General features: G+C 42.2%; 119 protein-coding genes, 1 riboswitch and 1 other annotated feature (2 of these 121 only partly in view). Of the genes, 2 read left to right on the top strand and 117 right to left on the bottom strand.

Features of this window, described 5'->3' with window-relative positions; translation table 11 throughout:
- The 57 genes from flhA to MKY83_RS08150 form a co-directional block, all read right to left on the bottom strand.
- Positions 1–690: the beginning of a flagellar biosynthesis protein FlhA gene (gene flhA / locus MKY83_RS08430; protein WP_044141909.1), read on the bottom strand. It extends 1,344 nt beyond the left edge of the window; 690 of the gene's 2,034 nt are visible here — the first part of the coding sequence; it begins with the start codon at positions 688–690; the stop codon falls past the left edge of the window.
- Positions 691–719: 29 nt separating this feature from the next.
- Complete coding sequence (gene flhB / locus MKY83_RS08425; RefSeq protein ID WP_065097282.1) at positions 720–1,808, bottom strand: flagellar biosynthesis protein FlhB; 1,089 nt, start codon at positions 1,806–1,808, stop codon at positions 720–722.
- A complete protein-coding gene (gene fliR / locus MKY83_RS08420; RefSeq protein WP_106067470.1) occupies positions 1,805–2,587 on the bottom strand; it encodes a flagellar biosynthetic protein FliR in 783 nt (260 codons plus the stop codon). The genes flhB and fliR overlap by 4 nt, the downstream gene beginning before the upstream one ends.
- Before the next feature lie 3 nt (positions 2,588–2,590).
- Complete coding sequence (gene fliQ / locus MKY83_RS08415; protein ID WP_003211206.1) at positions 2,591–2,860, bottom strand: flagellar biosynthesis protein FliQ; 270 nt, start codon at positions 2,858–2,860, stop codon at positions 2,591–2,593.
- 16 nt (positions 2,861–2,876) lie between these two features.
- On the bottom strand, positions 2,877–3,542 hold the full coding sequence (gene fliP, locus MKY83_RS08410) for a flagellar type III secretion system pore protein FliP (protein WP_007499580.1): 666 nt from the start codon (positions 3,540–3,542) through the stop codon (positions 2,877–2,879).
- The gene (gene fliZ / locus MKY83_RS08405) at positions 3,535–4,194 is read right to left on the bottom strand and encodes a flagella biosynthesis regulatory protein FliZ (protein WP_044141915.1); all 660 of its coding nucleotides are present in this window, start codon (positions 4,192–4,194) and stop codon (positions 3,535–3,537) included. Before fliZ ends, fliP begins: the two co-directional genes overlap by 8 nt.
- Positions 4,195–4,212: 18 nt before the next feature.
- Positions 4,213–4,575, bottom strand: coding sequence for a response regulator (locus MKY83_RS08400; RefSeq protein ID WP_003212360.1), 363 nt, complete (start codon positions 4,573–4,575; stop codon positions 4,213–4,215).
- 27 nt (positions 4,576–4,602) lie between these two features.
- Positions 4,603–5,727 carry a flagellar motor switch phosphatase FliY gene (fliY, locus tag MKY83_RS08395; protein WP_106067468.1) on the bottom strand — a complete coding sequence of 375 codons (1,125 nt, stop codon included), beginning with the start codon at positions 5,725–5,727 and terminating at the stop codon, positions 4,603–4,605.
- On the bottom strand, positions 5,717–6,715 hold the full coding sequence (gene fliM / locus MKY83_RS08390) for a flagellar motor switch protein FliM (protein ID WP_003212239.1): 999 nt from the start codon (positions 6,713–6,715) through the stop codon (positions 5,717–5,719). The genes fliY and fliM overlap by 11 nt, the downstream gene beginning before the upstream one ends.
- 32 nt (positions 6,716–6,747) lie before the next feature.
- Entirely contained in the window at positions 6,748–7,176 is a 429-nt protein-coding gene (gene fliL / locus MKY83_RS08385) for a flagellar basal body-associated protein FliL (protein WP_044141917.1), read from the bottom strand.
- Positions 7,173–7,388, bottom strand: a complete 216-nt coding sequence (locus MKY83_RS08380; RefSeq protein WP_012009963.1) for a flagellar FlbD family protein — start codon at positions 7,386–7,388, stop codon at positions 7,173–7,175. The genes fliL and MKY83_RS08380 overlap by 4 nt, the downstream gene beginning before the upstream one ends.
- A gap of 37 nt (positions 7,389–7,425) precedes the next feature.
- Complete coding sequence (gene flgG, locus MKY83_RS08375) at positions 7,426–8,217, bottom strand: flagellar basal body rod protein FlgG (protein WP_044141918.1); 792 nt, start codon at positions 8,215–8,217, stop codon at positions 7,426–7,428.
- A 17-nt stretch (positions 8,218–8,234) separates the two neighbouring features.
- Positions 8,235–8,681, bottom strand: a complete 447-nt coding sequence (flgD, locus tag MKY83_RS08370; protein ID WP_065097279.1) for a flagellar hook assembly protein FlgD — start codon at positions 8,679–8,681, stop codon at positions 8,235–8,237.
- Complete coding sequence (locus MKY83_RS08365) at positions 8,681–10,003, bottom strand: flagellar hook-length control protein FliK (protein WP_065097278.1); 1,323 nt, start codon at positions 10,001–10,003, stop codon at positions 8,681–8,683. The genes flgD and MKY83_RS08365 overlap by 1 nt, the downstream gene beginning before the upstream one ends.
- Complete coding sequence (locus MKY83_RS08360; protein WP_065097277.1) at positions 10,004–10,702, bottom strand: MotE family protein; 699 nt, start codon at positions 10,700–10,702, stop codon at positions 10,004–10,006.
- 12 nt (positions 10,703–10,714) lie between these two features.
- Positions 10,715–11,158 (bottom strand): flagellar export protein FliJ, encoded by a 444-nt coding sequence (gene fliJ, locus MKY83_RS08355; protein ID WP_034620036.1) that lies wholly within the window; start codon positions 11,156–11,158, stop codon positions 10,715–10,717.
- Positions 11,159–11,166: 8 nt separating this feature from the next.
- Positions 11,167–12,483, bottom strand: a complete 1,317-nt coding sequence (gene fliI / locus MKY83_RS08350; protein WP_044141922.1) for a flagellar protein export ATPase FliI — start codon at positions 12,481–12,483, stop codon at positions 11,167–11,169.
- Positions 12,480–13,244 carry a flagellar assembly protein FliH gene (gene fliH / locus MKY83_RS08345; RefSeq protein ID WP_003212485.1) on the bottom strand — a complete coding sequence of 255 codons (765 nt, stop codon included), beginning with the start codon at positions 13,242–13,244 and terminating at the stop codon, positions 12,480–12,482. Before fliH ends, fliI begins: the two co-directional genes overlap by 4 nt.
- Positions 13,237–14,253 carry a flagellar motor switch protein FliG gene (fliG, locus tag MKY83_RS08340; protein WP_003210883.1) on the bottom strand — a complete coding sequence of 339 codons (1,017 nt, stop codon included), beginning with the start codon at positions 14,251–14,253 and terminating at the stop codon, positions 13,237–13,239. The genes fliH and fliG overlap by 8 nt, the downstream gene beginning before the upstream one ends.
- An 11-nt stretch (positions 14,254–14,264) precedes the next feature.
- Positions 14,265–15,857 (bottom strand): flagellar basal-body MS-ring/collar protein FliF, encoded by a 1,593-nt coding sequence (gene fliF / locus MKY83_RS08335; RefSeq protein WP_065097276.1) that lies wholly within the window; start codon positions 15,855–15,857, stop codon positions 14,265–14,267.
- Positions 15,858–15,906: 49 nt separating this feature from the next.
- Positions 15,907–16,224, bottom strand: coding sequence for a flagellar hook-basal body complex protein FliE (fliE, locus tag MKY83_RS08330; protein WP_065097275.1), 318 nt, complete (start codon positions 16,222–16,224; stop codon positions 15,907–15,909).
- 11 nt (positions 16,225–16,235) lie between these two features.
- Positions 16,236–16,688: a flagellar basal body rod protein FlgC gene (gene flgC, locus MKY83_RS08325; RefSeq protein ID WP_012009953.1), complete on the bottom strand. Its 453-nt coding sequence runs from the start codon at positions 16,686–16,688 to the stop codon at positions 16,236–16,238.
- Positions 16,688–17,077 carry a flagellar basal body rod protein FlgB gene (gene flgB / locus MKY83_RS08320; protein WP_342488499.1) on the bottom strand — a complete coding sequence of 130 codons (390 nt, stop codon included), beginning with the start codon at positions 17,075–17,077 and terminating at the stop codon, positions 16,688–16,690. The genes flgC and flgB overlap by 1 nt, the downstream gene beginning before the upstream one ends.
- Positions 17,078–17,363: 286 nt before the next feature.
- Entirely contained in the window at positions 17,364–18,143 is a 780-nt protein-coding gene (codY, locus tag MKY83_RS08315) for a GTP-sensing pleiotropic transcriptional regulator CodY (RefSeq protein ID WP_003210838.1), read from the bottom strand.
- A gap of 34 nt (positions 18,144–18,177) precedes the next feature.
- The gene (gene hslU / locus MKY83_RS08310) at positions 18,178–19,578 is read right to left on the bottom strand and encodes an HslU--HslV peptidase ATPase subunit (RefSeq protein WP_106067465.1); all 1,401 of its coding nucleotides are present in this window, start codon (positions 19,576–19,578) and stop codon (positions 18,178–18,180) included.
- A 16-nt stretch (positions 19,579–19,594) separates the two neighbouring features.
- On the bottom strand, positions 19,595–20,140 hold the full coding sequence (gene hslV, locus MKY83_RS08305) for an ATP-dependent protease subunit HslV (RefSeq protein ID WP_003211247.1): 546 nt from the start codon (positions 20,138–20,140) through the stop codon (positions 19,595–19,597).
- Between the two features lie 14 nt (positions 20,141–20,154).
- Complete coding sequence (xerC, locus tag MKY83_RS08300) at positions 20,155–21,072, bottom strand: tyrosine recombinase XerC (protein WP_106067464.1); 918 nt, start codon at positions 21,070–21,072, stop codon at positions 20,155–20,157.
- 62 nt (positions 21,073–21,134) lie between these two features.
- Entirely contained in the window at positions 21,135–22,439 is a 1,305-nt protein-coding gene (trmFO, locus tag MKY83_RS08295) for an FADH(2)-oxidizing methylenetetrahydrofolate--tRNA-(uracil(54)-C(5))-methyltransferase TrmFO (protein ID WP_003212444.1), read from the bottom strand.
- Between the two features lie 70 nt (positions 22,440–22,509).
- On the bottom strand, positions 22,510–24,585 hold the full coding sequence (gene topA / locus MKY83_RS08290) for a type I DNA topoisomerase (RefSeq protein WP_044141928.1): 2,076 nt from the start codon (positions 24,583–24,585) through the stop codon (positions 22,510–22,512).
- A 193-nt stretch (positions 24,586–24,778) separates the two neighbouring features.
- Positions 24,779–25,681, bottom strand: a complete 903-nt coding sequence (gene dprA / locus MKY83_RS08285; RefSeq protein WP_065097271.1) for a DNA-processing protein DprA — start codon at positions 25,679–25,681, stop codon at positions 24,779–24,781.
- Between the two features lie 63 nt (positions 25,682–25,744).
- On the bottom strand, positions 25,745–26,647 hold the full coding sequence (sucD, locus tag MKY83_RS08280) for a succinate--CoA ligase subunit alpha (protein WP_003212080.1): 903 nt from the start codon (positions 26,645–26,647) through the stop codon (positions 25,745–25,747).
- Between the two features lie 22 nt (positions 26,648–26,669).
- Positions 26,670–27,830, bottom strand: coding sequence for an ADP-forming succinate--CoA ligase subunit beta (sucC, locus tag MKY83_RS08275; protein WP_012009945.1), 1,161 nt, complete (start codon positions 27,828–27,830; stop codon positions 26,670–26,672).
- Positions 27,831–28,006: 176 nt separating this feature from the next.
- Positions 28,007–28,282: a FlhB-like flagellar biosynthesis protein gene (locus MKY83_RS08270; protein ID WP_065097270.1), complete on the bottom strand. Its 276-nt coding sequence runs from the start codon at positions 28,280–28,282 to the stop codon at positions 28,007–28,009.
- Positions 28,279–30,015 (bottom strand): glycosyltransferase, encoded by a 1,737-nt coding sequence (locus MKY83_RS08265; RefSeq protein ID WP_185107244.1) that lies wholly within the window; start codon positions 30,013–30,015, stop codon positions 28,279–28,281. The genes MKY83_RS08270 and MKY83_RS08265 overlap by 4 nt, the downstream gene beginning before the upstream one ends.
- Before the next feature lie 27 nt (positions 30,016–30,042).
- On the bottom strand, positions 30,043–30,807 hold the full coding sequence (locus MKY83_RS08260; protein ID WP_113767662.1) for a ribonuclease HII: 765 nt from the start codon (positions 30,805–30,807) through the stop codon (positions 30,043–30,045).
- Positions 30,808–30,883: 76 nt separating this feature from the next.
- On the bottom strand, positions 30,884–31,732 hold the full coding sequence (gene ylqF / locus MKY83_RS08255; protein WP_065097268.1) for a ribosome biogenesis GTPase YlqF: 849 nt from the start codon (positions 31,730–31,732) through the stop codon (positions 30,884–30,886).
- 88 nt (positions 31,733–31,820) lie between these two features.
- Complete coding sequence (gene rplS, locus MKY83_RS08250; protein WP_003212364.1) at positions 31,821–32,168, bottom strand: 50S ribosomal protein L19; 348 nt, start codon at positions 32,166–32,168, stop codon at positions 31,821–31,823.
- 137 nt (positions 32,169–32,305) lie between these two features.
- Complete coding sequence (trmD, locus tag MKY83_RS08245; RefSeq protein ID WP_058014004.1) at positions 32,306–33,040, bottom strand: tRNA (guanosine(37)-N1)-methyltransferase TrmD; 735 nt, start codon at positions 33,038–33,040, stop codon at positions 32,306–32,308.
- Complete coding sequence (rimM, locus tag MKY83_RS08240) at positions 33,037–33,561, bottom strand: ribosome maturation factor RimM (RefSeq protein ID WP_185107240.1); 525 nt, start codon at positions 33,559–33,561, stop codon at positions 33,037–33,039. Before rimM ends, trmD begins: the two co-directional genes overlap by 4 nt.
- A gap of 8 nt (positions 33,562–33,569) precedes the next feature.
- Positions 33,570–33,956, bottom strand: coding sequence for a YlqD family protein (locus MKY83_RS08235; protein ID WP_003211186.1), 387 nt, complete (start codon positions 33,954–33,956; stop codon positions 33,570–33,572).
- 103 nt (positions 33,957–34,059) lie between these two features.
- On the bottom strand, positions 34,060–34,305 hold the full coding sequence (locus tag MKY83_RS08230) for a KH domain-containing protein (protein ID WP_106049298.1): 246 nt from the start codon (positions 34,303–34,305) through the stop codon (positions 34,060–34,062).
- Entirely contained in the window at positions 34,305–34,577 is a 273-nt protein-coding gene (gene rpsP, locus MKY83_RS08225; protein WP_003212139.1) for a 30S ribosomal protein S16, read from the bottom strand. The genes MKY83_RS08230 and rpsP overlap by 1 nt, the downstream gene beginning before the upstream one ends.
- 105 nt (positions 34,578–34,682) lie before the next feature.
- On the bottom strand, positions 34,683–36,023 hold the full coding sequence (gene ffh, locus MKY83_RS08220) for a signal recognition particle protein (RefSeq protein ID WP_003211019.1): 1,341 nt from the start codon (positions 36,021–36,023) through the stop codon (positions 34,683–34,685).
- 13 nt (positions 36,024–36,036) lie between these two features.
- Positions 36,037–36,369: a putative DNA-binding protein gene (locus MKY83_RS08215; RefSeq protein ID WP_044141934.1), complete on the bottom strand. Its 333-nt coding sequence runs from the start codon at positions 36,367–36,369 to the stop codon at positions 36,037–36,039.
- Positions 36,370–36,511: 142 nt separating this feature from the next.
- Positions 36,512–37,498, bottom strand: coding sequence for a signal recognition particle-docking protein FtsY (gene ftsY, locus MKY83_RS08210; RefSeq protein ID WP_034662411.1), 987 nt, complete (start codon positions 37,496–37,498; stop codon positions 36,512–36,514).
- A 22-nt stretch (positions 37,499–37,520) separates the two neighbouring features.
- Complete coding sequence (smc, locus tag MKY83_RS08205; RefSeq protein ID WP_342488493.1) at positions 37,521–41,081, bottom strand: chromosome segregation protein SMC; 3,561 nt, start codon at positions 41,079–41,081, stop codon at positions 37,521–37,523.
- A gap of 105 nt (positions 41,082–41,186) precedes the next feature.
- Positions 41,187–41,930, bottom strand: a complete 744-nt coding sequence (gene rnc, locus MKY83_RS08200; protein WP_044141936.1) for a ribonuclease III — start codon at positions 41,928–41,930, stop codon at positions 41,187–41,189.
- Between the two features lie 184 nt (positions 41,931–42,114).
- A complete protein-coding gene (gene acpP, locus MKY83_RS08195) occupies positions 42,115–42,348 on the bottom strand; it encodes an acyl carrier protein (RefSeq protein WP_003212028.1) in 234 nt (77 codons plus the stop codon).
- 81 nt (positions 42,349–42,429) lie between these two features.
- The gene (gene fabG, locus MKY83_RS08190) at positions 42,430–43,173 is read right to left on the bottom strand and encodes a 3-oxoacyl-[acyl-carrier-protein] reductase (protein ID WP_058014008.1); all 744 of its coding nucleotides are present in this window, start codon (positions 43,171–43,173) and stop codon (positions 42,430–42,432) included.
- Entirely contained in the window at positions 43,173–44,117 is a 945-nt protein-coding gene (gene fabD / locus MKY83_RS08185; protein ID WP_268508237.1) for an ACP S-malonyltransferase, read from the bottom strand. The genes fabG and fabD overlap by 1 nt, the downstream gene beginning before the upstream one ends.
- Positions 44,118–44,132: 15 nt before the next feature.
- Complete coding sequence (gene plsX, locus MKY83_RS08180) at positions 44,133–45,131, bottom strand: phosphate acyltransferase PlsX (RefSeq protein WP_217012538.1); 999 nt, start codon at positions 45,129–45,131, stop codon at positions 44,133–44,135.
- A 15-nt stretch (positions 45,132–45,146) separates the two neighbouring features.
- A complete protein-coding gene (gene fapR / locus MKY83_RS08175) occupies positions 45,147–45,713 on the bottom strand; it encodes a transcription factor FapR (RefSeq protein WP_003210820.1) in 567 nt (188 codons plus the stop codon).
- Between the two features lie 112 nt (positions 45,714–45,825).
- A complete protein-coding gene (recG, locus tag MKY83_RS08170) occupies positions 45,826–47,874 on the bottom strand; it encodes an ATP-dependent DNA helicase RecG (RefSeq protein WP_065097263.1) in 2,049 nt (682 codons plus the stop codon).
- The gene (gene sdaAA, locus MKY83_RS08165; RefSeq protein ID WP_012009925.1) at positions 47,852–48,754 is read right to left on the bottom strand and encodes an L-serine ammonia-lyase, iron-sulfur-dependent, subunit alpha; all 903 of its coding nucleotides are present in this window, start codon (positions 48,752–48,754) and stop codon (positions 47,852–47,854) included. Before sdaAA ends, recG begins: the two co-directional genes overlap by 23 nt.
- Before the next feature lie 20 nt (positions 48,755–48,774).
- Complete coding sequence (sdaAB, locus tag MKY83_RS08160) at positions 48,775–49,437, bottom strand: L-serine ammonia-lyase, iron-sulfur-dependent subunit beta (protein WP_003212160.1); 663 nt, start codon at positions 49,435–49,437, stop codon at positions 48,775–48,777.
- 149 nt (positions 49,438–49,586) lie between these two features.
- Positions 49,587–51,260: a DAK2 domain-containing protein gene (locus tag MKY83_RS08155; protein ID WP_065097262.1), complete on the bottom strand. Its 1,674-nt coding sequence runs from the start codon at positions 51,258–51,260 to the stop codon at positions 49,587–49,589.
- A gap of 15 nt (positions 51,261–51,275) precedes the next feature.
- Positions 51,276–51,638 (bottom strand): Asp23/Gls24 family envelope stress response protein, encoded by a 363-nt coding sequence (locus MKY83_RS08150; RefSeq protein ID WP_003211680.1) that lies wholly within the window; start codon positions 51,636–51,638, stop codon positions 51,276–51,278.
- A 271-nt stretch (positions 51,639–51,909) separates the two neighbouring features.
- Here MKY83_RS08150 and rpmB point away from each other — a divergent pair, with 271 nt between their 5' ends.
- Positions 51,910–52,098, top strand: coding sequence for a 50S ribosomal protein L28 (rpmB, locus tag MKY83_RS08145; protein WP_003212514.1), 189 nt, complete (start codon positions 51,910–51,912; stop codon positions 52,096–52,098).
- 69 nt (positions 52,099–52,167) lie between these two features.
- Here rpmB and spoVM read toward each other — a convergent pair whose 3' ends face one another.
- From spoVM to MKY83_RS08060, 17 genes are all read right to left on the bottom strand, one after another.
- Positions 52,168–52,248 (bottom strand): stage V sporulation protein SpoVM, encoded by an 81-nt coding sequence (gene spoVM / locus MKY83_RS08140; protein WP_008354550.1) that lies wholly within the window; start codon positions 52,246–52,248, stop codon positions 52,168–52,170.
- A 71-nt stretch (positions 52,249–52,319) separates the two neighbouring features.
- Positions 52,320–52,964, bottom strand: a complete 645-nt coding sequence (locus tag MKY83_RS08135) for a thiamine diphosphokinase (protein WP_065097261.1) — start codon at positions 52,962–52,964, stop codon at positions 52,320–52,322.
- Positions 52,965–53,024: 60 nt separating this feature from the next.
- Positions 53,025–53,675 carry a ribulose-phosphate 3-epimerase gene (gene rpe / locus MKY83_RS08130; protein WP_065097260.1) on the bottom strand — a complete coding sequence of 217 codons (651 nt, stop codon included), beginning with the start codon at positions 53,673–53,675 and terminating at the stop codon, positions 53,025–53,027.
- Positions 53,676–53,678: 3 nt separating this feature from the next.
- On the bottom strand, positions 53,679–54,575 hold the full coding sequence (rsgA, locus tag MKY83_RS08125; protein WP_340961135.1) for a ribosome small subunit-dependent GTPase A: 897 nt from the start codon (positions 54,573–54,575) through the stop codon (positions 53,679–53,681).
- A gap of 12 nt (positions 54,576–54,587) precedes the next feature.
- Positions 54,588–56,543 (bottom strand): Stk1 family PASTA domain-containing Ser/Thr kinase, encoded by a 1,956-nt coding sequence (gene pknB / locus MKY83_RS08120; protein ID WP_342488490.1) that lies wholly within the window; start codon positions 56,541–56,543, stop codon positions 54,588–54,590.
- Positions 56,537–57,307 (bottom strand): Stp1/IreP family PP2C-type Ser/Thr phosphatase, encoded by a 771-nt coding sequence (locus tag MKY83_RS08115; protein ID WP_185107226.1) that lies wholly within the window; start codon positions 57,305–57,307, stop codon positions 56,537–56,539. The genes pknB and MKY83_RS08115 overlap by 7 nt, the downstream gene beginning before the upstream one ends.
- 3 nt (positions 57,308–57,310) lie before the next feature.
- The gene (gene rlmN, locus MKY83_RS08110; RefSeq protein ID WP_003212089.1) at positions 57,311–58,393 is read right to left on the bottom strand and encodes a 23S rRNA (adenine(2503)-C(2))-methyltransferase RlmN; all 1,083 of its coding nucleotides are present in this window, start codon (positions 58,391–58,393) and stop codon (positions 57,311–57,313) included.
- A gap of 3 nt (positions 58,394–58,396) precedes the next feature.
- Positions 58,397–59,740 carry a 16S rRNA (cytosine(967)-C(5))-methyltransferase RsmB gene (gene rsmB, locus MKY83_RS08105; RefSeq protein ID WP_185107224.1) on the bottom strand — a complete coding sequence of 448 codons (1,344 nt, stop codon included), beginning with the start codon at positions 59,738–59,740 and terminating at the stop codon, positions 58,397–58,399.
- Entirely contained in the window at positions 59,727–60,680 is a 954-nt protein-coding gene (gene fmt / locus MKY83_RS08100; RefSeq protein ID WP_113767652.1) for a methionyl-tRNA formyltransferase, read from the bottom strand. Before fmt ends, rsmB begins: the two co-directional genes overlap by 14 nt.
- A gap of 5 nt (positions 60,681–60,685) precedes the next feature.
- The gene (gene def / locus MKY83_RS08095) at positions 60,686–61,168 is read right to left on the bottom strand and encodes a peptide deformylase (RefSeq protein ID WP_065097256.1); all 483 of its coding nucleotides are present in this window, start codon (positions 61,166–61,168) and stop codon (positions 60,686–60,688) included.
- Between the two features lie 15 nt (positions 61,169–61,183).
- Positions 61,184–63,592, bottom strand: coding sequence for a primosomal protein N' (priA, locus tag MKY83_RS08090; protein WP_342488489.1), 2,409 nt, complete (start codon positions 63,590–63,592; stop codon positions 61,184–61,186).
- Positions 63,589–64,806, bottom strand: coding sequence for a bifunctional phosphopantothenoylcysteine decarboxylase/phosphopantothenate--cysteine ligase CoaBC (gene coaBC, locus MKY83_RS08085; protein ID WP_113767650.1), 1,218 nt, complete (start codon positions 64,804–64,806; stop codon positions 63,589–63,591). The genes priA and coaBC overlap by 4 nt, the downstream gene beginning before the upstream one ends.
- A gap of 117 nt (positions 64,807–64,923) precedes the next feature.
- Positions 64,924–65,127: a DNA-directed RNA polymerase subunit omega gene (gene rpoZ / locus MKY83_RS08080; protein WP_003211647.1), complete on the bottom strand. Its 204-nt coding sequence runs from the start codon at positions 65,125–65,127 to the stop codon at positions 64,924–64,926.
- A 3-nt stretch (positions 65,128–65,130) separates the two neighbouring features.
- On the bottom strand, positions 65,131–65,745 hold the full coding sequence (gene gmk, locus MKY83_RS08075) for a guanylate kinase (RefSeq protein WP_003212381.1): 615 nt from the start codon (positions 65,743–65,745) through the stop codon (positions 65,131–65,133).
- Between the two features lie 9 nt (positions 65,746–65,754).
- Positions 65,755–66,024, bottom strand: a complete 270-nt coding sequence (gene remA, locus MKY83_RS08070) for an extracellular matrix/biofilm regulator RemA (RefSeq protein ID WP_008344898.1) — start codon at positions 66,022–66,024, stop codon at positions 65,755–65,757.
- A 76-nt stretch (positions 66,025–66,100) separates the two neighbouring features.
- Positions 66,101–66,976, bottom strand: coding sequence for a YicC/YloC family endoribonuclease (locus MKY83_RS08065; protein WP_342488484.1), 876 nt, complete (start codon positions 66,974–66,976; stop codon positions 66,101–66,103).
- A gap of 82 nt (positions 66,977–67,058) precedes the next feature.
- Entirely contained in the window at positions 67,059–69,734 is a 2,676-nt protein-coding gene (locus tag MKY83_RS08060; RefSeq protein ID WP_342488483.1) for a calcium-translocating P-type ATPase, SERCA-type, read from the bottom strand.
- 164 nt (positions 69,735–69,898) lie between these two features.
- On the opposite strand from MKY83_RS08060, the gene MKY83_RS08055 reads away from it, so the two are divergent.
- On the top strand, positions 69,899–71,608 hold the full coding sequence (locus MKY83_RS08055; protein WP_065097251.1) for an NFACT RNA binding domain-containing protein: 1,710 nt from the start codon (positions 69,899–69,901) through the stop codon (positions 71,606–71,608).
- 30 nt (positions 71,609–71,638) lie between these two features.
- Here the strand turns inward: MKY83_RS08055 and MKY83_RS08050 are convergent, their stop codons facing one another.
- The 43 genes from MKY83_RS08050 to MKY83_RS07840 all read right to left on the bottom strand — a co-directional run.
- Positions 71,639–72,142: a bifunctional precorrin-2 dehydrogenase/sirohydrochlorin ferrochelatase gene (locus tag MKY83_RS08050; RefSeq protein ID WP_106067390.1), complete on the bottom strand. Its 504-nt coding sequence runs from the start codon at positions 72,140–72,142 to the stop codon at positions 71,639–71,641.
- Positions 72,123–72,908, bottom strand: a complete 786-nt coding sequence (locus MKY83_RS08045; RefSeq protein WP_278179063.1) for a sirohydrochlorin chelatase — start codon at positions 72,906–72,908, stop codon at positions 72,123–72,125. The genes MKY83_RS08050 and MKY83_RS08045 overlap by 20 nt, the downstream gene beginning before the upstream one ends.
- Before the next feature lie 74 nt (positions 72,909–72,982).
- Positions 72,983–73,738, bottom strand: a complete 756-nt coding sequence (cobA, locus tag MKY83_RS08040; protein ID WP_106065261.1) for a uroporphyrinogen-III C-methyltransferase — start codon at positions 73,736–73,738, stop codon at positions 72,983–72,985.
- A gap of 29 nt (positions 73,739–73,767) precedes the next feature.
- Positions 73,768–74,361, bottom strand: coding sequence for an adenylyl-sulfate kinase (gene cysC, locus MKY83_RS08035; protein WP_044141963.1), 594 nt, complete (start codon positions 74,359–74,361; stop codon positions 73,768–73,770).
- Between the two features lie 14 nt (positions 74,362–74,375).
- A complete protein-coding gene (sat, locus tag MKY83_RS08030) occupies positions 74,376–75,512 on the bottom strand; it encodes a sulfate adenylyltransferase (protein ID WP_342488481.1) in 1,137 nt (378 codons plus the stop codon).
- 57 nt (positions 75,513–75,569) lie between these two features.
- On the bottom strand, positions 75,570–76,634 hold the full coding sequence (locus tag MKY83_RS08025) for an inorganic phosphate transporter (RefSeq protein ID WP_065097246.1): 1,065 nt from the start codon (positions 76,632–76,634) through the stop codon (positions 75,570–75,572).
- Positions 76,635–76,647: 13 nt separating this feature from the next.
- Positions 76,648–77,349: a phosphoadenylyl-sulfate reductase gene (locus MKY83_RS08020; RefSeq protein WP_003211029.1), complete on the bottom strand. Its 702-nt coding sequence runs from the start codon at positions 77,347–77,349 to the stop codon at positions 76,648–76,650.
- A gap of 247 nt (positions 77,350–77,596) precedes the next feature.
- Positions 77,597–77,699, bottom strand: a riboswitch (SAM riboswitch).
- A gap of 295 nt (positions 77,700–77,994) precedes the next feature.
- A complete protein-coding gene (pyrE, locus tag MKY83_RS08015; RefSeq protein ID WP_044141967.1) occupies positions 77,995–78,633 on the bottom strand; it encodes an orotate phosphoribosyltransferase in 639 nt (212 codons plus the stop codon).
- 7 nt (positions 78,634–78,640) lie between these two features.
- The gene (pyrF, locus tag MKY83_RS08010) at positions 78,641–79,345 is read right to left on the bottom strand and encodes an orotidine-5'-phosphate decarboxylase (protein ID WP_065097245.1); all 705 of its coding nucleotides are present in this window, start codon (positions 79,343–79,345) and stop codon (positions 78,641–78,643) included.
- On the bottom strand, positions 79,317–80,249 hold the full coding sequence (locus MKY83_RS08005; RefSeq protein ID WP_342488479.1) for a dihydroorotate dehydrogenase: 933 nt from the start codon (positions 80,247–80,249) through the stop codon (positions 79,317–79,319). Before MKY83_RS08005 ends, pyrF begins: the two co-directional genes overlap by 29 nt.
- On the bottom strand, positions 80,243–81,019 hold the full coding sequence (locus MKY83_RS08000) for a dihydroorotate dehydrogenase electron transfer subunit (RefSeq protein WP_044141971.1): 777 nt from the start codon (positions 81,017–81,019) through the stop codon (positions 80,243–80,245). The genes MKY83_RS08005 and MKY83_RS08000 overlap by 7 nt, the downstream gene beginning before the upstream one ends.
- A complete protein-coding gene (carB, locus tag MKY83_RS07995) occupies positions 81,016–84,231 on the bottom strand; it encodes a carbamoyl-phosphate synthase (glutamine-hydrolyzing) large subunit (RefSeq protein ID WP_185107209.1) in 3,216 nt (1,071 codons plus the stop codon). Before carB ends, MKY83_RS08000 begins: the two co-directional genes overlap by 4 nt.
- Positions 84,216–85,310 (bottom strand): carbamoyl phosphate synthase small subunit, encoded by a 1,095-nt coding sequence (locus tag MKY83_RS07990; protein WP_065097241.1) that lies wholly within the window; start codon positions 85,308–85,310, stop codon positions 84,216–84,218. The genes carB and MKY83_RS07990 overlap by 16 nt, the downstream gene beginning before the upstream one ends.
- Positions 85,307–86,593: a dihydroorotase gene (locus MKY83_RS07985; RefSeq protein WP_342488477.1), complete on the bottom strand. Its 1,287-nt coding sequence runs from the start codon at positions 86,591–86,593 to the stop codon at positions 85,307–85,309. The genes MKY83_RS07990 and MKY83_RS07985 overlap by 4 nt, the downstream gene beginning before the upstream one ends.
- Positions 86,577–87,500, bottom strand: a complete 924-nt coding sequence (locus tag MKY83_RS07980; protein ID WP_185107205.1) for an aspartate carbamoyltransferase catalytic subunit — start codon at positions 87,498–87,500, stop codon at positions 86,577–86,579. Before MKY83_RS07980 ends, MKY83_RS07985 begins: the two co-directional genes overlap by 17 nt.
- Before the next feature lie 130 nt (positions 87,501–87,630).
- Positions 87,631–88,959, bottom strand: a complete 1,329-nt coding sequence (locus tag MKY83_RS07975) for a solute carrier family 23 protein (RefSeq protein WP_342488476.1) — start codon at positions 88,957–88,959, stop codon at positions 87,631–87,633.
- A 154-nt stretch (positions 88,960–89,113) separates the two neighbouring features.
- On the bottom strand, positions 89,114–89,656 hold the full coding sequence (gene pyrR / locus MKY83_RS07970; protein WP_012009892.1) for a bifunctional pyr operon transcriptional regulator/uracil phosphoribosyltransferase PyrR: 543 nt from the start codon (positions 89,654–89,656) through the stop codon (positions 89,114–89,116).
- Positions 89,657–89,826: 170 nt separating this feature from the next.
- Positions 89,827–90,741 carry an RluA family pseudouridine synthase gene (locus MKY83_RS07965; RefSeq protein WP_044141977.1) on the bottom strand — a complete coding sequence of 305 codons (915 nt, stop codon included), beginning with the start codon at positions 90,739–90,741 and terminating at the stop codon, positions 89,827–89,829.
- On the bottom strand, positions 90,738–91,205 hold the full coding sequence (gene lspA, locus MKY83_RS07960; RefSeq protein WP_012009890.1) for a signal peptidase II: 468 nt from the start codon (positions 91,203–91,205) through the stop codon (positions 90,738–90,740). The genes MKY83_RS07965 and lspA overlap by 4 nt, the downstream gene beginning before the upstream one ends.
- 94 nt (positions 91,206–91,299) lie before the next feature.
- Positions 91,300–91,674 (bottom strand): TraR/DksA family transcriptional regulator, encoded by a 375-nt coding sequence (locus tag MKY83_RS07955; RefSeq protein WP_113767639.1) that lies wholly within the window; start codon positions 91,672–91,674, stop codon positions 91,300–91,302.
- Positions 91,675–91,834: 160 nt separating this feature from the next.
- Positions 91,835–94,600: an isoleucine--tRNA ligase gene (ileS, locus tag MKY83_RS07950; protein WP_342488474.1), complete on the bottom strand. Its 2,766-nt coding sequence runs from the start codon at positions 94,598–94,600 to the stop codon at positions 91,835–91,837.
- A 59-nt stretch (positions 94,601–94,659) separates the two neighbouring features.
- Positions 94,660–94,894: a binding site (T-box leader), on the bottom strand.
- Between the two features lie 61 nt (positions 94,895–94,955).
- Positions 94,956–95,450 (bottom strand): DivIVA domain-containing protein, encoded by a 495-nt coding sequence (locus tag MKY83_RS07945; RefSeq protein WP_044141980.1) that lies wholly within the window; start codon positions 95,448–95,450, stop codon positions 94,956–94,958.
- Positions 95,451–95,476: 26 nt separating this feature from the next.
- Positions 95,477–96,253, bottom strand: a complete 777-nt coding sequence (locus MKY83_RS07940; protein WP_342488473.1) for an RNA-binding protein — start codon at positions 96,251–96,253, stop codon at positions 95,477–95,479.
- 53 nt (positions 96,254–96,306) lie between these two features.
- The gene (locus MKY83_RS07935) at positions 96,307–96,588 is read right to left on the bottom strand and encodes a YggT family protein (protein ID WP_217013039.1); all 282 of its coding nucleotides are present in this window, start codon (positions 96,586–96,588) and stop codon (positions 96,307–96,309) included.
- A gap of 6 nt (positions 96,589–96,594) precedes the next feature.
- On the bottom strand, positions 96,595–97,053 hold the full coding sequence (gene sepF, locus MKY83_RS07930; protein ID WP_003212271.1) for a cell division protein SepF: 459 nt from the start codon (positions 97,051–97,053) through the stop codon (positions 96,595–96,597).
- Position 97,054: 1 nt separating this feature from the next.
- Entirely contained in the window at positions 97,055–97,744 is a 690-nt protein-coding gene (locus tag MKY83_RS07925; RefSeq protein ID WP_044141983.1) for a YggS family pyridoxal phosphate-dependent enzyme, read from the bottom strand.
- A 6-nt stretch (positions 97,745–97,750) separates the two neighbouring features.
- Positions 97,751–98,590, bottom strand: coding sequence for a peptidoglycan editing factor PgeF (pgeF, locus tag MKY83_RS07920; RefSeq protein WP_081277109.1), 840 nt, complete (start codon positions 98,588–98,590; stop codon positions 97,751–97,753).
- Between the two features lie 237 nt (positions 98,591–98,827).
- Positions 98,828–99,064, bottom strand: coding sequence for a YlmC/YmxH family sporulation protein (locus MKY83_RS07915; protein ID WP_008344958.1), 237 nt, complete (start codon positions 99,062–99,064; stop codon positions 98,828–98,830).
- A 79-nt stretch (positions 99,065–99,143) separates the two neighbouring features.
- Positions 99,144–99,920 carry an ABC transporter ATP-binding protein gene (locus MKY83_RS07910; protein WP_065097417.1) on the bottom strand — a complete coding sequence of 259 codons (777 nt, stop codon included), beginning with the start codon at positions 99,918–99,920 and terminating at the stop codon, positions 99,144–99,146.
- A 129-nt stretch (positions 99,921–100,049) separates the two neighbouring features.
- Positions 100,050–100,406 (bottom strand): PTS glucitol/sorbitol transporter subunit IIA, encoded by a 357-nt coding sequence (locus tag MKY83_RS07905; protein ID WP_007499733.1) that lies wholly within the window; start codon positions 100,404–100,406, stop codon positions 100,050–100,052.
- 26 nt (positions 100,407–100,432) lie between these two features.
- Positions 100,433–101,443 carry a PTS glucitol/sorbitol transporter subunit IIB gene (locus MKY83_RS07900; protein WP_044141984.1) on the bottom strand — a complete coding sequence of 337 codons (1,011 nt, stop codon included), beginning with the start codon at positions 101,441–101,443 and terminating at the stop codon, positions 100,433–100,435.
- A 13-nt stretch (positions 101,444–101,456) separates the two neighbouring features.
- Entirely contained in the window at positions 101,457–101,987 is a 531-nt protein-coding gene (locus tag MKY83_RS07895) for a PTS glucitol/sorbitol transporter subunit IIC (RefSeq protein ID WP_003210918.1), read from the bottom strand.
- Positions 101,988–102,005: 18 nt separating this feature from the next.
- The gene (locus MKY83_RS07890; protein WP_003212289.1) at positions 102,006–102,437 is read right to left on the bottom strand and encodes a transcriptional regulator GutM; all 432 of its coding nucleotides are present in this window, start codon (positions 102,435–102,437) and stop codon (positions 102,006–102,008) included.
- Between the two features lie 12 nt (positions 102,438–102,449).
- Positions 102,450–103,694, bottom strand: a complete 1,245-nt coding sequence (locus tag MKY83_RS07885; RefSeq protein WP_012009880.1) for an SAF domain-containing protein — start codon at positions 103,692–103,694, stop codon at positions 102,450–102,452.
- A 243-nt stretch (positions 103,695–103,937) separates the two neighbouring features.
- The gene (locus tag MKY83_RS07880; RefSeq protein WP_065097234.1) at positions 103,938–104,876 is read right to left on the bottom strand and encodes a sugar-binding transcriptional regulator; all 939 of its coding nucleotides are present in this window, start codon (positions 104,874–104,876) and stop codon (positions 103,938–103,940) included.
- Positions 104,877–105,027: 151 nt separating this feature from the next.
- The gene (gene sigG, locus MKY83_RS07875; RefSeq protein WP_003211879.1) at positions 105,028–105,807 is read right to left on the bottom strand and encodes an RNA polymerase sporulation sigma factor SigG; all 780 of its coding nucleotides are present in this window, start codon (positions 105,805–105,807) and stop codon (positions 105,028–105,030) included.
- A 143-nt stretch (positions 105,808–105,950) separates the two neighbouring features.
- Entirely contained in the window at positions 105,951–106,670 is a 720-nt protein-coding gene (gene sigE / locus MKY83_RS07870; RefSeq protein ID WP_007499746.1) for an RNA polymerase sporulation sigma factor SigE, read from the bottom strand.
- A 59-nt stretch (positions 106,671–106,729) separates the two neighbouring features.
- A complete protein-coding gene (spoIIGA, locus tag MKY83_RS07865) occupies positions 106,730–107,659 on the bottom strand; it encodes a sigma-E processing peptidase SpoIIGA (RefSeq protein ID WP_044141986.1) in 930 nt (309 codons plus the stop codon).
- Positions 107,660–107,896: 237 nt separating this feature from the next.
- Complete coding sequence (locus tag MKY83_RS07860; RefSeq protein ID WP_342488471.1) at positions 107,897–111,400, bottom strand: S8 family serine peptidase; 3,504 nt, start codon at positions 111,398–111,400, stop codon at positions 107,897–107,899.
- Positions 111,401–111,691: 291 nt separating this feature from the next.
- Positions 111,692–112,837: a cell division protein FtsZ gene (ftsZ, locus tag MKY83_RS07855; RefSeq protein WP_003211613.1), complete on the bottom strand. Its 1,146-nt coding sequence runs from the start codon at positions 112,835–112,837 to the stop codon at positions 111,692–111,694.
- A 33-nt stretch (positions 112,838–112,870) separates the two neighbouring features.
- Positions 112,871–114,193, bottom strand: coding sequence for a cell division protein FtsA (gene ftsA / locus MKY83_RS07850; RefSeq protein ID WP_342488470.1), 1,323 nt, complete (start codon positions 114,191–114,193; stop codon positions 112,871–112,873).
- 159 nt (positions 114,194–114,352) lie between these two features.
- Positions 114,353–114,721 (bottom strand): small basic family protein, encoded by a 369-nt coding sequence (locus MKY83_RS07845; protein WP_003210988.1) that lies wholly within the window; start codon positions 114,719–114,721, stop codon positions 114,353–114,355.
- Positions 114,721–115,343: the 3' portion of a DUF881 domain-containing protein gene (locus MKY83_RS07840; RefSeq protein WP_106067388.1), read on the bottom strand. 103 nt of this gene lie beyond the right edge of the window; 623 of the gene's 726 nt are visible here — the last part of the coding sequence; the start codon falls outside the window, past its right edge — the gene reads right to left on this strand; its stop codon occupies positions 114,721–114,723. The genes MKY83_RS07845 and MKY83_RS07840 overlap by 1 nt, the downstream gene beginning before the upstream one ends.

Here is a 115,343-nt window from a genome sequence, read left to right as displayed (position 1 = left end):
AATTCCGTCTCCTACCGTTAATAGTGTAAAGTGGGAAGCTGATTCTTGAATCGACATTCCTTGCTGAAGCATCCCAATAATAATCCCAAAAATAATATTAATAATGACAATGATAATACCTGCGATGGCATCCCCTTTGACGAACTTACTTGCACCATCCATCGCACCATAAAAGTCTGCTTCTCTCGCTACTTTTTCACGGCGATTTCTTGCTTCACTTTCTGTCAGCATTCCTGCATTTAAATCAGCGTCAATACTCATTTGTTTACCTGGCATCGCATCGAGGGTAAATCTTGCCGCAACCTCAGATACACGCTCAGCCCCTTTGGTGATCACTATAAATTGAATGATGATCAGGATAAGGAAGACAACCAGACCAACGAGTATATTTCCACCAACAACAAATGAACCAAACGTTTCTACAACTTTTCCAGCGTCTCCAGTTGATAGGATAGATCGTGTTGTAGAGATGTTAAGCCCTAAGCGAAACAGCGTTAAGAGCAAAAGCAATGATGGAAATATTGAAAATTGCAGTGGTTCTTGCATGTTCATTGTGGTGAGAAGCACGATAAGCGCAAGAGAAATATTAATAATGATTAAAATACTTAATAGCATTGGCGGAAACGGTATGACCAGCATCGCCACAATTAAAATAACACTGAATAAAACAGATAAATCTCTTGCTGCCATGCCTGTTCTCTCCTTTTAAAACCAAAAATTCATAAAATCTTTTGTTTCGTTTTATATACGTAAGCTAAAATTTCTGCGATCGCCTTAAAGTATTCCTCTGGGACCGCTTGGTCGATGTCGACCTGATCATATAGTGCACGAGCGAGCGGCCGATTTTCTACGGTCATGATATCGTGCTCTTTCGCAATCGTTCTAATTTTCAAAGCCAAAATATCTGTTCCCTTTGCCACAACAAAGGGCGCATCCATCTTTTCTTCGTCATATTTCAAAGCAATTGCGTAGTGGGTTGGGTTTGTAATGATGACGTCGGCTTTTGGGACTTCCTGCATCATCCGTCTCATGGCCATTTCCCGCTGACGCTGTTTAATCTTTGATTTTATGAGCGGGTCACCCTCTGATTTTTTATACTCATCTTTGATGTCTTGTTTGGACATCCGTAAGTTTTTTTCATAATCAAATTTCTGATACATATAATCAAGCCCTGCTAAGATCATGAGAGCACCTGCTGCATACAGACCCATAATCAAGGTCATATTTGCGACGAAATGAAGGGTTTCCTCTGCTGTTAATAAAGGAAGCCTCAGGATTTCGTCAAAGTGCATCCAAAGTGCAATAAATGTCGCAAAACCAATTAAACCAATTTTCAAAATGGATTTTAATAGCTCTACGAGGGCTCGAATACTGTATATCCGTTTAAACCCTTTAATAGGATCTAGCTTTTCTAATTTCGGTTTGATGATTTCTGTTGAAAAGAGAAAGCCAACTTGTAAATAGTTACTGATGACGCCTGCCAGCATACCAACACCAAGGATTGGCATGAGAAGGAGCCCTGTTTCCTGAAGCAATTCCACGAATAGTTGATGAATATTAGATGTGCTAACTTTCATTAGCATGGTTGTTGAATAAAAACGTTCAATGAGCGCAATAATACGCTCTTTCATAAAAGGCCCAATAAAAAAGAATGATAAAAAGATTAATAGAAATGAGATGGCTGTATTGACGTCGGTACTTTTGGCAACCTGACCTTTTTTACGTGAATCTTGTCTCTTTTTCGGCGTTGCTTTTTCTGTTTTTTCACCTGCGAAAAATTGCAAGTCTAGTCTAAGTCTTGTCATCATGACGAACCACCGACCAATGCTAAGAAATTCCTCATGGTGAGTACAATCGTATCAAATGTATTTTGGACAACCCCGAAGATGACGCCCATACAGATGATGATCATAACAAAACTCACACCCATTTTAATAGGAAGTCCGACAACAAAAACGTTCATCTGCGGAACTGTTCGTGCCACAATGCCCAGTGCCAAATCGACCAAAAACAAGCTAGCAACGACCGGTGCTGAGATTTGAAAGGCAATGATGAACATTTGGTTGAAGCTCTTTGCAATAAAATAAGCAAAGGATTCACTGCCGAAATTCAGTGCGTACTGATCAATTGCAATATATTGAAAGCTGTAAAAGATTCCATCAAGCAGCAGGTGGTGTGCATTGGTTGCTAGCATCAATAGCAATGTGACCGTATAAAAAAACTGCCCCATCAGCGGCGTTTGCGCGCCTGTTTGCGGATCAATCACATTGGCAATCGCAAAGCCCATTTGAAAATCAATAAATGAGCCGGCAATTTGAACAGCGGACACCATGATATATGCAATCAAACCAAGCAGAAGTCCGACCATTGCTTCTTTCACCGCAAGCATCATATAAAGACCGTCTATGTCGAGTGCTGGCGGTTCCTTAATCGTGCTAAAACTAATCACGGCTAAAAACAGCGAGAATCCAACTCTGTGTACAGCTGGGATCGTTCTATGCGCTAAAAGCGGTACTGTCACAAAAAAAGCGGTGATCCGAATAAAAACTAATAGAAATGCAGGGAATAATTCTATAATTGACATCACTCGTTAACCTGCAAATCGATCTAAATTCGAGAACAGCTCTGTCGTAAAGGACACAATGGTTGACAGCATCCATGGACCAAACACAACAAGCCCGATAAGAACTGCAACAATTTTAGGAATGAACGCAAGCGTCTGTTCTTGAATTTGGGTTGTCGCCTGAAACACACTGACAATCAGTCCCACAATAAGAGCGAGCGCTAGAAGCGGCCCACTGACAAGCAATACCACATACACTGATCTTTCAGCCATCGTAATGACAAATTCTGAACTCATGTTTTAAGCACCTACTCTAAAAGCTTTGCAGCAAAGATTTAACAATCAAATACCATCCATCGACTAAAACAAATAACAATATTTTAAAAGGGAGCGATATCATAACCGGCGGAAGCATCATCATCCCCATTGACATCAGGACACTTGCGACCACCATGTCAATAATTAAAAATGGAATAAAGATCATGAAACCAATTTGAAATGCCGTCTTTAATTCTGAAATCGCAAAAGCGGGTACCATCGCCGTTAACGGAATATCTTTTATCGATTCAGGTGTATCCATTTTTGCGTAACTAAGAAATAAAGCCAAATCCTTCTGTCTCGTATGTTTACTCATAAACTCTTTAATGGGCACTTCGGCTTTTTCATATGCCTGATTGAGCGTAATGTCATCATTTAAAAGCGGCGTTAGTGCCTCTTTATTAATCTCTGAGAACGTGGGTGCCATGATAAAAAATGTGAGAAACAAAGCAAGCCCTACAAGCACTTGGTTTGGCGGCATTGAGTTGGTTGCAAGTGACGTTCTAACGAATGAAAGTACAATCACAATTCGTGTGAAACACGTCATTAAAATGAGAATGCCTGGTGCAACCGAAAATACGGTTAAAAGTAAAAGAAGACGGACAGACGTGCTAATATTCCCTGCACCGCTGGAATTAAATAAATCGATAAACTCATTCATTTTGTTTCGGGCCTTTCTTTCTGACTTCTGATTGGGTCTTTTTCAATTCGGCTAGCTGCGCCTTCAAATTGGCTGAAAAAGAAGAAGTGGTTGGCTGATTTTGTTTCTTTATCTGAGATGTGAATTTTTGAACGATTTTTGGTAAATCTGTTTTGCTTTCCATCGCTTCTTCATATTGTTTCACGATCGCTTCACATTCTTGTTCATCATCAATTTCTTTTAGCAGCTGGATTGAGTCCGCTACTCCGACAACTAATACTCGTTTGCCCACTTTGATAAGCTGGACTGAACGGTTTTGGCCAACCGTCGTTCCGCCAATATTTTCAACATAGCGAAATGGTTTAAGTAAACGGTTTTGCTTACCAACAAATCTCACCAATCCATATATAAGCAGGATGACAAAAAGTAAGGCACCAATCATTTTGACAAAATCCATAATGGAGACAGAAGAAGAGGGAACTTCTTCTGCCGGATTCGTTTGATTGTCAGTGGTTGTCTTTTCTGTATCCTTTTTGCTGCCCTTCTCTTCTTTGATCCAGTCATTCACTGTGCCATTTTCAGGATCTTTCGTTTCAGCAAACAGTGAGGCAGGCTGTATCGTCAAGAAAAGCATAAAACTGATCATTGCTATACATATCAAACGTTTTTTCAACAAGTCTTACACCCTTTTTTAGCCTAACGTTTTATTAATTGCTTCAAGTACACGGTCTGCCTGGAACGGCTTCACGATAAAGTCTTTTGCACCTGCTTGGATCGCGTCAATAACCATTGACTGCTGCCCCATTGCAGAACACATGATGATTTTTGCAGAAGCGTCAATTTGTTTAATTTCTTTTAGTGCTGTGATCCCGTCCATTTCTGGCATTGTGATATCCATTGTGACAAGATCAGGAGATGTTTCTTTAAATTTTTCAACAGCTTGAGCGCCGTTTTCTGCTTCTCCTACTACATCAAATCCGTTTTTCACAAGAATATCCTTTATCATCATTCTCATGAATGCTGCATCATCTACGATTAATACCTTAGTAGCCATTTACTTATTCTCTCCCTATATGTTTGTTTATTTTAAATTAGAAAGTCTTTCTGACTGACTTAAAATATCAGTCACACGAACACCAAAGTTCTCATCAATGACAACGACTTCCCCTTTGGCGACGATTCGTTTGTTCACTAGAATGTCTACTGGCTCACCAGCAAGTTTGTCCAGTTCAATGATACTTCCTGCTGAAAGTTCAAGGACTTCTTTGACACTGCGCTGAGTTCTTCCAAGTTCCACCGTAATAGAAAGCGGAATATCCATCAGCATATCAAGATTTCCAAGGTGGTTTGTTGTATGCTGAGGCTCACTGAACGCTTCAAATTCAACAGGCGCTACATTTACAGGTGCTGCCGGCTTTGGCTTCGCCTGTCTTTTCGGCGGAGCAGCTTGCTGCGCTGGTGCAGACTGCGTTTGAGGTGCTGCCGGCTGAGGTTCAGGTGTGCTCACTTGCGTGTCTTGAACCGTCTCTTCCTCTTGCGCTGGGTCTGTTAATTCTGCGATTAAATCTTTCGCAAATGTAATAGGATAAAGCTGCATAATATTTGAATCAATGAGTTCACCTATTTTTAATCTGAAGGACACTTTGACAAGCATTTCTGCAGCTGGAATCCGGTCTGTTCCTTCTCCTTCTTTCACATCAAGTAATTCGACGCGAGGCGGAGAAATATCAATCTTTTTATTAAAGACCGTCGACATGGATGTCGCAGCAGAACCCATCATTTGGTTCATCGCTTCTTGAACTGCACTTAAGTGAATCTCACTTAAAGAAGGGTCAGCATTTGTCCCGTCTCCACCCATCATTAAGTCCGCAATGACTGCTGCATCTGTTTGCTGGACGACAAGCAGGTTACTTGCGCTGAAGCCTTCCGTATAATTCACTTCAATCGCGACATACGGATGAGGAAATTCCTCATTCAGCATACTTTTTTGAATCACTGTAACAGTTGGAGTGGTAATCTCCACTTTTTGATTTAATAGGGTTGAAAGTGCTGTAGCAGAGCTGCCGAATGAAATATTTCCGATTTCTCCAATGGCATCTTGCTCCATTGCAGAAAGGATTGTTTCAGGCTCTATATCGTCATTGCTACCTCCTTTAAGGAGCGCATCGATTTCGTCTTGTGATAATTTACTTCCGTTATTCTCCATCTTCTTCACCTCTTATGTCGTGATCTAGAATTTGAATCGCCTGTTTCCGATTCACGCGGCCGGCCTGTCCCAAGAATTTCGGTTTATTTCCGACCATAACAGTAAGAGGCGCATTTACTGGTTTGTCCAAGGCAATACAATCACCAATTTCCAAATTCAAAAACTCTTCCACCGTCATTTCCGATTCCCCTAGCTCTGCGACTACCGGTATCTTTGCCGTCATAATCCGTTTTTCAATGGCCTTTGTTTCTTGTTGTTTTGGTTCATTTCGTTCAGACTGCATCCAGTAGTGTACAGACAACTTTGGAATAATAGGCTCTAATACAACATGAGGAATACATAGGTTAATTACCCCGCTTACCTCACCAATTTGTGTATTAAGAGAAATGACGACAACTGTTTCGTTTGGTGAGACCATTTGAACAAACTGGGGATTTACCTCGAAATCTGCCATTTCAGGCTCGATGTCGGTTATGGACTGCCACGCTTCTCTGTAATTTTCCAAAGCTCCCTCAAACATGTTTGAGATAATCTTTGTTTCGATTTCTGTAAGTGATTCTGTCTTATTATGACTAATGCCTATCCCGCCCATCAGCCTGTCCATCATGGCATAGCCGATTGTTGGGTTCACTTCAAGCATGATTCTTCCTTCAAGCGGGCTGACATAAAATAAGTTTAATAATGTCATATTAGGAATCGAACGAATAAATTCTTCGTATGGTACTTGGTCAACCGAGCTGACAGTAATTTGAATATATGATCTTAGTTGAGCTGAAAAGTGTGTGGTGAGCAGTCTAGCGAAGTTATCATGAATCCTTGTTAAACTTCGAATCTGGTCTTTCGAAAAGCGCAGTGCACGTTTAAAATCATACACCTTTACTTTTTTCGTCGTTTCTTCTTTTTTCAGCTCTTCTGCATCCATTTCGCCTGTAGATATGGCGGATAATAATGCATCGATCTCATTCTGGGAAAGCACTTCTCCTGACATTTCTTCACCTCCATCGTGTCAATTAATCGCCTCTATTGCAGATTAAAGGAGGTTATATATACTTCTTTCACCTTGCCATCTTGCAAATAGTTATTCACTTTGTTTTTAACTAGTGTTTTAAAATGTTCTCTGCCTTTTTTGCCATCAAGTTCATCTGCATTCGTGTCTGATAAAATGTCGATTACAGCGTCTTTCACTTGAAAACTTCTTTTCTCAAGCTCTTCTTTTGCTTTTTCAGAGTCCGTTTCAATATTCAATACAAGTTTGACGGCATTTCCTTCAGACTTTAAATTAGTAATAATTTCAGGAATTTCAACAGAAGCTTTTACGACTTCATCTGCTGTTGGCTCTTTTTCAGCTTTTGCTTCGTCTGAGCCATTCACCAGAAAAATGATGCCTGCTCCTATTCCGCCGATGGCAATAATCATGATTAGCATTACTACGACTAATTTCTTCTTCATTCAAATTCCTCTATTCCTTGATTCAATGAAATAACTTGGATTTTTCTGTAGAAAGAAATGATTTTCTCTTGAAGCTGATCTTCATTTTCTTTCACAACGAATTTCTTTCCATTGGCTAATGTAATGGTCGTGTCTGGAAAGCTTTCGATTTGCTCGATATGGAGAGCGTTCAGCATAAATCCTTTGCCATTCAATCTTGTCACTTCAATCATATTAAGCAGAGAAGCGATCATCCGCTCCCCCTACCTCCTATCGTTTCAGATTCACAAGCTCTTGCAGGATTTCATCAGATGTTGTGATCGTCTTTGCATTCGATTGGAATCCGCGCTGCGCGATAATCATTTCGGTAAACTCGTCTGTTAAATCAACATTTGACATTTCTAGTTTACCCGTTTGGATGACGCCCGTTCCTTGTTCACCAGGTACGATAGGGTTACTTGGTGCACCTGAGCTTAACGTTTGACGGTAAAGGTTGTCACCAACTTTGTCTAACCCACCTGCGTTACGGAAAGATACCAGTGATACTTGACCAACGGTTCTTGATACATTGTTTTCAACAACCGAAATCGTTCCATCTGGACCAACATTTACACTTGAAATGCCCTTTGGAATCGTTATTTTTTGTCCATTCATTCCAAGAAGGTAGTTTCCATCAGGCGTTACTAGATCCCCTTCAGAATCAGGTTTGAAGTTCCCTGCTCTCATATATAGGGTCTCTCCTTGCTGTTGTATCTGGAAAAATCCATCTCCATTGATATAGAAGTCCCATGGATCATCTGTATTTTGAGAAGCCCCCGATGACATGACTTTATCAATAGAAGATAAAGATGATCCTAAACCAACTTGTTTCGAGTTGATTGAACCAGAGTTGTTCGTCGGTCCACCAGAACTTGCAAGGGTTTGACTGACCATATCTTTAAAAGTGATACGGCTTTTTTTGTATCCGTGTGTATTGACGTTGGCTACGTTATTGGCTACAACATCTAATTTTGTTTGGAAGTTTTTCATTCCACTAATTCCTGAGTAAAGTGAGCGTAACATTTATTTTCCTCCTCGAATTACTTCGTTTTTTCTCCAACTGCTGTAACATCCCAAGGGCTGATTTTCGTTCCATCTTCTAAATACAAGAAGTATTCATTGTTTATGTTTTTAACAGACTTCACAGTGCCTGATATCTCTTTATCATCCAGTTTGCCCGATACTTCTTTACCAATCCAACCTACATACGTCGTAAACGGATCTTGGTGTGCAACAAAAGTAGACATGAGCTGATTCAGCTTGGTGATAGAATCGTTCATATTGGTTTGCTGTTCTAAAGATGAAAATGTTGCAAGCTGTGTGACAAACTCACGGTCATCTAGTGGGTTTGTCGGATCTTGGTTTTGAAGCTGTGTCAGCAATATTTTCAAGAATTGATCTTTGCCGAGCGTATCTGTTTTCTTTTCTGCTTTTGAAGAAATGTCTGTTTGTGCGACTGTTCTATTCGTAGCATCAACTGTTGCCATTAGATTTCCTCCTCTTCTTCATCTGACCCAACAAGAGCATCCAGTACATCTTGGAATTCTGCTTCCTGTTCATCAGGCTTTTGGAAATTCTGCCCTTTTGACTGTTGCTGCTTGTTTTCTTCGTTAAATTGTCCAAATAACGGCTGCTCATTTGATTGAAGCGGTATATGGAAACGGTCCACTTGAACCGACATATTCGGAAGCGCCTGCTTGAGCTGCGGAAGGTGATGCTCTAGCAGTTCTTTTGCTGCCTGTGTCGAAGCTGTAATTTTACTCGCATACATACCATTTTGCTTCGTCAGCTGAATCGTGATAAATCCGAGATTTTCTGGATTTAATCGAACTGTAAAGCGTCCGCTTGAGTTGCCAAATGGCGTGAATTTCATTTGCTTCCACGTATTTAGAATTTGCTGATCAACCGTTCCCGGCTTTTCATCAGTTGTTTGTGTCTGTTGAACAGGAGCTGCTGATTGCAGTTGAAAAAACTGCTTATGACTTGGCAACAGCGTATGAGTGATCGTTTTTTCAGAAGCAGGTGCAGCAGTGCTTTGTCCTTTGACAACTTCCTTTTTGATGAGCCATTCAAGAGAGGCAGCCCCTTTTGCAGGAGTAGCAAGAGTAGATTCTTGTCTTGGAGAGACCAATTCTTTTAACTCTCCTAAAGCAATCTTCAACTCTTTGTCTGACCCTTTTGCATTTGCCATCATATGGTCGATTAACTGATTAAAGTGTTTCAGCTCACTTTGAGACATCGAATTCAGCTTTGGTGCTGAACCCTGCGAGAAAAACTGCTCTTTTACTTGCTGAATCAGTTTCTCATCTACTCCATTTTTTGAAAGAAAGTGAATGAAGTCTTGACCCTTTGCTTCAATATCTTGCACTAGCTTTGCATCAAAGCTGAGCGGCTGTTGATTGAGTAGTTGATATATGAAAAAGTGGACTTGTATGAGCTGCTCACTATGTTCAGTAGCTGGCTTATCCGCTTGATCACCGTAAATGTATGATTCCATTTTTTGAAATAGCTCTTCTAGTGACTTGAGATCAGACGAATCAAGCGTTTGACCTTGAAGTGTTTGAAGCGCGCTAAGAAGGTCTCCGTTGATGCCTTCTTCAGGCGATTGCATCCATTTTTCAATGATTTGCATCGCATCATTGATGGAAAGAGTGGCACCCGCTGTCTCAGCATCTACAAGGCCGCTTTGTGCACCTGCCCCGCTAAGTAATTGTTTAAACAACCCGCTTGCAGATGCCGCGCCGCTCCCCTTTGGTCCCGAGAGACCTTGAGACGATTGCTGTAAGGCTCCAATATCCAATAGCTTCACTTATTGTCCACCCCCATTTTCACTTTCTTTTTTAGCAAGCTCTTTCGTAAACGTAGCTGCCTTCTGAGGTGTTAGTTTTGCTAATATGTCTGTTAGTTTATTTTTGCTCAGCTCTTCGAGGATCTTCAATGCCTCTTTATCACTTAATTCTGATAAAATTTTGGCGGATTTCCCTGCGTCCATGCTTTCATAGATACTGGCAATCTTCCCTTTCGGTTTCTGGTTAGAGGCTGCTGCCCCATCAGAAGTTGTCCCTGACGCATTATTACCTGATGTATCGCTCGATGAGCTGCTATTTGATGAACTGTCATCCGCTGACTTCTCATTCGCATCATTTTCAGATGTTTTTTCAAGTGAACTGATTTTTTGATTCAGTCTTTTAATCTCTTCATCACTTGTTTTTAAGTCTTTTTGTGCAATTTCAAGTTCATTCTTTTGCTCTTTAATGGTCTTTTTCAGTTCCTTCAATTCTGCATCGCTTTGATCATTATGTGAAGATGACGTTTTTGAGGTGTCATCTGAACCAACCAAACTGCTAACGCCCGGAATGTTCTGGAGCGGTTTCTTTAGATCAAAACCTGCCATAGAAAGGATTGTGCCAGCCACTAATACAAGCACAATCAATGGGATGATGACAATAAACAAGATCCATTGAAATTTACCGCCGCTTGATTCTTTCGTTTTTTCCTTCTTAGGCATTCATCTCGACTCCTAATGTCCTTGAAACATGAATTGGCTGATAGAGATATCATCCATTTCTTTCATTTCAATGGCCTTATGTTCAAGGGAAAACTTTTCGTACTGCTTTTCTTTCATTTTTTCAAACTTTTTAAACTCGATGTTTTTTTCAGTTAAATCAGATTGTTTTTCATTCATTTGATGGCGTTTCATGATCACAAGCTGCTGATAATGCTGAATCGTGTTATCTAAATTGGTCACAAATTGCTGATAATGACGCATTTCTTGAACACTCATACCACTTCTCAGCTTTTCTTCTTTGCTTTTTTCCATTAATTCTTTTTTACTCATATTTTCATAGAGTTTTTCAGCTACTTGCTCAAATGCCGAAACGGATTGTTGGTACGCTGCGAGTGACTTGTCTTTTTCACTTTCTTTCAGTTCTAAGAGCTTTTGAAATTTGTATTGATATCTCACTGTTTTCGTCAATCCTCTCTATTCATCAAACCGAGCAATACATTCACACTGTCTTCAATAGATACAGCCTCTTCTACATCCTGCTTCAAAAATGAAATCAGATGAGGATAAGCCTGCATGGCATCATCAATGTCTTTCGAGGAGCCTTTTTTATATGCTCCAATGTTAATGAGGTCTTCAGCGTTTTGATAAGTGGATAAAAGCTGGCGGAACCGGTTAGCCGCCTCCTTGTGATCATGACTTGCGATATTGCTCATAACACGGCTGATACTTTTCAGAATATTGACAGCAGGAAATTGTCCTTTGTTGGCTAAAGCACGATCAAGTACAATGTGGCCATCTAATATCCCCCTGACTGTATCAGCGATTGGCTCATTCATATCGTCACCATCAACAAGCACTGTGTAAAACGCTGTGATGGAACCAAGCTGATTCGTTCCAGTTCGTTCAAGTAATTTTGGCAGTATAGCGAACACTGAAGGTGTATAACCTTTAGTCGTTGGCGGTTCGCCAGTTGCAAGACCTATTTCCCTTTGCGCCATAGCGACCCGTGTAACAGAGTCCATCATGAACATGACATTTTTTCCTCTGTCTCTAAAATATTCCGCAATAGCTGTTGCTGTATAAGCAGCCTTCATTCTCGTCAGTGCAGGCTGATCAGAAGTTGCGACGACAACAATCGATCGCTTTAGTCCTTCGGCACCTAAGTCCTTTTCAATAAACTCACGAACTTCACGGCCACGCTCTCCAACAAGGGCAATGACATTGAGGTCTGCTTCTGTCTGCTTTGCAATCATCCCCATTAAGGTACTTTTTCCAACACCACTTCCGGCAAAAATACCGATCCTCTGACCAGTGCCGACTGTAAGCAGACTGTCGATCACTCTGACACCAACGCCCATTTTTTCACGAATAGGCGGCCTGTCCATCGGGTTTGGAGGTGACTGATCTGTCGAAACAGGTGCAAGTCCCTTTGGCAGCATACTGCCGTCCAGCGGTTCACCGAAGGCATCAACAACTTCGCCAATTAACCCAGTCCCAACTTTGACCTTCAGCGACTCACCTGTCGCTTCAACTAGACTTCCTGGTGAAATATTGGATGCTTCTACATAAGGCATGAGCAGAATATTTTCATCTCTAAACCCTACGACCTCTGCTTTTATTGGATCGTGCTTACGCCCCTTTTTATGAATGAGACACACGTCTCCGATAGAACTTTCCGGCCCCTTAGATTCAATCATCAGTCCAACAACTCGATTGACTTTACCAAATCGTTTATAAGGATCTGCGGTTTCAATCGTTTCTTTTAACACATCGATGTTCATTTGTGATCACCTGAATCAATGACTTCTAGTAGCTTTTCTTTCAACTGATTCATTTGTGTATCAACACTCGCTTCCACTTTTCCAAAGCTTGTTTCTACGTAACAAGTCCCTTTTGGCGCTTTTTCATCCGAGTAAATGGCAAGGTGTGTATCCTTTTGAAGGATTCTGATTAATTCGTCTTTATACTCCATCACATGATCGTAATGTTCAGGGTCAACATAGATGGAAATATCGTCATATTCTTTCACTTCAGAAATGACCTGCTTCACGAGAGCCAAAAATTGATCTTTCGTGTCCTCAGCCGAGTACCAAACACGTTTGGCGAGTTCAAAAGCCAGTTCCACAATTTTTTCTGCGGAGCTTTCAATTTTTTCTTCGTAATCCTGCTTGGCAAGACTGACAATGTCATTTGCTTGATCAAGAATTGATCGGTACTGACTCATCGCATCTGCTTCACCCTTTTGGAAGCCATCTTGGTAACCTGCTTGTTTCGCTTCTTCAATGAGCTGCATTCTTTCTTCTTCAAAATCAGCGCGGCGCTGATTGATTTCAGCCATTGTTTTTTCAAGCTCACTATTTGCTTGTTCTACTATACGGCTTGCTTGATCTTCAGCATCACTTAGTACAAGCTGCGACACTTCTGTTTCGTTAACAAGCTCTTCTTCATGATGTTCTTTTTTGAACTCCACTTGCTGCAAAGGAATTGTTTGCCGGCCTTGCTCAGGAATAACAGATGTTTCATGTTTGATAATCCTAGACAATGATATCGTCTCCTCCGCCTCGAGCTATGACGATTTCTCCAGCTTCCTCGAGTCGTCTTACGATGCTGACAATACGGGTTTGTGCTTCCTCGACATCTCTAAGCCGGACAGGTCCCATAAACTCCATTTCTTCTTTGAACGTCTCGACCATTCTCTGTGACATGTTGCGGAAGACAATTTCTTTGACCTCTTCGCTTGCCACTTTGAGTGCGAGCAACAAGTCATCATTTTCAACATCTCTGATCACGCGCTGAATCGCTCTACTGTCAAGAGTGACAATATCTTCAAAGACAAACATACGTTTCTTAATTTCATCAGCAAGCTCAGGATCTTGAATTTCAAGAGTGTCTAAAATGGTCTTCTCAGTCGCACGGTCTACACCATTTAGTACTTCTACAACCGCTTCGACTCCGCCCGTTTGCGTATAGTCTTGCGTAAAGGTTGAAGAAAGTTTTTGTTCAAGAATGCGTTCCACTTCATTGATGATCTCTGGAGATGTGCGATCCATTAAAGCAATACGTCTCGCAACCTCTGTTTGTACTTCCTCACCTAATTCAGATAAAATCTGCCCTGCTTGAACTGGATCTAAGTAGGAAAGGATGAGCGCAATGGTTTGTGGATGCTCATGCTGGATAAAGTTTAAGATTTGTTCTGGGTCAGCCTTTCGAGCAAAATCAAACGGTTTCACTTGAAGTGAGGATGTTAATCGGTTTAAGATACTATCCGCTTTGTCCTCACCAAGCGCTTTTTCAAGCACTTGTCGTGCGTACATAAGACCGCCTTGTGATATGTAGTCCTGCGCGATGGCGATGCTGTGAAATTCTTCAATGATTTCATCTTTTTTAGCAGTATCTACACTTCGTACATTGGAAATTTCCAATGTTAATTTTTCTATTTCGTCTTCAGACAGATGTTTGTATACAGATGCTGACACCTCTAGCCCTAAGGAAATCATTAGGATTGCTGCTTTTTGTCTGCCTGTTAGTCGATTTGAATCTTTTCTCGACATGTGTATTCCTCCTAATCCTCGGACAGCCAGCTGCGTAGCAATTTAGCAAAGTCTTCTGGTTTATCTTTTGCCATTTTTTCAAGCTGATTTTTCCTCACCATTTCTTCTGTTTCTGGTTCAGTGTCGATATCAGGAACATGGATTGGTGTATGTTCATCAAACTCAAACTCTTCTTCCTCTTCTTTTCTGCGTTTACGCACAAGAAGAATAATAAGAGCGATAATTGCAAGTAGTAGCACACCGCCTACAATATAAACCCAAATTGGAATATTGTTTGATGGGTTTTCTGCTGCAGTTTGCTGTTTACCGTCTAATTTTGATACAGATAAAACAATTTTGTTATCTAAGTCCACTTGAGTGAGCGCTTGACCATTTGTGTATTCTTTATCAATTGACGTGCTAATGATCGTTGAAAGAATCTTTTTAATATCATCTTGCCTTTCAGCTGTTAAAGAGTTCACATCGTTTGCAGTTGGTGGTTCGACCAATGCTTGAATGCCAACATCTCTAATTTTATAAGGGCTCTCTTTGATATCTTTATGAATGCGGTTGACTTCATAGTTGATACGATCTTCGCTCTTTTCGTAATCTCCGCTACCATTCGCTCCATCGGCGCCTTGATAGTTTGTGACATCATCGTCGCCTGTTCCAGCGGTTCCACCAGCTGCTGCACCATTTCCTGAATAAGTTTCAGCAATCTTTTCAGCACTGACAGCGATGCCTTGCATGTTTTCTTTATCAACTGGTTCTACAAGATCTTCTTTTCTTTTCTCTTCAGTAAAATCAATGTCTGTTGTGACCGATACAGCCACTTTTTCTTGACCCATCATTGTTCCGAGCAGCTGTTGAATTTTTCTTTGAAGGTTCTTTTCAATTTCTTCTTTTTTCTGCTGCTGTGCATCCATTCCACTTGCATAGGAATCGGAACTGCTGTTTAAGTCGTAGTAGTTGGAATCTTGGTCCATAATGACAATGTTTTCTGTCTTTAAATTCGGCACACTTTTTGAAATAAGATGATAAAGGCCTTTTACTTGCTGCGGCGAGAGCGTGTAGCCACGTTCAACTTGCAGCACAATGGATGCTGATGCATTACTTTGCTCTTCTCCAACAAAAACGGAATCTTTTGGCAGGTTAATCATAACTTTTGAATCTTTAATCCCATCAATCGTATTGATTAGATTGGATAGTTCTGTCTGAGTTGCGTCTACTTTCAGAACATCAAATTCATTATCTGTTAAACCGAAGCCGGAATTGTTCGCAAAGAAGGAGTAATCAATATTCCCTGTCTTAGGGAGACCCTCAGATGCGAGCGTTACTTTTAAAGTGTCGGCCTGCTTTTCTGGAACGAGAATCGTTGTTCCATTATTCGCAAGTTCCGATTTAACGTTTTTGCCATCCAGTTCCTGTTTGATTTGCCCAGCTTCTGCCTCAGACAAATCTCTAAACAATGGAACCATTTTTTCAGAAGAAGCAAAGATGCTAACAACCGTAATAATGATTGCTAGGGCAGCAACGCCGCCAATCATAAGTATTTTTTGTAATTTTGATCGATTTCGCCAAAACTCAACTGTCTTTGTTCTTAATTGCATTAAAGTACGATTCATCTTAACCCCCGGTCATTCCATTCAGTCTTTTTTTGTCCGTCAGCACCTCCTACATCTGCATTCTCATAATCTCTTGGTATGCTTCGACTGCTTTATTTCGAAACTCCGTTGCAGCTGTGAGTGTCACACTCGCTTTTTGCGAGGCAATCATGACTTCATCGAGATTGACATTTTTTCCTTGTGCAAGTGCATTTGTATACTGGTCTGATTTCAGCTGTGATTGATTTAATGCCTCAATGGAATTCTTCAGCACATCAGAGAAATTCGTTTGACTTTTAGGTGCAGCCGCATGAACGGACGATGCATTTGTCAATTCACTTGCTTGCTGAGCAGCTTGAAGCTGGAAAGGAGATATTGCGTTAACCAATTCTTTTCACCTTACTTTCCTATTTCTAAAGCTTTCATCAACATGCTTTTATTCGCATTTAGCGCGGTCACGTTTGCTTCATATGACCTTGAGCTGCTGATGAGGTCAACCATTTCCTTTAATGGATCAACATTAGGTGTTTGAACATATCCATTTTCATTGGCATCGGGATTTGTAGGATCATATTGAAGGTTGAATGGAGTTTCGTCTTCTGTAATCTTCGTTGCTTTCACGCCGTTTCCTAATTTACCGCTCGAATTCATGCTTGAGTTTAATATAGATGAAAACGATTCACCTGACGGCTGTAATGTGACGAGCTTACGTCTATAAGGCTCCCAGTTGCCATCAACCTGTTTCGCTCTTGTTGTATCCATGTTTGCAAGGTTAGAGGATACAACGTCCATTCTGAGCCTCTGTGCTGTTAATGCAGAGGCCGAAGCGTTAACGCCTGAAAAAATTGACATCACTTACCTCCTGTCAAAACTGTTTTAAGAGAATTGAATTTTCCACTCATTCTTTCAACCAACGCATTATACTGAATTTGGTTTTTAGCGAGTTCACTCATCTCTTGATCAATATCGACATTATTTCCGTTTTCTTGATATGAAGTACGGTTGCTCGAAACAACTGAATAATTAGACCCTGTTTTAGAAAAATCAATGTGACCTTGGTATGTTTTTTTAGCATCTAACTTGATCGACGCATCGTTTAGCATATCATGAAATGCGACGTTTTTCGACTTGTAGTTCGGTGTGTCTGTATTCGCGATATTATTGCTTATGACTTTTTGCTTAACATTCGCTCTGCCCAAGGCATTCTCAAGGTTGCTTATCGTTCCAGAAAATATATCCAAAACCATATACCTCCAATCATATGTATTTCATTCCATTTAATCATGTCGAGATTTGTAAAACCATATGTTCATTGTAAGAAATAATAGGATTAAAGTCTATGATGTATATGTAAAAAAAACTCGTAATATATATCTATTTTACGAATAGGTATAAAGACCTAGATTCAAAGAACTAAGAATTGTAAGGGTTTTCTTGGAAAAAAGAGTGTCATTTTTCGGACAAATCCTCTTTTTTTATAAAAAAAACCCCTTTTCAGCTTGTATTTCTGCTGAAAAGGGGTTTTGATTAATGAGATTTTAAATTTTCAAGTTCAATTAAAAATTTGTTGTTTAACACTTTGATATACGTTCCCTTCATTCCAAGAGAACGAGATTCGATGACGCCTGCACTTTCTAACTTACGTAAGGCGTTCACGATCACTGAACGAGTGATTCCTACACGGTCAGCAATTTTACTTGCCACTAGAAGCCCTTCGTTGCCATCAAGTTCTTCAAAGATGTGCTCAATGGCTTCAAGCTCACTATATGAAAGAGAACTAATCGCCATTTGGACAACAGCTTTACTTCTTGCTTCTTCTTCGATTTCCTCTGATTTCTCACGAAGGATCTCCATTCCAACAACTGTTGCACCGTATTCAGCAAGAATTAAATCATCATCTTTGAATGTATCTTGCAAACGAGACAGGATTAACGTTCCTAAACGATCTCCTCCTCCGATAATTGGAACAATGGTTGTCAAACCTGATTCAAATAAATCACGGTTCTCAATCGGGAAAGCTGTATACTCACTGTTAATGTCAAGATTTGAAGATGTTTCAGGGATGTTAAATAGACTCTTTGTATATTCTTCAGGGAACTGACGGTCTTCAAGCATTTTCTTCATACGCGGATTTTCAATCTGCTGGTTGATCGAGTAGCCTAGAAGCTTCCCTCTTCTGCTTAATACGAAAATGTTTGAATCAATGACATCTCTCAAAGTTTCTGCCATTTCCTTAAAATTAACCGGTTTCCCCGCTGCATCTTGCAGCATTGAGTTAATAATCCTTGTTTTTTGTAGTAACGCCATATTAATGATCCTCCTAGATTACTTTATTCATTTGTTAAAGTATAAATTGACTTAAGTCTTTGTTATTTGCAATCTTTCCTAGCTTCTCTTCTACATACTGAGGGGTAATGGTCACTGTCCCTAGTGTAATATCAGGCGCCTCAAATGAAAGCTCTTCAAGCAGCTTTTCAAGTATAGTATGAAGCCTTCTTGCACCGATGTTATCTGTCTCCTGATTGACATGATAAGCCACTTCGGCAATCTTATGAATAGCATCGTCAGAAAATTCAAGAGATATACCTTCTGTTTCAAGTAAAGCTTTATATTGCTTTAATAATGCGTTATCTGGTTCCGTTAAGATTTTCACAAAGTCTTCGATACTTAATTTATCTAATTCTACACGAATTGGGAAGCGCCCTTGAAGCTCTGGAATCAAATCTGATGGTTTTGCCATATGAAATGCACCTGCTGCTACAAAAAGCACATGGTCTGTTTTCACTGCCCCATATTTCGTCATCACAGTTGAACCTTCTACAATCGGTAAAATATCACGTTGAACCCCTTCACGAGAAACATCTGCAGATGATGCACCACCGCTTTTGGCAATTTTGTCGATTTCGTCGATAAAAATAATCCCTTGCTGCTCTGCTTTATAGACAGCTTCTTGACTGACTTCATCCATGTCAATCAGTTTTGAAGCTTCCTCAGCTGTTAACGCCTTTCTTGCTTCTCTGACGGTCAGCTTTCTGCGTTTTTTCTTTTTAGGCATGAGATTGCCGAGCGCATCCTGCATGTTCATGCCCATTTGCTCCATACCCGAGCCCTGAAGCATATCAAACATGGATGGCTGCTGCTCTTCTACTTCGATCGTGACGTAATGATCTTCAAGTTCGCCCATAGCCAACTGATGAGCGATTCGCTTTCTTGTCGATTCAAGTTCAACTTCTTCACTTGATTGATCTCGATCACGGTCATCTTCATCAGAACCACCAAACAGCATCTCAAAAGGATTTTTCACTGACTGGCTTTTTTTCTTGCCAGGAACAAGCAAATGAACAAGACGTTTATTTGCTTGTTTTTCTGCTTCTTCTTGAACGTTTTTCATCTTTTCTTCTTTGACAATTCTGATCGCTGTCTCAACTAGATCTCTGACCATCGATTCTACATCACGGCCAACGTAACCAACTTCAGTAAACTTCGTCGCTTCCACTTTAATAAAAGGCGCACCAGAAATTTTTGCAATTCTGCGGGCAATCTCTGTTTTCCCCACGCCTGTTGGGCCGATCATTAAAATGTTTTTCGGAACGACTTCATCCTTTAGCTTATCATGTAAAAGGCTTCTTCTGTAACGGTTTCTTAAAGCCACCGCCACTGCTTTTTTCGCATCAAGCTGACCAATAATGTATTGATCAAGCTTTTCAACTATCTCTCTTGGGGTGAACGGCTTTTTCTCCATACGTCTCATGTCCTTTCTATTCAAGCTCTTCTAAAGTGATTTGATCGTTCGTGTAGACACAGATTTCTCCAGCGGTTTCAAGAGCTGCCTTTGCAATATCTCTTGCTGTGAGGTGATCACCTGCATGTGTTTTGAGTGCTCTCCCGGCGCTAAGCGCATAATTGCCGCCTGAGCCGATGGCCAAAATACCGTCATCTGGTTCGATGACCTCTCCTGTCCCAGAGACAAGCAGGATGCTGTCTTTGTTCATAACGATCAGCATAGCCTCAAGCTGCCTAAGCATCTTGTCACTACGCCATTCTTTTGCTAGTTCTACGGCTGCTCGCTTTAAGTTACCACCATATTCTTCAAGCTTCGTTTCAAACTTTTCAAACAGTGTAAATGCATCTGCTACTGAACCTGCAAAACCTGCAAGCACCTTGCCTCCGAAAAGACGGCGCACTTTTTTTGCCGTGTGTTTCATCACGACAGCCTGCCCGAAAGTGACTTGACCGTCTCCAGCCATCGCACTTTTTCCTTTATGTTGAACGGCAAAGATGGTTGTTGCATGAAATGATGACATGAAAAAACCTCCTTTTAGGATCGTTTAAAAGCCCTTGGGTGATGAGACATGTACGTTTTCCTTAAAGAATCTTTTGATACATGCGTGTACACCTGAGTTGATGATAAATTCGAATGACCAAGAAGTTCTTGAACACTTCTCAAATCTGCCCCCTCATTTAAGAGGTGTGTGGCAAAGGTGTGCCTTAACATGTGAGGATGGATATGTAATGTGCCTGACGCCTTTTTCATTAGTTCAGTGAGAATGAATCGAACGCCTCTGTCTGTAAGAGGCGCCCCGCGCTGATTCAAAAATACATATGCATCAGCACGATCATTCCCCTTCGCTTTCAGCTTTAGCCTTCCATCCTCTAAATAAGTGATGAGCGCTTCATGAGCATATGAACCAAAAGGAACATACCGCTGCTTGTTGCCTTTCCCATGAACAAGCACTGTATCCATCGATAAATCAAGATCAGATTCTTTTAATGAACATAACTCACTGACCCTCATACCTGTTGCATAAAGAAGTTCTAAAATGGCTTGGTTTCTTTGCCCAAGCGGTGTGCTGACATCAGAAACTATAAAAAGCTCTTTCAGTTCCTCTTCATACAAAAATGAAGGAATTCGCTTATCCTGCTTTGGTAAGCTAACGAGTAAAAAAGGATTTTCTTTCACAAGCTGTTCTCTTAATAGAAATTTATAAAAGCTGCGAAGCGCAGAGACTTTCTTACTAATCGTTCTTCTTGTCAGGCCTTTTTCATAAGCTTCTGTTAAATAAATTCTCGTATCTTGATAGGATACCTCTTCAAAACCGTCTATTCCTTGAACGTTCATAAATCTGACAAACTCTTCAATCGCTTCTGTATATCCTGAGATGGTTAAAGCAGAATAGTTTTTTTCAATTTGCAGATATTCAATGAATAAGTGGACAAGACGCTGTTTATTCATCATTTTTACACCTCTTTAAGGCTTTTAAATGGTATCACATATCTTGCTTTCCGTGCAATGATTTACTACAGAGATTTCGAAATAGTTTGAATAGTTTCGATTGCGCGCTTAGCGTACTCCGCATAACGCTCTTGTTTGTTTTTAATGCGAACACCAAGATCTTTCAACAAACCAAAATTCGCATTCATTGGCTGGAAGCTTTTCTTGTTTGTCGATGTGATGTAATAAGCCATGCTGCCGATCGCTGTTTCCTCCGGAAGTGTCACAAGCTCTTCTCCTTTGACAAAACGAGCGGCATTAATTCCAGCCACTAGTCCGGAAGCTGCAGACTCGACATAGCCTTCAACGCCTGTCATTTGTCCGGCAAAGAATAGATCTTCTCTATTTTTAAACTGATACGTTGGTTTTAAAAGACTTGGTGAGTTAATGAATGTATTGCGATGCATCACGCCATAACGAACAATCTCTGCTTCTTCAAGACCTGGAATCAAGCGGAATACTTCCTTTTGGTCGCCCCACTTCAGATGTGTCTGGAAGCCGACGATGTTATATAAAGTACCTGCTGCATCATCTTGTCTTAATTGAACAACAGCATAAGGTCTTTTTCCTGTTTTCGGATCTTCAAGTCCTACTGGCTTCATCGGACCAAACAACATCGTTTTCTTTCCTCTTTTCGCCATGACTTCAATTGGCATACAGCCCTCAAAGAAGATTTCTTTTTCGAACTCTTTTAATGGCACAGTTTCAGCAGAAATAAGCGCGTCGTAAAAACGATCGAATTCTTCTTCTGTCATTGGACAGTTTAAATAAGCAGCTTCTCCTTTGTCATAACGTGATTTCAAGTACACCTTATCCATATCAATGCTATCTTTCTCTAGGATAGGTGCCGCTGCATCGTAGAAGTACAGATATTCTTCACCAGTTAACGATTTTAATTCTTTTGAAAGTGCTTCAGATGTAAGCGGGCCTGTCGCAATAATTGTTGGACCTTCTGGAATGCTTTGCACTTCTTCTTGAAAAACTGTCACATTCGGATGATTTTTTACGCGATCAGTAACGTTTGCTGCAAATTCATGACGATCTACTGCAAGCGCTCCGCCAGCAGGAACTGAGCTTTCATCTGCAGCTGCGATAATCGCTGAATCTAAATGACGCATTTCTTCCTTTAATACACCGACCGCATTTGTCAAAGCGTTGGCACGCAGTGAATTGCTGCATACAAGCTCTGCAAATTTATCTGTGTGGTGAGCTGGCGTTTGTTTGACAGGTCTCATTTCATACAAGTTGACTTTAATTCCGCGTTTAGCAATTTGCCATGCCGCTTCACTTCCAGCTAAACCTGCTCCGATCACATTTACAAATTGACTCATTGTACAACTCTCCTATTTCGTAAGTTCTGTTTGATGACATAAAAAAGCAGGTGAACAAGGTTGCTCACCGCTATTTTTGTTGTTCCTCTTTATAATCACAGTTCACACATTGAACTTGCATGCCTTTTTTCAGCTTTTTCTCTACAAGCATATTTTCGCATTTTGGACACTTTCTTTCAATCGGTTTGTCCCAAGAGACGAATTCACACTCTGGAAAACGATCACAGCCATAAAAAATGCGGCGCTTCTTAGATTTTCGTTCAACAATGTTTCCTTCATGACATGTCGGGCATTTCACACCAATATCTTTGACAATTGGTTTTGTGTTACGGCAGTCAGGAAAGTTAGAGCAAGCCATGAACTTACCGTATCGACCCATTTTGTACACCATCGGATGTCCACACTCTTCACAGTCAACTCCGGCGTATTCAGGCTCAATCTCAACTTCTTGCATTTCTGCTTCCGCTTTTTCGACCCGTTTTGCAAAGTCTTGATAGAAGCTGTCGATAATGCGAACCCATTCGATCGTACCTTCTTCAACGCTATCAAGTTCTTTTTCCATTTTCGCTGTGAATTCCACGTTAATGATCTCAGGGAAGAATTCAATGATTAAGTTGAGAACAATTCCCCCAAGCTCTGTTGGGATAAACCGTTTATTATCAAGTGCGACATAGCCGCGCTTTTGAATCGTATCTAATGTTGGTGCATACGTAGACGGACGGCCTATACCTAGCTCTTCAAGCGTTTTGACAAGTCTTGCCTCAGTGTAGCGCGGAGGCGGCTGCGTGAAGTGCTGTTCAGGTTCGATATCTTTTGAAAGAACCGTATCACCTTCTTTAAGATCAGGCAGCATTTTGTCCTTTTCTTCTAGCTGGTCGTCTTTCCCTTCTACATATACTTTCATGAATCCAGGGAATTTCACTTTGCTTCCGTTAGCACGGAATGTAAGCCCGTTATTATCAAGGTCCACACTCATTGTATCAAGAACAGCCGAAGCCATTTGGCTTGCGACGAATCGTTCCCAAATCAATTTATACAGACGAAGCTGATCTCGGCTTAAGACATGTTTGACATCTGCTGGTTTTCTTAGCGTAGAAGTCGGCCTGATGGCTTCGTGAGCATCTTGTGCATTTTCATTCTTTTTAGCAGTTCGTTTTGTTGTATTTAAGAAATTCTTACCATACGTCTGATCAATGAAAGCAGATACTTCTTCAATCGCCGTATTGGAAATACGTGTTGAGTCTGTTCTCATGTATGTAATGAGTCCGACTGTACCTTCTTTACCAAGATCAATTCCTTCATATAATTGCTGTGCAATCATCATCGTCTTTTTCGCACGGAAGTTTAATTTTCTCGCAGCCTCCTGCTGTAAAGTAGATGTTGTAAACGGAACAGCTGGGTTGCGTTTACGCTCTTTTTTCGTCACTTTCTCTACAGAGAATTTGCTCCCTTTTAGTTTCGAAAGGATTTCTTTTACATCTTCTTTTGTTTTCAGTGGATGCTTTTTGCCATTGACGCCAAAGAAGCTCGCTTCGAAGCTTTCTTTTCCTTTTAGGAATGTACCGTCAATTGTCCAGTATTCTTCTGGTTTAAATTCATTAATTTCATTCTCGCGATCAATGATCAGGCGGAGTGCAACTGATTGAACACGACCGGCACTTAAGCCTTTTTTCACTTTCTTCCATAAAATCGGACTGATTTTATACCCAACGAGACGATCTAAGATCCGTCTTGCCTGCTGTGCATCAACTAAATCCATATTGATCATACGTGGATGCTTAAAGGAATCTTTAATAGCATCTTTTGTAATCTCGTTAAAGACAACGCGGCAGTCAGAAGAGAGGTCAAGGTCAAGGCTATGCGCTAAATGCCAAGCAATCGCTTCTCCCTCTCTATCAGGGTCAGCTGCGAGATAGACTTTCTTTGCTTTTTTCGCAGCTGTTTTTAATTCTTTTAATACGGGGCCTTTCCCGCGAATCGTAATATACCTCGGTTCGAAGTCATGCTCAGTGTCAACACCAAGCTGACTTTTCGGTAAATCTCTTATGTGCCCCATTGAAGCCTTTACTTTATACTTTTTACCTAAATAACGCTCAATCGTTTTCGCCTTGGCTGGCGACTCAACGATGACTAAATAATCAGCCATACTCAAAATCCCCCTTAAGAGGTGTTCTCTCTTTATACATTTCACAATTCATATTTATGTTAATTGCACCTATTTAACAGGCAATCATGAAAAATTCTTTATGATGAACATCATTATAAACACGAAAAACAAAGTGTAAACTTAAATCCTCACTATTATTAAATATTCCTATGTCTTTTGTCAAACGATATTTTTATAAGAGTTCAGTATATTGAACACTGCGGAAGGAGAATTCCTCTAAAATATCCTTCGTTGAATGAACAAGCTTTGCTCCCTGCTGTATAAGTCTGGCTGGACCTGTGGAATTAGGATCAAAGATTGATCCTGCAACCGCAAATACCTCTTTGCCTTGCTCAAGTGCTTGATACGCGGTAATGAGTGAACCGCTCTTTTCTTTGCACTGAATCACGATGGTCCCACTTGTCAGCGCACTAATTAAACGATTCCTCAAAGGGAAATGCCACTTTTCTGGTTTGACATAAGGCGGATGCTCGGATAAAAGCAAATGATGCTCGCCCATGTATTCAGCCATTTGCACATGTTCCTTTGGGTATAAATGCTGAAATCCGCCTGCTATAATACCGATCGTTTTCCCTTTATTCCTAATGCACTCTTTATGTGCAAGTCCATCAATGCCTTTTGCTAAGCCACTGACAATCATCCAATCTTCCTTAACAAGTTCACCAACAATTTTCTTCACACATGCTTCTCCATAAGACGATGGAACACGCGTGCCTACTACACCTAAACTTTTTTCTTCATTTAAATATGACACGTTTCCTTTTAGGAATAACACAGGGGGAGGATCATAAATATGTTTTAGTGTGCTGGGATATAAGGGTGATGTGATGGGAATCATGTGAATGTTTTGCTTTAAATAGGCTTGAACGATGTGTTGAAAAATGGGGAATTCCTTTTCTTCGGCTTGTTTTAAGCGGGTAAAGTCGATTGTTTGTAATGATCGATCCTGTTTGAAATGATGTGTTTCTTCATTTATATATAGCTTAGGATCGACTTTCCACCATTTTGTTAACAAAGAGGGTGAGATGAGGCCTTTTAAGCGGTGAAAAATCATTCTTTCGGACACGTTGTACATACCATTCCTCCTGTTTAAGATAGAAAGAAGAAGACTTGTCAAAGAACAAGTCTTCTTGTGTCATTAATGCGTTTTACAAGCTTCGAAGAGATTCTTCTCTTTTAACACTTTAATTAAGGTTTCTCCCATGACAGATGGAGTCTCTGCCACTTCAATTCCACATTCACGCATTGTTTTTACTTTTTCATCAGCTGTCCCTTTACCACCGGAAATAATGGCACCAGCATGTCCCATGCGTTTTCCTGGAGGCGCCGTTTTACCGCCAATAAAGCCAACAACTGGTTTGGTCATATTTGCTTTTACCCATTCAGCTGCTTCTTCTTCAGCCGTACCGCCGATTTCTCCGATCATAATGACAGCATGCGTATCAGGGTCTTCATTGAAGGCTTTTAATACATCAATAAAGTTCGTCCCATTTACAGGGTCTCCGCCGATTCCTACAGCTGTCGATTGACCAACGCCAGCTTCTGAAAGCTGATGTACCGCTTCATATGTAAGCGTTCCGGAACGAGAAACAACCCCCACATGACCTTTTTTATGAATGTAGCCTGGCATAATCCCAATCTTACATTCTTCAGGTGTAATGACACCTGGGCAGTTAGGGCCAACAAGTCTTGTCTTTTTCCCTTCCATATACCGTTTTACTTTGACCATGTCAAGTACTGGAATATGTTCTGTAATACAAATGACTAGATCGACTTCTGCATCAACAGCCTCTAAAATGGCATCTGCTGCAAATGGTGCTGGTACATAGATAACAGAAGCATTTGCTCCAGTTGTTTGAACAGCTTCAGATACTGTATTAAATACAGGAACTCCTTCTACTTCAGTTCCACCTTTTCCAGGTGTGACACCGCCAACAATATTTGTTCCGTACTCAATCATTTGTTTTGTATGGAACAATGCGGTTGAACCGGTAATCCCCTGAACAATTACTCTCGTATTTTTATTAATAAATACACTCATTTAGGTTCCCTGCCTTTCTGCTCTACTTGACTAAAGATACAATCTTTTCTGCCCCGTCAGCCATAGACTCAGCAGAAGTGATATTTAAGCCTGAATCGCTCAGGATTTTCTTCCCTAATTCAACGTTTGTTCCTTCAAGACGTACAACGAGTGGTAATGTTAAGCCGACTTGTTTTGTCGCTTCAACGACACCTTCTGCAATGACATCACATTTCATGATGCCGCCAAAAATGTTCACGAAAATCCCTTTTACATTTTGATCAGATAAGATGATTTTAAATGCTTCCGTTACTTTTTCAGCTGTTGCACCGCCGCCAACATCCAGGAAGTTTGCAGGGTCCCCGCCGTAATGCTTGATGATATCCATTGTAGACATCGCAAGACCTGCACCATTGACCATACAGCCAATATTTCCATCTAGAGAAATGTAGCTTAGATCATATTTAGATGCTTCAATTTCTTTTGGATCCTCTTCATCAAGGTCACGGTATTCTAATATATCTTTTTGTCTATATAAGGCATTGCTATCAAAGTTTAATTTTGCATCAAGTGCCATGACTTTTCCATCGCCTGTTACAACAAGTGGATTAATCTCAGCAATTGAACAATCTTTTTCAATAAACGCATTGTAAAGACTTGTCATAAACTTAACAGCTTGGCCAACTAATTTTGTTGGAATATTAATTTTAAACGCTACTTCTCTCGCCTGATAGCCTTGCAATCCAATCGCTGGGTCGATGACCACTTTGACGATTTTTTCTGGCGTTTTTTCTGCTACTTCTTCAATTTCAGTACCGCCTTCTTCAGAAGCCATCAATACAATTCTTGATGTCGCTCTGTCCAAAACAAGCCCAACGTAGTACTCTTTTTGAATATCGCAGCCTTCTTCAATAAGTAAGCGTTTTATTTCGCGCCCCTCAGGCCCAGTTTGATGTGTGACAAGTGTTTTGCCGAGCAATTCCTCTGCAAAACCTTTCACTTCATCTTTTGTTTTTGCAATTTTTACCCCGCCTGCTTTGCCACGGCCGCCTGCATGAATCTGTGCTTTTACGACATATACAGAGCTTTCTAGCTCTTCTGATGCTTTGACTGCTTCATCAGGTGTAAATGCTACTTTACCATTTGGAACTGAAACCCCATATTTTCTTAGGATTTCTTTTCCTTGGTACTCATGGATATTCATTTCCCATCCTCCCAACATATGTAGAAACAAAAAATATAAAATAGACTGCGCTTTCATTTTAAAGAATAAAAAAGAGAATGTCTAGGGTTCTATGTAAAATCGTAAAATCCTTCTAAACATTCAAACTTTTATTTTATTAAAAATATAAATTTTTCATCCAAATCACTTATTTTACCTTATTTTTTCATTTTTTGATCTAACCTATAGATAAACGAAAATATTTCTGCTACAGTATCGTATAACGCTTCAGGGATCTCCTCATCCAGTGTTAAGTGGCGCATGAGTTCGACTAAATTACGGTCTTCTTGGATAGGAACTCCCGACTTTTTTGCTTCTTCAATAATATGATCTGCCACATAGCCGCTACCTATTGCGACGACTTTTGGCGCTTTTTGTTTTTCTTCATCATAATGTAGAGCGACCGCCCTTCTAAGCGGTTTTGAATCCTTCATACTCGTAAGTCCAGCCCTTTCTCGCTGATTTTATGAAAGTGTTCATCTAGAAAGTGAGACGGATCTACTGGCTCTTGTCTCTTCTTTGCTGTAATTCCCGTAAGGCTGTATCCTAAGGCATTTAAATTCTCCCGAACTGCTGGAATCATTGGATTAATGGTTCCTTGAAGTTCATGACCGGTTTCAACTGTAATTGACATGACCTTTTGCTGAATCGTACAGTCGATTAATGTTTCTTCGAGGTTTTCCATGTTTAAGTAAAACATAAGACGACACTGAGAAATATCAATAGAGCCATCTTTTTTCTTATGTCCTTTTAGAATAAAGGTTAAATCTTGAACACTATGTTTTGAAAAGAGCGGATAAGAGACCATCATTTGGCTGATGGTTTGATTCTCCTGCTGCACAAATAACTGCCCGTTCAATCTATGAAACAATTGATCGACTTCTTTTTTTACAGGCTCTGGTAAATCAGACTGTCTCACATCATTTAAGACGAGCTTTAATTGGTGAAGTTCCTGACTTTTTACATCCTGGCTGCCTTTTTCGAGTAGTTTCAGCATACCGATTTCATCACGTACACCGATTGCCTTTTTCATCGTCATGAGTAAATCGAGCACATCGGTTTTATTGCTTAATGCGGGTTCCGTCTGCTGTACCACCTGAGCCAATGCTTTCGCCTCTGTTTTTGACAGGAACGGAAATTCTTTTTGGAGCACAGATGCTCTTGCATCCGGCTGAGATCCTGCCTGCTGAAGCCCTTGTAGCAATGACGTGAGCTGTTTTAAGCTAGGCTCTTGCTGCCCATCTGCACCTTGTTTTATCAAACTTGTAAGTATCCGCTCAATTTGATGAAGCGGGATTTGCAGCTCTTTTGGGCTTGTTGATTGCTGCACGTTAGATTGAAGAACTTGTGTCGTCTGACGCTCTTGAGCGATTGGAGTTTGGCTATTTTCTTTTGGTTGAGACAGATTGGGCTGAGGCGTTACAGATAGACTTCCTCCTTGCTTCGCAGACCCTTCTCTCGCTGCTAGAAGGACCGATAAGAGCTTTTCTGCATGGACAGACGTCTCAGCATCTATAACTGATCGAACGGCTTGTGTAAGCGCCTGTGTGGCGTCTGAGTTCTTCGGGAGCTGTGTTAAGCGTTCTAGCAGCGCTGTCATATCCTGATGAAGAGCAGAGGATGATTTCACAGCTAAAATTGATTGAAGCACTCCTTCCTGGATCGGCAAGTCTTTCTTTAAAGCAAATAGAAGTGCCTGGAGACCTTTTTTCACATCAGCTCCTTGAAGCTGTTCGATCCACTTCACTGCCGTTTTTAACTCTGTTTCGTTGATAACGGATTTTTCTTTTAAAAAAGCTGTGGCTGTTAGAATGTTTTCAAGTCCGTTTTTCAGAGAGAGACCTTCTAATAGTTTGGCAGCTGCATCCTTTAATGTCTTAGGATCTTGGTCAAATTGCTGGACTGGCCTTAGTTTATTGAGGCTGTCTCCACCCTCTTGTTCAAATTGGAACCAATAAAATGCGTCTGCTTTAAGCTGAGCCGCTAGCTGTGCTTTTATTTTTGTTGAGCCTATTTGAACAAGGGCTGTATCATCTCCAAGCATTTTCAGTACTTTACCGAGAATCAGCCGATGCACATTTTCCTTTCCTTCGGTGTTTAATGGAATAGATTCTGCCGCACTTAACCGGCTATTCAGTGCTGTATGTATGTCCTCAACTCTTGTCATCACAGGCAGCCTCCTTAGGTCAAAAATTTATGATATAACGGATTTCACTGGTGCAAACGATAATCGATGGATTGGGGCAGCTCCATGTGTTTGAATGGCAGCCAAATGCTCTTTTGTTCCGTACCCTTTATGTTTTTCAAATTGATACTCAGGGTACTTACGCCCGTATTCTTCCATCATCTGATCTCTTGTCACCTTTGCAATACATGCACCTGCTGCGATGGATGCACTTTTTGCATCTCCTTTGATGATATTCTCCTGGTGAATAGGAAGTGGGAGCGTCATGGCATCTATGAGTAGATAATCAGGTGTATGAGTTAACTGCTCCACCGCTCTCACCATCGCCAGTCTTGATGCCTCGTAAATATTGATTTCATCAATCGTAGCCGCATCAACAATGCCGATACTGATATCAAGTGCTTCTTTTTGGATCAGGTCATAATATGCCAATCTTTTTTTCTCAGATAATTGCTTTGAGTCGTTTAAACCAAGCAGGACTGTATCTTCCTTTAATATGACAGCTGCTGCTACAACGGGGCCTGCCAGCGGTCCTCTTCCTGCTTCATCTATTCCAGCAATACATGTGTATCCCTGCGCCTTAGCATTGTTTTCAAATTGCAGCATCTCATTCCATGCTACATGAAGTTGCTGCTGCTTTTCTCTCTCTTTGTGCCACTTCTCTATCAGTTTTTGGACACTTTTTCTCTTATCATCTTTTACAAGCTCATGAATGTATGACTCGTCTTGCGAATGCTTTTCTATCAGTTCTTTTATTTGTTTCACTGTGTACATCAGCTTTTCGTCAGCCTCCTTCTTTATATCGGCAGTTTTCCGCAAAAAATAAAGACCCGCATGAGCTGCGTGTCTTTTAGCTTTCAGGCTTCTCAAAAGTGAGGGGACCAAATTTTTCTGTTCGAATATCCCGAATAATGATTTCGGTGGTTTTGTCGTAATTAATAAATCCACCGCTCATGAGACAGCCGCGCTTTGTACCTATTGCATCAAACAGCTCAGCCGTATCTTCAGGGATCTCCGTTAGGTCATAGCGTTTTTTTAATCGCTCTGGATAGTTTTCTTCTAGAAAGCGAAGTCCATATACAGCGACATCCTGTAAGTTGATGATAGAATCTTTGATCGCTCCAGTTACCGCTAGCCTGAGTCCTACTTTCTCATCTTCAAACTTCGGCCAGAGGATTCCAGGTGTATCGAGCAGTTCCAATTCTTTCCCTACCTTCACCCATTGCTGTGAGGTGGTAATACCAGGACGGTCTCCTGTTTTGGCAATGTTCTTTTTCGCTAAACGATTGATTAAGGTCGATTTCCCGACGTTGGGAATCCCGATAATCAGCGCCCGGATTGCACGTGGTTTAACACCTTTTGCTTTCATGCGGTCGAATTTTTCTTTTAAGATTTCTTTTGAAGTTGTGATGATCTGATTTAACCCTTGTCCATCGACAGAGTTAATAGCAAGTGACCGAACGCCTTGCTGCTCAAAGTGCGTCTGCCACTCTTTTGTCACACGAGGATCCGCTTTATCTGCTTTGTTTAATAGCATGATTTTGGGTTTGTTCTGAAGGATTTCTTCGATCATTGGGTTTCTAGAGGACATCGGAATTCTAGCATCAGTTAATTCAAATACGATGTCGATGAGCTTTAATTTTTCTGTGACTTCACGTCTTGCTTTTGCCATATGGCCTGGAAACCATTGAATCGTCATATGTGCACCTTCTCTTCTATCGATTATCTCTATACATCGTACAAAAAAAGAGCCTGTTACAGGTAACAAGCTCTTTCCTTTGATATCATTATCGTCTGATTTCTTTGATACGAGCCGCTTTACCGCGAAGTTCACGTAGGTAGTAAAGTTTCGCACGACGTACCTTACCGTGACGTACAACTTCGATGTTAGCGATTTTTGGTGTGTGTACAGGGAATGTACGCTCAACGCCTACACCGTAAGAAATCTTACGAACTGTGAAAGTTTCGCTGATTCCACCACCACGACGCTTAATTACAACACCTTCAAAGATCTGGATACGCTCACGAGTACCCTCGACAACTTTAACGTGTACACGTAAAGTGTCACCAGGACGGAACGCAGGAAGATCAGTGCGTAATTGTTCTTTTGTGATTTCTTCAATCAAATGTTGCATCGTTTTCAACTCCTTCCAACAGATGCTCATGTCCTCTTTCTTCATTGCAGCGGAACATCGTTTTCAAACTTGAATCGGCAAGCCGTCCAAGTCACAAGTAGTATCATACCATACCTCTATGCAGTGTGCAATACAATCTAGTCATTATGAAGCTGCCAAAGCCATCTTTTTTCTTCTTCTGTTAACGTTTTGCAAGAATCGATCAAATCTGGCCTTCTTGTATAAGTTCGCTTCAAGGATTCTTTGCGCCGCCACTCTTCTATTTTGGCATGATTTCCAGAGAGGAGCACATCCGGCACTTTTAGTCCTTTATAATCGGCTGGCCTTGTGTAGTGAGGATGCTCTAGCAAACCTGTACTAAATGAATCTTCAATGTGAGACGCTTCTTTTCCAAGCACATGAGGCAAAAGCCTGACCACACTGTCTGCAATCATCATCGCTGGCAGCTCTCCGCCTGTGAGAACGAAATCTCCGATTGAGATTTCATCTGTGACAAGATGCTCCCTGATGCGCTCATCGTAGCCTTCATAATGGCCGCAAATGAACATAAGGTGTTCTTCTTTTGCAAGTTCCTCTGCCTTCTTTTGTGTATATCTTTCTCCTTGAGGACAGACAAGAATGATTCGGGGCTTCTTGCTTGCTTTCTTCGTCAAATCTTCTACCGCATCGAATACGGGCTGTGCTTTCAGTACCATACCAGCACCGCCGCCATACGGATAGTCATCTACTGTTTTATGCTTATGATCCGAATACTCTCTAAAATTGACAACATTGAATGAGACAGCTTCTTTCTCCTGTGCCTTTTTTAAGATCGATGAGTGGAGCACACCTTCGAACATTTCAGGAAAAAGTGTTAAGAAGTCGATTTTCATTCGTCAATGAGTCCTTCCATCACTTCAATGTGTATGGTTTTGGATGCGATATTGATCTTTTTGACGACAGATGGGATATAAGGAATCAGGGCATCTTTTTTGCCTTTTCTTCCGACCACCCAGACATCATTTGCCCCTGGTGTTAAAATCTCTTTGATTTGGCCGACAAGCTGATCCTCTTCATCGTATACTTCACAGCCAATGATTTGGTGGAAATAAAACTCTCCTTCATCTAAAGAGCCGAGATGTTCTTTTTCTACTTTTAAGATTGATTCTTTCAATAGCTCTGCTTCATTTAATGAGCTAATTTCTTCAAATGTGAGCAAATCAAACTGTTTGTGCTGTCGGTGTGATGCGACAGTGACTTTTAGCGGCTCCCCTTGACCTTGCTTAAAAATATAGAGGACGCTTCCTTTTTTGTAACGTTCTTCTGGGAAATCTGTCTTTGACACGACGCGTACTTCTCCGCGCACTCCGTGTGTATTGACAATCTTTCCAACATTCAACCATTCTTGTTCCATGTTCTCAATCACCCCTGACGTATTTCCACAATGGTGCCGTCTTTCACGACGATGACATTGTCTTGCATCTTGTCATCCCATTTATCACCTATGTTCACTTCAACCAGCGCATCCACTTCTGTCTCTTTCATTTCACTTCCAAGCGGTAAAATATGCAGCTGCTCTACTTGAAAGTCAATTTGCTGGATTTTCTCCTGCCGTTTATCGATGGCTTTTTGAAATTGAGGGATGGCTTCTTGCTGATGTGGTTCTTTTTCATGTTTTTTCAGTTGAAAATATAGTTGATTGCATTCACGTTCTAGTCTTTCTTTTTTCTCCAAAAAAGTCGTTAACAGTTTGTCCTTACTGCTTTCAGTTAATACTTGCATGACGGTGACATGTTGAATGATCTGCATCTTCCTTTTTGTCCCCCTATCCGAAGGCATTTGTCCTCTACATTATAACGAAAAATAGATTTAAACGTGTAAAAAAAGGGGAGGTCCTAAGCCCTCTCCCTTTTTAGTCAGCAATCTCAAGTTGAACTTTCTTAGAAGACTCTGCACTTGCTGCAAACATGACTGTTCGTATCGCTTTTGCTGTACGTCCCTGCTTTCCGATCACCTTTCCGGTATCTTCAGCATTGACAGACAGTGTGTAAATCACTTGCTCATCTTTTTTTAATGAAGATACGTGAATATCTTCAGGGAAATCAACAAGTGGCTCGACGATGGATACAATCAATTCTTCCAAGGACAGCTCATTCATTATTTGCTGTTTTTCGCATTATGAAATTTTTCAAGAATTCCTTGGCTTGAGAAAAGGTTGCGAACTGTATCAGATGGTTTCGCACCATTTTGAAGCCATTTAAGAGCTAATTCTTCGTTGATTTTCACCTCAGCTGGTGATAACACTGGATTGTATGTTCCAACTGTTTCGATGAAACGACCGTCACGTGGTGAACGAGAATCTGCTACTACAATACGATAGAAAGGAGATCTTTTTGATCCCATACGTTTTAAACGAATTTTTACTGCCATTTTACTAGCACCTCCGAAAATATTTCAACAAGATAGTATATTAACAATGATAAAAGGGTTTGTAAAGTGTTTTTTCTTAACAACGGTTTTATCATGTATAACCAATTACATAAATGGTAATTTAAAGCCTTTTTTCTTTCCTTTGGACATGTTGGTCATTTGCTTCATCATCTTTTTCATTTCGTCAAATTGCTTTAAAAGGCGATTGACTTCCTGTACAGATGTTCCGCTTCCTTTTGCAATCCGTTTTCTTCGGCTTGCATTGATGACCTCTGGCTGTTCTTTTTCCTCGGTCGTCATTGATTTTATGATCGCTTCGATGTGATTGAGCTGCTTTTCGTCTACTTGGACGTTTTTGAGCCCTTTCATTTTACCGGCTCCCGGCATCATTTGGATCAATTCATCAAGTGGACCCATGTTACGAACTTGGCCAAGCTGCTCGAGGAAATCATCGAGTGTAAAGCTCATGGTCCGCATTTTTTGTTCAAGCTCTTTCGCTTTATCTTGGTCCACGTTTGCCTGTGCTTTTTCAATCAGTGTAAGCACATCTCCCATGCCAAGAATTCTTGAAGCCATCCGTTCTGGGTGGAATGGTTCAATCGCGTCAAGCTTTTCACCAAGCGCGGCGAATTTAATCGGCGTATTGGTGACAGCTCGAATGGAAAGTGCTGCACCGCCTCGTGTATCCCCGTCTAGTTTCGTTAGAACGACACCTGTTAAACCAAGCTGTTCATTAAAGCTTTTCGCTACATTGACAGCATCTTGACCTGTCATAGAGTCAACAACAAGGAAAATTTCTTCTGGACTCGCTACTTCTTTTACTTTCTGAAGTTCATCCATCAATTCTTCATCAATATGAAGGCGTCCTGCTGTATCTAAAATGACATAATCATGGTGTTCTTCTTTCGCTTTTTCAATTGCCTGTTTGGCAATCTCGACAGGACTGACTTGATCACCTAATGAAAACACAGGCATATCAAGCTGTTTCCCTAGCGTTTGAAGCTGCTGGATCGCTGCTGGTCTGTAAATATCTGCAGCCACCATCATCGGCTGGCGATTATGTTTTTTGCGGAGTAAATTAGCAAGCTTCCCAGTTGTGGTGGTTTTACCTGCACCTTGAAGACCAACCATCATAATGACGGTCGGAGATTTTTTCGCTACAGCGATTTTACTCTCTTCCCCGCCCATTAATTCAGTGAGTTCTTCTTTTACAACTTTAATGACCTGTTGTCCAGGGGTAAGGCTTTTCATGACCTCTTGTCCAACTGCCCGCTCACTTACTTTTTTCACAAAGTCTTTGACTACTTTAAAATTGACGTCAGCTTCAAGAAGGGCAAGGCGTACCTCGCGCATCATTTCTTTTACATCTTGTTCTGACACTTTTCCTTTGCCGCGGATTTTTGAAATCGTCTGCTGCAGTCGGTCGGCTAATCCTTCAAATGCCATACTGTGCCGCCTCCTAATCTAATTTCTCAAGCGATTCAATTAAAGCTTCTGCTTCTTCCATCTGAGCGGAATCTGCTACGAGCTCTCTCATTTTTTTGAGAAGTTCTTTACGATCTTTAAATTTCTTAAACAAGAGCAGCTTTTCTTCATATTGTTCAAGCATCGCTTCAGTCCGTTTAATATTATCATAAACAGCCTGTCTTGATACTTCATATTCATCCGCAATTTCACCGAGGGAAAAATCGTCTAGGTAGTAAAGCGACATGTAGCTCTTTTGCTTTGCGGTTAACAACGATTGATAGAAGTCAAACAAGTAGTTCATTCTCGTTGTTTTTTCAAGCGTCATGGGCTCTCTCCCCTTTGTTAAGTTCATTCCCTTTACATCAACTAAGTTTACACGGTTCTCTACTGTGTGTCAAGTTTTTATCTTGTCACTGCATGAAGCGGCGTATAAATAAAAATGCCAGCAGTTTTTGCCGGCATTTTTGTTAGTCCTCTTGATCAATCACGTCTGAGAATAATCCATACACATACGATTCTGCATCGAATTCTTGCAGATCGTCTACCTTTTCACCTAAACCGACGAGCTTCACGGGGATGTTTAGCTCATTTCGAATTGCAAGGACAATCCCGCCTTTTGCAGTCCCGTCCAGCTTTGTTAAAGCAATTCCTGTCACATTCGTCGCTTTAGAAAATTCCTTCGCTTGTGCCATCGCATTTTGACCCGTTGTTGCATCAAGAGCGAGTAGCACTTCATGCGGTGCATCTGGAACCTCACGTTCAATGACTCTCTTGACCTTCTCTAGCTCTTTCATCAAGTTGACTTTGTTTTGCAGTCTTCCTGCTGTATCACAGATAAGGACATCCGCATTTTTCGCTTTTGCTGATTGAACGGCATCATAGATCACCGCTGCTGGATCAGAGCCAGCCGTCTGTTTAACAACAGGGACACCTGAACGCTCTCCCCATACTTCAAGCTGCTCAATCGCACCGGCACGGAACGTATCACCTGCTGCCAAAATGACGGATTTCCCTTCATTTTTCAGCTTATTTGCAAGTTTGCCGATCGTCGTTGTTTTCCCAACGCCATTGACACCCACAAATAAAATGATATTTAATCGCCCATCTTCAATATTCAGCGCAGAGATTTGTTCCTCTCCGCTATTATAGATTTCAACCAGTTTTTCAGAGATGACTGATTGTACTTCACTTGGGTCTTGAATGTTTCTTAGTTTCACTTCTTTTTTCAGCTCATCAATCAGTTCCATCACCGTTGTGAAACCGACATCCGCGCCGATTAAAACCTCTTCTAACTCTTCAAAAAAGTCTTCATCGACTTTACGGTAGCGAGAAATTAGTTCGTTTACTCTTCCTTGAAAGGAGTTTCTCGTTTTTTCAAGACCATCTTTAAACTTTTCTGATACTGAATCGGTTTGCTGCGTAAATTTTTCTTTTAATTTCTTAAAAAAGCTCATTTGGTTCAAAAACCTCCTTTAATTACTGGACAAGCTCTTTCGTTTCTTCTAGTTTGACAGATACAAGTTTTGAAACGCCTGACTCCTGCATCGTAACACCGTAGAGGACATCTGCTTCTTCCATTGTTCCTTTGCGGTGCGTAATGACTATGAATTGTGTTTCCTCGCTGTATTTTTTTAAATATTGTGCAAAGCGGAAAACATTGGCTTCATCAAGCGCCGCTTCTACCTCATCTAACACGCAGAATGGAACAGGTCTGACTTTTAAAATAGAGAATAGTAAAGCGATCGCTGTTAATGCTCTCTCTCCGCCTGAAAGCAAGCTTAAGTTTTGCAGCTTTTTCCCTGGCGGCTGCGCGACAATATCAACGCCAGAGTTTAGTAAATCGGTTGGATCTGTCAGCTTAAGATCTGCTTTCCCGCCGCCAAATAATGCTTGGAAAACTGATTCAAAATGCCCGCGAATTTGCGAGAATGTTTCAGAGAAGCGCTTTGTCATCTCTTGATCCATTTCTTCGATCACTTGAAATAATGTATTTTTCGCTTCTGTCAGATCGTTTCGCTGCTCTGTTAAGAAGAGATAGCGTTCATTTACTCGTTCATACTCATCAATGCTGCCTAAGTTCACTGTTCCTAGCTCTTCAATGGCTAATTTGATCAGCTTCACTCTTTTTCTTGCTTCATCTGGCGATAACGTTAGATGATACATCTCTTTTGCCCCTTCAAACGAAAGAGCATACTCTTCGTTCAAATAAGCGATGAGGTTGTCGAGCTCAACTTCCATACGGCCAAGCTTAATTTCTTCATCTTTTAAGCTTGTGGTGAGCTGCTTGTAAAGGCGTTTTTGTTCTTTCAGTTCACGTTCAGCAAATTCTAACGTTTCAGAAAGAGCAAGACGCTGTTTACGCCGCTCTGAAATGAGTGTAGTTGTTTTGTTTTTGTTTTCCAGTTTCTCTTTCGCCGCTTCTTCCAGCTGTTCTGCCCCGCTTGAGCTAGACGTCATTTCACTTGTTAAGAGTGACAGATCTTCTTTTGTTTCCGTCAGCGTTTGTTCAGCCTCTTCTAATTCGGCCATTAAGCTCGAAAGTTTTTCTTGTTCATTTGCTAAGGACTGCTCTTTTTTGGCAAGTGAGATTTTCAGTTCAGTTAATTCGGCAGAAATGGTTTCTTTCGTTGAGCTTTGGGTCTGCTTACGCTTTGTTAATGTATTGATCTCTTGATCTAGGGTGGTCAATTTCTCCCCTATAGAAACTTCAAGAGCTGCCTGCTTTTTGTCCTTATCCGTAAGTTCAGTAGAACGCAGCTGCAATTCGTCTTTTTCTTGATCATAGAGTTCAAGGTGAGCATTAATATTTTTTTCTGCTACTTGCAGTTCGTATAGCTTCCCTTTGAGCTCTTGCTGCTGTTCTCGAAGCGTTTCTCCCCGCTGACGCAGTTCGTTTAATTGGCTTTCGTTTGTTGCAATCAATTGTTTTGTTTCTTTTGTTTCCTTTTCAAGGATCGTTGTTTTTTCTTCCATTTCAACAAGCTGCTTTGTTAATGTTTCGATTTCTCGGTTTCTTGAAAGAAGGGAGTTGTTCTTTTTCTTTACACCGCCACCGGTCATTGAACCGCCGGGGTTCACAACATCTCCATCAAGGGTCACGATGCGATAGCGATGACCAAGCATTTTTGCCAGTTCATTGGCGCCTTTTAAGTCTTTAACGATCAGAACCGTTCCAAGCAAGTTCTGTATGACCTTTTGATACTTTTCGTCAAAGGAAACAAGGTGACTCGCTACACCGATAAATGCAGCGTGTTGCTCGGCTGTTTGGACGTCTCTATGCTGAATGGTTCTTTCTTTGATCACATTCATTGGCAGGAAGGTCGCACGTCCAAAGGAATGCTGCTTTAAGTATGCAATTGCTTGTCGCGCTGCGGCTTCGTTTTCTGTGACGACGTGCTGCGTTGCTGCACCTAACGCGATTTCAATCGCTGTCTCATGCTGCTGATCTGTTTGAATTAGCTCTGCAATGGCACCGTGAATACCACCTATCCGCTCTTTTGCCTTTAAGACCTCTTTTACTCCTTGGAAAAAGCCTGAGAAGTCTTCCTGCATGGATTCTAGCATCTCTTTTTTTGATTTTGCCTGCTGCACATATTGATAGGCTTGGTAAAGAGCCGTTTCTTTTTTATCGTATTGACGTTTCATTTGCTCAAGCTTTTGTTCCGCTTCTCTAAAACGCTTGACTTGAGCTAGAATGTCTTCTTCTAGGGCTGAAAGCTGCTGCTCAGCCTCTGTTTTTTTCTCTTTGACAGACACACGTTCTTCAATGTGTTTTTGGTTGTTTTGCGTGAGCCGATCCAGCTGCATAGCCGCTTGGCGCTGCTGTTCTTCTAACAATTTGCGTTCATTGCGGATAGAAGCCTGTTCATTGAGCAGATCAAAATAATCGCTTTTTAGCTGTTCAATTTGACCTTCTACATCTTCACTATGAAGCGACAGTTGATGCTGCTTTGTTTTCACTTCATCTTTTAGCTGCTGCACTTCTTTTTGAAGGCTGTCCCGCGTAATTTTTTGCTGCTGAATCTTTTCGGTTAGCTGCGCCTGCTTTTCAGTTAAGCGAATGAGCGTTTCTTCTAGCTGTCCTTGGTTTGCGGCTGCATTTTTCTTCCGTTCTTTTAGTACTTCTTTTTTACCTTCAAGCTTTTCTAACTCCTCACTTGTGAAAAGAAGAACTTCTTGCAGGTCATTAATTGATTCGTCAAGTGCTTGAATGCGGTCTCTTGATTCTTCAATTTTGGCTTCTTTTGCTTGAATATCTGTGGATTGCTTCATTTCATCTTGTTTGAAGCGCTCGACAGCTTCACCAAGTGTTGTCCATTTTTCATGAAGTGCTTCGATGTCATGGACAGTTAAGGCGATTTCGACATTTTCAAGCTCTTCTTTTTTTTGCAAATAGTCCTTTGCAATAGATGCCTGCATTCTTAATGGTTCTACTTGATCTTCTAGTTCATGCAGAATATCTTCTACTCGGTTTAAGTTGTCCTGCGTTTCAAACAGTTTATTCTCGGCTTTTTTCTTTCTTGTTTTATATTTCAAAACACCAGCCGCTTCTTCAAAGATGCTTCTTCTCTCTTCTGCCTTACTAGATAGAATTTCTTCTACCTTCCCTTGGCTGATGATCGAAAAAGCTTCCTTTCCAAGACCTGAATCCATGAAAAGATCAATAATATCTTTTAAGCGGACAGATTGATTGTTTATGAGAAATTCACTTTCTCCTGAACGATAGACTCTTCTTGTCACACTGACTTCGTGAAAATCGATCGGTAAAAAGTGATCTTCGTTATCTAATGTTAAAGTCACTTCTGCTAGATTGACTCTTTTTCTTGAGTCGCTTCCTGCAAAAATGATGTCTTCCATTTTTCCTCCGCGGAGGCTTTTCGCTGATTGTTCTCCAAGTACCCAGCGGATAGCATCGGTAATATTACTTTTGCCGCTTCCGTTTGGTCCAACAACAGCGGTGACCCCTTTGACAAAGTCCACGGTCACTCGCTGTGCAAAAGATTTGAATCCTATCACGTCTAAACGTTTGAGGAACATGAGAGTGATCCTCCTTATGTATTTAAAGTACTATTATCTTACCATATGAAGTGAAAAAAGATGATGGAAAACAGAGTGAAATCCCCCTGAATGACGAGGGGGATTTTATTGGTTCATATGATGTTTCTGCAATTTAGCAAGTGCTTCCTGTGCAGCATGCTGTTCTGCTTCTTTTTTACTGCGGCCATTTCCAATTCCAAGCACTTCTCCGCGAAGGGAGACATTTGCTTCAAATTCCCGGTTGTGTGCTGGTCCTTTTTCATGCAGGATATGGTATTCGAGTACACCTTTTCCATCGCGCTGAACGAATTCTTGCAGCTGGCTTTTAAAGTCCATGACATGCGAGAACGCTCCATCATTAATTTTTGGATAAACATAGGCTTCTAGGAATCGCTCCACTGGCTCAAGCCCTTGATCTAAATAAAGTGCTCCGATAAACGCCTCGAATACGTCCGCTAAAAGTGCTGGGCGTTTTCTCCCGCCTGTCATTTCTTCGCCTTTTCCTAAAAGAACAAGTTCTCCGAAGGACAGCTCATGTGCCAGAGACACAAGTGACGGTTCACATACGATCGCTGCTCTTAGTTTTGTTAAATCTCCCTCGCTCATCGCAGGATATTTCGCAAATAAAAATTGAGAGATGGTCAATTCTAAAACAGCATCTCCTAGAAATTCAAGTCTTTCATTATCCTCGTATGGCTTTTTCCGGTGTTCATTCACATAAGAGGAATGCGTAAACGCTTGATATAGAAGTTTTTCATTTTGAAAGTGTACAGAAATGCGCTGCTGGAATTCTCTAAATTGCTCTAGTTTTTTGCTCTGTTTCTGTTTGTCTTTATAGTGTTTTGGCATAGCAACCTCCAGGTAGGCTTAATCGCCTTTAAGGATACTGATTATATGGAGTCTCTCTTTCTACATGCAAGGAAACATTGCTCCTTAGCATCTGAAAAAGGCTGACTATTGATCAGCTGAATATGTTGAAACTAACATAAATTTTGAAAGTCCCGTCATGAAAACAGACGGGACTTTGTTACGCTTATTGCTGGCTATTTATGTAGTTCACAGCGTCACCGACTGTTGCAATTTTTTCAGCATCTTCGTCAGAAATTTCCATATCGAACTCATCTTCAAGTTCCATAACTAGCTCAACTACATCAAGGGAATCAGCGCCTAAATCTTCTTTAAATGAAGCTTCCATTTTCACGTCAGCCTCATCAACGCCAAGGCGGTCTACAATAATTTTTGATACACGCTCTAATACGTCTGCCATTGCCTTTCACCTCCCCTCAAAGTATTATAGTTGATTCGTTTTTAAAAAACTAGAGAAAACCTAATGAAATTTTGATATTTCTTAGGACATGACCATTCCGCCATCTACTTGGATGGTTTGGCCTGTAATATAACCTGCTCCTTCTGAAGCTAAAAAGACAACAACGTTGCTAATATCTTCAGGTGCACCAAAGCGTGCAAGCGGGATTTGTTTGAGCATTTCAGTCTGTACATTTTCATCAAGCTTGTCTGTCATATCTGTTGAAATAAAGCCTGGTGCTACTGCATTGACTGTAATATGACGGGTTGCTAGCTCTTTTGCTGTTGTTTTCGTTAATCCGATGACACCAGCTTTTGCTGCAACATAGTTTGCTTGTCCAGGATTTCCACATACGCCAACTACCGAAGCCAAGTTGATGATTCTTCCGCTGCGCTGTTTCATCATTTGACGTGTCACGGCTTTTGTACAGTTAAAGACACCTTTTAAGTTTATGTTAATGACGTCATCCCATTCATTTTCTTTCATTCTCATGAGCAGGTTATCCTTTGTGATCCCTGCATTATTGACAAGGATGTCAATTGAACCAAATGTGTCAATCGCTTGTTTCATGAGTGCTTGTACTTCTTCAGCATTTGAAACATCAGCTTTAACGGCAAATGCCTGCTGGCCAAGTGCTTTAATTTCGTCTACGACTTCATTTGCTTTTGCTTCGTTTCCAGAATAGTTGACGACAACATTCGCACCATTCTTTGCCAAATCGATCGCGATGGAACGGCCAATCCCGCGTGATGCACCTGTTACAACGGCTGTTTTATTTGTAAGCATCAAGAATCCCCCTTCAATGTTTGAATGGCTGCTTCAATTGTTTCCTGATCTGAAACTGAAATGGTTGTCAGGCGGCGATTGACCTTTTTCACAAGACCTGAAAGCACTTTGCCCGGGCCAATTTCAATAAACGTTGTCACGCCCAAATCAATCAGACGTTCCACGCTTTCTTCAAATCGAACAGGAGAATACAATTGTTCAATGAGCTTTGTCTCAATAGCATCACGAGATGTAACGATGTCTGCTGTCACATTTGAGATCACTGGAGTTTTGGCATCTGTAATGTTTAGCTTTGACAGAACACCTGTGAATTTTTCAGCGGCTGGTTTCATTAAGGCAGAATGGAAAGGTCCACTCACTTCAAGGGCAATCGCACGTTTTGCGCCTTTTTCTTTCGCTTTCTCTGAAGCGAGTTCGACCCCTTTTGCTGTACCAGAGATCACGATTTGACCAGGACAGTTTAAGTTAGCGAGTTCTACAAGATGACCGCTCTCTGTCACTTCTTTTGTCACTTCTAAAAGCGCAGCTTGATCTAAGCCAAGGATCGCTGCCATAGCGCCTTCTCCTGCTGGAACAGCCTCATTCATTAATTCGCCGCGCTTTCTTACGGCATACACAGCATCTTGAAACGAAAGTGCGCCTGCTGCAACGAGGGCCGTATATTCACCAAGGCTATGTCCTGCTGCGTAATCTGCTTTGATTCCGCTCTCTTCAAATTTCTTTAAGATGGCGATACTTGTCGTTAAAAGAGCTGGCTGCGCGTTATAAGTGAGCGTCAGTTCTTCTGCATCTCCTTCAAAAATCATTGAAGATAAGTCAAAACCGAGGGTCTTGTCTGCTTCTTCAAATACAGCTTTAGATACTGCTTCTTGGTCAAATAAATCTTTTCCCATGCCAATTTTTTGAGAGCCTTGGCCAGGGAATAAAAATGCAATTTTAGTCATGCTGCTATACCTCCATTAAGACTCGTTCGTGGTTTCTTTTTGGACTTCTTGATGAATGATGGCTGAAACATCTTTTTCTACAATATCACGTGCCTGACGAATGGCATGAAAAATGGCGTTTTCATCAGAGGAACCGTGCGCTTTAATGACAGGTGCCTTTAAACCAAATAAAGCGGCACCACCATATTCGGAGTAATCCATTTTAGATTTCATCTGCATCAATTTCGGCTTCATCATGCCAGCCGCTATTTTTGCTGTAAAGCTGGATGTTAATGTTTCTTTCAGCATTTTAAATACAGAAAGAGCTGTGCCTTCAATCGTTTTCAGGGCGATATTTCCTGTGAAACCATCTGTGACAACGACATCAGCTACACCTTCTAGTAAATCACGAGACTCCACATTTCCTACGAAATTCAAATTTGATGCTTTTAACAATTCAAAGGTTTTTTTCGTGAGGTCGTTGCCTTTTTTATCTTCTGTTCCTACATTTAACAATCCTACACGCGGATTGCTCTTTGGAAAAACACGCTCTGCGTAGATTGAACCCATCATGGCATATTGCATTAGGTGTTCTGGTTTGGCATCAACGTTTGCGCCGACATCTAGTAATAAAAACCCACTGCCATCAAGTGTTGGCAGTGTTGGAGCAAGTGCCGGTCTATCGATGCCATCAATTCTTCCTACGATAAACAGTCCTGCTGTCATGAGTGCGCCAGTGTTTCCTGCTGAAATACAAGCATCTGCTCGTCCTTCGGATACTTCTTGCGCCATTTTCACCATAGATGAATCCTTTTTACGCCTGACTGCACGCACTGGTTCATCTGTCGGTTCAATGACTTCTTTTGCATCTAAAATCGTGATGCGCTCGTTATTTGTTATGTATGGTTTGATTTTATTTTCATCGCCGACAAGTGTAATCTCGATATCTGAAAATGCCGTTAAGCTTTTTTGCACACCGTCAATAATGGCTTTAGGGGCATGGTCTCCCCCCATTGCATCGACTGCAATTCTCATATTACGTGCCACCTTTTACTTTTGTTTTGAGCGATACATGACGAAGTCACCTGAGAAGACAACTTCCTCACCGACATAGCTGTTTACTTCAACTACAGTTCTGCCTTTTTCTTTATCATGCGAGGCTACTTTGGCTTTTGAGACAACTCGTTCGCCTTGTTTAACCTGCCTTGTAAATTTAATATTCGCTTTTGCTGTTAAAGCCAGTTCATCGTCAATGACCGCTACTGCAAGCGAATTTGCCTGGGCGAAGAGATGATGTCCCCTGGCAATCTGGTTTCGGCTAAATACATGCTCTTTTCTCACTTCTAAAATGGAAATGGCTTGGTCATCAAGCTCTACATCAATCATTTCTCCAATCACTTCATCCAGCGGAAGTGACTTCACTTCATCCTCTAATGTCTTTTCGGCCACATGCTTAATTCTTTCGCGTAATTCAGGAATTGACAGTTCCAAACGATCAAGACGAACCGTTTGAATGCTTACACCGAATTTACTTGCCAATTCTTCATCAGTAATGAACGGAGTCGAGCTGATCGTTTGCTGGAGAAGCTTTTGACGTTCTTTTTTATTTAGTTTCATATGCAGACACCATCCGTACATTTATGACTAGGTACTAATAGTAGTATATAATCTCATAGATGATAAATCAATCCTTGTTTCAAAAAGACAAGAAAATTCCTCCAGCGCTTGATCAGCTTAATTTATCTCCGCCCAGCACCCCGCTGTCTACAAGTGTTTGCCGAAGTTCTTTGTATTCGGGATCTGTCCAAAATGCATCTGATTGCACAAGTTCTGCCGCATCTTTTCTAGCGGTTTCCAGTGCTCTGTAGTCATGAACCATATCTGCTACTTTAAATTCAGGCATTCCGCTTTGTTTTTTACCGAAGAAATCACCGGGTCCTCTTAGCTCTAAGTCTTTTTCAGACAGCTCAAAGCCGTCGGTTGTTTCGGACATAATCCTCATCCGCTCTTTCCCGGTTTCCGATTTTGGATCCGCCATTAAAACACAAAATGATTGATGCTCTCCGCGTCCAACCCGGCCTCTGAGCTGATGAAGCTGAGACAGTCCGAAGCGGTCTGCATCGTAAATGACCATGATGGTGGCATTCGGCACGTTGACGCCCACTTCAACGACTGTGGTTGAAACGAGAATTTGTACTTCATTTGCTGTAAAGTCTCTCATCACCTGATCTTTTTCATCGCTTGCTAGTTTCCCGTGCATTAAGCCGATCGACCACTTACCGCGGTATGCCTCTGTCAGCATGCTGTGGACATCAATCGCATTTTGCACATCTAGCTTGTCTGATTCTTCTATGAGTGGACAAATAATATATGCCTGTCTTCCTTTTTTTAGCTCTTTATCCACAAATGCAAGAATCCTCTCAAGCATGTCATGCTTGACCCAATACGTTTCGATCTGTTTTCTGCCGGCTGGTAATTCATCAATGACGGAAACGTCCATTTCTCCAAAAACAGTGATCGCAAGTGTGCGCGGAATAGGTGTGGCAGTCATGAATAAGACATCTGGGTCCTGCCCTTTACTTCTTAGTTTTTTCCTTTGTTCGACGCCAAACCGGTGCTGCTCATCTGTGATAACAAGACCGAGCTGCTGAAATTCGACTTCATCTTGGATGAGCGCATGCGTTCCGACTAATATATCAATCTCGCCCTCTTTTAGACGTTCCAGCAATTCTCTGCGGCGCTTTCCTTTTACAGAGCTTGTTAGTAGAGCGATATTTAGTCCCCATTTTTCAAACAGCTGATAAAGGGAATCTGCATGCTGCTCTGCCAAAATCTCTGTTGGGACCATCAATGCACCTTGATAGCCGGATAAATGAGCGGCATATAGTGCAATAGCTGCAACAGCTGTTTTCCCTGAACCTACATCCCCTTGAAGCAGACGGTTCATCCGGTACGGGGACGCCATATCAGACATAATTTCATCAAGCACTCTTGATTGTGCCTTCGTCAGCGGAAATGGCAGGCTGTGAACAAACTCAAAAACAGCGTCTTTAGAAAACGGATGCTGGATGCCCGATGTTTTTTCTCGCTCTTTCTTTCTGATGGCCTGCATCTTCAGCTGGAAAATAAGAAATTCCTCGTACACAAAGCGTCGTCTTGCTTGCTTGAGCGAGTCTCTTGTTTCTGGCAGGTGAATGGTTTTTAATGCTTCCTGATAGGACATGAGTTTATAGGTAGAGACAAGCTGCTTTGGCAGTGGATCTTCAGCTTTATCTACATAAAGTGTCAAGGCTTGTTTTACAAAACGCCTCATCATCTTCACGGTCACATTTTCTTTTACTGAATAAACAGGCTCTATACTGCCATCTTGCTCGTGCGTCCCTTTTTTAAATTCCTGCACCATGATGGATTGACGGTTTTTATCCCATTTCCCAGTGACGGATACCGTATCACCTAACACAAGGCTTCGTTTTAAATAAGGGCGATTGAAGCAAATCGCTGTGATGAGAAAACGCCCGACAAGCAGCCTGAATGTCAGCCTGCTTCGTTTTTTTCCATAATAGGTGAGGACGGGCTCACTGTGCACTTTTCCTTCAACTGTGACACGTTCGTCATGCTTTACTTCTTCTAAATTACGAAGCTCATAGTCGTCATATCGATAAGGAAAGTAGCCAAGTAAATCGGCTACTGTGTGAATTCCAAGTTCATTGAGTGTTTTTTCGGTTTCTTCTCCAATCCCCTTGAGGACAGAGACGTTATCTTGCAGTTTCTGTATCACGAGATGAGGTCACACCTCCGAAAATCTTCTTTTCAAGCTCTCTTGCTGTCGGTGTTGCAGCAAGTCCGCCTTGTGCTGTTTCGCGAAGTGCCGTTGGCATGGTTTGACCGATTTTATACATCGCATCAATGACTTCATCACATGGGATACGGCTTGTGATGCCGGCAAGTGCCATATCTGCTGCGATCATCGCATTTGATGCACCCATGGCGTTTCGTTTTACGCACGGTACCTCGACAAGTCCAGCTACTGGGTCACAAACAAGTCCAAGCATATTTTTCAGTGTAATCGCCATTGCTTCAGCCGATTGCTGAGGTGTACCGCCTGCCATTTCGACAATGGCTGCTGCCGCCATCCCCGAGGCTGAACCTACCTCAGCCTGACAGCCGCCTGCTGCACCAGAGATGCTCGCATTATTGGCCACAACAAAACCAAATGCGCCAGAAGTGAATAGGAATCTGACCATTTGTTCCTTTGTTGGCTTTAATGTTTGTTTTACTGCAAATAATGTACCTGGCACAACACCTGCTGAGCCTGCTGTAGGCGTTGCACAGATCGTCCCCATTGCGGCATTGACTTCATTTGTTGCCACTGCCTTACTAACAGCATCTAATATCGTATGACCAGACAGTGTTTTGCCTGATGCGATATACGCTTGAAGTTTGACCGCATCTCCGCCTGTTAAACCGGATAATGATTTCACACCTTTCAGCCCGTTTTCTACGGCCTGCTCCATCACTTCTAGGTTGCGGTACATCTGGGAAAAAATATCTTCACGCGACTTCCCTGTCACTTCCATTTCTTGCGTAATCATGATTTCTGAAATGGAGGTATTGCGTTCTTCTGTTAGCTGCACGAGTTCTTTGACGTTTTTAAACATCATTTATAACCTCCTTGTTGTTACTCTGCAATTTGTGTGACTTGAATAATGTTTGGCAGCGTTTCAAGCTCTGATAAGGCAGCTGGGTCAATATTTTGATCCACTTCGATGGTCATCAGAGCCTCTTGCCCGACATCTTTACGCGCCACTTCCATATGACCGATGTTGATGGCAAATTTCGCTAACACGTTGGCAACTGCCGCAATCGTGCCGTAGCGATCGTTATGAACCACAAGAATGGCAGGATGATTTCCTGAAAGTCTGAGCTCAAAGCCATTCAGTTCAGTAATTTCAATTTTACCACCGCCGATGGAAATCCCGATTAATTCAAGGCTTCCGTTCGCATCTGATATCTCTACTTTTGCTGTATTCGGATGCGCTGGTACCGCATCTTCTTCTTTAAATTCAATGTCGATCCCTTTGCTTTTTGCAATATCGATCGCTGTTTTGATGCGTTCATCAAATGTATCAAAGTCAAGAACGCCGCCGATCATGGCGACATCTGTACCATGTCCTTTATACGTATCTTTAAAAGAGCCATAAAATGAAACGACTATTCGCTTCGGTTCTCTTCCAAATAAGCTGCGAGCCACTCTTCCTATTCGAGCCGCACCCGCTGTGTGCGAACTTGATGGACCAATCATGACGGGTCCAATAATATCAAACACACTTCTAAATTTCATAGGTCTTCCCCTCTCATAACCACTCACATATTGGTTTGGTTCTTTCTTTAGACTAATGGATTCAATCGTTTCCCGCAACTCATTTCACCGTTGAATCGTTAGTAAAAAATTGCAAAAGAAGAAGAAGGGCTTTATTTGCCCTTCTTTCGTTATTCCACAGCCAAAATATATGAATAAAGCGGCTGCTTTCCATCGTGGACTTCAACTTCTATATCTTCAAATGTTTCTTCAATAAAGGCTTCTAACTGATCCATCTCTTCAGATGATGCATCTTCTCCTTTAATGATCGTAACAATCTCATCATCTTCTGTCACCATGTTGGTCAAAAGTTCTTTTGCTGCATCTAATTGATTTTTCGCAGTTAAGGTGATTTTTCCGTTAAAGAGACCCATATAATCTCCTTTGGCAATGTCGATTCCATCAATTTGGGTATCTCTCACCGCAAAGGTAATTTGGCCGCTTTTCACGTGGTCAATCGCTTCTAGCATCGCCGCTTCGTTGTCTTCATTTGAAGCTGCTTCATTGAGAGAAAGAAGTGCCGACATTCCTTGAGGAACGGTCTTCGTTGGAATGACAACAACCTCACGACTTGAGACAGTTGCCGCCTGTTTCGCTGCCATGACAATATTAGAATTATTAGGTAAGATAAAGACGGTTTCGGCATGTACGCTTTCAATTGCTGTGACAATGTCTTCTGTGCTCGGGTTCATTGTCTGTCCGCCTTCAATGACGACGGAAGCTCCGATACTTTTAAACAAGTCAGCAATTCCTTCTCCCATTGCGACACTGACGACTCCAAAGCGCTGTTTTTCAGCAGCAGGTGCCTTTGGTGCAGCGGGCGCATGTTCTTTTTCTTCGTTCACAATCGAGCTATGCTGCTCTCTCATGTTTTCAATTTTCATATTGATCAGGCTGCCGTAGCGCTGTGCATAGGATAAGACATCTCCAGGCTGCTCTGCATGAATATGAACTTTCGCCAGCGTTTCATCAGATACCACAAGTAGTGAATCTCCGAATTCGCTTAAGTCTTCTCTGAAGGCATTCTCATCAAAGGACTGTTTGTCTTCTTCAAATTTCACCATAAATTCAGTACAATAACCAAATTCAATATCTTCAGTGTTCATATGGCTTTGTGCACTTTTATGATGCTCTGCACTGACAAGTTCTTTTAACGTTGGCAAAGAGGCCGCTTTCAGATGGAGATCCTCTCCTCTTAATGAAGCAAGGAAACCTTCATATACGCAGAGAAGTCCCTTACCTCCACTATCGACAACGCCTACTTCTTTTAAAACAGGAAGTAGATCTGGCGTTCGATCAAGTGATGCTCTCGCTTCCTCAATCGTTAACTCAAGAACGCGGTCAATGTCATTTTCGGTTGCTGAAACAGCAACCGCTTTCTTTGCTGCATCCTTTGCGACCGTTAAGATGGTCCCTTCAATCGGTTTCATCACGGCTTTATAGGCTGTATCAACACCGGCCTGCAAGGCAAGGGCAAATTCTTTGGCGTCAATCGTCTCTTTTTGTTCTATATTTTTACTGAAACCTCTAAAGAGCTGTGATAGGATTACGCCTGAGTTTCCTCTTGCGCCCATCAATAGCCCTTTTGACAAGGCCACGCCGACCTTCCCAATATGATCGGTATTTGTTTCTTCAACTGCTTTTGCCCCTGAAGTCATTGACAAATTCATATTTGTCCCCGTGTCTCCGTCTGGCACTGGAAAAACATTTAACGCATCCACAATTTGTGCGTTTTGAGAAAGATGGTGAGCACCTGCAAGAATCATTTTTGCAAATGAGCGGCCATCAAGATTTCTAATAGACAATATATTTCCTCCTTACTACGGGTTCGTAACTCTTACTCCTTGTACATAAATGTTGACCGAATCAACAGAAAGTCCAACTGTGTGAGAAATCGTATATTTGACTTTCGTTTGAACATTATGTGCGACTTCTGATATTTTTGTACCGTAGCTGACGATGATGTACATATCAATATGAATGCGGTCTTCTTTTTGACGCACAAGAACACCCCGGCTGAAGTTCTCTTTACGGAGAATATCCGTCAAGCCGTCCTTGATTTGATTTTTGGACGCCATCCCAACAATACCATAGCAATCGATCGCAGCGCCTCCTGCCACCATTGCAATGACTTCATTTGATATATCAATTTGTCCGTATTTCGTTCTAAGTTCAATGGACACATTGGTTCCCCCTTTTTGAGAAATTGCCCTGAGTTATCACTATTTTACTATAAGACCCTTCTTTTTAAAAGAAATCATTCAATCCGACCCAATCCTACTTATACTATAGCCTTGATTTTTTATCAAGATGTCAAGGTATTTTTCTTGAAAGAGGAGTAAACAATCCTTGCAAACCCCTTGAAGCTGTGGTAAATTATTAAAGTATCTTGAGGCATCTCTAAGTACGTATATGAAGAATATGATGATGTTTTCGCAGTTAGGAGGGAAACAAATGGCACGTAAATGCGTTATCACAGGCAGAAAAACAAAAGCTGGGAACAATCGTTCTCACGCAATGAACTCTACAAAACGTACATGGGGCGCGAACCTTCAAAAAGTTCGTATTCTAGTGGACGGTAAGCCTAAAAGAGTATATGTATCAGCTCGAGCTTTGAAATCTGGTAAAGTTGAGCGTGTATAAGCAAGAGTAAACGCCTGCTACAATGAATTGTAGCAGGCGTTTTTATGTGGAAATAAAGGAGATTACTCATTAATCTTTCTTAAATGAACCAAGCATCGCACGGACAATGCCGCCAAGAAATCTAGGCAGTTTGATTGTATAAAATTTCATTTTGTCCCCCTCCTAAAAGTACCGCTTGCAGCACAATTGAGCTTAATCAGCCATCCACATTGATAGGTTGGTCAATCTTTGCTTCTTACCATTATTAATATGCCTTCATGAAAAGAAAAAGTACCATTTGAGTGGATGAGTTCGTTACTAATACATAGTGTGGAACCAGGCTCAATATGACAATTTTTCAGAGGATATTTGAAACCTTTTAATGTCAGCTTTTCAACCGGTGCTCCAAAGGGTAGAAACGACACATATTGTTTATCCTGATCTTCTTTTATTTCGTATGTACCAGGTTCAAACATTTGAATGATATTTTGTTTGTCTACAAGGGTGATATTCTGCTTGTGCTGAATCCCTTTGTAAAGAAGATGGATATTTCCTAGAAAATGATCCGCCCTTCCTCCTGTAATACCATAGATGTAAATATGTGCTGGGTGCTGACTCAGTGCCCAGTTCAGTGCAAGCTCTAAATCGGTTTCATCCTTTTCAGCTTGAAATACATTCAGGGCAGGCAATTTCTCTTTCAGCTCCTGAAGCTCTTCTTCTGTCACACTGTCAAAATCACCAAAAGCTTTGGCTGGGATGATGCCTTGCTCTAGTAAGAAGAGGGTTCCACGGTCTACGCCAATCCAGAGAATATCCTCCTGTGATGCTTCACGTTCAAGTGGCGGGATGTATTCAAAAGGACCGCCAGCTACGATATGTATGTGCATGATATACGCTCCTCTCCATGTAAAAAGAACCAAAGATCACAATGACTTTGGTTCCTTCCTTTATGCTTCTCGAATTGCCTGGATCGCTGCTGCGCGGTTGTCTTTACCGTATACCGCAGAGCCCGCTACTAGTAAATTAGCGCCTGCTTCTTTGCAGCTCTTTGCAGTCTCTACATTGACACCGCCGTCTATTTCTATCAGTAAATCGGTTAAGCCCTTTTGTTCACTCAGTGCTTTTACTTCTTTTACCTTCGTGAGGACAGATGGAATAAATGCCTGTCCCCCGAAACCAGGGTTGACTGTCATAAATAACACAAGGTCCACATCTTCTAATACATGCTCAATGTGAGAAACAGGTGTGTGCGGATTCAAGACGACCCCTGCTTTTACACCTTGTTCTTTTATATGTTGTATTGTTCGGTGTAAGTGCGGACAAGCTTCCACATGAACAGAGATAATATCAGCGCCTGCTTTTGCGAATGCAGGAATATACCGATCTGGCTGCTCAATCATTAAGTGAACATCTAGCGGAAGACGCGTATGCGGTCTAATCGCTTCGACGACATTTGGCCCAAATGTCATATTCGGAACAAAATGACCGTCCATGACATCGATATGAATGTAATCTGCACCGCCTTGTTCCACATCACGGATATCTTTCTCCAAATTGGCAAAATCTGCTGATAAAATGGAAGGGGCAATATAAACCATGATTTAGTACCTCGGCTTTCTGTCTTTGATTTCAGTTAAAAACTCTAAATAATGCTGATAGCGATACTCTTTGATTTGATCATGCTCGACCGCATCTTTTATCGCACAGCCAGGCTCTTTCACGTGCAGGCAGCCTCGAAATTTACAATCTGCACTTCGGTCTCTAATCTCTAAAAAGTATAGACCTAGATCTTCTGCTTCGATGCCAGTAAATTCGAGCGAGCTAAAGCCCGGAGTATCTGCAATGAGCCCGTCTGCTGTTCGAATGAGTTCGACATGTCTTGTCGTATGCTTTCCTCGTCCGAGATGGGATGAGATATCATCTGTTTTCAGCGCCAATTCAGGACTCATCGCATTTAAAAGGGAGGATTTGCCTACACCAGACTGACCGGCAAATACCGTGATTTTATTGTGGAAATGCGGGGTCAGCTTCTCAATGCCATCTCCTTCAATCGTAGAGGTTAAATGAACATCATAGCCCATTTGCCGATAGTCGTCTGCATATGCCTCGATCGTTTCACGCTCTTCGTCTGTTTTCAATAAGTCCATTTTTGTGATGCAGATAATCGGCTCAATATGATTGGCTTCAACAAGTACTAAAAATCTGTCTAAGAGTGATGTGCTAAAGGTTGGTTCTGCTGCTGAGAAAACAAGTACCGCTTGATCGACGTTACTAATAGGCGGACGAACAAGTTCGTTTGTCCGTTCTTTTACTTCTAATAAGTAGCCTTCTTTATCATTGTCTGCTTGATACACGACGTAATCGCCAACAAGAGGTGTAATTTTGTTTTTTCGAAAGATGCCTCTCGCTCTGCACTGAACCACTTTTCCACTCTCTTGCGACTCATCCAGCACATAGTAGAATCCGCTTAATGCTTTTATAATTTTGCCCTCAGGCATAAAGTCCCTCCTTTATTCATCATCAGGGTATTCGATCGTTTTCGAGCTGACGACTTTATCATCCACCGTCACTTGATAATATCCTTTTTGACCTGGTTCAATCTTAAATTTAATGGTCCGTTCAGTCGGCGCAGTGATTTTAAAGCTTTCGTATGAATCAGAGATGCTATGCTCCGCATCATCAATGGAAATTTGGACATTCATCTCCTGCCCTTCCGCTTCTGGTTCATAAGGGATCGCAATCTTTTCAGTCACCGTTTTGGCTGGTTTTTCCTTCGGTCCAAGAGAGAATGTAATCTTGACCGTGTCACCTGGTTTAACAGCCGTCCCTGCTCCCGGTTCCTGCTTCATGACCTCGCCTTTTGGCACATCGTCAGAATGCGCTTCTTTTTCATCGAGCTTTAAACCGTTATCCTCTAAATAATTCGATGCCGCTTGCTTACTATACGTCGTTAAATCACGTAATGTAATATCGGCAGGACCTATGCTGACAGTCAACGTGACCTCTTCATCTGCTGCTACAAGCTCAGTATTCGCTGAAGGACTCTGTTCCATGACAATCCCAGACTCGGTGTCATTATCATTCACTTCCTCCACAACGACCTGTTTAAACCCTTTTTTCTCTAATATTTCTTTTGCTTTATCGACCTTTTCCCCTGTAACATCAGGTAATTCGGTCTTTTCCTTGCCAGTACTTTCGTAAAGCTGAATCTCTGTTCCTTCTTTGACCTTTGTGCCGATTTTCGGGTCTGTTTTGACGACGAGACCTTTTTCAATTTTCTCATCAGCGATCTCTATTGACTCCGAAGCGACGGTAAACCCAGCTTTCTTCAAGGTATCTTCTGCTTTTTCAACCGTCATGCCAGATACGTCTGTGACTTCCACATCTTTTGGAAAAAACAGCCCTGGAAACACAGTGATGGCTAAAATTGTCGCAGCAGTCAATATAAATAAGATGGATGCCACAATCCATGGCCATTTTTTTCGTTTCTTTTTCGGCTTTTGTTTCTTTTTTTTCTTCGGTTTTTGAGCCGAGTGGACGGCTGTTTTTTCATTGTCTTGATCAATTTGATGATCTTGAATGATTGGGATTGCTTTCGTTGCTTCATGGTCTTCTTCAATAACAAAGCGTTTTTCTTTTAGTCTGGCTGGATCGAAAGCGGTTTTTAAGTCTTTTTGCATTTCAGATGCATCTTCATATCGATAAAATGGATCTTTGGCCATCGCCTTTAAAATGATGTTTTCCACGCTTTGTGGAACAGAAGGATTCCATCTTCTCACAGATGGTGGCTCTGATTGCAAATGCTTCAGTGCAACACTGACAGCCGATTCACCTTCAAATGGCATGCGTCCTGAGATGAGTTCATAGAGCACAATCCCAAGCGAATAGATGTCTGACTTTTTCGTTGCAAGTCCCCCGCGTGCTTGTTCTGGAGACAAGTAGTGCACGGAGCCTAGGACAGAATTTGTATGGGTAATGGTCGCTGAGCTGAGTGCCATGGCAATCCCAAAATCAGTGACTTTGATGTTCCCCATATTGTCTATTAATATATTGTGAGGCTTAATGTCACGGTGAACAAGCTGTTTCGCATGGGCTTCTTCCATCGCCGCAACGACTTGCTCCATGATGCGAACGGCTTCTTTCGGATGAAGCGGGCCATTAGCATGTATGTATTCCTTCAGCGTCATTCCCTCGACATATTCCATGACAATATAATAAATGTCATCTTCTTCCCCGACATCGTAGATGCTGACAATATTCGAATGATCTAAGCTTGCAGCTGACTGCGCTTCCCTCCGGAAACGTCTAATAAAATCATCATCGCTCGCAAAGTCAAACCGCAAAATTTTAATCGCTACTTCGCGATCTAAAATCATATCCTCCGCCAAATAGACGTTTGCCATTCCGCCTCCGCCTATGACGCGAAGAATCTGATAACGGCCGCTGATCCTTTTTCCGATCAACACTTGCTGTCACCCTCCTCTGGCTGGGAGGAGATTTCTAACAATACTGCTGTAATGTTATCTTCACCGCCGTTGTCATTCGCTGTTTGTATTAACTCTGTTACTTTTTCCTCTGGTGCGGTCGTTTGCGTTAATATATGAGTCAAATTCTCTTCTTCTACTTTATTCGATAGACCATCTGAGCAAAGCAGGATTTGATCTCCTGGGTCCACTTCAAAAGTGCGTGCATCAATTTGAACACGTTTATCTGTTCCTAATGCTTTCGTGAGCACATTTTTTCTTGGATGATATTCTGCATCCGCTTTTGAAATTTCACCCGTTTTCACAAGCTCGTTCACGAGTGAATGATCATCTGTTAATTGGGTCAGCGCTCCTTCTCTTAGCAGGTAACAGCGGCTGTCTCCAATATGCGCAATTGTGACCGTTTGCAAATGAACGAGCGCGCATACAATGGTCGTCCCCATTCCTTGGCACTCCTCATTGTTTTGCGCATGTTCATAAACTTGGTCATTAATGTCACTGATTTTTGAGATTAACCAGCTTTCTTGATCGGCTGGCTTTTCTGGAATTGAAGATGTTTCTTCCCAGTATTCTTTTAAAGAAGAGACTGCCATCTTGCTGGCGACATCACCAGCAAGATGACCTCCCATGCCGTCTGCTACAACAGCGAGAAGTGAATCTTCTTTTGCTTCAAAAACACCTGCATCATCTTCATTATGCTGACGGACTTTTCCTGTATCGGTAAGAAAGGCTGCCCTTATCAACATTCGTCACCTCGTCTCTTCCTGACGCTCCTTCGCTCTTAGCTGACCGCAAGCAGCATCAATGTCATGGCCTTGCTCTCGTCTAATCGTTACGTTTACGCCTCGTTCTTTCAGCGTTTTTTCAAATAGGAAGATTTGTTCTCTAGGTGTTCTCACATAATCTCTCTCTGGTACATAGTTCACCGGAATGAGGTTCACGTGGCACTTAATTCCTTTTAATAGGTCTGCAAGTTCTTCTGCATGGTGAACTTGATCATTTACTCCGCCAAACAGGCCGTATTCAAAGCTGACACGTCTACCCGTCTTTTGAATGTAGTATTCGATGGCTTCCATTAATTTTGGCAGCTTATATGCCTTATTGATCGGCATTAGGCGGCTTCTGATCTCTGTGTTCGGTGCGTGCAATGACACAGCAAAATTGATTTGCATTTGCTCATCAGCAAATTGATAGATCTTTGGAATGATTCCGCTTGTCGAAACCGTAATATGGCGCGCACCAATATTTAAGCCATGATCATGGTTGATGATTTTAAGGAAAGCAAGCATCTCTTCAAAGTTATCAAACGGTTCGCCAATTCCCATGATGACAACAGAGCTGACTCTCTCGTCTGTTTCGTCAAGTGCCTGCTGTACTTTCAATACTTGTGCAACGATTTCTCCGGCTTCAAGGTTTCGTTTTAAACCGCCAAGTGTAGATGCACAGAATGTACAGCCGATTCTACAGCCAACCTGTGTTGTCACGCAGACAGAGTTTCCATATTCATGACGCATAAGCACTGTTTCAATTGTATAACCATCATGCAGTTCAAATAAAAACTTGATCGTTCCGTCCTGAGACGTTTGTTTGATCACGGTTTTTAATGTTGTGATTGTAAATTGATCTTTTAATTTTTCTCTTAAATCTTTGGAGAGGTTAGACATTTCATCAAAGGATGTCACACGTTTCTCATAAAGCCACTCAAAAATTTGCGCTGCGCGGAAAGGCTTTTCGTCTTGTTCTTTTAACCATTCTTTCATTTCGTGAAGCTCAAATGAATAGATCGATGGCATATCTGTTTTCAGTTCTTTTCTTACTTTTTGTTCTGTCATTTTTTATCCCTTCTTTCTCATGCTGCAAATAAAGAAACCATCTGTTCCGAAATAATGAGGAAGAATTTGCACACTTCCGTTTTGAACAAACGGAGCAACCTGCTCAGGCAGCCGTTCATTAAGAGATAGATCGGGTTCGAAGTCTTGGTGTTCTTGTAAAAACGCATGGATCACTTGTTGATTTTCTGTTGGGTCCATTGTACATGTACTATATACAAGGGTTCCGCCAGGCTTTAAAAGCGGAGCTGTTTCTTTTAAGATTGCCTGCTGAATTGCAGCAAGCCTTGCTGAGTCTTCTTTAGACTTTGTATATTTCATATCTGGTTTTCGTCTAATGACGCCAAATCCAGAACACGGCGCATCAATCAGAATCCGGTCAAATGAAGCTTCGCTGTAATCGCCCTTTGCTTTCCTTGCATCAAGCGCTTTTGCCTCAATTTGAGTAAGGTTCAGACGTTTTGCTGCTTGTTTGATGAGTTTCACTTTATGTTCGTGCAAATCTAGTGAAACAATTTGTCCTTCGTCGTTCATACGCTCTGCGATATGTGTTGATTTTCCGCCTGGAGCCGCACAGGCGTCAAGCACAGCTTCTCCCGGCTGAGGGTCTAGTGCTCTTGCGACAAGCATTGAGCTTTCATCTTGAATGGTCACATAGCCTTCTTGAAAAGAAGGGGTTGAAACGATGGACCCTTTCATCAGCTTAAGTGCATCTTCTGATAAGTCGCCAAGCTCCGTTTCAATTCCGACATCCAGCAGTTCTTGCTGCAGTGCTGCGCGGCCGGTTTTCATTCGATTGACACGAAGGGTTTGCTTTGGCGGTACTAAATGAATGCGGCACATGCTTTCTGCCGCTTCAAATCCGTACGACTGAACCCATTCCTGCACGAGCCATAATGGGTGGCTTGTCTCAATCGAAAGCCGCTTGACTGGATCTTTGATGTCATCAAAAGCCGGAACGCCTTCTCTTTGCACGGATCGAAGAACGCCGTTCACAAGTGAAGATATACCCTTGTGCCCTCTCTTTTTCGTTAGCTCAACTGCTTCATGGATGGCTGCACGATCTGGAATCTTTTCAAGGTACACCATTTGATAAAGGGACATCCGCAAAAGTTGCATGACCCACGGAGCCACCTTTTGCGGTTTTTTCACAAATGGTACCAGCATATAATCTAATGCCAGCTTGTTTTGCAGTGTACCGTACACAAGCTCTGTTAAGAGCGGTTTGTCCTGATCTGCCAAGTCTTTGTCTTTCATGACTGACTGTAAAAGTAAATTACTGTAAGCTTGGTTTTGTTCGAGTTTGATTAAAGCGTCCAGCGCTACTTCTCTCACATTACTTTTCTTCATTCATTAACCCTAATTTCTGTCCCATTTCGATATTTGCGCCTCTTAGGAAGTCTTCGCCGCTCATCTTTTTCTTACCAGCTGGCTGTACACCTGTTAATAAAAGGCCTTGTTTATTCCCAGTTCCAATGACTGGACCTTCTTTTTGAAGCTCAATCACTTTCCCAGGTTCTTCTTGCGCTTCGAGTGGAACTTTTTTCGCTTCCCATACTTTTAGATGAGCCCCGTTCCATTCAGTATAGGCAACTGGCCACGGATTTAAGCCGCGAACTTGGTTGTAAAGCTCTTCACCAGTTTTTGCCCAATCTATTCTTTCTTGCTCCCGCTTAATATTAGGTGCGTACGTTGCCGCTTCTTCATTTTGCGGAATTGGCGAAATAGATCCGCTCAGAACATTTGGCACAGTATCTTTCAATAGTGCAGCGCCTGCAACACTTAATTTGTCATGCAATGTTCCGACATTGTCTAATTCGTCAATTTCTACTTCTACTTTACTGATCATGTCCCCTGCATCAAGTCGTTCCACCATGTACATGATCGTGACGCCTGTTTTCTTTTTGCCTTGAAGGATCGCATAATGGATCGGCGCGCCCCCTCTTAGTTCTGGCAGCAGTGAGGCATGTACATTGATACAGCCAAACTGAGGTTCATCTAGTAATCGTTTTGGCAAAATTTGTCCAAATGCCGCCGTGACAATTAAATCCGGCTTTAAGGCAAGCACTTTATCAATTTCTTCATCAAGGCGCACCTTTTCAGGCTGCAAGACCGGAATGCCGTGCTTTAAGGCTTCCACTTTCACAGGAGGCGGCGTGAGTACTCGTTTTCTGCCTTTCGGGCGATCTGGCTGCGTGACGACCCCGACAACTTCGTATCCTTCTGTTATGAGTGTTTGCAGCACAGGTACTGAGAAATCAGGGGTTCCCATAAATACAATACGTGCCATTTTCTTCACCCTTCCATTTCCGCAAGTTCTTTTTCTGTATAGGTTTGAATGATTTTGGACGTAAATAATATCCCGTCTAAATGATCAATTTCGTGCAATAAGGCTCTTGCTAAAAATCCTTCTGCTTCTATTGTAAATGGTTTGCCTTTCTTATCAAAGGCTTTTACCTTCACATAGCTCGGTCTTTCTACTGTGCCGTATAAAGATGGAAAGCTCAGGCAGCCTTCAATATCTGTTTGATATCCTTTTATTTCAAGAACCTCAGGATTCACTAAATCAATTCTGCCAGGTTCTTCTCCGATATCGACAACAGCAATTCTTTGTGAAATGCCAATTTGTGGTGCTGCTAGTCCGACTCCATCTAGCTCAAGCATTGTATCATACATATCATCAAGCAGTTTTTTGAGCTTTTTATCGAACGTATCGACAGGCTCTGCCTTTTGTTCAAGTACTTCTGCCGGATGCATGACTATTGGTTTTACTGCCACTTAAAGCCCTCCGTTTTACATCATCATATATGGATTCATATCTATTGAAATCATCAATTGTTTTTGTTCCATTTCCTTTTGATAATGATCTTGTATTTTCCGTAGTAAACTTGCCAGTTCATTTTCCCTTTTGTATTTTATCACGCATTGATATCGATATCTATCTTTGATCTTAGCGATTGGTGATGCAGCCGGACCAAGAATTCTTGTATTCGGTGCACAGTTCATTTTGAGGAACTGAACAATTTGATCCGTGACATGTGCTGCCTTCGTCACTTCCTCATGTGATACTGTCACCATCGCCAAAAAGTAATACGGCGGATAGGACTGGTGGCGGCGATGCAGCATCTCCTGTTCATAAAAGGCTTCGTAGTCATGCTGCTTCGTTAATTCAATACTATAGTGAGAAGGCGTATACGATTGAATGATCACAGAGCCCTCTTTTTCATGTCGTCCTGCCCTGCCGCTGACCTGCGTGAGAAGCTGAAATGTTTTTTCACTTGAACGGAAATCAGGGATATGAAGAGACGTATCCGCACTTAGAACACCAACAAGTGTGACATCTGGGAAATCTAGCCCTTTTGCAATCATCTGCGTCCCAAGCAAAATATCTGCTTCTTTATTGCCAAAAGATGTGAGGAGTTTTTCGTGAGCACCTTTACGAGACGTTGTATCCACATCCATTCGGATGACTCTTGCCTCTGGCAGTACTTTTGTCAGCTCTTCTTCTACACGCTGCGTACCCGTACCAAAATAGCGAATATGCTCACTATGGCATTCTGGACATTCAGCTGGCACCGGTGCCTCGTGACCGCAATAATGGCATTTCAACCGTTTTTGATAGCGGTGATAGGTGAGAGAAATTTCGCAATGAGGACATTGCTCCACATATCCGCAATCACGGCACATCACAAAGGATGAATAGCCCCTTTTATTCAGAAATAAGACGGCTTGTTCTTTTCTTTCAAGCACTTCCTTTAATCTGAGCATTAATTCTTCTGAAAACATGGACCTGTTGCCATTTCTCAATTCTTCTCTCATATCAATTAACGAAACGTGCGGCAGCTGCTGCTGGTTGACTCGGTTTTTGAGCGTCAGCAATGTAAACACGCCTTTTTTGGCACGCGCATAGGTTTCAAGTGAAGGAGTTGCACTACCTAAAACAACTGGGCAACGATGCCTTCTGGCTCGTTCAATGGCGACGTCCTTGGCATGATAACGAGGCATTTCCTCTTGTTTATAAGAAGATTCATGCTCTTCATCTATGATAATCATGCCTAGATTTTCAAATGGTGCGAAAACAGCCGATCTCGCGCCCACGACAAGTTTGACTTCCTTGCGGTGGATTTTCCGCCATTCATCATATTTTTCCCCTGTCGATAATCCGCTATGAAGTACAGCCACATTTGAACCGAATCGTTCTTTAAACCGCTGAACCATTTGAGGGGTTAACGAGATTTCAGGAACGAGGACGATCGCTTCTTTTCCTTTTTGAAGGGCATGATCAATCGTCTGCAAGTAAATCTCCGTTTTACCGCTTCCTGTCACCCCGTGCAGCAGAAAGGTTTCATGCCGGTCACCGCTGACTGCTTGATGAATATGTTTTGCCGCTTCTGCTTGTTCTGGCATAAGGTCAAGTGAAGCAGAAGGTGTAAATGCCCGGTCACGATAAGGATCCCGGTAGACCTCTTCATAGCTTTCTGTTAGCAGCCCCTCTTGAATAAAGGTTTTAAGCGTTTGAGAACTCGCGCCTGTTTGCTGCTGCAAGTCTTTCGCTAAAAAGGTCGTCTCACTCGCTTGAAGCAAAAAGGAGAGCAGAGCCTTTTGTTTCACCGCATTTTTCTTCAGCTGCTGCTGTTTTTCTTCAAGCTTATCTTTTGATGCAGCTAGTTGGAGCGTGCGCACTTTTTTCTTTCCAAATTTTTGCGAGACGTGATACCTTACCTCTAAATGACCTTTTTGGACATGCTTTTGAATCTGTTTTAGTTGTTCGGCTGGGATGTCAGCGTAAAGAATGCTGTCTCGCTGACCGAAAAGCTCTTTCAATGACTGCGGAAGTTCTTCATCTGACAGCACTTGAATTTCTTTTTCATACTTCGCCTTCATGGCTGCAGGCAGCATCGATTGAAGTGCCGTAATGTGATAGGACAATGTTTTTTCCGTCAGCCAGTGGGAAAGCTCCAATAGCTCATCTGTCAGAACAGGTGATAAATCAAATAAATCGACAATGTCCTTTATGCTTCCTGTTTTTACATCTGTTTCTTCTTTGACTTTTGTCACAAACCCTTGAATCTTCCTCGGGCCAAAGGGGACGACCACCCTCATTCCCGCTTTGACGAGATCTTTGAATCGATCTGGTACACGGTAATCGAATGGCCGGTCAATGGCTTTCGTTGTGACATCTACGATGACTTCAGCAATCATGCGCGATCACGCTCTTTTGGCAACAGCTGTTTTGCCTCCTTTAAGATTTCAAAAGCGAGGTCTTTTTTGCTCATCATCGGCAGTTCTGTTGTTGTACCATCTGCTTTGATGATTGCTGCTACATTTGTGTCTGTGCCAAAACCTGCACCTTCTTTTGTGACATTGTTGGCTACAATCATATCTAAATGCTTGGATTCGATTTTCTTTTTCGCATAATATTCTACATCCTGCGTTTCAGCTGCAAAACCGACAAGCACTTGATGCTCTTTTCTTTTCCCCAGCTCTTTTAAAATATCTTTTGTCCGGGTGAATTCAATTTCTAAGCCGCCGTCCTGTTTTTTCATTTTATGAGGATATGAGGTCACAGGGGTATAGTCGGCGACTGCTGCTGATTTAATGACAAGGTCCGCTTCCTCGTACACAGCTAATGCGGCTTGATACATGTCCTCTGCCGATTCAACGTGTACCACATGTACATGATCAGGTGCCGTTAAAGAAACAGGTCCTGAAATAAGCGTGACATCAGCTCCCATCTGCTGCGCAGCCTCTGCAATTGCATAGCCCATTTTTCCTGACGATCGATTTGTAAAGAAACGCACAGGATCGATGACTTCTCGTGTAGGACCTGCTGTCACCACGACTTTTTTACCTGAAAGCGGTAAGTTTTTTGGCTCTTCAAAAAATGCACGGATGTGCTCAACTATTTTTTCAGGCTCCTCTAATCGCCCTTTTCCAATATAGCCACAGGCTAAATAACCTTCACTCGGTTCAATAAACCGGTAGCCGTCCTCATATAATGTGCGAATGTTCCGCTTTACAGCCGGGTGATCATACATATGCACATTCATAGCTGGTGCGATCCATACAGGAGCAGTTGAAGCAAGTAAGGTCGTCGTGAGCATATCATCTGCAAGCCCTGCCGCCATTTTACCAATCGTATGTGCTGTTGCAGGGGCAACAAGAATGAGGTCGGCCCAGTCAGCTACGTCAATATGCGCAATGACTTTTGGATTGTTTTCTTTAAATGTATCCACATACACCTCATGTCGAGACAGTGCTTGGAAGGTAAGCGGAGACACAAACTCACGGGCAGATTCTGTCATAATCACTCTTACATTTGCGCCCGCCTGTACGAGTTTACTAGTAAGTGCAGCTGCTTTATATACGGCGATTCCTCCGCTGACGCCGAGCAAAATATTTTTTGACTGTAACATTCGTTTGTCCCCCTTAACGGCCTTTTTCACAAATTCGTCTACAATTCAAAAAAGTCAAAACCAATCATAGTTTTGACTTTTTTGAACGTATCGTATCTGCATAGCAGAAGCGATGTGTTATTCTTGATCCTCTTTTTCAAATGTCAAAAGACCGGCATCAATTTCTTCAAGTGCTTTGCCTACAAATTTGTAAGACTTTGTATTTTCAATTTGCTGATCTTGATGGATCTGCATTTCACGTGCACGGCGTGCAGACACTGTCACAAGTGTGTATTTTGAATCAAGTTTGTTCATCAATGAGTCAATTGAAGGATCTAACATAGTTTATTCTACCCCCAGCATTTTTTTATATCTTGGTGCGACTCTGTCTCTGCGCAGGTGTTCTGCAAGGACGATCGCTTTGATTCTTTCACAAGCAAGCTCGACATCATCGTTTTCCACGACATAGTCGTAAGCATCCATCATTTCAATCTCTTCTTTTGCAGCAGCCATTCGATTTCGAATGAGCTCCTCAGACTCTGTACCACGTGTAATGATGCGGTTCTGAAGTTCTGAAAGACTAGGCGGTGCAAGGAAAATAAAAAGACCTTCTGGGAATGCTTCTCTTACTTGAAGTGCACCTTGCACTTCGATTTCAAGGAAAACATCTTTTCCTTCGCTTAATGTCTGTTCTACATAGTCAACAGGCGTGCCGTAGTAATTCCCGACATACTCTGCCCATTCTAACAGCTTTTTGTTTTCAATCATATGTTCAAATTCTTCCCTGGATTTAAAGAAATAATCGACACCATTTCTTTCACCTTCACGCGGTTTACGTGTTGTCACAGAAATTGAGTATTCAAATTTCGTATCTTCCTGGGAGAAAATGGCTTGTCTGACCGTTCCTTTTCCAACTCCCGAAGGTCCAGAGAGAACGATTAATAGTCCTCTTTCTTTCATAATGGCGTATTACCCCTGCCCTTCATCTATGATTTCTTCTTTTACAGAAAGTCTTTGCGCGACAGTCTCAGGCTGAACGGCAGATAAGATGACATGGTCACTGTCCATAATGACAACAGCACGGGTTCTTCTTCCGTATGTAGCATCTATGAGCATGCCTCGATCTCTTGCGTCTTGTATCATTCGTTTAATCGGTGCTGATTCCGGACTGACGATCGAAATCATCCGATTCGCTGAAATGATGTTTCCAAATCCGATATTGATCAACTTTATGGTCATCTTCTAACGTCCCCCTGTATTATAAACGTCTCTAGTCTCGCCGAAAGAGACGTACTGTAAACAGCATACACAATGACTATTCTATATTTTGCACTTGTTCTTTTATTTTTTCAATAGCACTTTTCATTTCAACCACCAGCTTTGTTAAGTGATGATGGTTCGCTTTTGAGCCAATGGTGTTCACTTCACGGTTGAGCTCCTGTACAAGAAAATCAAGTTTTCTGCCAGCAGCACCGCCTTGCATCAAGATTTGCTGGAATTGCTGAAAGTGACTTTTCAATCTCGTAATCTCTTCTGTAATGTCACAGCGGTCAGCAAAGATCGCAGCCTCTGTTGTCAATCTGCTTTCGTCAAGCGCCTTTCCGATCCATTCTTGCAATCTCTGATTGAGCCTGTCTTTATACTGACTCACAACCTCTGGTGCAAAGACTTTGATTTCTTCTGTATAGGCCTCTAATTCAGAAAGCCTCAACTCACAGTCTTTTTGAAGTGATGTTCCCTCCTGCTCTCTCATGAAGCAAAGCTCCTTGACAGCCGTTTCACAAGCTTCCATCAGCAATTGCTCTAATTGCTCATTTCGGCTGGACGATTCTTCTACTTGAACGGCATGCTCTAGCCCCAGTAAGTCATGTGCATGCTGAATGCCTGAAATGTGATAGCGTTTCTCGAGATCTTTTGCGGCTTTCATGTATTCATCAAGTAGCGGCCAGTCGATCTGCAAGGACCGGCTTGCTAGTTTACCGCCTTCAATCGTAACAAACAACTCAATTCTACCACGCTGCACGTGACGAAGAATGATTTTTTTTAATGTGTCTTCGAAATATAAAAGCGGCCTCGGCAAACGGGCATGAACCTCTTTAAAACGGTGATTGACCGATTTTAACTCAACTGACACTGTCAGTTCTCCATCCGTTTTACTCGCTTGACCGAATCCCGTCATACTGCGTATCATGTCAAAACACCCAATTCTTTCATATTAATAAATGAAAAAGGTAATAGCAGACACTATTACCTCAAAATTATACCATAACGAATTATTTTTTTCTTGTCAAAAGTGATCCTGCCAGTAAAAAAGTTGGCAGTGCAGACATACCGATGATCAGCAGCCAATCAATTGGTGCAATCGCCACCGTTTTGAAAATCGGCTGAAGCGGCGGATAATAAATGACCACAAACATCAGTAAAAGTGATGACAAAACCGCACCGATTAAGTAGAGATTCCCGAATGGATTGCGTTCAAAGATAGATCGTTCACTTCGGCAGTCAAATACATGAATGAGCTGCGCCAACACAAGCGTACTAAATGCAACAGTCTGTGCATATGGCAGGTTGTTTGGATCACGGTGATACACAAACATAAATGCTAAAAGGGTCGCAAGTCCAATGAGGAACCCTCTAGATACAACCTTCCAGCCGAGCCCTCTAGCAAAAATCCCCTCTTTCATATTCCTCGGCTTCCTTTTCATGACATCGCCTTCTGGCTTATCCATACCAAGCGCCATCGCCGGAAGACCATCTGTGACAAGGTTGACCCATAAAATTTGAATAGGAACGAGAGGAAGCGGAAGCGCTAGAAGCATCGCAAACAGCATAACCAAAATTTCTCCCACATTTGATGCGAGCAAATAGCGAACAAATTTACGAATGTTTTCATAAATATTTCGGCCTTCTTTAATGGCCGATTTAATGGTCGCAAAGTTGTCATCAAGTAAAATAAGAGAGGACGCTTCCTTGGCTACGTCTGTTCCAGTGATGCCCATGGAGATACCGATATCTGCTTGCTTAATTGCAGGCGCATCATTGACCCCGTCACCTGTCATCGCTACAATATGTCCATTTTTTTGATAAGCCTTCACAATTCTCAGCTTATGCTCCGGTGATACCCGTGCAAAGACGTATACATTTTCAGCCGTTTGCTCAAGCTCTTTGTCACTCAGCTGATCCAGCGCTTTTCCGTCGAGCACCTTTCCTTGCTTTGGTAAAAGGCTCAAGTCTTTTGCGATCGCTTTGGCTGTTTCCACGTGATCCCCTGTAATCATGACTGTTTTTATGCCCGCATCCCTACACTCTTTAATCGCTCGTCTCACTTCAGGACGAGGCGGGTCGATCATGCCCTCTAGTCCGATAAATGTTAAATCAGTTTCAGCCTGCTGGACAGTGGTGATTTTCTCTGTCAGACCAACTTTTTTATACGCAATGGCAATCGTTCTCAGCGCTTGTCTTGCTAATCCTTGAATCGCAGCCTCTGTTTCTTGCCTGTGAGTGGTTGAAAATGAAGCTGTGCGTCCGCCGTGCATGATATGGCTTGAACGGTTCATCAAGACATCCGGCGCACCTTTTGCAATGACGTACCGCTCTTTTTGATTCGTTTCGACGACGACTGACATCATCTTTCTTTCTGAATCAAAAGGAAACTCTTCTACTACGTGAAATCCTGCTTCAATGAATTGCTCTGTAAAACCCGCTTTACGTGCTGCGGTGAGAAGTGCCCCCTCTGTCGGATCACCATCAAGCCTCATTTCGCCATCTTTTTCAACGATGGTCGATGTATTACAAAGCGCCCCGTATAATAACACCTTTTTCAGGCTTGGATGTTTGTCTACATGGACAAGTTCTCCGTTCAAGGTGAAATCACCAGATGGCTCATAGCCCGTACCAGAAATATTCCACGTTTTGCCCTCTGCCCATACATGGGTCACAGTCATTTTATTTTGCGTCATGGTTCCTGTTTTGTCTGAGCAAATAATCGACGCACAGCCAAGAGTCTCCACCGCCGGGAGCTTTCTGACAATCGATTTTTGTTTGATCATCCGCTGTACTCCTAAGGAAAGTGCGACGGTGACAATCGCCGGCAGCCCTTCAGGAATGGCAGCAACCGCAAGAGATACTCCCGCCAGGAACATATGATACAAATCATGTCCTTGCACAATGCCAAGAACCACAACGAGCACAGTTAAAAATAAAGCAGCCACAATGAGGATTTTCCCCAGCTGTTCGAGACGTCTTTGCAGCGGTGTTTCCATATTCCCTGCTGCATCCAGCATGCCGGCAATTTGTCCCATCGCTGTATTCATTCCTGTACCAATGACAACGCCCACGCCGCTTCCTCTAGTGACAAGCGTCCCCATAAAGGCCATGTTCGTCAAATCTCCAAGCGAGACATGATTACTAGAAAGCGGACTTGCGTGTTTGACTGCTGGAATGGATTCGCCAGTGAGAGCAGACTCCTCGATTTCCAGGCTCTTTGTTTCTAGTAATCTAATATCTGCCCCAATCCGGTCTCCACTTGAAAATTTCACAATATCCCCTGGCACGAGATGTTTGGACGGGATCTTGATCCATTCATTATTTCTCCTTGCATATACATGCGGAGTTGATAATTCCTTTAGCGCTTGAAGGGATTTTTCCGCCCGGCGTTCTTGATAAAATCCGAGCACTCCATTAATTAGAACAATCGCTACAATGGCGACTGCATCAATGTATTCGCCTAGAAAAGCAGAAATGATCGTTGCTGCAAGCAAGATTAACACCATAAAGTCTTTAAATTGCGCTAAAAAAATGATCAGAGCCGACGCCTTTTTCCCTTCTTGCAATTCATTTGGCCCGTGTTTTTCAAGCCGTTTTTGTACATCTTTTTCTGACAGTCCGTCACCTATCGATGTATTCATTGTTTTTAATAAATCGGTTTGGTTCAGTTCATGCCAATTCATTTGACCTCGTCCACTCCTCTTTTGTTCTCTCTCATATGCAGTGTTCTATAAGCCAGTTTATTCAGACTCGTCCTAAATCATGCTATAATAATAAGACTGCCTAAAGAACGAGAAATGGAAGGTTCTTTCAGTAGATTTGTGTGAAAGAAGAGGGTGTATCCAACATGTCATTTGACGGCATTTTTACATATGGTATGACAAATGAATTGCAAGAGACATTAACTGGTGGAAGAATTTCAAAAATTCATCAGCCATATAAGCACGAGTTGATTTTTCATATCCGGGCAAACGGAAAAAATCACAAGCTCCTTTTATCCGCTCATCCGAGCTACGCTAGAGTGCAGCTCACAGAGCAGCAATATGACAATCCAAGCGAACCTCCAATGTTTTGTATGCTCCTTAGAAAACATCTTGAGGGCGGATTCATTGAGCGTTTCGAACAAATTGGATTTGACCGTGTGATCGTACTTCATGTACGAAGTCGCAATGAAATTGGCGACGAACAGACTCGAAAGCTCTACATTGAAATCATGGGAAGGCATAGTAATTTGATTCTTGTCGAAGATGACACGCAGCAGATCATCGATGGCTTGAAGCATCTTTCTCCATCTGTGAACAGCTATCGAACAGTGCTTCCTGGTCACGAATACCTTCTGCCGCCTGCGCAGCAAAAATTAAATCCGTTTGCAGTAACGAAGGACGATATTTTAAAGCATTTACGCTTTCAAGAAGGAATGATCGCAAAGCAAATTGTCGAAACATTCTCTGGGGTTTCTCCGCTGTTTGCAAAGGAAGCTGTACACAGGGCCGGTCTTGCCAATAAGGAAACTATTCCAAATACGCTACTCGACATGTTCCAGCTGATTCGCATGCATTCCTTTACCCCGCAGCTCACAAGAAAAGACGGGAAAGAATATTTCTATTTATTAGAACTGCAGCATGTCGATGGTGAAATAAAGACATTCGACTCTCTCAGCCAGCTGCTTGACCGCTTTTATTTCGGCAAAGCTGAAAGAGACAGAGTGAAACAACAAGCGTCTGACCTTGAACGGTTTGTCGTAAATGAAAAAAAGAAAAATGAAAACAAACTCAAAAAACTGAACAGAACCCTTGAAGAATCTCAAAATGCCCATAAATACCAGCTCTATGGCGAATTGCTAACAGCCAATTTATATGCCATCAAAAAAGGGGATAAAGAAGCGACTGTCATCAATTATTACGATGAAGATGGCGGAGAAATCACAATACCGCTCAAAACAAACAAAACCCCTTCTGAAAATGCGCAAGCATATTTCATAAAATATCAAAAGGCAAAAAATGCAGTAGAAGCGGTCAATGAGCAAATTGAGCGGACGCATGAAGAGATTGCTTATTTTGATGAGTTGATTCAGCAGCTCTCCTCTGCCTCACCGAAGGATTTAGAGGAAATGAGAGAAGAGCTTGTTGAAGGGAAATATTTACGCGCCAAACAAAAGCGTAACGCCAAAAAGAAAAAAACGGCGGCCATTCAGCTTGAAGCGTATGAATCGTCTCAAGGGATTCCGATATTAGTCGGAAAAAACAACAAACAAAACGAGTATTTAACCACAAAGGCGGCTGCCCGTGACGACATTTGGCTACACACGAAGGATATTCCTGGATCACATGTCGTCATCCGGCATCAAACGCCTGATGAACAGACGCTACTTGAAGCGGCTCAAATCGCTGCCTACTTCTCAAAGGCAAAAGAGTCGAGCTCCGTTCCTGTCGATTACACGAAAATCCGGCATGTGAAAAAACCAAAGGGAGCCAAGCCCGGATTTGTGACGTATGATCAACAGCAAACATTATTTGTCACGCCTGACGAAGATGTGGTGCTAAAGCTGCGAAAATAATAAAAGCCGATAAAATCCTTTCAAGAGATTTTATCGGCTTTTTCTTTGTTGTTTTTTTCTTTCGATATAGAGAGCATCAAGTGCATCTACATCCTCTTGTTCAAGCAATGTCTCAATTTCCGCAGCCAGCTGTTTTGTCCGGGCTGGGCTTGCACCGCTTGTAGAGACTGAAATCGTCACTTTCCCTGCTTTGACCACCTTTGGTACGATCACATTGCCAAGCTCTGATTGACTCACACAATTCACAAGCTGGTAAGGCCGTGCTGTTTGTGCAATCCATTCATTTACCGCCGGATCGTTTGTAGCAGCGACAATGAAAAAAGCATCCTCTACATCTTCAGCTTCCACTTTCTTTTCTTTCCAATTCAGGTTGTATGTATCAATGAGACGTGCCATCTCTTTAGAAATGTCAGGACTCACGATGGTGATGTGGCAAGGCTCTATGCATAGCGCCTCTGCCCTTCTTGCGGCTATTTTTCCACCGCCGGCGATGAGCACTTGTTGATTGGTTAAATCAAGATGGACTGGAAGCATGGCTTTCTCCTTGGAAATGAAACGCATCGTCTTTGTTTAAAATGGTTTCTTGCACGCGTTCAATATAAGCTGCTTTTACATGCGGATGAAAGCCAATATACCGGCATACCCGGACATCTTTCAGCCTCTCTCTCGCCTTAGCCGCTTCGCTTTCAATGTCTTTCATTAAAATACCCGTAAACAACAAGTAAGGAACGAGATAGACAGGCGTATCATCATCTGCTGTTAATTGCGCCAGAACATCTCGGTAATCTGGCTCACATGCTGTAATAAAACATGGCAAGACCTCAGCAAGAGGCAGCAGGCGCCGGACATCGTCCGCAATGCCAAACACATCTCGTTTCACATCTGGATCAGAGCTTCCGCGGCCAATTAAAAGAATCCGTGCTTTCCCGCTTTGATATCCTGCTTCTTCAATTCTTGCAGCAACTGCTTTTGTCACTTCCTGATTGACCCCAATTGGTTTCCCGTATGTGACCTTCACTTGCGGGTATCGTTTTTGAACTTTCTCAATCTCAACTGGAATATCCGATTTAGCATGCATAGCAGTTAAAAGGAGGAGCGGGACAATTGCAATGTGTGTAGCTCCTTTTTTCACACAGGCTTCAAAACCTTCCTCTATAGAAGGGGCTGTCAGTTCTAAAAAACAAATTTCTTGTATTTCGGCTTCTACTAACGGCATACAGCTTTTCATAAAAGAAATGGCTTTATCTTGTGCTTCTTTTACCCTGCTTCCATGCCCAACATAAAGTACAGCTTGTTTCATGCGGCTCCTCCCTCTCACTTGTTTTGTTCAGACGAAAAGACACGATCAATGTACGTGTCTTGTCTTTATCAATCTCATTTCTCAATAAGGGCAGGTTCAAACCAGTTCAGCTTTTGGTGAAAATGAACGACATCTCCAACAACTATTAAGCTTGGATGCTCGATGCCTTCTTTTTCAACGGTTTCAGATAGTGTCGCCACAGTGCAGCAAGTCGTCTTTTGCCTCGTCGTGGTTCCCCAGTGTATAAACGCTGCTGGCGTTTCAGGATCACGTCCATTTTTTAAAAGAAGCTGCTGCACTCTTTCTACGTTTTTGACGCCCATGTAAATCACAAGGGTATCAATCCCCGTAGCCAGTGCCTCCCACTTTTCTTCAAAATGCTCATCTTTTTGATAGTGACCCGTGACAAACGCAACATTCGAGCTGAATTCACGGTGCGTCACAGGAATGCCTGCATAAGCAGCTGCTGCAATACCAGAGGTAATCCCCGGGACAACTTCATATGGAATTCCGTGCTCAGCTAAGCATTCGATTTCTTCACCGCCGCGGCCAAATACGAAGGGGTCGCCGCCTTTCAGACGGACGACAACATTCCCTTCCTTTGCATAGGTCACAAGGGCTTCATTGATGGCTTCCTGTCTCATCGTATGATGATTCGGGAGCTTGCCGCAATAGATTAATTCCGCCTCGGGTTTGGCGTGGGCGAGTATTTCTTGATTGACAAGGCGATCATATAAAATGACATCTGCCTGCTGTATTGCCTTATGGGCTTTTAATGTAATTAAGTCTGGATCCCCAGGTCCAGCCCCCACAATGTATACTTTCCCCATCGTGCTTTTCTCCCCCTGCCATCAGGCGATTATTTCGCTCTTCCCTTTACATAATCAACAAGACGCTGTTTGGACTCTTCACGCGATAATTCACCTGTATCTAGAACGAGCTCAGGTGCTGCTGGCTCTTCATATGGTGAATCAATTCCGGTGAAAAATGGAATTTCGCCATTTCTAGCTTTTTTATATAAACCCTTTGGGTCACGCTCTTCGCATACGTTCAGATCACATTTCACAAAAACTTCGTGAAATTCTCCCGCTTCAACTAACTGTCTGACAATGCGGCGGTCTTCTTGAAATGGTGAAATAAAAGCCGTGATGACAATCGTTCCTTGCTCAACGAATAATTTCGCCACTTCTCCGATGCGGCGGATGTTCTCTTTTCTGTCATCATCTGAAAACCCTAAATCTTTATTCAGTCCATGCCGCACATTATCGCCATCAAGAACAGTGACTTGATAACCTTGTTCAAACAGCTCTCTAGCCGCTGCATTTGCGATTGTTGATTTACCTGATCCACTTAGACCTGTGAGCCAAATAATGCCGCTTTTATGATTGTTTTTTTGTTGATATTCTTTTTTTGTAATAGATGAATCATGCCACACGATATGTTCGTTGCTCATGTCATACCCTCCCATTAAGATACCGTCGTTTTTAATCCTTCGATTAATGTTTCAATGACTTCTTTTCGGCTGAACGTGCTTGGCGGTAATTCTCCGTTTCTCAGCATCGTTCGAACCTTTGTACCTGAAAGAATGACATGCTCGCTTTTATCGTGAGGACATGTTTTTGGTGTTGCCATTGCTTCACATGTATTACAGTAGAAGCTATGTTCAAATTTTAACGGGGTAATGCCAATTTCTTCGCTTGTAAATTGTTCAAATAACTCCTGCGCCTCGTATGTGCCGTAATAATCACCAACACCTGCATGATCTCTTCCCACAATAAAGTGAGTACAGCCGTAATTTTTACGAACAAGCGCGTGAAAGATTGCTTCCTTTGGTCCAGCATAACGCATTGCCGCAGGAAAAACACCTAAAAAGACGCGATCCTTTGGGTAATAACCGTTCAATAACACTTGATAGCTTTTCATTCTCACGTCTGCCGGAATATCGTCTGATTTTGTTTCACCGACAAGTGGATTTAAAAATAAACCATCGACGGTTTCAAGTGCTGTCTTTTGAATATATTCATGGGCACGGTGAACAGGGTTTCTCGTTTGGAAACCAACAATCGTTTTCCAGCCGTTCTCTTTAAAATGACGTCTTGTTTCTTCTGGCTCATACGTAAATTGAGGGAATGGTTTTTCGCTGCGTTTTGTCAGTGTAATTTTACCGCCAATGTACGTGTCACCGCGTTCAAATAATTTTTTCACGCCTGGATGATTGCGGTCATCAGTTTTATACACATTCACCGCTTCTTTTTCCTTATCTGGTGTGTATTGATCCTCTACTTCAATCACGCCATATACAGTTCCATTATACGATAGACGCACAATATCGCCTCGATGGATTTCCGTTGCCTTTTCCTTTGTCACTGGCAGTGTAATAGGAAGAGACCAAACGACACCACTTGCTAGCCGCATACTGCTCACAACCGCTTCATAATCAGCTTTTGTTAAAAACCCTTCAATTGGACTATACCCGCCAATTGCTATGAGTTCAAGGTCTGCAAAAGAGATAGCATCTAGTTCAATTTCCTTCGCAGCCATGCTGAGGTCATACTCTTCATTTACTCGATTAATTAATACGCCACCATGTGGTGTTAAACTCATTTGTTCATCTTCCTCTCAATGTTCTTATTTATTAGATGTAAATAGTCGGATTTGTCGTTAAATCCCGCCGCCCTGTTCATGAATCGAGCTGCTTTCATTTTTGACTGCCTTCATCAGACTTAGCGCACCAAGTGAGGCAAGCAGTACACTCATCATGATAAAGATAGAGTAATAGTCTCCTTTTAAGAAAAGACTCACCAGCAAATACGATAGACTGAGTGATAAAAAGGGTGATACAACCCACACTTTCAGCATTTTTTTCACCACATGTTTATGAAAAATATTAGGTCCGCCTTTTGCCATGCCAAGCCCAATGATAGACGAGGAGGTGATTTGGGTAAGTGGGACTGGCAGCCCAAAAATAGAGCTGACGATGACAAGTCCAGCACCGGTACTCGAAAGCAATATCCCTTCGCCCGTTTGATAGCGGGTAATTTTCTTTCCATTTGTTTCTAGTACTCTTCTACCAAGCAAGAGGGCTCCAATGGCGACAAAGATTCCGCCGTAAAGCGTTCCTTGCCCAACTGACAAAACGCCCGCGGCAACAAGTGGACCGACTGCATTTGCCACATTGTTCATGCCTGCTGAAAATGCTTCTAAAAATCCACTAAGGATTAAAACAATGGATAAAATAATTGTTCCTTTTTTAGACAACTTACGTTTAGGGAACATTCTGATGATTTTGACTACAACAAAGGTAAAAAGAAAGGCGACAAGCGGAATGATGACCCAAAATGCCACAATGACTAAAATGGATTTCACATACAATACTTTATATGCGACCGCGACACCAACTACAGCTCCTACTGTCACCTCACTCGTTGACAAAGGAATGGCCATCAGATTCGCTATAAAGAGTGATAATGCAGCAGAACCAATAATAATACAAACAATTTCAAGTGTAATGACGGATTCAGGCATAATCCCAGAGCTAATCGTTTTGACAACCTCACCACCGCCAATAACTGAACCTGCTAAAATCCCAACTGCGCATACACTGAGTGCATAGATCGGCTTTCGAATCGCACCTGATCCGTACGCGATTCCCATCGAAGCTGCTGCACCACTCGCGCCAATGTTTAGAGCGAAAAATAAACTAAATAAAATTGCGGCAATTTCCATACACTATGCTCCCTTACTCATGTAATCCGCACTCAGTCTTAGCTGTGCCTGACCATCTGCCAGACCGCAGATCCTCGGCAGTAAATGCTGGCTGTGTACACGGGGCACACCCGATACTTGGATATCCCTGATCATGCAGCGGATTATAAGTAAGTTCCTCTCTAGATGCATATCTCCATATGTCCTTCCACGTCCAGTGGATAAGCGGACATACTTTCACTGATTTGAATTTTTCATCCTTATTTAAAAAGTTCGTCCCTGCTCGCTTAGGTGACTGCTCTCTCCTTAAGCCAGAAAGCCATGCCGGATAGCCAGATAGCGCTTCTTGCAAAGGAATGACCTTACGCATATGGCAGCAGCTTTGAGGATCTGTTTTCCATAGCTGATCACCATGCTGCTCGTTTTGCTCCTCAACCGTCAGCTCAGGGGTTTTCAGCACAATATCTAAACCCGGGTATCTTTCCTTTACCGCATCAATTGTGTCGTACGTTTCCTTAAAATGCAGACCTGTATCTAAAAAGACAATTCTTGCATCCTTTTTTACTTTCGCAATCAGATCAATGAGGACGATGCCTTCAATACCAAAACTGCATGCATAAACGAGCTGATCACCATAATGACCGTATGCCCATTTCAGCACAGATAAGGCCCCTTTATACAAATCATCTTCTTGAAATGTAATGGACGGCTCTTGCCAATTTTCATAAGTTAACATTGTTTCTCCCCTTCCGGAGTATCACTACTCTCCGCACTACGTCAACTGAATTTTTTTCTGTCTTCTGCCACTTGAATCACTTGACCGTCCTGAACAATCAGTGTAACTAAACTGAATTCATATCCCCAATCAGTTTATGCATAGGCTTCAATTAAGTCTTCATCCTGCTTTTGCTTCACTTCCCCCTCACCGTTAAAATAAAAAAACTTCCTTTCAGTCCGAAAGAAAGATGAGGAAGCTCACGATTTCCTTATCTTTCAAAATAGAATCATTTTGTAGGAAGTAGCACCTTGCAAATCGCAGGTTGCCGGGCTTCATCGGGCCAGTCCCTCCACCTCTCTGGATAAGTGTTTTAATTTGTCTTAAATATTAACACAATTCAAACAAAAGTCAACCCGACTTTATTGATAGGATTAGTTTTTATTTAAATTTGAGTCTATTTTACTATTTTTAACCAAATAAAAAAGCTGTGCGGGGAGGCGCAGCTTCAGATTGTATTCAGCGTGATAGAAAACCTTTGCAGTCTAGGAAAGACGAGTACCGGAGCGGAGCGAATTGAACATTCGTGAGCACCGGCACGCAGTCCTGACAAAGAATGCGAGGGTTTGTCCGCGCGCTGAAAGCTGTGCGGGTACGCGCAGCTTTTTAGACGGTTTCTTCCATCCAAGATTCAGAGGAAGGATCTTGTCTCCAGCGTTTCAATTTATTCATAGCAGAAGGCTCAATCGCTTTCAGCTCAAGTGCCACGTCTGTGAGGGTATCATAGTCTGTTAGGGTGACATATGGAATGTTTTTCTCTTGGAATGCTGCCGCAGCTTTTGGCAGACCGTATGTGAAGATCGCGGCAACGCCTAGTACGTCACAGCCCGCTTCTTGAAGAGCAGCGACCACTTCAAGCACACTGCCTCCTGTTGAAATCAGGTCTTCTACGACGACCACCTTTTGGCCTTTAGATACGGCGCCTTCAATTTGATTTCCTTTTCCATGTGCTTTTGGCTTACTTCTGACATAACACATTGGGACGTTCAGACGGTCTGCCGCTAATGCCGCATGCGGGATGCCTGCTGTTGCAGTACCAGCAATCACCTCTGCTCCCTCAAAATGAGTGAGAATCAGCTCTTTAAGACCTTCAGCAATGTCATGTCTGACTTCTGGATAGGACAAGGTGAGACGGTTGTCACAATAGATCGGTGATTTGATACCGCTTGCCCATGTAAACGGTTCGTCTGGTTTCAATGAGACCGCTTTGATTTGTAATAGGTGTTTAGCGATTTTTGTTTTCATCTGGCAGTCACTCCCACTCTTTCAAAATTTGATGATAGGCTTCCAATGGTTCTTCAGCTTTTGTGATTGACCTTCCGACAACAATTTGTGAAACACCTTGCTCTTTTGCATAAGCAGGGGTTGCCACACGCTTTTGATCATCGGTTTGATCATTTAGTAAACGAATCCCTGGCGTAACAGTGAGGAAGTCAGGTGAGATGTGCTCATGAAGGGCTTTGGATTCATGAACAGAGCAAACAACACCGTCTAGTCCACTTTCATATGCCAATTGACCGTACCGGATAACAGTCTCTTGCAGCGGACGGTCTATGAGTAATTCACTTCTCATCATGTCTTCAGATGTACTCGTCAGCTGAGTCACTGCAATAATGCCTGGACGTTTTTGTCCAGCAGGCGTTCCGCTTTCAAGCCCTTCTAACGCAGCTTGCATCATCTGTTTCCCGCCAGCAGCATGGACATTGACTAGATCAACGCCAAGTGCGGCAAGCCGGTTCATTGCTTTTTGCACCGTTGTTGGAATGTCATGTAATTTGAGGTCGAGGAAAATGCGACAGTTTTTTTCCTTAAGTGCGTCAAGGATGGCAGGTCCTTCTTGGTAAAACAGCTCCATGCCGACCTTCACAAATAATGGTGTCCCTTCAAAGGGTTCTAAAAAGGCAAGCGCCTCCTGCCCTGATGGAAAATCAAGCGCGATGATGGGCGAGTGCTTCATGTTTCCAGCTCCTTCCGGTACATTCCTTTACAGATGAATACCCATAGGCTGCTAATACTTTTGGCAGTTCTTCAATGATTTCTGGGCAAATAAATGGGTTTGCAAAATTGGCTGTGCCAACAGCTACTGCACTCGCACCTGCTAGTAAAAATTCAAGTACATCTTCAGCATTTTGCACTCCGCCCATTCCGATAATCGGGATAGAAACCGCTTGACTGACCTCATGTACCATGCGCACAGCGACAGGTTTGACAGCAGGGCCTGATAATCCGCCTGTTTTATTGGCAAGAATCGGTTTCCCCGTTTTTAAATCTAAACGCATACCGATTAACGTGTTAATCATCGTGAGTCCATCCGCTCCAGCAGATTCAATCGCTTGCGCAATCTCCACAATATTGGCTACGTTAGGAGACAGTTTGACATAGACAGGAACGGAGGACACGTCCTTCACCGCTTTTGTCAATGCTGCTGCCATTTGAGGATCTGTACCAAAAGCAATTCCGCCTGTTTTGACATTCGGACACGAGATATTCAGTTCAAGGGCATGGACATTTTTTGCTTGGCTGATCTGCTTCGCTACTTCAACATAATCATCGACCTGTGAGCCAGCGACGTTTGCAATAATAGGCGTATCAAACTGCTCGAGCCAAGGCAATTCATTTTCCAGCACGCCTTTTAGGCCAGGATTTTGAAGACCGATGGCATTGAGCATCCCGGCACCTGTCTCTGCTACCCTTGGTGTCGGGTTGCCAAATCTCGGTTCTAAGGTTGTGGCTTTGATCATGATACCGCCAAGCACGGATAAGTCGTATAATGAAGCAAATTCTCTCCCGAATCCAAAGCAGCCTGATGCAGGGATAATCGGATTCTTTAAAGATAAGCCTGGTAACTCAACGTTTAGCATGACAACGCCACCTCCTCTGCTTTAAATACAGGTCCATCCAAACAGACTTTGACGTAAGCTTTTTCGTGCTGGTCTGTATGACAGACACATGCAAAGCAAGCACCAATTCCGCAGCCCATTCGTTCTTCCATAGAAATGTAGACAGGCTTATCAGGGTAAGAGTCTTTTAGTGCTTTTAACATAGGGGTCGGCCCGCAGGAAAGCATGACATCAAAGCTCAAATCATTCTCTTCAATCACACCTGTCACGAAGCCCTTTGCGCCATATGTTCCATCAACTGTCGCGATAAATGTATCTCCGAGTGCTTGGAATTTCTCCTCGTAAAATACATCCTTTTTCGATTGAAAGCCAAGGACATGCTTGACGATGACGCCTTTTTTCGTTAAACGCTTGGACAGCTCATATAAAGGCGGTACTCCAATTCCACCACCGACTAGCAACGCTGTCTGACCTGGCTGAACAACTGATGGATCATACCCGTTGCCAAGCGGCCCTAATACATCGATGGATTCCCCATCGCGCCTTTGGGAAAGGAGCTTTGTGCCCTCTCCCTCTGCACGGTAGATGATGGTTGCTTCTTGTTTCTCGGCATGAATATTGGCAATACTGATCGGTCTTCTCAGCAGCGGTGTCATGGACTCGCTGACCTTGATATGAAGAAATTGTCCAGCCGTTTGAAAGGAGTCCACAAGGTCACCTTTTAATGTCATTTCGTAAATATGATCAGCGATCTCTCGATTTGAGACGACCGTCAAGTATGCTTTTTTCATATCGTTACTGTCACCTCAGCATTCGTTTTCACTTCTGGCATTTCGTCCGCTCTAAATGTCATGCTTTCTAGTACTCTTAAAATCGCTTCTGCTGTATCTAGCGACGTTAAGCAAGCTACGCCATTTTCAACAGCTTCACGTCTGATTCTAAAGCCGTCTCTTGCCGGCTGTTTTCCTTTCGTCAGAGTGTTGATGACAAATTGGGCTTCCCCGTTTCGAATGACATCGAGAAGATTTTTGCCTTCTTCTCCTATTTTGCCAACAACACTTGATGGGATGGAGGCTTGTTTTAAGTAATTCGCCGTTCCTTCTGTCGCTAAAATATGGTAGCCGATTGAATGGAATCTTCTCGCAATCTCAAGTCCTTCTTCTTTATCCTTATCAGCAACTGTCAGAAGAACTGTCCCATCTTTAGGAATTTGAATGCCTGATGCAATTAACCCTTTGTAAAGAGCTTTTTCGATTGTGACATCTTTCCCCATGACTTCACCTGTTGATTTCATTTCAGGTCCGAGTGTAATATCGACTCTTCTTAGTTTTGCAAAAGAGAAGACTGGAACTTTGACGTACACCCCTTCTTGCTCTGTGTGAAGTCCTTCTTCGTAGCCATAGTTTTTCAGTTTTTCTCCTAAAATGACTTTTGTCGCCAGGTTTGCCATCGGGATGCCCGTGATTTTACTTAAGAAAGGAACTGTCCGGCTTGAACGCGGGTTCACTTCAAGTACGAACACTTCACCTTTTGAGAGAACAAATTGAATGTTTAGCAGCCCAATAATGTTGAGTCCTTTTGCGAGCTTGATCGTGTATTCTGCGATCTTCTCTTTGATCTCTTCAGACAATGTTTGCGGCGGGTAAACCGCAATCGAGTCACCAGAGTGAACCCCAGCTCTTTCAATATGTTCCATAATGCCTGGGATCACGACAGTTTCGCCATCAGACACGGCATCTACTTCGATTTCTTTCCCTGTCAAATATTTGTCAATTAGCACTGGGTGCTGCGGATTGACTTTCACTGCATTCTCCATGTAGTGAAGAAGCTCAGCTTCTTGATAAACAATTTCCATTGCGCGACCGCCTAATACATAGGAAGGACGGACAAGGACTGGGTAGCCGATCTGATTGGCAATCGCTACAGCTTCTGGCACAGACGTAGCTGTTTTCCCTTTAGGCTGCGGCACGCCGAGTGCTTCTAATGTTTGTTCAAACTTGTCCCTGTTTTCGGCTCGGTCTAGGTCTTCAAGAGAAGTGCCGAGAATCTTCACCCCTCTATTTGATAATTCATCTGCTAGGTTGATTGCTGTTTGTCCGCCGAACTGGACAACGACTCCTTCAGGCTGCTCAAGATCGATAATGTGCATTACATCTTCTACAGTAAGTGGTTCAAAGTAGAGCTTGTCTGAAATACTAAAGTCTGTTGAGACCGTTTCAGGGTTGTTGTTAATAATGATTGCTTCATAGCCTGCTTGTTTGATTGCCCACACAGAATGAACGGTCGCATAATCAAATTCTACTCCTTGACCGATTCTGATAGGACCTGAGCCTAATACGATGACACTTTTCTTGTCTGTACGTTCTGATTCATTTTCATCTTCATACGTGCTGTAGAAATATGGCGTCTCGGATTCAAATTCAGCCGCACAAGTATCTACCATTTTGTAAACAGGTACGATGCCTGCTTCTTGTCTTAGCGTGTAGACGTCCGCTTCATTCATATTCCACTCGCGGCTAATATAGATGTCTGAGAAGCCTTTTTCTTTCGCTTCTTTTAATACGTCTGTATTGCCTTTGTTTTCTTTTAATGTCTTTTCAAAAGCGATGATGCCTTCCAGTTTATGAAGGAAGAAGTAATCAATTTTTGAGAATTCATGTATTTGTTCAACCGTATAGCCTCTTCTAAGCGCCTCGGCAATATAGAATAATCGTTCATCTCCCGCCTTGATAATCCGCTTTTCAAGCACTTCGTTTGTGATATCTGCTTCATCTTTTAATTCAATGTGATGCACATCAGCTTCAAGTGAACGGACAGCTTTTAGAAGAGACTCTTCTAACGTACGACCGATCGCCATTACTTCACCCGTTGCTTTCATTTGCGTGCCAAGACGTCTGTTGGCAGATTCGAATTTATCAAACGGCCAGCGCGGGATTTTAGACACAATATAGTCAAGTGCCGGTTCGAAGGCGGCATAGGTTTTACCTGTGACTGGGTTCATCATTTCATCAAGCGTTAAGCCGACAGCAATTTTCGCTGCAAGTTTGGCAATTGGATAACCTGTTGCTTTCGACGCAAGTGCAGAAGAACGACTCACGCGCGGGTTTACTTCGATGATATAGTATTGAAAGCTGTCTGGGTCAATCGCCAGCTGTACGTTACATCCGCCTTCAATCCCAAGTGCTCGGATTAGCTTGAGCGACACATTGCGAAGCAGCTGATATTCACGGTCACTTAACGTTTGGCTTGGCGCCACAACGATACTGTCACCTGTGTGGATACCGACTGGATCAAAGTTTTCCATGTTACAAACAACGATCGCAGTATCACCGCTATCACGCATGACTTCATATTCAATTTCTTTAAAGCCTGCAATACTTTTTTCAAGTAAACATTGTGTGACTGGGCTTAGCTTCAAACCATTTTCGACGATTTCCTTCAGCTCTTGCTCGTTTGTACAAATTCCGCCGCCTGTTCCGCCTAATGTATAAGCTGGTCTCACAATGACAGGGAAACCGATTTGATTCGTAAACGCCATCGCTTCTTCTAGGTTATGGATGATTGCACTTTCTGGTACAGGCTCATTTAGTTCATTCATCAGATTACGGAATAGATCTCTGTCTTCTGCTTTTTGGATTGCTGACAGCTTTGTACCGAGTACTTCAACGCCGCATTCAGCTAATACACCAAGGTCTGATAATTCAACAGCAAGGTTAAGTCCAGTTTGTCCGCCAAGTGTTGGCAAGATCGCATCAGGACGTTCTTTTCGAATGATTCGTGTTAAGAATTCTGGTGTCAGTGGTTCGATGTATACCTTATCGGCCATTTCTGTATCTGTCATGATGGTCGCTGGATTGGAATTCACAAGAACGACTTCATAGCCTTCTTCTTTTAGTGCTAAGCAAGCCTGTGTGCCTGCATAGTCAAACTCCGCTGCCTGACCGATGATGATTGGACCTGAACCGATAACTAAAATCTTTTTGATGTCTACGCGTTTTGGCATACTTCTTCCCCTTCTTTCTCAGTTGTATGAATCATGTCCATGAACTGGTCGAATAAGTAGTTCGCATCTTCTGGACCTGGTGATGCTTCTGGGTGGTACTGGACAGTGAATGCTGGTGCTTCTTTATGTTTTAACCCTTCAATCGTATTGTCGTTTAGTGCGATATGTGTGACTTCAAGCACGTCCTCGTTAATCGCACTGACTGTGTAGCCGTGGTTTTGAGCTGTCAATGTCACCTTGCCAGTTGCTAGTTCCTTGACTGGGTGATTCGAGCCTCTGTGACCGAATTTCATTTTTTCAGTACTTGCACCGCACGCAAGCGCGAATAATTGATGTCCAAGGCAAATGCCAAAGAGTGGAACCTTTCCAATCAAGTGCTGAATCATCTCGACTGCTTCTGGTACATCAGCAGGATCCCCGGGGCCGTTTGAAAGCATGATTCCATCAGGCTTTAACTGCAGTACTTCATCTGCCGTGATATTGTACGGCACCACGATGACATCACAGTCACGTTTATTGAGTTCGCGCAAAATGCCGTGCTTCATGCCGAAATCGACAAGGACAATTCTTTTTCCTCTTCCTGGGCTTGGATACGCATTTTTCACAGATACTTGACTTACTTGATCAGTTGGCAGCTGCATTGTTTGAAGGCGGCGGACCACATCTTCCACTTGTTCATCCGGTCCTGCAAATGCCCCTCTTAAAGTACCTGCACTTCGAATCATTCTCGTCAGCTTCCGTGTATCGATTCCGCTAAGGCCTGGAATGTTTTTCATTTTCAAATACTCATCAAGCGAGTATGAAGAGCGCCAGTTTGAGGGCTTTTCACAAAGCTCCTTCACAATCAGCCCTTTTACAAACGGTGTGATCGATTCAAAATCATCACGGTTGATGCCATAGTTGCCGATAAGCGGGTAAGTGAGTGTGACAATTTGTCCGCAGTATGATGGATCAGACAAAATTTCTTGATAGCCCGTCATCCCTGTATTAAAGACGACTTCTCCGACTGACGATTCTAAGCTGCCGAAGCCTGTTCCTTCGAATACTGTTCCGTTTTCTAGCACTAAGCGTCTTTTCATTTTACTAGTCTCCCCTCTTCATACACGACTTTCCCAGATGCAAGTGTCATGACCGGCCATCCTGATACAGTCAATTTGTCAAACGGTGTATTTTGTCCTTTAGATAAGAAGCTTTTTTTATCGATTGCCATTTCTTTGTTTAAATCAATGAGTGTAATATCAGCTGTTTGTCCTTCTTCCAGCTTTCCATAAGGAAGGGAGAAAGCTTCTGCTGGCTTGATCGTCATATAATCAACGAGTTCTTTTAATGTCCATTCGCCCGTTTTGACAAATCGTGTGTACAGAAGCGGGAACGCTGTTTCAAGTCCGACTATTCCAAAAGGTGCGCGCTGCATCGTTTCGTTCTTTTCTTCTTCTGTATGCGGTGCATGGTCTGTTGCGATGAAATCAACCGTTCCATCTAACAGTCCCTCAATTAGTGCCTCGCGATCCTCTTTTCCTCTGAGCGGCGGGTTCATTTTATAATTTGTGTCAAGTCCTGGGATGTCTGCATCACATAAGAGCAGGTGGTGCGGTGACACCTCTGCCGTCACACGGATGCCTGCTTTTTTTGCATCGCGAACGACTCGCACAGATTCTTTCGTACTGATATGACATACATGATAATGACAGTTCGCTGCTTCTGCTAAAAGAACATCTCTTGCAATATGCACCGATTCACAAATGGACGGTATTCCGTTTAATTCATTTGCTTTTGAAAATTCTCCTTCATGAACGCATCCTCCGTAAATGAGCGAGTTATCTTCACAGTGTGCCACAATCGCTTGATCAAGGCTTGCTGCCTTTTTCATCGCTTCGTACATCATGCCTGCTGTTTGGATGCCAACCCCGTCATCTGTGAAAGCGAAGGCGCCTGCTTCTTTTAGTGCTGCAAAGTCTGTCATCTCTTCCCCAATTTGCCTAGTTGTGATGGAGGCGTATGGCAGTACTCTGACAGAACAGGTCTCTTCGATCCGATTCATGAGCCACTCCATTTGCTCTTTTGTATCCGGAACTGGGCGTGTATTCGGCATCGCTGCAATCGTTGTATAGCCGCCTCTTGCTGCTGCTTTAGAGCCTGTTTCAATCGTTTCCTTTTTCTCTCCACCTGGCTCTCTTAAATGTACATGCAGATCAATTAAGCCTGGTGAAACAAATAGCCCTTTAGCATCAATGACCTCTTCTCCATCTTCTCTTTCTAAGTGACCAATCGCTTGAATCACTTCTCCTTCTACCCTAATATCCTGCTTCACTTTTTCACCTGTGCTTGTTAAGATAAAACCGTTTTTAATGAGATACGACATAGACAGAATCTCTCCCTTTTTGATATAGTCTGCTATTTTGAAAAGCTCTTTTTAATACCGCCATTCGGACATAAACGCCATTTTCCATTTGCTTGAAAATTCGTGACTGCTCTGATTCCACTAAAGAATCATCTATCTCCACACCTCTGTTTACTGGTGCTGGATGCATGATAATGGCTCGTTCTTTCATGTTGTTTGCCCTGTTTACTGTTAATCCATAAGTCGATAAGTAATCTTCATTGCCCATTTTTTCAGCGTGCCGTTCATGCTGGATTCTAAGCAGCATCACCACATCAGATTGTCTAATGGCTTCGTCTACTTGGACATACGTTCCGTGAGGGTTTTGCTCATCTTGGAAGGAAGCAGGCCCTGAGAAAAGGACTGTCGCTCCGAGCCTTGAGAGTACTTCAGCATTCGACCTTGCCACCCTGCTGTGCTTGATGTCTCCATGAATCGAAATCGTTAAGCCCTCAAAGCCGCCAAACTCTTCATAGATGGTCATTAGGTCAAGCAGTGATTGGGTCGGGTGCTGCCCGCAGCCATCTCCAGCATTGATGATGGGAATCCCAACCTTCCCGATTAGCTCGTTGTAATATTCATCAGTGCTGTCTCTGATCACACAAGCTTTCACACCGATGGATTCAAGCGTTTTTACCGTATCGTATAGGGTTTCGCCTTTTTGAACGGAGGTGCTTGCCGCATCTAAGCTCAGTACATTCATCCCCAGTTTCTTTTCGGCGACTTCGAAGCTAAATCGTGTTCTTGTGCTTGGTTCAAAGAAGAGGTTTGCTACAAATTCTCCCGCTAAGCCAGGCTCTTGCTTCCCCTTTTTGAGAGCCGTTGCTTCTTCAATCAGCTGTAAAATCTCTTCTGTAGACAAGCTGCTCATAGTCGATAGATCATTCATTTTTTCTTCCCCCTCTAGTTTTTCATCACTTTCAGGTTCAAAAAAACCCTAAGCCTCGGCAGCTTAGGGTTCTCCAAAAGAAGCAGCGGCACGTTCGTGCATTCTGCTCATTTTAGAACCCTTGTCAGCCTCACTGGACTTCTTTTAAAAGGTTTTCTGTATTCGATTCATTTGACTCGTCATCATCCGCTTTTTGCTGCGGCAGGATCAGGTTTAACAGGACACCCGTGATGGCAGCAAGTGCCATTCCAGATAGTGTGAGGTTGATTTGTTTCACCTCAATGAATGCCCCGCCAATTCCGATGACTAAGATGACTGATGCGATAATGAGATTACGCTTTTCTTCAAAATTCACTTTATGATCAATCAGGATTCTCAGACCGCTTGAGGCAATGATCCCAAAGAGCAGGAATGAAACGCCTCCCATGACCGCGGACGGCACTGTACTGATTAATGCTGAAATTTTTCCGACAAAGCCGAAGCAGATTGCAAATACTGCTGCTCCGCCGATGACGAAGATACTGAACACTCTTGTGATGGCAAGGACGCCGATATTCTCTCCATACGTTGTTGTCGGCGGTCCGCCAATGAGTGAAGCGAAAATTGTCGCCGCACTGTCTCCTAAAATGGAGCGGTGAAGACCAGGTTTTTTAATGAAATCTTGCCCTACAACTTTACTTAACACCACTTGGTGGCCGATGTGCTCAGACATTGTCACAAAGGCAACCGGCACCATTACGGTGAGAATGCTTAAAGTCACAGCTGGTGTGTAGTCCACAAATGGTACAACGAAGTCTGGTACAGCAAACCATTTTGCATCAATGACCGGCTGGAAGTTCACAATTCCTTGTGATAAGGCAAAGAGATAGCCGCTGATAATGCCGATTAATACTGGGATCAAGCTAAGGAATCCTCTTAGGAAAATCATGCTGATAATCGTGACAGCCAGTGTGAAGCCGGCGACCATTAAGTGCTTCAGGCTGTAAACAAGCTCGGTTGCATTCGGATCAACATACATCGCCATGTTGACAGCTGTTCCAGCGAGTCCGAGTCCGATGACCATAATGACCGGTCCTACGACGACAGGCGGTAGAAGCTTCATCAGCCAGCCTGTGCCGAGCCATTTAATAAATAGTGCAATGAGTGCATAAGCGACACCCGCCATGAAGGCACCGACCATTGCGGCTCCAGGGTCGCCTGTGGCTTTCACATTCAGTATGGGGGCGATAAAGGCAAAGGACGATCCAAGATACGCCGGAATTTGGCCTCTTGTGATGATTAAGTAAACAATGGTTCCAACACCACTTGAGATGAGCGCGACTGCTGGACTCATATCAATAATCTTTGGTACAAGTATGGTCGCACCAAACATGGCAAACAAATGCTGAAGGCTAAGTGATAGCCATGTGAACGGTTTTGGGATATCTCGAATGCCTAAATTGGCTTTTTGCTGACTCATGATTTTTCCTCCTAGATGTGTCCTTCTTCATTAAAAAAGCCTCTTTGCGAGTATGCGCAAAGAGGCCTAGAAAAACCGTACACGTCATGTTTGCCGTGCTCGGTATCTCTGTTATTGCCCTCTTTGCAAACTCTCTGGAATGCATTTAAAAAGGTTATTTTTCATATATAGCGACAAGGTCGTTTTGATCTACTTCATTCAGCTGAACCATAACTGTCTCTGCTTTTGATGTCGGAATGTTCTTCCCGATATAATCCGCTCGAATCGGCAGCTCCCGGTGTCCCCGGTCGACGAGAACAGCAAGCTGAATGGAAGATGGTCTTCCTACATCCACAAGGGCATCCATGGCCGCTCTGACGGTTCTGCCTGTAAACAGGACATCGTCAACGACGATCAGTGTTTTGTCATTAATGTCAGCTGGGATGTCTGCACCCTTTACAAGCGGGTCTTGGTTGTCTGTCTTTTTTGTCAGGTCATCACGGTATAGCGTAATATCAAGTTCACCCACTATGACTGGATTTCCTTCAATTTGCTCGATGCGCTCTGCAAGGCGCTTTGCAAGATGAATGCCTCTTGTCTTGATCCCCGCAAGGATGACATCTTTCATCCCTTTGTTGCGCTCAATCATTTCATGTGCAATTCGGGTAAGCGCTCGTCTGATCGCTTGTTCATCAAGAATGACTGCTTTTTGTTCCATCTTTTACACCTCTTTTTGACAAATAAAAAGCCCCTTCTGCAAAGGGCAGAGAGGGGCGTTCATTTGTGCATACACGTGCACAAATTGATCCGTTATCCTTCTCAGCCTCTCTGGACTGTTTTAAAGAATCTTCATTTCTTCGTTTATTATTTCAAAAAAAGAACGGCCTGTCAATCGTTATTTCTTAATGAATCGATAAAAGCTTGCATATCAGCAGGAATCGGTGCTGTGAACTCGATATATTCTCCTGTTCTAGGATGATCAAATCCTAAAACACCTGCATGCAGCAGCTGACCATTGAAATCGACTGTCTTTCTCGGTCCATATTTCGGATCTCCTGCAAGCGGATAACCGATATATTTCATATGAACACGAATCTGGTGTGTTCTTCCTGTTTCAAGTCGGCACTCCACCACCGTGAAGTCCTCAAAGCGTTCAATCACATCAAAGTGAGTGACGGCTTGTTTTGCACTTTCTTTTGTCACCGTCATGCTTTGGCGGTCTTTTTTGTCTCTGCCAATTGGGGCATCAATTGTGCCTGTATCATGCTGGATAATGCCATGGACAACGGCCGTATATTTTCTTGTGACGGTCTTAGCCACAAGCTGATTGACGAGTGATTCATGCGCCATATCGTTTTTCGCGACCATTAACAGTCCAGACGTGTCTTTATCAATTCGGTGGACAATTCCAGGACGCATCACACCATTAATCCCTGATAAGTCCGTGCAATGTGCCATCAGGCCATTCACAAGTGTTCCGGAGACGTGACCTGGCGCTGGATGAACAACCATTCCTCGAGGTTTATTCACCACTAGCACATCTGCATCCTCATAATAAATATCAAGATCCATTGGTTCTGCTTCTACATCTAGTACTTCTGGGTCTGGAATCTCGACTTTAATCTGATCTCCAGGTTGTACTTTGTAATTGGCTTTCACTTGTTTCCCGTTTACTTCGATCAGCCCATCCTTTACCCACTGCTGGACCTGGGTTCTTGACCATTCTGGTTCTGTCGTGCTTAGAAATTTATCAAGCCGTTCACTCGTTTGTTCTTCTGAAACGGCAATATTTACTTGATTCATGTAGTTGACTCCTTCGTTTTCTTTCCATCTAAAAGCATTTGAATGAAGAGCAGAATAACCCCTACACATAGAGAAGAATCTGCAATATTAAAGATTGGGTAGTGATAATTCCCAAAGACGAAATGAGCAAAATCTACCACTTCCTGACGGAAAACGCGGTCGATAAAATTCCCAATCGCTCCGCCAAGCATTAAGGCCAGCGCAACTCCAAGCAGCTTGTCCTTTTGTCCATGCTTTTGCAAATAATAAACAATTCCCGCAATAACAACGAGTGTGATCACATAGAAAAACCACATTTGTCCTTGGAGAATTCCCCACGCGGCGCCTGAATTTCGGTGTGACGTGATATAAAAGAAGCCATCAATCACTGGATAAGAATCTCCGAGCATCATATTTTTGACAATGAGCCATTTTGTTAATTGATCTAAACAAATCATCACGAATGCGATTATGTAATAGAACACACACGTTCCTCCACTTTCATACTTTGATCTTTAAGCATTTTATCAAGAAAACAGGGAGGAGTAAAGAAACTTTAGTTGACAGACAAAAACCTCCCTACATGTGGAAGGCTTCAAAATGAGAATCATCTGATTCATGAGGATAAGGAGTGAATGCTTTTTTCTCGTATTGCTTATGATATAAAAAGTCGTCAGCCGTGCGGGCGGTAGGAAGAATAATCATTTGTTCAAGCGGAATGACATCACCTGTCGCCTCACATATACCATAGGTTCCTTGCTCAATTTTTGCAATAGCGAGAGACACATCTTGCAGCTCTTCTTTGATGTGATAAAGAAGCGTGGTCGTTTGGACCTCGTTCATTGAGACATGCTCAGCGGGTGAACGAAATGATGCGTATTCAAACAGTTTAGCTTGCAGCTCTTCTTTCATTTGAAGGAGTTCCGTGTAAATCGTCTCTAGATCGCCATTCATGTCGCTATTTCAACTCCTGCCCTGTCGTGATAATCATATTGTTACCCCGCCTGATCACTTTAAAGCCATAAGATTTTTCCTTTCGTTCTAAACGCTGTCATTTTCTCAGAATAGAAAACGCCCCGCTTATGGCGGGGCGCTAGTTGGTCATATCACACTGTTAATTCTGGTAATATTTTTCCACGATTTCAGCATTTTTAAGCGACAATGTTGGGTATTTCGGATTTGCACCAACATCTTTTGAAATAACGCGAGAACGTTCGCACAATTCTCCTTCTGCTTTTTGAACCACAATACGTCCTGATGTGTATTCAGGTGCTGATGCATCTGCATTCTGCTTATCTTCTACCGCTAGTTCAGAGATGATAAAGAGCTGCTTCACATCTTCTTTAATGGATGCAAGAAGGTCTTTCACTTCATCTGTCGCGTAAAGTGTCACACTTGCTTCAAGAGAACGTCCGATGACTTTCTCGTTACGCGCAATTTCGAGCGCTTTTAGCACATCGTCACGCACTTCCATGAAGCGGTCGAACTTCGCTTCTGTCGCTTCTGCTTGAGAAACAGCCACACCTTCTGGCATATCTGTTAACTGAACACTTGGCTCTTCAACAAAGCTTAAGTGGCTCCATAATTCATCTGCTGTATGCGGAAGAATTGGTGCAGTCAGCTTCACTAACGCCATTAATGTTTCGTAGAAGACTGTCTGCATGCTGCGGCGGTCTGGATGATCTGCATGCTCAATGTACACGACATCCTTTGCAAAGTCGAGATAGAATGAGCTTAGCTCAATCGTACAGAAATTGTGAATTGCATGATACACGACCGCAAATTCGTAGTCGTCATATGCTTTTTTCACTTTATCAATCAATTTGTTTAATTTGATTAAGATATATTGGTCCACTTCGCGAAGCTCTTCTACAGGTACTGCATGGACTGCTGGATCAAAGTCAAATAGGTTACCGTGCAGGAAGCGGAATGTGTTACGGATTTTACGATAGACCTCTGCTACTTGTTTTAAGATATCATCAGACACCGGGTGATCGGCTTGATAGTTGACAGAAGATACCCAAAGTCTCAGAATCTCCGCCCCAAGCTGCTTCGCTACCTTCGTTGGGTCAATCGTATTGCCTAATGATTTACTCATCTTGCGTCCTTCTTTATCAAGCGTAAAGCCGTGGCTGAGAACACCTTTATACGGTGCTTTTCCAGTGACAGCAACTGCTGTTGATAAGGAAGAGTTAAACCAGCCGCGATATTGGTCAGAGCCTTCAAGGTAAAGGTCTGCCGGACGAACAAGGTCATCTCTTTCTTCTAAAACAGCTTGGTGAGAAGAACCAGAATCAAACCATACATCCATGATGTCCTGCTCTTTTGTGAATTCTCCGTTCGGGCTGCCTGGATGTGTAAAGCCTTCTGGCAATAGTTCTTTCGCTTCTTTTTCAAACCAAATATTCGAGCCATGTTCTCTAAATAATTGAGAGACATGCTGAATTGTTTCATCTGTGATGATTGGCTCACCATTTTCGGCATAAAAGACCGGAATTGGAACGCCCCATACACGCTGTCTTGAAATGCACCAGTCACCTCTGTCACGCACCATATTGAATAGGCGTGTCTCGCCCCATGCTGGCACCCATTTCGTTTCTTTAATATTGTCTAGTAGCGCTTCTCTAAAGTCTTTAATCGATGCAAACCACTGAGCGGTTGCACGATAAATCGTTGGTTTTTTCGTTCTCCAGTCATGCGGGTAAGAGTGCGTGATAAAGTCGAGCTTTTTCAGCGCGCCTTTTGCTTCAAGCTGTTCTGTGATGGCTTTATTGGCATCTTCGTAGAATAGTCCTTCAAAACCAGACGCTTCTTCTGTCATGACACCTTTTTCGTCTACTGGACATAGTACGTCAAGACCGTACTTCATGCTGACAATAAAGTCATCTTCCCCGTGACCTGGTGCTGTATGAACACAGCCTGTACCTGCATCCGTTGTCACGTGGTCACCAAGCATCACAAGTGAATCTCTACCATAGATCGGATGCTCTGCAACGACGTTATCTAATTCTTTTCCTTTTAATGTTTTCACGACTTCATACTCTTCAAAGCCAAGCGTTTTTGCCACTTGTTCAACAAGCTCAGATGCGACAACATATCGCTCAGCACCTACTTGAAGAACGCTGTACTCTAGGTTTGGATGAACACAAATGCCAAGGTTTGCAGGAAGTGTCCAAGGTGTTGTTGTCCAGATGATGAATTGTTCACCGTTTTCAAGTACGCCTTTTCCATCTTTCACTTTAAATGAAACGTAAATGGATGGTGAACGTTTGTCTTTATATTCAATTTCCGCTTCAGCAAGAGCTGACTCACTTGAAGGAGACCAGTTAACAGGTTTTAGTCCTTTGTAAATATAGCCTCTCTTCGCCATTTCACCGAAGACAAGAATTTGCTGCGCTTCATACTCAGGCTTTAACGTGACATATGGATTGTCCCAGTCTGCTCTGACGCCTAATCGCTTAAATTGATTGCGCTGACCTTCGATTTGCTTCCAAGCATACTCCTCGCATAGTTTGCGGAATTCAGCTGTCGACATTTCTTTACGTTTGACTTTTTTATTTTTAGTGAGCGCTGTTTCAATTGGTAAGCCGTGTGTATCCCAGCCCGGTACGTACGGTGCATGGAAGCCATTCATTGATTTAAAACGGACAATAAAATCTTTTAGGATTTTATTGAGTGCGTGCCCCATATGAATGTCACCATTCGCATATGGAGGTCCATCATGCAAAATAAAGGTCGGGCGTCCTTTTGTACGCTCTAAAACCATTTGATAGATGTCTTTTTCTGCCCACTCCTCTTGGATTTCAGGCTCTTTGTTCGGCAAGTTCCCTCTCATTGGGAATTCTGTTTTCGGCATTAATAAGGTGTCTTTGTAGTTCATACCCATTCCTCCATATGCAAATTCTGATTAAAAAACAATAAAAAAAGCCCTCTCATCCCATAAGGGACGAGAAGGCTTGTCTCGCGGTACCACCCTTTTAGACAAGCGCTATGACACAGCCGCTTATCCACTCTAAAATCGTAACGTGATCAGACGCCTTTTCTTACTGGTCATTTCAGAAAAGGAACTAAAGGGGTGATCTCATTGCAGCGTCTCGTAATGTCAGGCTTCCACCATCCCTGATTCGCTTTATTACGCATATGACAACTGCGAGTGTCCCTTTCAAACGTTTATCTCTTGTTAATTTATGATGGTATTATATGCAACTTGCACACATCATGTCAAGATGATGCGCTTATTCTTTTTCGTCAAAGACAGCGTCAACTTCATATTCCAGTAAATGATCCCAATCGTCATTTTTTAGAAGATCAAGCTGAGCTTCGATGAGCATTTGGAATCGAGTTCTAAAGACTTTCGACTGCTTCTTCAGCTCTTCGATTTCCATCGCAATCTTTCGTGATTTAGATAGCGCTTCGTTGATAATACGATCTGCATTTTTCTCCGCTTCACGAATAATCAATTTCGCTTCTTTATCAGAATGACGTTTGACGTCTTCTGCTGCTTCCTGCGCCACAAGAATTGATTTGTTTAATGTTTCTTCAATTATTGCAAAATGACCTAGTCTTTCGTCAAGCTCGTTTACTTTTTCTTCGAGTTCATTCTTTTTGCGAAGCACGATTTCGTAATCTTTACGTACTTGGCTTAAAAACTCGTTTACTTCATCTTCGTCATATCCGCGAAAGCTTTTTGTGAACGTTTTATTATGAATATCATTAGGTGTTAATGGCAACCTCGCCACCTCCAGATTCAAGTTCGTTATATCAGAAGCTCAAATGTTACTTTAAATTTATCTTTTTTGGTCTTCCCATCAATCGTTTTGAGGCTAAAGCGGCCAAATCCCCTGACAGAGAGCTGATCGCCTTCGCCAATTGTAAAGGAAGGGTCCTCAGTGACTTTCCAGTTAACTTTGACAAGCCCATTTTTGACCAAAAGCTGTGCCTTTTGTCGAGACTGACGGCTGATTGCAGCACATACCGCATCAAGCCGCAGTGAAGAAATTGTATCTTCTTTGATGTCAGTCTTGCTGATAACCGGCTTTAAATCTGCTTGCGTGATTTCCTCTAATGAAACGGAGGCTCTGCCGACATGCGTCAGCTGCGCTCGAACAAAATCGGCGACATCACTCGTACAAATAAACTGCACATCTTCCTCTGAAAATAACAAATCTCCAAATTTTTGACGCTTCAAGCCTGTCCCAATAAGTGAACCAAGGAGCTTCGGGTGTTCTAGCGAAATAAATTTTTTCGCATAGTTCACCTGAAAATAAGACAGCTCAGCATCCTGAGTAGCCGGTTCTAAATATTCAGGATAAATGAACGCTCTTTTCCGCTCCGCTCCTTCATACCCGCCAAAAAACATGATTCCAAGCTCATCAGCATGCTGGATGATGGACTCGGTAATAAACTGCTCACGCGGATCAAGAAAGTCTGTTAATTTCATTCGATACTGGTCGAGTGCGATTTTTTTCCAGCCTAACACTTGGTCGACAAATGGCTGTTCGTCTTTTCTAAAATGTTGATAAATATCGCTCATTTTGTTCCCCTCTTATGTAAAAGAGCCTGGCAGCGCCAAGCCCGGCAGCCTGTCTACATGAAGCGTGCAATCATATTGTAAAGACCAGTTAGTCCATATGTTGATGCAAAACGAATCACAAGCAATGCCACAATTGGCGAGATGTCAATCATGCCAATTGGCGGAATAATTTTACGAAATGGTTCTAAATATGGTTCGCAAATATTTGTCAGAAAACGCCCAATTGCTGTTTCTCTTGCAGATGGCACCCATGACATAAAGATGTAAATAATAATCGCGAATGAGTAAATCGTTAATACCGTTTCTAAAATACTAAAAATGAAATTTAGAATCACTATGATTTACCACCTCTGAGGTTCTTCCTCTGTCAAAAGTTCTGATATTGTGCCAGATACATCCACATTATCAGGTGTGCAGAGGAATATATTCGAGCCAATGCGCTGGATGTCTCCACCGATTGCATAAACAGTTCCGCTTAAGAAGTCGATGATTCGCTTTGCTTGATCGTGCTGAATGCGCTGCAAATTCACGACGACTGCACGTCTGTTTTTAATATGGTCTGCAATCTCCTGCGCTTCTGCATAAACACGCGGCTCACTTAACACCACTTTAGAGGATTTCTGCACGCTTTGCAAGCTGACGACATTTTGTTTTCCTGTCTGCGGACGCTCTTGAAATGCCGCTTTGTCCTTCGTTCCTTTTTCTTCCTGGACTGGTTCTCTTTCTTCATCAATATATTCGTACTCATACTCTTCATCGTCGAGAGTGAAAAAGCTTTTAAACTTATTTTTTATGCTCATGTCACGCACCTCCTGTTTCATTTCCAACAAGTGAAGAGCCAATCCGAACGAATGTCGCACCTTCTTCAATTGCGATTTCAAAATCATTTGACATGCCCATCGATAAATGCTGACAAGGTGCATTTACTTGGTTAAGATGTTTTACTTCTTCTTGAAGGTTTTTTAATGTTTTAAAGCAGTTTCTTATCACAGTGTGATCGTCTGTAAATGGAGCCATCGTCATCAGTCCAGCAATTTCAATCTTTTTGAAATCGGCGAGCTGCTTCACAAATGGAATCACGTCTTCACTTTGTAAGCCATGTTTTGACTCCTCCAGCGATGTGTTCACCTGTACAAAACAGCGAACCGTGTGATCCACTCTTTTTTCAATTTCATTCGCAAGAGAGATCCTGTCGAGCGAATGTAAGTAGTCAATGCTCTGAATGACAGATTTTACTTTTCGTGTTTGTAAACTGCCGATGAAGTGCCAGCTAATGCTTTCATCGGTTATGGCCGCTTGTTTTTCAAGTAACCCTTGGTCACGATTTTCTCCAAAATGCAAAATTCCTGCTTCTTTGGCTTCTTGTGCTCGCTCAATCGAGACATATTTTGTGACAGCGACGACTGATATATCGTCTGGGTTCCGGCCGGCTCTTTTACATGCTTCGTTTATTTGTTCATTTATTTGTCTGAGATTCTCTCGTACATTCAATTGCTCTTATGCCTCCTTAAACCCGACAAAAGACATCATACGTCCTGTTTTTCCTTGATCACGCCGGTGTGAGAAGAATAGCTGATCATTGCAGCTTGTGCACATCGAACTGACATGTATGTTTTCTTCTTTCATCCCTGCATGAAGCAATACGTTTTTGTTTAATGTTTTTAAGTCTAATTTATATTGTCCTTGTGATATCTCGGAATACACATCCTCTGTCAAAAAGGGAAGCTGTTTCACTTGATTCAAGACCACATCATCAACTATGTAGCAGCAGCTGCCAATGGATGGTCCAATGACGACTTGTATTTGATCGGTCTTAGCACCTTCTTGATTGACCCATAGATCTATCATTTTTGCACCAATTTGCTTGACGGTTCCTTTCCACCCGGCATGGGCTGTTCCGATGAGTCCATGTTGCGGAGCTAGAAAATAAAGCGGAACACAATCGGCGAAACAAAGAGCGAGCATGATGTTCGGTTCAGACGTATATAAGCCGTCTGTTCCAGGCAGTGCCTCATGATAATGAAGACTTCCTTTTCCTCTTTGCTCCTTGGTGACTTTCTTGATACGGTCCTCGTGTGTTTGGTCTGCAAACACCCAATCAGAGAGCGGCACAGCAGTAGCATCTGCTATGACTTGACGATTCAGTTGGACACTAGAAGCATCATCTCCTACATGGAGTCCAGTGTTCAATGATTGATATGGAGAAAGGCTGAAGCCGCCATTTTTTGTCGTAAATCCGGCCAATACCTCTTTACCAGAACATGTCATGTTCGTCCAATCATGAATCATCATTGCATAAGGTGATTTCTGCTGAAAGGGGTCATAATTGTGTGTCAAAGCTGCCCTCCCACCTTTCATTCATCTCTCTTTATATCGCTCCTATTTTACCACAAGACATGCGTAGACAGTTAGTGGGATTCATTAAATATTACACTCAAATGTGCCCTTTCTACAGGTTTTTTTGCAAATTGATATGAAAACGTAATCTTTTTACCCGAAAAAGACATTGTTTGCTGAGAATGGAGAGCTTATGTTAAGGATCATTAAATGATTCATTGAGGAGTTATACGAATTTTAAGAAGACAATCGGACAAGTATCACATCTTCGCCAATTTTTACTATATTTCGCCACGGGACAATCATTTCCTCTTCTTTTCCGAAAAATCCCATCATTTTACCTGTGCCGCCGATAATGATTGCTTGTATTTTACCACTCGTAACATTGATATCAATGTCCCCAATGGTGCCTAGTTTTTTTCCGCTAGACACATCGACAACATCCTTGATTTGGAATTCAGAAATACTGATCATCTGTCCTTCCCCGCCTTTCGTTTTCTACTATAATATGTATGATGGAAAAGCAGGGATGCAGACCAATAGTTTCTTTTATCTACAATTTACTTAAGTGAGGACGGCCATTTCTCCACATCACATCTACCGGACATTCAAAGAAGGTAGAAAGCAAGTCGCTTGTCATCATCTCTTTTGTTTTCCCTTGATCAAAAACAGTCCCATCTTTTAATAATAAGGTATGCTGAAAAACAGGCAAAATCTCTTCTGCATGATGGGTCGTGTAAAGCAAAGTAGGCGCATCAGGCTTTGAAGCAATGAATGAGATGGTCTCCAGCACCTGTTCTCTTGCTAAAAAATCAAGACCTGTCACAGGCTCATCTAAAATCAGGAGCTTGGGATCATTCATTAAAGCCCTCGCAATCAGGACTTTCTGCTTTTCTCCTTGTGAGAGGGTTTCATATGTCCGGTTTGCATATTTGAACGAACCAAATGCTTTTAATAGATCAATGGCTTTCTCCCTTATCTCATCTGTCGGGGTTTCATAAAGCCCGATGGAGGCAAATGCCCCGCTGAGAACAATTTCAAATGCATTGTCGTCTCTGTGCAGTTTCTTTTCAAGTCCCGCAGAAATGAGGCCAATTTTCTTCCTGAGTTTTTCGCCAAGAGCCTCCTTGCCAAAGACATGTCCCAGCACGGTCATCTCACCTGATGAAGGGAAATAATATGAGCAGAGCATATTTAATAAAGCGGTTTTCCCCGCACCATTTAAACCGTAAAGCACCCAGTGCTCCTCTTTGTTCACATGCCAGTCAACAGACTGAAGCAGCCATTTTCCATTTCGTTTTAAAGAAACATTCTTCAATTCAAGTGACACCATCATTTCCCCCTGAGTAAAAATTCTGAATAAACAAATAATGAATGTTTACAGCATATCGCAAATGCTCTTTCTGGTAAACCTCACATAAAAAAGCTGCTCCTTTTACGGAACAGCTTTTCTTCATAGCTACGAAATTTCAATTCGTACGCCTTCTTTTATATCAGGAAACGTGTGCGGGGATGCAAAGACAGCTCCCGGTAATACATCATCAAACGGCTCTTGGAAGTAGATCGAAATATGGCCGAGTTCTTTAAAGTTGTCATTTGCTTTATTGCCAAGGGCTGTGATCGTGTACGTTTGATCGCCCACTTGAATGGTACCGCCCAGTTTCAACGGCTCTTCTTCTAAATGTTCGAACTCATGTATGACGGACATATCTCTTAATTCCTGCGGCGCTGCGGGTCCAAATAAAACAATCAGCTTATCTTCTTTAAATTGCGGGACTAAGATCCCGATTTCTTTTACAACAGATTGTGTGACCATGTATCTCGATTCCTCCTTTAATACGTTTAATACATACCGAAGCTGGCAGCGTATGCGATCACAACAGATAGAACCCCTGTAATGAGACGGCTATACAAAACAGCTGGTACTCCATATTGTACCGTTTCCGGCTTCGCTTCACCAAGTGATAGCCCAACTGGAATGAAATCACACCCTACTTGACCGTTGATGGCAAATAATGCAGGAAGTGCAAATTGAGGCGGAATATTTCCTAGTGCAATTTGACTACCAATCAGAACACCGATCACTTGTGCAATGACTGCACCAGGTCCTAAGACAGGTGATAGGAATGGCAATGTACAGACCACAACGAGCAGTAAGAGTCCCCAAATAGATCCTGCCAGTGGTGATAGAAAATGGGCAATCAAGTCACCAATTTTTGTATAATTGATAATTCCAATTAACATACTGACAAATGCCATGAATGGAATAATGTTTTTCAAAAGCATATCAACGGAATCACGACCAGCCTGATAGAACGTACCGGTGACTTTCCCAATTCCTCTTGAGAACCTCATCAGGAAATTACCTTTTTCCTGACGCTCGAGATTTTCCTCTTTCAGTTTTGAATAGGTTTCTTTGAAATTCTCCTTGTCAATCGGCTCACTGTTTTCCTGACCTTCTACTTTTGCCTCACCACCCGATGCTTCCGCAAAGGAAATATCTTTTTCTGTAACGCCTGATACGAAGATATCCTCTGTAATATGTTTTGCAAGCGGTCCAGAAGGAGAGGATGCCAAAACGTCTACAGTTGGAATGCGCTTCATTGGATAAAGTCCGATTCGCGCGGTTCCTCCGCAATCAATGACAACACACATCATTTCATCTTCTGGTATCGAGTTTTTAAAGCCATCACATGCTTCTGTCCCTGTCATTTCTGCAATTTTACGTGCAACTGGGTGAATGCCTCCCCCTGTAATGGAAACAACCTTTCTTTTTTTACCGGTTGGTTCAAGCTCCAAGCCTTGTCCCCATCCGCCAGCACCTTTTGCAACAAATACTTTGTGGTTTGTCATGTCTAACCCTCCCCTATTGTGAATTCGCTTTCATTTTTCCTGCTAAGTACTTTGTAATCCATTCAGTAATAATACCGCGAAGTAAAATGACGACGATCCCGACTAAGAAGTACCGAACAGCAAGCTCTGACATTGAGTATCCTGCCTCTTTAATACCGTTCGCAATCCCTAAGTAGACAAACAGTTCTCCTGCGTTGGCATACGGAAACAGTGATGTCACCGGATGAACAAATGAAACAGCTGAATCATAGAATGCTGGTTTTTGTTTTTCGGGTAAGAAGCGGCCAAACGTATAAGCCATTGGGTTTGTCAAAATAAGAACGGATAAGATCGGCATTAACGTGTAGCGCAAAATGGTATATTTCGCAGCAAACTGAATCGCTCTATTCACTCGCTCTTCTCCAATAAACTTCATGACAGCATAAGTGAAAGTAAGTAACACAACAAGCGTTGGAACGATACCTGTAACAAGACCCATGAATTGCTTTCCGCCGGCTTCAAACATTCCGATAAAGTGCTCTCCAAACCATTGAATCCATTCCATGTTTCATCTCCCCTTTCTTTAGTTCACATTTGTTATATTTTTTTTCGAAATCGAGACAAGTGCCTGTTCAGCCGCCATGGAAAGTGCGTGCATGACAGCTGGCCCCTTTTTGCGTTTTTTCAACGTCTGCTTCATCATATGGTGTTCGTCTAACACAGCCCCTACATGCTTTCCTTCATATGAAGGGACTTCTTTAAATTTAGATAAGATCGACACACCGCCAAGCACATGGCATTTTTGAATGATATACGATTCATCTACAATGATGAGCGCAATGGCTCCAGGGCCAACTTTGCGCCGCTCCATTCCTGAAAATAAGTGGTAGCCTTGCTTCCCTCTGTAATCATCAATAAGTGAATCCATGCTCTTGCGGTAGTACTTGATTTGAATAAAAGATAACCCGTACTGCACAATGAGAATGATACAAAGTACGATCGCTAATTTTTCCACAGCTTCACGTCCTTATGATTGAAATAAATGATCTTGTAATGAACGCAGCTTCCAGACCGTTGTGTTTGAATCAAGCTCTACATCATCATGAGTCAGGAATTGTCCTAGTTTGATGTCTTTTTTCGCTACGACTTTTCCGCTGATTAAACCAATTGGAATGTGACCGTTCGTTTTCATGTCTTGATGTGTTTCAAGAACACCTCTTACGGAGTATCCGCCAATCCCGTCAAGTGATTCTCCAGCTTTAATATCTCTTTTTGCCACAGCGACTGTTTCTGATACTGGTACACCAATTGGGTGGATGGATGAATCATGCTGTAAAACTGCTTTTGCGATGGTAACAGGTGTTTCAAGACTCGCTAAGTGGAAAGGACGGTAAAGTGTGTAGTGTGGGCCTTTTCCAACTTTTAAGTAGCGAAGCTCTTCATCTACTGGCTCAAGGTCACTCTTCACGATGACAAATACACCTGGTGCAAGTCCATTTACATATTCAACGACTCCGAAGTTATCGAGCACGCCGCCTTGCTGTTTTTGATTCAATTTATCTGCTACATTTTCTAAATTGGCTTCGACTCCGTGCATACCGACTTTATCTGGCAGAAGCCCTGTCGCGTTACTTAATAAGTTCATTTCCGCCATTGTTTTTGTTCCGTCCTGGAATGCAGCCAGCATATGTGCACTCATATGTTTACTATCTGCTTCTGCTTTACACGTATCTGGATTTGCTTCTGGGAAGAATGGGTTGTTCTTTCCTTTCCCTGCAACGAGTACCTCAAGACCCATTGTTTTCGCAAATTCATATAATTCTAGTGTTGCTGCTGGTTCGTCTCCAGCTGATCCTGAGTAAACAAGTCCTGCATTTGTGAATAACTTATGCATGACCAACCCGATGGTAATATCAACTTCTACATTTAAAAGAACGAGATGTTTTTTCGAATTAAGCGCTTCCAAAGAAATGTTTGCTCCGACTTCTGGGACACCTGTTGCATCTACGACTACTTCTACGGAATCTGATTGAATCACTTCTCTGTAATCATTTGTGACAACCATTTGATGCGGCTTTGCATGCTGCTTGTAAAAATTCGCTGCCTTCTCTGCTGCACTAAGGTGAATATCACAAACACCAGCAACAATCATGCCTGGAATTTTAGAAATTTGTGAAATGAGTCCAAAGCCCATTTGGCCTGCTCCAATAATCCCTACTTTGATTGGATCTCCACTGCGTTCTCGAGCTAACAATTGTTGATAGATAGACATTTAAATCATCCTTTCAGGTTTTCTTGCTTCTCAATAGATTGCTAGAAATATAATCTGAAACTTTTAACAAATGTTATAAAAATTAACAAAAATCTGTTTCTTTTAACATTTGTTATTTTGTTTATCATTTGTTATGAACTTAGTTTATATGATGTGTCAACTTTGTGTCAAGCTAAAATCGATAAAATTTTCAATCTTTTTGAGTCTAAAGACTCAAAAAAACTACCTAATGATATTAGGTAGTTACTTTAATAAGGCATCTCCAGTTCGTTCATCGGTAATTAATACATGAATTAATCCACCTGCTAATGCCGCCCGAATTGCTTCAATTTTCTCTTCGCCACCAGCGACACCTATGACAAGCGGAATTTCTTTTAGCTTTTGGGGGCTTATGCCCATCACCCGGTCGTTCCATGGGTGGGGATATACTTCCCCTTGATGATCAATAAAGTTATAGCAAATGTCACCTGCTACATCCTTTGCTTGAAGGATGTCCTCTTCGCCGCTTGTCATATAGGATTTCACCATCGTTGAATGCTGCGGAACACCACCAATTCCGACAACCGCGATATTTGATGATTCTCCTAGTTCAATCACTTTTTTGATCGACGGCTGCCGGATCAGTACATCTTTCGCTTCTTTCGTATCAAGCATGACGGGTACATGTAAAAACTCACATTTAGATTTGAGTGCCTCTGTGCATCTCGCAATAATATAGTTGGCGTGGATATCGACATCTTCATTTCCCACACCTCCGACAAGCGGAACAAATGTCACGGATGGATAATGCTGAACAGACGTAAGCGCTTTCGCCATTTCATGCAGCGTTGTCCCTGAGGAAAACCCAATAACTTGTCCATCCTTCATCACTTTTAATAAAAAGCTTGCCGCCGCGGCACCGATTCGGCTTTTGGTTGTGTCTTTGCTGAGTGTTTCCACACAGAAGACTTCTCGCAGCCCATATTTGCGTTCTATTTTTCTTTCTAACGATCCATACTGTTGGTTGACTTCATCATGAATAATGATTTCCACGATTCCTGCTTCACGTGCTTTTGCCAAATATTTCGATATGAGCGAACGACTAACCCCAACCGCTTCTGCGATGTTAGATTGAGTGGCGCCTTCTTCATAATACATATGCGCAACTTTAATGAGCAGCCTTCTTTCATCATGGAATGTCATAATAACCCTTCTTTCCGCTTAAGTGTTCCCTAACAAATGCTATCTAAAATAACATTTGTTAAAAACAGATTAAATGAAAAAAATAACAGAGTCAATACTAGAGGCGTGTTCTCTCACAAGAATGAAAAAAGCCGCACATGAAGCGGCGGCTTTAAAAGATGTTTTTATTCATTTGTTTAATGGCTGCTTTTTCAAGCCTAGAGACTTGTGCTTGAGAAATCCCGATCTCTTCGGCAACTTCCATTTGCGTTTTGCCCTGGAAGAAGCGTTTGCGAAGAATCATTTTTTCCCTGTCATTCAACCTACGCATGCCTTCTTTTAAGGCCAATTCTTCCACCCATTGTGTGTCTTTGTTCCGTTCATCACTAATTTGATCCATCACATAAATCGGATCTCCTCCGTCATTATAGATCGGTTCAAACAAAGATACAGGATCTTGAATCGCATCTAGGGCAAAGACAATTTCCTCATGAGGCACTTCCAGCACTTTGGCAATGTCTTCTGCTGTTGGCTCCTTGCTTGTCTCACTAATCAGCCTCTCACGGACCTGAAGTGCCTTATAGGCAATATCTCTTAGCGAGCGAGACACCCGAATCGGGTTGTTATCACGCAAGTATCGACGGATTTCTCCTATGATCATAGGAACCGCATAAGTTGAAAATCTGACATTGTGGCTTAAATCAAAATTATCAATTGATTTCATTAATCCGATACAGCCTACTTGGAAGAGATCGTCGACATATTCGCCTCTGTTGTTAAAACGCTGAATCACACTTAAAACCAACCGTAAATTGCCATTGACTAGCTTTTCTCTTGCTGTATCGTCACCCTCATCTTGCAGCTGTCTGAACAATTTTCTCATCTCGTCGTTTTTCAGAACAGGCAACTTGGAGGTGTCGACTCCGCAGATTTCCACTTTATTTCTGGACACTTTTTTCCCTCCCTACAGGAGCTGTTGTACAAAGTTCAGTATCTCCTTGGGATGGAAAAATATGCACGAGCGATGACGAGAATTATGAGAAAAAAGGTTGTTTCCTTTGACAGTGCAGGAACAGAGCTTTTTTAAAAAAATTTTTAGACCATTTTATTAAATTCTTTTTGTAATCGTTTAATAATTCTTTTTTCAAGCCTCGAAATATAAGACTGTGAAATCCCAAGCATGTCAGCGACATCTTTTTGGGTTTTTTCCTCACCGCCAACTAAGCCAAATCTTAGTTCCATGATCTGCTTTTCGCGGTCATTTAATTGCTCGAGCGCTTTTTTCAGCAATTTTTTATCTACATTTGCTTCGATATCCCGCGTGATAATATCATCATCTGTTCCAAGTACGTCTGATAAAAGCAGTTCATTTCCGTCCCAATCAATGTTGAGCGGCTCATCAAACGAAACTTCTGACCGGATTTTATTATTTCGACGCAAGTACATCAAAATCTCATTTTCAATACATCTCGAAGCATATGTTGCAAGCTTGATCTTTTTTTCTGGGTTAAATGTATTGACTGCTTTGATCAGACCAATGGTTCCGATACTGATTAAATCCTCAATATTAATACCTGTGTTTTCAAATTTTCTTGCGATGTAAACGACTAAACGCAAATTTCTTTCGATTAGAATCGCTCTTGCGGTTTGATCACCCTTTGGTAATTTGACAAGCAGCTCCTGCTCTTCATCCTTTGATAATGGAGGCGGTAGCGCTTCACTTCCACCAATATAATAAATTTCATCACTCTTTAGACCTAGCTTCATGAGGAGTTTATACCAGTAGTAAGTGAGTTTAAATTTTAATTTTTTCATCTTCTTCTCCCTTCTAAATGTCAAGTTGACCTCGTAAGATAAAAGACATCACCAAAAAACTACGACACCCCCTGAATGATTTTCCCGTCTAACATATCTGGATGAATGATGGATTGAAATTCCTGATCTGCCGATAAACCGCTCAGACTCAACCCTACAAAACACTTAGCTGGCTGAATCATGTGCGTCTTTGAATAAATGAAGACTGTATCTGGTTTTAGGCATAGTAGAAAGCCGTGATCATGACCGACCGCTCGATATGGAACAAGTCTTAATCGATCAAGAAGAGGAAATTGATCATCGATCTTTTGCATGACTTCAACAGGATGAGACTGTTTCATGAGCTCTATAAATGGCTCTCCGCAAATGGCCGTTAGCTGGTCGGCCTGGACGATCATGACAGGTGTTTTTGTCATAGGATCATACAGCTGGTTACCAGAATCGACGAGTCCCTTTAAACGGATGGTCTCTCCATGAATGTGTATTTCCACAAGCACTTGTTCATCATACTGTCTTTTTTTCGTACCCACCTCGCCTAATCTTTTCTTTGAAAACAGCCAAATCGCAGGAAACCCAGTTAAAACAAAAAGCCAGCTAATCGGATCACCAAAGCCATCATTTTGTGAAATCAGCAGGCCATCTTGAATGACTGTATTGGTTTGCAAAAATGAATGAACCCCGATCATACCTCCTCCCATCAAAAATGTTACAAAGTAAAAAGCAAACAGATTTTGAAAAAAGGAACGAAATCTTTGAAAACCAAAGGTTGCAAGAACGATGAAAACAGAAAAAAGTAGTTTGCCTAAAGGGTGTGACACAACCATTGCAAATGGTGTAAAGAGCAAGAGAACAATGCTCGATCCAATGAGAGCTCCTAACATATATCGCCTTTTTTTTACTTGTCGTTTGAGAATAAATGCAGTGAGTAAGAGAAGCAATAGATCAAAACAAAAGTTTAACAGCCAAATCACATCTAAATAAATGACCACCTTCTGCTCCTTTCATCTGAAACAAAGAATCAAAAGCAGTACTTGCACTTGTTTGTACCAGTATAAAACAGTCATGAGATGGAAGTCTGTCAATTCTTGTTGGGGATGATAGAGAACTTTTGGTGGATTGTTATTGTTTTTGTCGAGGAATGAGAGAGAGTATTCTTCTAGACAAGCCTTCAAACAATTGTTGAAAGAAAAAAGACACGCTCCTAGAAGTCGTGTCTTTTGTTTAAGTTACTTTTCATTGATGTTTAATGTGCCTGAAGCTTTTTGTCTTGTGATATTTCCATAATCATCTCGCACAATCACCTCAATGACCGCACCTTTTGCTTTGGCGGTAGAAGTAGCAGTCCAGTAACCTTCATACGTTCCGCTCGATACTTCGCGAAGCGGCAGCTCTGTAGTATTTTGAAGCTTTGATCTCGCGTTTGTCAGCGGCATGTGAATGACAAATGTTGCGTCTAGCTTTTCTCTGCTGTGAAATGAAATTTTAACAGACTCCCCTGATGCCAGATAGACATTTTCTGCTGGAGTCAGCTTAGAAATCTCAGGTGCCTCGTATTGGACATCGATATTGATTTTTTTAGTCGTTTTGTTTCCTGCTGCATCTTTCGCTGTGACTTTGATCGTATTTTTCCCGTTCTCAAGCAGTATTCTTGCGGAATATTTTCCACCTTTTATGGTTGCCTTTTTTCCATTTACAGTGACTTGATCAAGATGATCATCTGTGACCTTTCCTTCTACAATGAGCGATTCTTTATTCGTCTTTTCCCCTTTTTTCGGTGTATCGATGGTGAGCACCGGAGCTGTTTGATCAATGATCACCTTTACTGGTTTGGATCGTTTTGTTGCACCTTTATCCGTAACAGTTGCAGCCGTGAATACATGCTCTCCACTTGAAACTGTAAGCTTTTCTTTGAAGGCGCCTGACTGATCTGTTTTCACTTTGGCAATCTCTTCATCGTTTTGATAGATCGCTACATCGAGCCCAGGAGAGGCTTTTCCTTCGATCTCCAGTTCATCTTTGCTCGTAATAACTCCTGTCTTTGGAGATGTAATCTCTGGCACATCTGCTTCATAGTCAACAAGCGCACGAATCATATAATTTCCCTCTTCTTTTGGAGAAGGAGAAAATGCACCGCTTGTCAGCTGCCAGCTTCTTTCAGCATTTGGTCCATCTTCATCTGTTGCAAGCCCTGGAGATTCCGTATTTTTTTTCGTTTGAATATAGACAAGATAGAAATCTCCATCCACCGTAATGGCTTGATCTTCTAAATCTACTTTTGTCCATTCCCCATTACGCAGCGCTTTCGCTTTTAGAGGTCCTGCCATTTTCTTCCCTGGAGCTCCGTTCTTCCAAGAAGCGTCATACACTTCAACTGCAAATTCATTCCCTCCAGGAGCTGGCCACTCTGATGACCAGAAACGGAAAAGCCCTCCTGTGAGTTGCGCTTGTTTCTTCCCCTTTTCTAATGAAAATTTCACAGCCCAGCCATTGCCAGGATCATAGAAGGCTCTCGCATTTTCAGCTGTTCCATCATCATAGCCAATTTCCCCAGCAAAGCCGATGAATGGCTCTAGCTGAATGGCTTTTTCCACCGGCTTTTCTGTCACATCTGCTGTAAAAGAATATCCTTTAAACCCTTTGGCAAATACTTTGACGGTATAGACACCGCTCAATGCCTTTAGAGAAAATTCGCCAGATTCATTTGTTTTCACCGGCTTAATTTTCGCATCTTCTACAAGATAAACCGTGGCATCCTTTATTTTTTCACCCGTTGTTTCGTTGGCAATTGTGCCAGATATCGTTCGTTTCTTTAGTGGCTGTAAGGCGAAATTCGCCTCTGCCGTTTCATTTGAAGAAATATGGACGGTTTGTGTGCGTGATTCAAATCCGTAAGCTTCCGCTTTTACTGTGAATTCTCCTGCACTGTGAGGAAGCTGATATCTCCCTGTCGCTTCATCTGTGTACGTTGACTTGCCGCTTTCAAGAATACTAATTTCCGCTTTCATAGGAAGAGCTTTGATGGACGAAGCAGCTAGATTTTTTTCCTTTTTCATTTCTTTTATGTTCGCAGGCTTCTTAAGTGGGTGTACAGCCTTATCTTTTTGAGGCAAGACTTGATCTGTTATTTTCATATCATCTAAATGAACATCTTCGTTTGTCACCTGTCCTTCAATCATGCCAATTCCATCTGTTAATGCCGTAATCGCCTCTCTTGCATCAACTAAACCTGCCCCATAGCCATTGTTTGGGGATTCCGGGAATTGCTGATCAGTTAACGGCTTCGCTGTATTAATCAGAATTTGTTCAATTTCTTCAACAGAAAGATCTGACTGTACTTGGCGAAGAAGAGCCACAACAGCTGAAACATGCGGACCAGCCATCGACGTCCCATTCCAGCCATCCTCATACCCTTTCCCAGGAATGGATGAACGAATGTTTACCCCTGGGGCCGCAATGTCTGGTTTCATGACACCATATGGAGACGGACCTTGCAGCGAGAAAGACCCCAATTTGTTATCTTGATCCGTAGCACCCGTTGCAAAGACCTCTTGATAGTTCGCAGGATTCGCAATGGATCCTTCACCACCAGGGTTGAATAAATCGGTATTGCCAGCTGAAAACTCTGGAAAGATGTCCGCCGCTCTCCAAGCATTGACGACATCTTTATACCAATCATCAAGGCCAGGCCCACCTCCCCAAGAATTATTGACGACATCTGGTGCCTGTTCTGGATGTGGGTTGCCGGCCTCATCTTTTGGTGCTAAAATCCACTCACCTGCGTCAAGCAGATCAGCATCTGTACCACCATCTTCTGAGAAAGCTTTCACCGCAATCCATTTTGCGCCCGGAGCGACTCCGATTTGATTCTTTCCATCTGGCTCAGAGCCAACCATTGTTCCCGTTACATGTGTACCATGCTCTAAATCATCATATGGCGCTTCAGATCCTGTCGTAGCATCGTACCAATTGAATTCATGAGTTGGTTTATTCGGATGTGCTGGATCAAATCCGCGGTATTTTTCCTTTAAAGCAGGATGATCCCATTCCACTCCTGTATCAATACTTGCCACAACTGTACCAGTACCGTCATAACCTAAAGCCCACGCTTCTGGAGCATGAACTTGAGAAATGTTCCACTCGACTCCATCTACTGCTTTCATTTGTTTTTTCTGCTTCGTCTTCAAATCAACCGGCCGGTGAATTTGACGGGTTTCATTTGGCAGCACTTGATCTACTTCTGGGAAGGCAGCCACCTTTTCCATGACTTCTTTCGTTCCCGTCACCGCTAAACCATTCACAATATAGTACGAATGAATCTCCTTCACTTGCTTTTTCTTTTGTTCCTTTTGTAAATACGTAAGGAGCGCTTCCTGCGTCTCCTCAGACGTTGCTCTTAATTCGGATACGACAGCTGATCTTTTTGTGTATTGCGTTTTAGCCGCTGTTAATTTCTGTTTTTTGGCTTCGGACACCGCTTCCTTCGCCACTTTTTGCGTACTTGTTTGCTCTTTCATTTTGATTAAAAAAGTCACCTGATCATCCTGTTGAAACTGCTTCATTAATCTAGATGAGATCTTTGCTTTTGTTGTCTTAGAGGAGACAGCTTCCTCCTGATATGAGGTAGAAGTCGATGTTGCTTGAACCGTCCCAAAGCTTGTCATCGTTAAAGTACCAATCACCAAAAGACTCATCAAACGATAGCCGGCGGTCTTGCGAAACTTCAATTTCAATCAAATCCCTCCTCCTCAAGTGGCCAAACAGAGTATAGGTCTCACTCCTTTCCTTCTGTTGTTCATGACAAGATTCATGGTGTTCTATTTAATGTAGTCAAATAAAGTTCATCATTTTGTCGTTTTTTGTAGGAGGGAGTAAAAATGATTCTTTTTTCTTAAACACCATAAGTCAAATTACATATGGAAATTGAAAGACCTCTCACGTATTTAAGACTTTTTGATTAGAAACCCTTATAAGTTGAGACATAAAAAAACCCCTTCCATTGGAAGGGGTTAAGCTATACTCGATTAGCGTTTATTGCGGTTGCGTAAGAACGTTGGAATGTCTAGCGTATCATCACTTGATTGTGTATTTTGTCTTGGCTGAGATGATGGCTGTTGATGTTCCTCGCGTTTTACTTCACGTTTTTGAGGAATGGATTGATTTTGCTTTAATCCTTGTCCTAATGGGTTTCTTTGTGATTTTGTCACTTCTGGTTCTTGCTCAATGAATCCAGTAGCGATCACAGTCACCACAATTTCATCCTTCAAGTTATCATTGATGACAGACCCGAAAATCATGTTTACATCTTCGTCAGATGCAGAAGCCACAATATCCGCCGCTTCTTGCACTTCATAAAGACTTAGGTTCGTACCACCCGTAATGTTCATGATGACACCTTGAGCACCATCGATTGCTGTTTCTAGAAGTGGCGAGGAAATGGCTTTCTTCGCGGCTTCCGCAGCACGATTTTCGCCTGTTGCAACGCCAATACCCATTAGAGCCGAACCTTTATTGGACATGATGGTTTTCACGTCAGCAAAGTCAAGGTTAATCAGACCTGGTGTTGCAATTAAATCGGAAATCCCTTGAACACCTTGTCTAAGCACGTTATCTGCCGCGCGGAATGCTTCCAGCATTGGCGTGTTTTTATCAACAATTTCAAGCAAGCGATCGTTTGGAATCACAATTAATGTGTCAACTGCTTCTTTCATAGAAGCAATTCCTTCTACTGCTTGAAGCTGACGCTTTCTTCCTTCAAATGTGAAAGGACGAGTCACAACTCCAACTGTCAATGCACCAGAATCTTTTGCGATTTTTGCAATGACAGGTGCAGCACCCGTACCAGTTCCACCGCCCATACCAGCTGTAACGAAGACCATGTCTGCGCCTTTTAATACTTCTTCAATCTGTTCTTTGCTTTCCTCAGCAGCTTTTTTACCGACTTCAGGATTCGCACCTGCTCCAAGCCCTCTTGTCAGCTTAGCACCGATTTGCATTTTAGTTTCTGCTTTTGATAGATTTAACGCTTGTGCATCAGTATTGACTGCAATAAAATCGACACCTTGTACGTCATTTTCAATCATTCGGTTGACAGCGTTATTCCCGCCGCCACCTACTCCGATTACTTTAATTGATGCTAGGCCGTCTATATTTGTTTCAAACTCCAACATGCTGAATCCTCCTAATCCGTCGAAAATCTAATTCTATTCCCAGAACATATTAAATAGTTTTTTCATTTTGCCCGGTTTTTTATTTGTCTCTTGTTGTGCTTTTTGTTTTACTTTCGGTCTTGGCTGCGCTTCTTTCACTTGTGGTGCAGAAGAAACCGGCTCCATGGATGCGCCTACTTCATGAAACGCCTCATCTGGCATTTGGAATCCAACCTGTCTGCCCTGAATCTTTGCATTGCGATAAGCAAAGTGGATCAGACCCACTCCTGTCATATATTGAGGCTCTCTCACCCCGATATAATTCGGACTTGCAATCCTAACATTGTTTTGCAAGACCGTTTGTGCAAGAGAAAGGATACCTGGAATAGCTGTTTGTCCACCTGTTAGAACGAATCCACCAGGCAAATCATGCACATCCATATTTCTTAATTCCTCCGCCACAAAGAGCAAGATTTCTTCCAGCCGCGCTTCAATAATGTTGGCTGCATCAAGCTGTGTATACGTTTGTTTTTGATCGGTACCGATTACAGAAACTTCAAATGTCTCCTCCGTCGATGCCTCATCATAAAACGCATGACCAAATTGTTTTTTGATTCGTTCAGCTTCTTCAGTGGAAGTTCTAAGTCCTATAGACAAATCTTTTGTTATGTTCTCTCCGCCCAAAGGGATACTGTGAGTAGAATAGAGATGCCCGTTTTCAAATACGGAAATCGTTGTAGATCCGCCGCCAATATCGACAAGAGCTACCCCAAGATTTTTTTCATCTTTCGATAATGCTGCCGAGCCCGATGCGAGTGGCTGCAAGCATATATCCATTATTTCAATTCCAGCTCTTTCTACACATCGGAGCCAGTTATGTAGAATCGTTTTAGAACCTGTAATTAACGATCCTTCCACTTCTAGCCGAACACCAAGCATTTTTTTCGGATCTGTGATCTCATCTCTTCCGTCGACGATAAATTGTCTCGGAATTACGTCTACGACGAGATGTTCTTGAGGAATAGATACTACTTGTGCAGCATCTAAGACACGTCTCACATCTTCAGCATGTATTTCTTTGTTTTCACTAGATACTGCGACTACGCCGCTCGTATTCTGAATATGAATATGGTTTCCGTTAATTCCGACAATCGCCTTTTGTAAAGGAAAACCTACCATTCTCTCAGCCTGTTCAAATGCTTGTCTAATAGAATGAACTGTCTCATCTATATCAACAATCGATCCTTTTTTTAACCCCTCTGAAGGGACATTTCCAACACCTATAATGTTAAGCGAATCATCCGCCATTTCTCCGACGATGACTTTTATATTGGATGTACCGATGTCAAGGCTGACGTAAATTTCATTGTTGTTCATTCTATGGCACCTCCTCACATTTCAATACTTTCTATTCTATTATTTGCTGAACAACAATACAATGAATGTGTTTTTACAAGTGTGTAACAAAACTTAAAAAATCAACATTTTTTATTAGGATTACTAAAAATATTCGTTACATCATATGTATATCCTTTTTTATGACTCACTTTTTTTCTTTTTTTCTCTAGAAATTGTCCATTTTGTTAGGAGAATTCTTCTAATCACTGCTATATTTTGAAACAATCTAACGCCGAATGCAAACATTCCGACTAAGTACAAGTCTACACCAAGATGGACGCCCAGAAAAGCTAAACTTATTGCCAGTATAATATTAAAGAAGAAGCCTGATACAAACACTAGTTCATCGTATGCCCCTTGCAGATGTGCCCGGATTCCACCAATCAATGTATCAAGTGCAGCAAGTACAGCGAGGGAAAGATAATTAGAATACTCATTCGGTATCGTAAAATTAGTTAAGAAACCGATCGCAACTCCTATGATTAAGCCAAGTACAGGAAGCCACATTAAGATTTTTCCTCCTTTACATCGTCAAGAGGCTTCAATTCGTTTACTTGAATTGCACCGTCATATGCTTTTAAGTGGATTTTTTTCTTCGGCTGGCTCATACTCAAGCTGAAGTTTTCCTGAGCAAACAAATCACTAATATCTGATACATTTAAACGGCTGTATAATTTGTCGGCCTGCTCACTAATCATTTTAATGGTGACTTCATCACTATCTAAGCTGTAGCCATCCATTTTTGTCGTGCCATTAATATCTCGAATCACACTTGTATTAATGACACGGCGATCATTGATGGAAATATGTTTTGCCCCAAACATATTGGCTTCATTAATTAACTTTTTCAGAAGATCAGGTGGGATATTTTTCACTTCTTCTCCAGTAAGGTCCTTGGAAAAAAGCTGAGATATTTCAATTTCAATCCCCTCCCCTTCCACTTCTGTAAAACCAGCCTTTTCTTTTAAATCCTTTAACGTTTTTGTTAATTGTGCTTCTTTTGATCGATCTCCTTGATGACCATATTTTTTTAGCATCTCGTCGTATTTATCAATTTCTTTGAGCAAATCCAATTCCTTACTTTTAGATGCAGATAAATCCTCTCTCAGTTCCCACACATCACGAGTAT

The organism is Bacillus sp. FSL M8-0266, from assembly GCF_038613425.1.
GTDB lineage: Bacteria > Bacillota > Bacilli > Bacillales > Bacillaceae > Bacillus > Bacillus pumilus.
The sequence above is the reverse complement of the archived record's forward strand: the minus strand, read 5'-3'. Positions and strand labels throughout refer to the sequence as shown.

Excerpts from the sequence above, each read along its gene's own strand:
- fliI (WP_044141922.1), bottom strand. The coding sequence starts at position 12,483 with ATGAACATCGATGTGTTAAAAGAAACGATTGAAACCGCAGATCCTTAT.
- pyrR (WP_012009892.1), bottom strand. The coding sequence starts at position 89,656 with ATGGAACAAAAAGCAGTCATTCTTGATGAACAAGCGATCAGACGAGCG.
- fliP (WP_007499580.1), bottom strand. The coding sequence starts at position 3,542 with ATGAATGAGTTTATCGATTTATTTAATTCCAGCGGTGCAGGGAATATT.
- cobA (WP_106065261.1), bottom strand. The coding sequence starts at position 73,738 with ATGGGGAAAGTATACATTGTGGGGGCTGGACCTGGGGATCCAGACTTA.
- rpsP (WP_003212139.1), bottom strand. The coding sequence starts at position 34,577 with ATGGCAGTAAAAATTCGTTTAAAACGTATGGGATCAAAAAGATCTCCT.
- MKY83_RS08055 (WP_065097251.1), top strand. The coding sequence starts at position 69,899 with ATGTCATTTGACGGCATTTTTACATATGGTATGACAAATGAATTGCAA.
- flhB (WP_065097282.1), bottom strand. The coding sequence starts at position 1,808 with ATGATGACAAGACTTAGACTAGACTTGCAATTTTTCGCAGGTGAAAAA.
- carB (WP_185107209.1), bottom strand. The coding sequence starts at position 84,231 with ATGCCAAAACGCGTAGACATCAAAAAGATTTTAGTTATCGGTTCAGGT.
- ftsA (WP_342488470.1), bottom strand. The coding sequence starts at position 114,193 with ATGAACAACAATGAAATTTACGTCAGCCTTGACATCGGTACATCCAAT.
- acpP (WP_003212028.1), bottom strand. The coding sequence starts at position 42,348 with ATGGCAGACGTATTAGAGCGTGTATCAAAAATTATTGTAGACCGCCTT.
- MKY83_RS07905 (WP_007499733.1), bottom strand. The coding sequence starts at position 100,406 with ATGGTCACACAATCTGTTGTAAAAGAAATCGGGATCTTAGTCCCGCAA.
- sucC (WP_012009945.1), bottom strand. The coding sequence starts at position 27,830 with ATGAATATCCATGAGTACCAAGGAAAAGAAATCCTAAGAAAATATGGG.
- sdaAA (WP_012009925.1), bottom strand. The coding sequence starts at position 48,754 with ATGTTTAAAAACGTCAAAGAACTCGTGCAGCTAACAGAAGAACGCAAT.
- fapR (WP_003210820.1), bottom strand. The coding sequence starts at position 45,713 with ATGAAACTAAATAAAAAAGAACGTCAAAAGCTTCTCCAGCAAACGATC.
- MKY83_RS08065 (WP_342488484.1), bottom strand. The coding sequence starts at position 66,976 with ATGATACGCAGTATGACGGGATTCGGTCAAGCGAGTAAAACGGATGGA.
- xerC (WP_106067464.1), bottom strand. The coding sequence starts at position 21,072 with ATGATGAATAAACAGCGTCTTGTCCACTTATTCATTGAATATCTGCAA.
- fliY (WP_106067468.1), bottom strand. The coding sequence starts at position 5,727 with ATGGAGAATAACGGAAGTAAATTATCACAAGACGAAATCGATGCGCTC.
- remA (WP_008344898.1), bottom strand. The coding sequence starts at position 66,024 with ATGACCATAAAGTTGATCAATATCGGATTTGGAAACATCATTTCAGCG.
- coaBC (WP_113767650.1), bottom strand. The coding sequence starts at position 64,806 with ATGTTACAGTCAAAAAATATTTTGCTCGGCGTCAGCGGAGGAATCGCC.
- ileS (WP_342488474.1), bottom strand. The coding sequence starts at position 94,600 with ATGAACTACAAAGACACCTTATTAATGCCGAAAACAGAATTCCCAATG.
- rsmB (WP_185107224.1), bottom strand. The coding sequence starts at position 59,740 with ATGAAGAAAAGTAATGTGAGAGAAGTAGCGCTGGACGCTTTAATCAAA.
- MKY83_RS08230 (WP_106049298.1), bottom strand. The coding sequence starts at position 34,305 with ATGAATGAGCTGTCCTTGGAAGAATTGATTGTATCCATCGTCGAGCCA.
- flgG (WP_044141918.1), bottom strand. The coding sequence starts at position 8,217 with ATGTTACGCTCACTTTACTCAGGAATTAGTGGAATGAAAAACTTCCAA.
- topA (WP_044141928.1), bottom strand. The coding sequence starts at position 24,585 with ATGGCTGATTATTTAGTCATCGTTGAGTCGCCAGCCAAGGCGAAAACG.
- cysC (WP_044141963.1), bottom strand. The coding sequence starts at position 74,361 with ATGAGCAACGAACATATCGTGTGGCATGATTCATCTATTACAAAAAAA.
- MKY83_RS08050 (WP_106067390.1), bottom strand. The coding sequence starts at position 72,142 with ATGCTTCCAGTCCATCTTGATTTAACCAATCAACAAGTGCTCATCGCC.
- ffh (WP_003211019.1), bottom strand. The coding sequence starts at position 36,023 with ATGGCATTTGAAGGATTAGCCGACCGACTGCAGCAGACGATTTCAAAA.
- fliF (WP_065097276.1), bottom strand. The coding sequence starts at position 15,857 with ATGAATCGTACTTTAATGCAATTAAGAACAAAGACAGTTGAGTTTTGG.
- MKY83_RS07940 (WP_342488473.1), bottom strand. The coding sequence starts at position 96,253 with ATGAGCGATATTTATCAACATTTTAGAAAAGACGAACAGCCATTTGTC.
- MKY83_RS07900 (WP_044141984.1), bottom strand. The coding sequence starts at position 101,443 with ATGACAAACCACAAAGTATTTGTTGCAAAAGGTGCTGGCGGATGGGGA.
- trmFO (WP_003212444.1), bottom strand. The coding sequence starts at position 22,439 with ATGAGTCAATTTGTAAATGTGATCGGAGCAGGTTTAGCTGGAAGTGAA.
- ylqF (WP_065097268.1), bottom strand. The coding sequence starts at position 31,732 with ATGACGATTCAATGGTTTCCAGGCCATATGGCAAAAGCAAGACGTGAA.
- MKY83_RS08020 (WP_003211029.1), bottom strand. The coding sequence starts at position 77,349 with ATGTTAACTTATGAAAATTGGCAAGAGCCGTCCATTACATTTCAAGAA.
- MKY83_RS07880 (WP_065097234.1), bottom strand. The coding sequence starts at position 104,876 with ATGACATTCCATGATGAAAGAAGGCTGCTCATTAAAGTTGCGCATATG.
- MKY83_RS08260 (WP_113767662.1), bottom strand. The coding sequence starts at position 30,807 with ATGTACACAGTGAAACAAATAAAAGAACTGATAGAAAAGCATTCGCAA.
- fliM (WP_003212239.1), bottom strand. The coding sequence starts at position 6,715 with ATGTCAGGAGAAGTGCTTTCCCAGAATGAGATCGATGCATTATTATCC.
- sat (WP_342488481.1), bottom strand. The coding sequence starts at position 75,512 with ATGAGTTTAACACCACATGGTGGCGTATTAATTAATCGAGTAAATGAA.
- rplS (WP_003212364.1), bottom strand. The coding sequence starts at position 32,168 with ATGCAACATTTGATTGAAGAAATCACAAAAGAACAATTACGCACTGAT.
- MKY83_RS07915 (WP_008344958.1), bottom strand. The coding sequence starts at position 99,064 with ATGATCAGTATTTCTGAATTCCAAATCAAGGATGTTGTCGATGTGTCT.
- MKY83_RS08215 (WP_044141934.1), bottom strand. The coding sequence starts at position 36,369 with ATGACGCTTGAAAAAACAACGAGAATGAACTACTTGTTTGACTTCTAT.
- fliG (WP_003210883.1), bottom strand. The coding sequence starts at position 14,253 with ATGTCGAGAAAAGATTCAAATCGACTAACAGGCAGACAAAAAGCAGCA.
- fliL (WP_044141917.1), bottom strand. The coding sequence starts at position 7,176 with ATGAAGAAGAAATTAGTCGTAGTAATGCTAATCATGATTATTGCCATC.
- MKY83_RS08045 (WP_278179063.1), bottom strand. The coding sequence starts at position 72,908 with ATGAAACAAGCTGTACTTTATGTTGGGCATGGAAGCAGGGTAAAAGAA.
- flgD (WP_065097279.1), bottom strand. The coding sequence starts at position 8,681 with ATGGCAACAGTTGATGCTACGAATAGAACAGTCGCACAAACAGACATT.
- hslU (WP_106067465.1), bottom strand. The coding sequence starts at position 19,578 with ATGGAGAAAAAGCCGTTCACCCCAAGAGAGATAGTTGAAAAGCTTGAT.
- MKY83_RS08360 (WP_065097277.1), bottom strand. The coding sequence starts at position 10,702 with ATGCCTAAGAAGGAAAAAACGAAAGAATCAAGCGGCGGTAAATTTCAA.
- ftsY (WP_034662411.1), bottom strand. The coding sequence starts at position 37,498 with ATGAGCTTTTTTAAGAAATTAAAAGAAAAATTTACGCAGCAAACCGAT.
- MKY83_RS08135 (WP_065097261.1), bottom strand. The coding sequence starts at position 52,964 with ATGCACATACATATCGTAGCTGGCGGTCCTTTTGAATACATCCCGCCA.
- rsgA (WP_340961135.1), bottom strand. The coding sequence starts at position 54,575 with ATGCCTGAGGGCAAAATTATAAAAGCATTAAGCGGATTCTACTATGTG.
- fabG (WP_058014008.1), bottom strand. The coding sequence starts at position 43,173 with ATGCTTACAAATAAAACAGCCGTTGTAACAGGTGCATCACGCGGGATT.
- MKY83_RS07955 (WP_113767639.1), bottom strand. The coding sequence starts at position 91,674 with ATGAATGGCGATCTAGAGACGATTTACACGGAACTCCTTCAAATGAAA.
- rimM (WP_185107240.1), bottom strand. The coding sequence starts at position 33,561 with ATGGAACAAGAATGGTTGAATGTTGGAAAGATTGTCAATACACACGGA.
- MKY83_RS08025 (WP_065097246.1), bottom strand. The coding sequence starts at position 76,634 with ATGGAAATTGCCGCAATTTTATTTAGTTTATTTTTCGCTCTAAACATT.
- MKY83_RS07980 (WP_185107205.1), bottom strand. The coding sequence starts at position 87,500 with ATGAATGATCTATCGACTATGAGCAGCTTGTCTACAGAAGAGATTTTA.
- MKY83_RS07885 (WP_012009880.1), bottom strand. The coding sequence starts at position 103,694 with ATGTCTATCTATCAACAATTGTTAGCTCGAGAACGCAGTGGAGATCCA.
- MKY83_RS07845 (WP_003210988.1), bottom strand. The coding sequence starts at position 114,721 with ATGTGGCTTCCTGTACTTGGCTTAATCATAGGAGTTGCGATCGGTTTC.
- codY (WP_003210838.1), bottom strand. The coding sequence starts at position 18,143 with ATGGCGTTACTACAAAAAACAAGGATTATTAACTCAATGCTGCAAGAT.
- plsX (WP_217012538.1), bottom strand. The coding sequence starts at position 45,131 with ATGAGAATTGCAGTCGATGCAATGGGGGGAGACCATGCCCCTAAAGCC.
- gmk (WP_003212381.1), bottom strand. The coding sequence starts at position 65,745 with ATGAAAGAAAGAGGACTATTAATCGTTCTCTCTGGACCTTCGGGAGTT.
- MKY83_RS08380 (WP_012009963.1), bottom strand. The coding sequence starts at position 7,388 with ATGATTGAAGTGACAAGATTGAATGGCAAAGGATTTATGCTGAACGCT.
- rpoZ (WP_003211647.1), bottom strand. The coding sequence starts at position 65,127 with ATGTTAGATCCTTCAATTGACTCATTGATGAACAAACTTGATTCAAAA.
- MKY83_RS07990 (WP_065097241.1), bottom strand. The coding sequence starts at position 85,310 with ATGAAAAGACGCTTAGTGCTAGAAAACGGAACAGTATTCGAAGGAACA.
- rlmN (WP_003212089.1), bottom strand. The coding sequence starts at position 58,393 with ATGACAGAACAAAAAGTAAGAAAAGAACTGAAAACAGATATGCCATCG.
- MKY83_RS07985 (WP_342488477.1), bottom strand. The coding sequence starts at position 86,593 with ATGTCGTATCTCATTAAAAACGGTTTTATCTTAACAAGCACAGGTGAA.
- fliQ (WP_003211206.1), bottom strand. The coding sequence starts at position 2,860 with ATGAGTTCAGAATTTGTCATTACGATGGCTGAAAGATCAGTGTATGTG.
- MKY83_RS08060 (WP_342488483.1), bottom strand. The coding sequence starts at position 69,734 with ATGAATTGGCATGAACTGAACCAAACCGATTTATTAAAAACAATGAAT.
- sigE (WP_007499746.1), bottom strand. The coding sequence starts at position 106,670 with ATGAAAAAATTAAAATTTAAACTCACTTACTACTGGTATAAACTCCTC.
- pyrE (WP_044141967.1), bottom strand. The coding sequence starts at position 78,633 with ATGAAAACAAAAATCGCTAAACACCTATTACAAATCAAAGCGGTCTCA.
- sdaAB (WP_003212160.1), bottom strand. The coding sequence starts at position 49,437 with ATGAAATTTAGAAGTGTGTTTGATATTATTGGACCCGTCATGATTGGT.
- fmt (WP_113767652.1), bottom strand. The coding sequence starts at position 60,680 with ATGGCACGTATTGTATTTATGGGAACCCCTGATTTCTCAGTACCTGTG.
- dprA (WP_065097271.1), bottom strand. The coding sequence starts at position 25,681 with ATGTACAACGTGTCCGAAAGAATGATTTTTCACCGCTTAAAAGGCCTC.
- MKY83_RS07965 (WP_044141977.1), bottom strand. The coding sequence starts at position 90,741 with ATGAATCAAGTAAATATTGCCGTTTCAGAAGAACAAACGAGTGAACGG.
- MKY83_RS08115 (WP_185107226.1), bottom strand. The coding sequence starts at position 57,307 with ATGTTGATAAGGGCAGCCTTTCTTACCGATACAGGAAAAGTCCGTCAG.
- sepF (WP_003212271.1), bottom strand. The coding sequence starts at position 97,053 with ATGAGCATAAAAAATAAGTTTAAAAGCTTTTTCACTCTCGACGATGAA.
- fabD (WP_268508237.1), bottom strand. The coding sequence starts at position 44,117 with ATGACTAAAATTGCATTTTTATTCCCTGGCCAAGGCTCTCAAAAAATT.
- rpe (WP_065097260.1), bottom strand. The coding sequence starts at position 53,675 with ATGGTTTATATTGCCCCTTCCATTTTATCAGCAGATTTTGCCAATTTG.
- rnc (WP_044141936.1), bottom strand. The coding sequence starts at position 41,930 with ATGCCAAAACACTATAAAGACAAACAGAAACAGAGCAAAAAACTAGAG.
- MKY83_RS07895 (WP_003210918.1), bottom strand. The coding sequence starts at position 101,987 with ATGGAATGGATTCAATGGTTTGGAGAGCACTTTATCGGAATGTTTGAA.
- spoVM (WP_008354550.1), bottom strand. The coding sequence starts at position 52,248 with ATGAAATTTTATACAATCAAACTGCCTAGATTTCTTGGCGGCATTGTC.
- smc (WP_342488493.1), bottom strand. The coding sequence starts at position 41,081 with ATGTTCCTCAAACGTTTAGACGTGATAGGATTCAAATCTTTTGCACAG.
- MKY83_RS08400 (WP_003212360.1), bottom strand. The coding sequence starts at position 4,575 with ATGGCTACTAAGGTATTAATCGTAGATGATGCAGCATTCATGAGAATG.
- priA (WP_342488489.1), bottom strand. The coding sequence starts at position 63,592 with ATGATTGCTGAAGTCATCGTAGATGTCACAACGAAAGCCATTGACCGG.
- MKY83_RS08265 (WP_185107244.1), bottom strand. The coding sequence starts at position 30,015 with ATGACAAGAGTTGAGGACATACATACAGCACTGAATAGCCGGTTAAGT.
- MKY83_RS08270 (WP_065097270.1), bottom strand. The coding sequence starts at position 28,282 with ATGAAGGATTCAAAACCGCTTAGAAGGGCGGTCGCTCTACATTATGAT.
- MKY83_RS07975 (WP_342488476.1), bottom strand. The coding sequence starts at position 88,959 with ATGAGTCAGCAAAAAGCCAATTTAGGCATTCGAGATATCCCAAAACCG.
- hslV (WP_003211247.1), bottom strand. The coding sequence starts at position 20,140 with ATGTCATCATTTCATGCAACAACCATCTTTGCCGTTCAACATAAAGGA.
- MKY83_RS08235 (WP_003211186.1), bottom strand. The coding sequence starts at position 33,956 with ATGCAGATCATTCAACATGTCACCGTCATGCAAGTATTAACTGAAAGC.
- flgC (WP_012009953.1), bottom strand. The coding sequence starts at position 16,688 with ATGTCAATTTTTTCAGGCGTTAACGCTTCGGCCTCTGCATTAACAGCA.
- pyrF (WP_065097245.1), bottom strand. The coding sequence starts at position 79,345 with ATGAAGCACTCGCCCATCATCGCGCTTGATTTTCCATCAGGGCAGGAG.
- rpmB (WP_003212514.1), top strand. The coding sequence starts at position 51,910 with ATGGCACGTAAATGCGTTATCACAGGCAGAAAAACAAAAGCTGGGAAC.
- ftsZ (WP_003211613.1), bottom strand. The coding sequence starts at position 112,837 with ATGTTGGAGTTTGAAACAAATATAGACGGCCTAGCATCAATTAAAGTA.
- trmD (WP_058014004.1), bottom strand. The coding sequence starts at position 33,040 with ATGAAAATCGACTTCTTAACACTTTTTCCTGAAATGTTCGAAGGTGTG.
- sucD (WP_003212080.1), bottom strand. The coding sequence starts at position 26,647 with ATGAGTGTATTTATTAATAAAAATACGAGAGTAATTGTTCAGGGGATT.
- MKY83_RS08000 (WP_044141971.1), bottom strand. The coding sequence starts at position 81,019 with ATGAAAAAAGCATACTTGACGGTCGTCTCAAATCGAGAGATCGCTGAT.
- MKY83_RS08005 (WP_342488479.1), bottom strand. The coding sequence starts at position 80,249 with ATGCTAAACGTTGAGTTACCAGGCTTATCTTTAAAGAATCCGATTATC.